This window comes from Maribacter algicola (assembly GCF_003933245.1).
Classification (GTDB): domain Bacteria; phylum Bacteroidota; class Bacteroidia; order Flavobacteriales; family Flavobacteriaceae; genus Maribacter; species Maribacter algicola.
Genome location: NZ_QUSX01000001.1, coordinates 1 through 115,343 on the forward strand (window position 1 = coordinate 1; position 115,343 = coordinate 115,343).

Here is a 115,343-nt window from a genome sequence, read left to right on the forward strand (position 1 = left end):
GGGGACACTTTCGACAACGACGACCTCTTCGCTCGGCTGGGCGGCTCGCCCGATGCCGGGGGGACATGGACCGATAACGGCGACGGGACACATACCTATACCGTGCTGGCCACTTCACCGTGTACGGCCGATGATTCAAGCACCGTGACCGTAACGCAGCAGGTGCAGCCAAACGCCGGGACCGACGGCGTTTTGAACATCTGCCAAGGGGACACTTTCGACAACGACGACCTCTTCGCTCGGCTGGGCGGTTCGCCCGATGCCGGGGGGACATGGACCGATAACGGCGATGGAACGCATACCTATACCGTTCTGGCAACGGCACCGTGTACCGTTAATGATACCAGTTCTGTCACGGTCGTGGAACAAACGCCTCCCAACGCTGGAAGCGACGGATCTTTAAATATTTGTCAGGGCGATACCTTTGACAACAACGACCTTTTCGCCCACCTCGGCGGTTCGCCCGATACCGGGGGGACATGGACCGATAACGGCGATGGAACGCATACCTATACGGTACTTGCAACGGCACCGTGTACTACCGACGACTCCAGTACCGTGACCGTATCAACAAATCAGACAGATTCTAATAATAATGGTATTGCAGACTGTACCGAAACAATTCCAGTTCAACTTATCATCAATATTGACCCCATCACTGCCGACAACATTATAAATGAACAGGAGTCTCTTGAAACCATAACTATTACCGGTAACGCATCCGGCGATTTTAACGAAGGAGATATCGTAACGCTTTCTCTTAATAACACAAACTATACGGGAGCGGTGGACGTCAATGGAATTTATAATATTTCTGTATCCGGAAACGACTTGGTATCGGACAATGATAATAGTGTCCTAGGAACAATCACTACTATTAATAGCAATGGAAATACGGGTTCGGCATCCGTACAACATCCATATATAATAGATACGCAGGCACCATTGGTGGAGAGTTTTACTACGACGGACACTTTCCCAATTTTACTTGGTTACGGAAGCCCTAATGAAATCCTCACCATTACGGTTGCTTTTGATAATTCTGGAAGCCAAATCACTTACGTCATCAATACGGATATTGATGGTATCTGGGCAATAGACACATCAACCGAAGTCCCACAGAACGGAAGCTTTCCTACTATAGATGATGAAGCAATATTAAGCATAACCGCAACGGATATTGCGGGGAACACAGGAATTGGAGAGGTTATTATCATATTTGAGAATGAACCACTAACTGCGGATAGCGATAATGATGGTTTGCCAGATGATGAGGAAGTACGAATAGGTACGGACCCCAATAATCCAGATACCGATGGTGACGGTATTAGGGACGGACAAGAAGTCTCCGATGGAACTGACCCATTGGACCCTTGCGATTCTGTCGGAGGAACACCCCCTTCAGGTTCAACTTGCGAACTATATGTGGAACTTGATATAGTTAAACCTGGTGACAACATCAATGGTAATTTTGAAATAATCAATATTGAAATGTTTCCTAACAACTCGGTTCAAATTTACAATCGCTGGGGCGTAAAAGTTTGGGAAACAAAAGGTTATGAAAATAATACCAATGCGTTCAACGGTATTTCTAATGGCAGAACTACCATTATGCAAAACGAGGAACTTCCATCCGGTGTCTATTACTACGACATTCAATATGAAGCACGAGGAGAACAGAAATTGTTAACAGGATATCTCTATGTAATCAGATAGATATGAGCAGTAATAAAAGAAATATCCTTTTTTGTTTTACCCTTTATATGGCGGTACAGTTTGGTTTTAGCCAACAAGATGCACAGTATACCCAATATATGTACAACACCCTTTCCGTTAATCCAGCTTATGCCGGTTCCCGTGATGTTTTGAGCATTGCATTACTACATAGGTCACAGTGGATAGGAAGGGATGGAGCGCCGAACACACAGACTTTAAACATTCACGGACCTACCTCTGACCGAGTTGGTTTGGGATTGTCAATCGTACATGATGAAATTGGTAACAATACCAACCAGAACACTTATGTTGATGCTGCATTTTCCTATACTATAAACACCTCTGAATCCGATAAAATATCATTCGGACTAAAAGCAGGAGGTCATCTATTAAATGTTAATTTTAATAATCTGAGAAATTACAGTGCCAGTGCCAACATAATTACGGAGACTGAATTGTACCGAAAGTTCACTCCCAACATTGGTGCGGGAATCTATTTTCATAACAACAAATTCTATACGGGTCTATCTGTCCCGAACATTTTACAGACCGAGCATTTTGAAAGCGCAGGAGGAAATGACAACTTAGTCTCGGTGGATAGAATGACTTGGTATCTTATTTCTGGTTATGTTTTTGATTTATCCGAGTCGCTAAAATTCAAACCTGCCTTTTTGTTGAAAGCCACCCCGGGCGCCCCGTTGCAGGCGGATGTATCTGCCAATTTTTTAATTAACGACAAATTCACCCTTGGTGCGGCATACCGCTGGGATGCTGCTATAAGTGGTCTATTCGGTTTTCAGATGACAAAGGGGTTTATGTTGGGCCTTGCCTATGATAGTGACATATCAGAATTGGGAGGAACCAAATTTAACAACGGCTCTTTTGAAGTGTTCTTGAGATATGAATTCATTAAAAAAGATAAAATCGATTTAACCCCTAGATTCTTTTAAAAGACGAAGCATGAAACTCAATTTACATCACATAGGGATGATTTTATTACTGCTTCCGGTTTTCGCTCTGTCACAAAAGAAAACAAAGACCGCGGAAGATAATTTTAACCATTATGGATATATGGTGAATATGTCCACCTATGAAGAGTTGAGCAAGCAAGGGTTGACTGATGAGGAAATATGTAAGAACCTTGGAAATACGGCCTATTTAAATGCCAAATACGATGAGGCTACGTATTGGTTTTCAAAACTTTTTGAACTGAACGATAGTTCCATAGATGCAGACTATTTTTATCGTTATGCTCAAGCTTTAAAGTCGACCAAAAATTACCGCGAATCCGAAATTTGGATGAACAAGTTCAAAAAAGCCAATACGAACGATGTTAGGGCATTGAACCACAGCAAAGATGAGAATTATCTGAAAGAGTTGATGGCACCATCAACCGAATTCACGGTCGAAAACTTAAGTTCCATCAATTCAAAGGAATCAGACTTTGCACCATCCTTTTATCAAAATCGGCTCATATTTTCAACCGCAAGGGACTTGGAAACAAGTAAAAGAACTTCAACCCCCTATTTGAACCTATATCAAGCGACGAAACCCAACGAAGAAAACTATAGTACCGCCACTCCATTTGATAAAGAACTAAAATCAATGGCCAATGAATCGTCCACAAGTTTTTCAAAAGATGGAAAAACGGTCTATTTCACAAGAAACAATTTCAATAAAGGTAGCTTCAGTAGGGACAAAAAAGGAATAAGCAGGTTAAAAATTTATCGTGCAACATTAAACTCGGGTCTATGGGGTAATATTGAAGAACTACCCTTTAACAGTGACTCGTATTCTGTGGCGCATCCCTCATTGAACGAGGAGGGTACAAAACTATATTTCTCATCGGACATGCCAGGAACTTTGGGTGCATCGGACATTTTTGTGGTAGAAATACATCCCGACGGCTCGTTTGGAACTCCAGAAAATCTGGGGCCGAAAGTAAATACAGAGAGTAGGGAGTCTTTTCCCTTTATATCCGATTCCGGCATTTTATACTTTGCATCTGATGGCCACCAAGGATTAGGGGGCCTTGATATTTTCTCGATCGACTTGAAAAAATATGATAACGTGGCCAATCTGGGAAATCCCATAAATAGCCCCTATGATGATTTTTCATTGGTTTTTGATGAAGAGCGGACCAACTGTTTTTTTGCCTCAAATCGACCTGGTGGAATTGGAGGAGATGATATTTATTATTTGAAGACCATAGACTGTATGGTCACCATTTCTGGGATAGCTACCGATAAGGATAGTGAAAAAGCAATTCCAAACGCAATGATGACGGCCTACGATGGATTTGGTGGTATCATTGGGGAAACCATAGCGAATGGAGATGGTGAGTTTGAGATACAAATACCCTGTCAAGAAAGCCAATATTCCATTGCGGGTAATTTGGTAGGCTACGAAGAAGGATTACTCTTGCTGTTTACTTCGCCTAATGAGAAAGAAATAAAAAATTTGAAAGTTGAGATGGAGGAAAGTAGCAAAAAAGCTGTTGTAGGTGCTGATCTTGTAAAAGTGCTAAAACTAGACCCAATTTATTTTGACCTGAACAGCTCCTATCTTCGGGAGGATGCTTTTGAAAACTTGGATAAGGTGGTGGCCTATATGCAGAAAAGACCGGATGTAAAGGTAGAAATAGGATCGCATACCGATAGCCGTGAAGAAGATAGTTACAACTTATGGTTATCGGACAGAAGGGCAAAAACAACCGTTTCATATATCATCTCAAAAGGAATCGATGAGACCAGGATTTCCGGTAAGGGTTATGGTGAAACCCAATTAATTAACCGATGTGCAAACGGTATCATATGCTCCGATAGAGACCACCAGCTAAATAGACGCTCCGAATTTATTATTGTAGATTAAACCCCTGTTTTCAATTGATTTGGCGTAAAAGCGAAACGGTTGAAAAAAACGGGGTTTCCCCGTTATTTTTGCAAAAGAGTAGTAATTTTGATAAAAGAATCAAAATGATAGCCACTTTCAGAAAACTTGCGAAATTAACCTTAATCTTGGTGTATTTGGTCGTTGTTGCCGGGGCGGTCGTACGTATGACAGGAAGCGGTATGGGATGTCCGGACTGGCCAAAGTGTTTTGGGTATTATATTCCTCCTACCGAAGCTTCTGAACTTCAATGGCAACCGGAACGTTCCTATGAAAAAGGTCAAGTAATCATAAAAGAAGAAACCCTACAGGTAGCGGCCAAGGATTTTACCTCCGCAAATTCATTCAATGCTGAAAATTGGAACTTGTACACCAAACATGATTATGCCATTTTTAACCCATGGCATACCTGGATAGAATATATTAATAGACTATTGGGAGCCTTGGCGGGTCTGGCCACTCTTATACTGGCCTTTGCTTCACTAAGGTACTGGAAAAAGCAGAAAAGGGTTTCAATTTTATCTTGGCTGGTAGTATTGGGAATGGGTTTTCAGGCTTGGCTAGGGGCTACTGTTGTTTATTCCGTTTTGGAACCAGTGAAAATAACCTTGCATATGCTAATGGCCTTGCTAATTTTGGCGATGCTTTTGTATATAATTTTTAGGGTTAACAATGAGGACAAAAGAATCATTTATGACAGAAAGACACTCGTTCTAGCCTCTTTTGCACTGATTTTAACACTCTTTCAGATTGTCCTTGGCACACAAGTTAGGCAGTTCGTGGACCACCAAATTGATATTTTAGGAGAAGCCACCAAAGGGTCATGGTTAGAAGACCCAACCTTGGTCTTTTATGTACACCGTAGCTTTTCTATCCTTGTAATACTCGTAAATTCCTTATTGGCCTACAGAATCTTTACATTGAATCTTGGCCATGTAAAAATTGTTTGGATTCTTTTTCTCTTGATCGTCGAAGCAATCTCAGGAACGGCCATGTACTATTTGGATTTCCCTTTCGCGAGTCAACCTTTGCATCTTGTGGTCGCATCCATTTTGTTCGGGGTGCAGTTCTATTTGGTTTTAGATGCCTTAAAGCCTGAAATTAGTCCCAATTCTTTGTAACTTTGCCATCCCACAAAAATAAAGGTATGGTCTATAAAATAAGGATAATACTAGATGCTGAGGAGGATATCTTCAGGGACTTGGAAATTGAAGCGCACAATACTCTAGAGGAATTTCATAATGCCATAACCCAAGCATTTGGCTTTTTAGGTAATGAAATGGCCTCTTTCTATACCTGCGACGAAAATTGGAAACAGGACGAAGAAATTGCCTTGTTCGATATGAGCGAAACTGGATCCGACGTACGTTTGATGAACGAAACCTTTTTGGAAGATGTACTGACAGAGGATAGCCCAAAAATGATCTATGTATATGACTTTTTGAATATGTGGACCTTTTTTGTGGAGTTGGCGGATATTGTGGAAAAAGTAGATGGACATCCCTACCCTAATGTATTATTCAGCTTTGGGGAACTCCCTGAGTCACCTCCGGAAAGAAAGTTTGAATCCGAAAATAGTGCCTTCGATTTTGACGATACCTTTGAAAACTATGACGACCTGGATTTTGATGAAAATTGGAATTAGTTAGTTGTTAGTTGTTAGTTGTTAGTTGTTAGTTGTTAGTTGTTAGTTGAAGTAAAAGAATTTTACCCCAAAGCAATCCATTTAAACCATAAAATTTCATGATCAACTTATATGCCACCCAGATCGAACACATTTCCATCCACAGGGTAGGAAATAAAAATAAAGGTGAAGGAATTTTCTTGTCGGCTGAACCTTTTGCCCTGAACGATGAAACTACAGGACTTTTAAAAGAATACTTTTTTAAACCGTTCCGGGAAAAAGAGGAGAACTATTTTAAACTTTCCAATGAGGTGGATGTGGAATTCAATGAATTGTACAAATTGGCCAATACCGTTTTTGATGACCCATCTAACTCCCATTCGGCCTCAAAAAAAATCGCCACCTTACTATTTGAACAGTCCAACCATCCCCATATTAAAAGTGGTGAGGTGTATGTGGCCTTCTTGACCGGGGTTCATTTGGACAATGAAAAAATAGATGCCATTGGCATTTTCAAAAGCGAGTTGAAACATGACTTCCTCCAGTTTAAGGAGAATGAAAACAATTTGGATATTATTGTTCAGCAGGGTATCAACATCAATAAATTGGATAAGGGTTGTTTAATTCTCAATGTCAATAAGGAAGATGGTTACAAGGTGTTATCTGTGGATAGCAATAAATACGACACCAAATATTGGCTCGAAAATTTCCTAAGTGTAGAGCCCCTTTCCGATGACAATTTCAAAACAAAGAACTATCTAAAATTCTGTCAGAACTTTGCGAAAGACGTGGTATTGCCCGCCGAGGATAAACAACAGGAGGTTCTGTTCATGAATCGTGCGGTAAACCATTTTGCAAAGAACGATGCCTTTGAGGAAACCAATTTCCTAAATGAGGTTATGGAAAACCCAGACTTGATTCCGGAATTCAAACACTATAAGGTAGAGAAAGGTCCTAAATACAGCATAGAGGATGTTTCCAGTTTCGATATTGCCAACAAGGCCGTTTCTGATGCCCGAAGAAAAATTAAAAATGTCATCAATCTAGACACCAACATCCAGATTAAACTGGACTTTATAAATCCGGAGTCGGCTGAAAAATTTGTGGAAAAAGGTTGGGACGAAGAACGCCAAATGTATTATTATCTAGTATATTTTAATAAGGAACAGAAGAGTTGATGGTTGATGGTTGATGGTTGATGGTTGATGGTTGATGGTTGATGGTTGATGGTTGATGGTTGATGGTTGATGGTTGATGGTTGATGGTAAGGAAGTTTATTTTAAATAAATAACAATCAATAAGTTACGTTTATTTCTATCGAATTTTACTTATATTTTCACCTAATTGCTTATAACTAGATTTTTATATTCTGCTCTATAATCTGTTTCATACTTACATCCTCATAATTACGTCGAACAAAATTGAGGGCCAGGTCAAGGACTTCCCCCATGGTTTTGCATTTAACGAAATTGGCATCGGAAGTTAAGGTCCCTATTTGTTCTTTTAAAAGTGCGATATTTTCTTCAGTGGAAATGGTATCTTCCTTACAGATTGCCCTTAATTTTTTGATTCGGTTTCCGGAACTGAGGATACGTTTGGCCACCATGGAGCGCTCCTCCAACTTGTATTGGTCTACGGAATCCCTGAGTAGTTTTTGTCGAACCATTTCCACCATTTGATAATTTTCCTTGAAGAATTGGGGTCGGTATACCTTCAGCTTCCCTTCAAAGCACTGTTGGTCAAAGTCTATGGCTCGAATCTTATAGACCACATGATCAAAATCATGGGTGGGTACTATCACGTAATTATAGGAGCGCATGTCGCCTAATAGACGAATCATACATCGCTCATTGAATTTTACAAATTCCTTTGCCAATTGAGCTTTTTCAGGCTCGGAACACTTGGGCAGCATATTCTTAATGAACTCGTCACCAGGAATCCCGGCTATATGCTCCTCGATCAAGGTATCCTTATACACCAAAAAATTGAGGTTGTAGGGAGATAGCATATGTTCCAATTCTAGCCCGTAAATACGGGATGCATCGGTACGTTTTATATAGAAATAGGTAAAATTATCGTTTAGAATATTCCTGATCTTGATACGAAAAGGTTTGGAGTTCCCAAAGGTGCAGAAATCCACTGCATCCACATTAAGGTATTGATGGATGTTATTGCTACCATCGGAATGAAGTATCGAATATACCTTTTTAAGGCTGTCATCTATTTCCTTTCTATCAAATTCTGAATAATACACCCTGATCCAAAGGGTATCTTCATCATTTTTGTCGTACACCACCACTGACCCTGAAAACCGAAGCAAATCATCATAGAAAATAGGGATCTCACTTTTCCGGTTATAATGTTTAAGGTATCCGTCCAAGGCCTCGCTTACAGGATAGGCTGGCTTTTTCTTGGACATCAATTTTTCTTCCATAGCACTGAATTGTTCCCTAAAGATACAACAAACAAGACACTAAGATAAACGGCACCTTTTATCGATAAACCGCTGAATTTATTAAAGTTCAAAAAATCCAAACCTCGAAATAGGTATAGGAAACCACAAAAAAAATGGCATTGGCAACAATACATTGCGCAAAACCTGTTAATAGGTTTTTTTTGAGGATTATAACTCACTTTTTTTATAAAAATGAAAAGAATTCTATTTGTTTTATTACTTGTCATAGGGGTATCGGGCAAGGCCCAATTGAGCGACCTGCACTACTTACCACCATTAAAACAAGGACAAAACAATGCGGGTATTAGGGAGCAAGCCATTTATCTTTCCACACCAGAACCCACCACCTTTACTGTAAATGCTTACAGGGGTACAAACCCAACACCAATAGCCACCTTTAATATATCCAATAATACTCCGGCCACCTGGACCTTGGCCAACGGGGACAATAATATTACCTTGGTAAACAATGCAAACACAGGTGTTGTACTGAACAATAGCGGCTTACGTTTTGAATCCCCCAGTGGAAACCGTTTCTACGTAAACTATCGGGGAAATTCCGCCGCACAGGCAGCTTCATTAACGGCCAAAGGTAGGCAAGCAATGGGCACCCGCTTCAAATGGGGCGGTGTACCTAATTTAGGTGCCGAGGTCTCCAAATCGAATACCCTTGGTATTATGGCCACGGAGGACAACACAACGGTGCGACTTTTCGGATACGATCCCAATTGTGTTTTTAGGGTAGGAAACAACGTGGCTGGAATCACGGCAGACACCTATACAATTACCCTAGATGCCAACGAATCCTTTGTTTTTGAAAATTATGTTGGTAATTCCCCCACCTGGGCAAGCAGACAAGGTTGGATTGGTGCCTCTATAGAATCGGATAAGGATATCGTAATCAGTAACGGTTCCATTAATTTTGGGCGTCAGGAAAACAACAGTAATAGGGATGCCGGTATTGACCAACCGGTTCCTGAAAACCGTTTAGGAAAGGATTACGTATTTGTACGCGGTAATGGTAATACCAATGGATGGACGGAGTTCCCCCTACTTATCGCTACTGAGGACAATACCCAAGTCTTTGTCAATGGTAGTACAATTCCTTTAGCCACTTTGAACAACGGGGATTACATTGAGATTCCCAGTAGTAATTTTTCCTCCAATACGGTGGGAGCCAATATGTTTGTTCAGACTTCCAAAAACGTTTATGCCTACCAATGTATGGCAGGAGCCAGTCAGGTATACACACAAGGTTTGAATTTTGTGGCGCCCGTAAATTGTTTGCTACCGGACGTTATGGACAACATTCCCAATATTAGAGACATGGCGGGGGAAACCGTTACAGGAGGTATGACCATAATAGCGGCGGTCAATACACCGGATGCAAATATTTCGATAACCGATAGCAATGGTCCTGTAACTCTACCTCCATCAAATCCGGTGGTCGGCTCTACTGAATGGAAAACTTTTTATGTTCCCAATTTGAACGGTAATGTGAGCGTACAATCCACCGGACCTATGGCCGTTGGATTTTTTGGCTTTAATGGTGCACGGGGTGTTGCCGGTTATTTTTCAGGTTTTGATACCGTACCAGAGGTTACCCTTGAAATTAGGGGTGGATCTGGATGCTTTGTAGGTTCTGAAATTTTTGAAGCTACAAGTAATTTCGATGCCTACCAATGGTATGAAGATGGCGTTTTGATTCCCGGCGCAAACGGTCCCAGCTACGCGCCCACAGGAGCTGGCGATTTCTTTGTAAGGGGTACCAAAGGACCTTGTACCTATGACAGTAATACCATCCAGGCCCTTTATTGCGACCCGGATGTAGTGCTAACCAAAACTGTGGACAATGATGAAATTATGGAAGGGGAAACTGCCACGTTCACCGTTCGGGTAAAGAACAATGGGGTGGGACCACTTACAAATCTTCGGGTGACGGACAACATCCCCTCCGGACTCACCTTGGAAAATGCCTTCACAATCCATGGAACCTGGAGCGGCAATACTTGGAACATTGGCACCCTAAACGGTGGACAGGTAGCACAATTGGAACTTACCGTACGTGCTGACGAAATTGACACTTTACCCCTATTGGGCCTAATCAATACCGTTACCAATACCCAAGATCAAACGGATACCAACATAACTCCTGATAGGCCTACCGCACTGATTACGGTTCATAATGATACGGACAATGACGGCGTGAGGGATATTACAGATTTGGATGATGACAATGATGGAATCTATGACGAGGATGAATGTGATACCTTGGCCTTCAATATCGCCAATGGAAATGGCCATACCAGCCCCTTAGTCAGTGTGGACAATTATTTGATAGTGGATATATTCAGTTTGGACAACTCGTTCAACTTAAATCTTAACGGGAATGACGTCGCTGGGGAAATTCAATTCCAACTTGGGGCTGCCGGTAATTTCGCCCGCTTTATGGATGGAACGACTTATGGACAATCAGGAAATCCTAATATTTGGACCGTAAACAGTTCCAACGGAAGCCCAACGATTAGGGTGATTATCGATCAATCAGGACAATTTCAGATTTTTGGGGCAAGAAGCTCCAACGGTCCTCTGGAGCCTATGTTCTTGGATACTCCCCCGGCACCTGTTTCGTGGAATCCTTCAGGAAGTAATACGTTCACGCTTGGCCAACAAGTGGTAGGACCAACGAATATGCGGGGTGTACTATTGACCGCCGGTTGCGATACAGATAGTGACGGTATTCCCGATCATTTAGATTTGGACAGTGATGATGACGGCTGTAGCGATGCCAATGAATTTTATAAGGATGGTAATGCCGATGGTGGCGATGATGGTGTATATGGATCAGGTGTTCCTGCGGTAGACCCTACCGACGGTACCGTAAATGCGGCATCTTATGTTCAGGTGTTCGCCCCTGAAATTTTGCTGGGCAACACCTCAGAAAACTTGGGTGGGGCCTCCCTAGCGGGACAGTCCATCAATCTGGGCCAATCGTTCCAATACGTGCTCCGTTTTCAAAATACGGGCGATGACGATGCCACAAACTACTCCATACGAAATATTCTACCTAGCAATGTCGCCTTGGATGGCATCAATACTTCCGATGCACCTGGGGTCACCTCCAATCATGATTCAGTAACCAATGAGATTGTATTTCAGGTGCCCGATAATCTAGTGGAAGTGGGAGACCCTCAATATACCATACGTATTATGGTGACCCTTTCTGGAAATTGTTCGGATTTTATAGATGCCTGCTCGGGAACCTTGGTCAATGAAGCCTATTCTACCTACCAAGGTACATTGAATTCCGCCACCTTTACGGATGAGGGTGGGGCCAATTCAACCTCCCCTTGTGACGTACCTCCACAAGTTGCTACCAACGATATTTTAAGTGATTTGGCAAATTGTAACGTTGCCCGTACCGTTCAGCTATGCGGTGATTTTGCAATATTGACCGCAGGAAGTGGCTTTGCCACCTATACCTGGGCAATCGACGCTAATGGCAACGGACAGATAGACGCCGGGGAACCAGCCATCAATGACGGTAATCCGGACAATAATCCAAGCACCTTGTTGGTAACGGATATCGGAAACTACATCGTTGAAAAATCCGGTGCTACCGGTTGTGTGGACTTGGTAGAACTGATTACAGTGGAACGTTTTGGGACCACACAGACCAACCCCATAATAGACTATTTCAATATGGTCAACGCGGATCCTAATCCGGATAATGATATCCAAGGTGAAATCGTAACCTGTTCCGTTGATGGGGACCTGCTTCCAAAAATATTCCTATGTGGTGAAAATGACGAGGCTACCCTTCAATTGGGAATCTCCGATGCCCAAAGCATCGTTTGGCAGAAATTGAACGAGGGCAGTTGTTCTTCAACCGGTGACGACTGTGCCAATAAGAACGGAACCTGTACTTGGACGGATATGGCTACGCAGGACAACTATACCGTTACAGATAGCGGTGAATATCGCGTGGTCATTAATTATCTAAACGGATGTTTCAGCCGTTTTTATTTTAATGTTTTCAAAAATACGTTGGATCTTGATTATACTTCGGAAGATATTCTTTGTAGTACACCCGGAAAGGTACGCATTACCAATGTTGGATCAGGATATGGTTTTCAGTTGGTGGACGCTTCTGATGATTCCATAGTCGTACCTTTCTCGGCCAATAACGGTCCTAGTTTTGATATTACGAATAGCGGGTCTTACTATGTGGAAGTAACACAGTTAAATCCCATTACCGGAAATCCAATGGACGGTGCCTGTATTTTTACCACGGAGGATATCGGGATTTTGGAGCGCGACTTCCAGGTAAATATTACAACGGTTGCGGCAGAATGCGGTACCCCAGGGGCCATTAATATCCAAGCCTTGAACGTGCTACCCAATTATAGTTATGAACTTCGTTTGGACGACGGCAGTAACAGTGGATTGGGCACTTTTGTGGACAGTCAATTGATTTCTCCAGATAACACCTATTCGTTTACCAGCGTAAATCCAGGTAATTATATTGTTATTACCACTACCGATGATGGCTGTACCGATACCCAGAACATTACGGTACCGGAAATACCGGAGCTTACCCTAAGCGCCGTTACAACGGACAATATTACCTGTAATCCTGGAGTAATCACCTTGACCCCAAATGGAGGTCAACCAAACCCCGACTATTTTATGGCCATTTGGAGCAAAGATGGAACCGATCTGTATCCAAGTCCGCCAAATATGCTGAATATTCAAGTGACGGACCTTCAGACGGCCAGCAACTTTACCTTTTCGGGTGCTTCGGATGCTGGGATTTATGAATTCATTGTATTTGACGACAGTGGATGCTATGCCATTTCGAATTCCGTAGAAATCGAATTTTTGGGCACTCCGTCCATATCGGCGTCCCACACGGACATCATTTGTTCGGATTCGTCCACCTCATCCTTAACGATAAGCGTTGCAGGCGGAACGGCCCCCTATCAGTACAGTTTGGACGGTGTAACCTTTCAAACACAAAATACATTTGTAAACCTATCTGCCGGCTTCTATACCATTTCGGTCATGGATTCCAGCGGAACCCCAACTTCCAGATGTATTGAAACCCTGGAATATGAAATTGACCAACCCTTCCGTTTGACCGCCTCGGCGGCCATTGTGGAGGACGCTTCGTGCAACCCAAGCGGTGCCTTGGTCAAGATTTTAAATGCCAGTGGCGGTGAAGCCCCCTATGCATATAGTTTTGATGGCGGAAGCAATTTTGGTTCCTTGAACGAGCGAAACCTATTGCCGGGAACCTATCAATTGGTTGTACGTGACAATTTAGGCTGTAGCTATGATATGGACCTAACGGTACCGGCACCGGCCGCGGATCCCAACCTTTCCTACACGGTAGATTATGACTGTGATGGCTTGGGAACGATAACGATTAATACATCGAACACGACCGACTTTGACTATACCTACACCCTCAATGGTACTTTGAACACTCCAGCGGATAGCAATGTTTTTGCCAGTGTAGCGGTGGGTACACAGACCATTACCGTTGATTATTCGAGCAGTAGTACACCCGATCAAACGACCTTGTTCTTTGAAAACTTCGGGGCAGGACCTAGCACCCAAATCGGTGAAATTGGTCCAGATTATTGCTTTGAACCTCAAAACGGTTCCTTGACCCCATGTAACCGTGGACCTGAAGGAATATTGGTAAACGGGGAGTATACGGTTACGAATTTTGTGACCAATCCTTTAACTACCTTAACAAGTCCGCAAGATCACACCGGCTTGACCGACGGTCGCTTCTTGGCCATTGACATCTCTACCTTCTCCGATACAGGAAGCCCCGTATTGAACTCCATTCTGTGGGCGAAAAGAGATGTTGAAGTATTGGCCAATGAGGAAATTACCTTGAATTTCTGGGCGTACAACCTCATGAACTTGGGAGGTGCAGGTAACAATCCAGAGGTACTGATAGAGATATTGGACAATGGTGGCACGTTAATCTATAGCGAAGTGGTGCCGGAAATTCCAAAAAACACCAACAACACGGATTGGCACGAGCGTACCATTACCTTCAACCCAGGCGCGAATACAGATATTGATATCGTCTTTAGGAACAATGTAAACAGTAATGATGGGAACGACCTTATTTTAGACGACATTACGGCCTTTCAAGTGCCTTCCGTTTGCCCAGAAAGTCAGGACCTAACCATAGTTGTCGAAGCAAACCAGGCTTTTGAAGCCCAACTATTGTCGGTTACCGACCCAAGTTGCAACGGTTCTGCGGATGGATCCATTCGTTTTGAAGTGGACAACTTTACGAGCGGAATTGGTTTTGAGTATTCTTTTGACGGTACCAACTGGACAAGTTCTTTAACGTCTCCAGTGACAACGGCTGCCTCTTTATCCGATGGTAACTACACGGTTCAAGTGCGGAAATTGGACGATACGGCCTGTGCCGTTTCCTTCCCGATTACCTTGACGGAACCATCGGCTATAGTTCCTACATTAACCCAAATTTCAGACTATACATGCTTTAATTCAGGTGCCACTTTGGAAGCTTCGGCCACTGGTGGAAACCCAAGTTACGAGTACCAATTGGAGAACACCGCAGGAACGGTGATAGCTCCTTATCAGTCCAATTCACAATTTACCAATGTCCCGGATGGGGATTATTTGGTGTGGGTACGGGATACGAATGCCTGCGAAGTATTATTGCCATTGACCAGTGCCGTGACAGTAACGCCACCAGCAGCCATTGTATTTACGACTACGCCTACGGCTTGTTACTCAGGTACCAACGATGGTTCCATACTCGTAGATGTGACTGCAGGTAACGGTGATTATGAATTCAGGATTAATGGCGGCCCCTGGATTACGCCAACGCCGGCATCGGCAACTACCTATACCTTCTCCGGACTTTCCGCGGGCAGTTATGACATTGAAGTGCGTGACCAATTGGGTTGCCCAACGACTCCCAATACCCAAACAGTGGTCATCAGTCCGCTTTTAGAATTGGATGTCGATATAACACCGCTTAGTGCCTGTGGCGACGGATTGATTACAGCCAATGCCACAGGTGGAAACGGCACCCTATTGTACGCCATCGTACCCGCAAATACGAGTCCGGCAGGATTGTACAGTGCCACAAACACCCTAACGGTTACAGAGGCCATGGCCATTGCAAACCCGGCAGGGTATGATGTATACGTTCAAGACAACAATGGTGCTCCGGCCATATGTACGGCAGTTCGTGAAGATATCATCTTTACTCCGGTTGCTACATTATCGATAAGTGCCGTTCCAACGGATCCAGAATGTTATAATGGACTGGGAGCGATAGATATTACCATAACGGGTGGTACAGGCCCTTACACCTATACCTTAATGGACCTAACACCTGCTGACGGAATCGACTATAGCAGAAACAGTGCTAACATTTCTGTCCTTTCATTAACCTACAGTGGCATTGGAACAGGTGATTATCAGGTCACTATTAATGACACCAATGGTTGTACAGTAGTCTCTTCTATGGTAACTTTAAACAATGCCGTGGAAATAACAGCAGATATCATACCGATATTACCCGCGGCCTGTAATGATCCTGATCCATTGGAATATGGATTTGAGTTTGACAATGTGATAACGCCAACCGGTACGGTGGAATATAGCGCCGATGGTGGAACTACATGGCAGGCCTCCAACGAACTGCGAGGTTATGCTTCCGGTACGGAGGTTTTCCCTTCCATTAGGGTTACTCTGGCAAGTGGAACAGTTTGTCAAATGGATTTTGACCGTTATATTATTCCATTCCCATTGGATGACTTGGATATCACCTTAACCGCTGTCATCATAGGCTGTAACGATTTGCAGGTAACCGTTGAAGGTAGTGAGGGAAATCCAATTCCAGGCTATGAATATACCTATACGGACGACCCGGCCAATTTCAATACGTTTGCGGCCAATCCTGCCGTATGGACGGCACCATTGCCAAGTGGTACCGCACATACGTTTGCCAACATTGACCCGGTCACACCCCAGTACCCAGGAGTGCCTTTACTTGTACCCGGAAGGACCTATGTATTCTATGTACGGGACGGAGCAGGTTGTATCAGGCAAAGTAATATATACGTAAATGAAATTCCGGGCATCAATCTGCCTATAGAAATCACAACGGACATACAACCCAGTTGTGATAGTGCCGCAAATGGAAGCATCACTTTTAACTTGAATCCAACGACATCCTATCCAAACATACGATGGGAAATATTCGAACTCGGTAATACAACTCCTATTGAAACAAGTGGTGGTATTGTGACTTACAATAGTAGTATTACGACTACCTTACCCCTTGCCGAAGGTGAATATTATATTAATGTGATTCAAGTGGATGGTAGCAATGCGGATGCCTGTAGAGGCGCGAGTGAAAATGCTTACGTGCCGGAATTGGCACCATTATCAGCGACAGCCACGGCCACAAGGGATATCTCCTGTAACCTACCCGGACTCATTTCGATTACCGGAATTACCGGAGGTGGTGGGGCTCCCTACTCCTATGATATTACCGGTCCAGCCGGGTTTACTGCCTTGACCGGCACCTTGGACAATCCGGTGGAAATTCCGGTGAATTCCCCTGCGGGCAACTATACGGTAACCCTTTTTGACCAATACGGATGTTCCTTTGTGACCAATACGGTTAATTTAAGTTTGACGCCCAACCCAACACTTAGTGTTACCCAAGACAACTGTGTCTCACCCATTACGGTGAACGCTGTTGGAACTTCAACTGCTGGTAACCTTCGCTATGCGATGGTGCCCAATGGCAGTCCGGCACCCACAACCTTTGAAAATAACGGAGGTGTGTTTACCAATGTGATACCGGGAGCGTATGACGTTTATGTTATGGACGGAAACGGATGTACGAACGTAGAGAGTAATTTCATGGTAAATCCGGTATTATCGGCAGATGCTACACTAACAAAATTATTGGATTGTACCGCATCACCCAATGATGCTATAATCGGTATCGAAATTTTGAATGGCTCTGGCAGCTATGAATACAGTATCAGTAATACAGCAGGTGCTCCAGCCGTACCTCAAGGTCCGGTTCCAGGAACTACATTTGATTACCAAGCGCCCATGCCCGGTAACTACACAATTACCATTTACGATACCACTACTCCTAATAGCGCGAGCTGTAACAGAACTTTTATCATCAACGTTCCCAATAGGGTCGTACCGGTCATCAATCCGTCAATCATTGCGAACGATGTAAGTTGTTTTGGTGCCAATGATGGAAGCATTACCATTAGTACCACCAACGGTGCGGCAGCTCCGTATGCTTTTGAGATTACGTCCATGGACGGTGCCTCGATCAGTATTTTGCCGTCGAGTACGACGGGCAATTCGGCCACCTTTACCGGATTGGCCCCTGCCACGGCTGGGGGTTATGTGGTCACCGTGACCGGAAATCCTGCCACCAACAATTGTTCCGTGGATAGTGTGGTCATTCCAATCGGTGAGCCTGCTCTTATTAGCGTTCCTGCGCCTACCATAGTGGAATTTGGTTGTACAAGCGGAAATACCATGGACAACGCTTCCATTTCCATTAGCGGAGTTACAGGAGGTAGCAACAACTACGTACGCTATGTGTTTATTGAAGAGGATGACCCAAATACCGTGGCCGTAGAAGCACCGGTTACGGTTCAGTCCGGAACAAGCCCTACCTATATCGAAACCGATATGGCCGGGGGGATGTATACTATAAATGTATATGATGACCAAGGTTGTTTGGGTACTACCACAGCGACCATAGCCCCCTTCGATTTGATGGGCATACCGACCGTTCATGTAGACAGTGCCATTAGTTGTACCAATGCAGGAGAGGACATTTCCATAGACATCGTTAGCAACGTGACCAGCTTTGCGACCAACCCGGCCAACTATCAATTCAGGCAGTTGCCTTCCGGTGCCTATCAGCCAGGTAATACATTCCTTGATTTGGCCGCGGGCAACTACACATTTAGTATACTAAATGTGAATACGGGCTGCGAGGTTACGGTATCCCATATCGTAGAAGAACCTAACACCTTTGACATTACTATCGGTAATATAACCAATGTGGTTTGCTTTGGCGATGATGGAAGTCTAGACCTCAACGTGGCCGATGCCACGTACACGGGAGATTACAGTTGGGAAATTTTCAATACGGATGGCAGCCCAACAACTAGAACGGACGACGCAGGTACACGTAACGGTTCAGGTACTGTTTCGGGCATTCCGGTAGCTGCTGGAAACTATATAGTGAGAGTAACCCAAGATGCATTTCCTGAATGTTTCCAGGAAAGGTCGTTTACGATCAATTCGCCAACTGCGCCGATAACCTTGAATCCGATTGCCTTGACCGACGTTGGTTGTTCCAATGACCAAGGTACGGCGACCATTACGCCAGCGGGCGGACAGGGTCCGTATAACATAACGCTTACCCCTGCTTTGGGGGCACCGGTAACACGAACAAACGTGTACAGTCATGTTTTCCAAGGATTGAGCGCGGGTACTTATACGGTCAGTGTTACGGATGCCTTCGGTTGTAACCAGCTTACCGGCACCAACAGCTTTAGTTTGGTGGTACCGGACCCAATAACCGGTAGTTCTATAAGCACCACTTTGCTTTGCGAAGGTGATACAGATGCCTCGATTTCGGTAACCTTGAGCCCAAGAAACGTAACGACCAATTATCGTTATGTACTAAATAATTATGCCGATGCGGCGAGAACTACGTTGTTAAGTACTTCGGTGTCGCAAACAAATCCTACGTTCAACAATTTAGGCGCTGGTTTCTATAGTGTTGTCGTCACCGATGATATGGGATGTACCGCTACCTACGATGAGGATATCATTGAACCTGCAGATGTGGAGGCCTTGTTGGTTACCAACCAACCCATGACCTGCCAAAACGGTGCGGAACTATTATTGGTGGCTTCGGGCGGTACGGCTCCCTACCAGTGGAGTGCCGATGGTGTTGTCTTCAACCCAATGAACGAGACCGTTACTGCCGATACACAATTATTCACCAATGTATCCGCTGGAAATTACCGGTATTACATAATGGATAGTAACAGCTGTGTATCCATCCTCTCCAATTCCGTTGGTGTAGAAGATGTACCTCCGCTAACGGTGGACATTGACCCATCCGCAGCATTCATCAATTGTAGCGGTGAGGCTACCGCCTTGATTATAGCCGATGCCGAAGGCGGACTAGGAAATTATCTATTTGCCCTTTTCAGGGATGCGGCCGCCACGGATCAAGTGCGACCCAACCAGAACAATGGTACTTTTGCAGATTTGCCTATGGGAACCTACTATGTACGGGTGCAAAGTGGAGATTGCGAAGTAATTTCGCAAGTGATACAAATCGACGAACCTGCACCCTTAGTGGTAACCCCTGATATTTCGGAAATCAGTTGTTCCGATGCCAACGATGGGGCCGTCACCTTGGATGTCCAAGGAGGCACTGGAGATTATCAATTCGCCATCTCACCCAACCTAAACCAATTTGATGATCAAAACAGTTTTGATGATTTGGAGGAAGGACTGTATATGGTGATAGTACAGGATAGTAATGGCTGTTTTGAAGTAATTGAGTTCGAATTAATTGCTCCTGAGCCATTGGAAATGGAGGCTACCAGTACCCCAGAAGTATGTGCAGGGGATGAAGACGGTACTATTTCTATCGCGGTTACTGGAGGTACAGCACCGTATAGTACTGCCCTAAACTCCAATGAGGAAGATGATTTCATACAAGACCGCCTGCTTTTTGAAAATCTGGCCGGTGGTACTTATATCGTCTTTTTAAGGGATGCCAATGGATGTACTACGAACCAGACCATTATGGTTGAAAACGGTGCCAACCTCAATGCCACGGCAGAGGTAATCTATGAATGTTCCGGGAATACTCCGGACAATAGGATAGCCCTGTCATTGGAAGACCCAAGTGTGGCCGGGGATGTATTATATGCATTGGACTCTACCAATCCCAATGATTATGTATTAGAGCCTGATTTTGCCAATTTGGCTCCCGGAAGTCATTATATTCTATTGGTACATGCCAATGGCTGTACAAACACCATCGACTTTGAGGTGCAAAGTTTTGAACCTCTGCAATTGATTTTAGAACAGAACAATCTAAACGAGATTACGGCGGTGGCATCTGGCGGAAGCGGTGATTACACCTTCTATTTTGGTGATCGAAACAATGGGGAGGACAATACCATTTTTATAACCAGAACGGATACCTATACGGTACGCGTTGTGGATATCTATGGATGTGAAGCGATGGCCACCATTTTCATGGAGTTCATCGATATTGAAATACCCAACTTCTTTACCCCTGATGGGGACGGACAAAATGATCGATGGATTCCTAAAAATATTGAGCAATACCCAGACCTGTTCATCAAGATTTTTGATAGATATGGCCGTGAGGTATATCTACTTGCAGACGATAGGAACGGTTGGGACGGACTATATCAAGATACCGATCTACCAACGGGAGATTACTGGTATATTCTGAAACTAAACGGTGAAGAGGACAAGAGGGAATTCATAGGGCATTTTACCCTATATCGTTAAACCTGACCAAATTATAGGTAAAGCCCGTGCACTTGTTCCACGGGCTTTTTTTTTGCAAAAGGCCATTCTTCATTGACTTGATCGATGAAATACCACAAGAATTGGCCCGTTCACAACAAACTCTTGTCTTCCCCTTATATTCCTTTTTTATTTGTGGTTCTAAGATTTACTAAAAAATAAAAAACGTGTACCCTTCAAAGAAGATACTTTTATTGGTACTTTTTTTCATTGTTGGATTTTCCCATGCGCAATTAAGTGATCTGCATTATTTGCCTCCCTTACGACAAGGTCAAAATAACGGGGCCATACAACAGCAGGCCGTATACCTTTCAACACCGGAAACTACGGCGTTTACCGTAGATGTTTATCAAGGTACGAATCCCGTTCCCATTACTTCGTTTACTATTTCCAATGTAGCACCGGCCATCTACAACCTTCCCAATGGGGACAACGATATCACCTTAGTAACCGAAAGCAGCACCGGGGTGGTCTTGAACAATAGTGGACTCAGATTTGAATCTGCGGGAGGGGAAAGGTTTTACGTAAACTATCGGGGCCGTTCCGGATCACAGGCCGCCTCTTTGACCTCCAAGGGCCGGGTAGCTATGGGAACCCGTTTTAAGTGGGGTGGCGTGCCCAATTTGGGCAGTCATGTTTCCAAATCCAATACCTTGGGAATCATGGCAACAGAAGATAATACAACCATTACGCTTTCTGGGTATGACCCAAACTGCGAGTTTCGGGTGGGAAACAACAGAGCTGGAATAACGGCAAATTCCCATACGATAACCTTGGATGCCAATGAATCCTTTGTTTATGAGACCTATATTGGAAACTCACCTACCTTAGCACATGAAAGGGGCTGGATCGGTGCTTCCATCGTGGCCGATAAGGATATCGTTATTAGCAACGGCTCCCTGAATTATGGTAGACAAGTAGGCAATAGCAACAGGGATGCGGGTATTGACCAACCCGTACCGGAAAACCGATTGGGCAAGGAATATATTTTTGTACGGGGAAATGGAAATAGTAATGGATGGACAGAGTTCCCATTAATTATTGCAACTGAGAACAATACCCAGATTTTTGTTAATGGGTCGGCAACACCCATTGCTACCTTGAACGAAGGTGATTTTTTTGAGGTGCCCAGTAGCAACTACTCCTCCAACTCAGTAGGGGCGAACATGTATATTGAAACTTCAAAAGATGTATATGCTTACCAATGTGTAGGAGGGTCAACGGCGGCTTACACCCAAGGCCTGAATTTTGTAGCACCCGTAAATTGTCTTTTGCCAGATACCATGGACAACATTCCCAGCATTACAGATGCGGCCGGAGTTGCCATTACAGGGGGTGTCACCATTATTGCCGCTACCACTACACCGGACGCTAACATAACGGTCACAGATGGCAGCGGAGCCGTTACGCTCCCAGCCTCCTCTCCAGTTGCCGGTACGACGGACTGGAAAACCTTTTACCTTCCCAGTCTAACGGGTAATGTAAGTGTGCAGTCCACCGGCCCCATAGCCGTTGGTTTTTTCGGTTTCAATGGAGCAAGGGGTCTAGCCGGATATTATTCGGGTTTTGATACCGTTCCCAATATCAATCTACAAATTACAGGAAACAGTTGCCTTCCAGGCGCTATATTGGAAATCGCATCAGGTGAAATCTTCGATGCCTACCAATGGTACAGCGATGGAACTTTGATCCCGGGTGCCACTTCTTCTTCCTATACGGCAATAACGGCGGGAGACTATTACCTAAGGGTAACGCGAGGACCCTGCAGTTATGATTCAAACTCCATATCGGTATATTATTGTAACCCCGATATTGTGCTCAATAAGACTGCGGATATTACGACCGTATCGGAAGGTAATAATGTAACTTTTACCATCACGGTAGAAAACTTGGGCATTGACCCGGCGACCAATCTGGTTGTTTCAGACCCCATACCATCCGGACTTTCCATTCTTTCCACCACTACATCCCAAGGGAGTTGGACAGCTCCCAATTGGAACGTTGGCACTTTAAACAGTGGACAATTGGAAACTCTGACGATTACAGCGGTAGCCGATTCAAACAATTCGGTTGTTCCTGCGGTCTCGGTCACCAATTCCGTCACCAACAGTCAGGATCAAACCGATAATAATATCACTTCGGACAATCCAAACGTAACCGTCATCATTCAAAATGATTTTGACAATGATGGCATTATTGACATTACGGATGAGGACGATGACAACGACGGAATTTTCGATAGTATAGAGTTAAATATATGCGCTGGAGGATTGGACTATGAATTCTATAATCTTTCACCATCAGGGGATACTGTAGATAATATACCAACTTCTGGAGCATTGGCAACGGGAGTTGCGACCAACATCGATGTATCCGGTCTGGCAGCCACCCATACCCCTGGGGATGGGGAAACGTATTCGGTTCGATATACCGGGTATATCGAAATCACCTCGAGCGGCAGCTATACCTTTTTCACCAATTCAGATGATGGCTCCAAATTGTTCATTGATGCCGTTGAGGTTGTAGACAATGACGGATTGCATGGTATGAACGAAGAATCCGGAACCATTACCCTTGCTTCAGGATTTCATTGGCTGGAAATCGTGTTTTTCGAACGCACGGGAGGTGATAATCTCATCGTACAATATCAAGGTCCATCCATAGCCAAACAGAACATACCGTTCTCAATCCTATACCCTGTCTCTTGTGAAAGCGATGCCGATGCTTTCCCGGACCATCTGGATCTTGATGCCGACAATGACACCTGTTCCGATGCCAACGAAGCCTATAGCGACCCCAATACCGATGGAGGCGATGACATGGTCTACGGTTCCGGTGTACCTGCCGTAAACGCCAATGGCACAGTGGTAGCAGCGGCCTACCCTACCCCTGCCGATATGGATACCAATGGCACACCTGAATTCCAAGAAGCAGGAGCCGTACCTACAATCACGGTAGCACCTGTAAATTCGCATACTTTTGTAAACACCGATGACACCTTTTCGTCAACGGATGATGGGGACACCCACCAATGGCAGGTCAGCACGGATGGGGGAACCACATTCAGCAATATTACTGACGGACCCGAATATAGCGGAACAACAACAAACACATTAACCATAATCGCTCCGGAAGTGGACAAGAACGGATATCAGTACCGGGTCCTCATTACCAGCGACACCTTTATATGCGGAAATACGGTCTCTGCCCCTGCAACACTAACGGTTGACCCAAGAACCGTCATCACCAATAGAAGAATAACCATTAGGGTTAATAAAAACTAGTTTTTACTTATTAAGGACCAGCTGCCAACGTAAGGAAAATCAGGTCATTTCAAGTATTCCACACCGTTAATGGATGTTTTGGTTAACGGGATTGGATGATTCACAACAAAAGATTGTCCATCCGGTTGTGTTCGTATTATTTTGAGGCATAGTACGTCATGGTATGGGAATAAAAAATATAGGGTTATTGATCCTATTTTTAATGGTTGGAATTATAAAGGGTCATGCACAATTGAGCGACCTACACTATTTGCCTCCATTAAAACAAGGTAGTAATAACGGATCTGTCCAACAGCAGAGAATTTATCTTTCTACACCGGAAACCAGTGCCTTTACCGTGAACGCCTACGTGGGTACCAGCACAACCCCTGTCGCCTCGTTCAGTATTTCAAATATAAGTCCGGCAACCTATAATCCAGGGAATGGCGATAATGGCATTACCATGGTTCAGAACAATGATACAGGAGTTATCATCAGTACAGCGGGTCTGCGTTTTGAGGCTCCAAGTGGCCAAAGGTTTTATGCAAACTACCGCGGTAGTAGTAATGCCCAATCTACCTCTTTAACAGCAAAAGGTAGACAGGCTTTGGGTACCTCATTTAAATGGGGCGGTGTACCAAATTACGGTACCACAAATGAACAGGGGACATCTCTGGGCATTATGGCCACGGAAGATAATACTACCGTGGATATTTTTGGATATGACCCCAACTGTGAATTTAGGCTCGGTAACGATAGGGATGGACTTTTAGATGATACTATACAAGTGGTTTTGAATGCAGGTCAGTCATTTGTTTTGGAAGCCCATATTGATGAAAGCTCCGCCAACATCGATGGATGGTTGGGAGCGTCTATACAATCGGACAAACCCATCGCCATCAGTAACGGCGGTCTGAACTATGCCGCAGTCAACGGATCGGGCGGTTCTAGGGATGCCGGTATCGACCAACCGGTACCAGAGGATAATTTAGGCAAAGACTACATTTTTGTTCGGGGAGGTGGGCAAAACAGCACTGAGTTCCCAATCATCATTGCCACCCAAAATAATACCCAAATTTTTGTGAATGGCAATGCCACGCCCATGGCTACTATCAATGAGGGAGACTATTTTATAGTTCCAGGTACCAATTATTCCAGTACTTCACCAGGTGCCAATATGTATGTACGGACTTCCAAAGACGCCTATGCCTACCAGAATTTGGCAGGTACCAATGGAATACAAACCGTGGGGCTAAATTTTGTGGCCCCTTTAAATTGTTTGATACCCGATAGGGTGGACAATATTCCGGACATTACCGATGCCGCCGGGACAACTTTGACAGGAGGTATCACCATCATTGCCTCTACAACTACACCCGATGCCAATATCATCGTTACCGATGGTAACGGAGTGGTCACAAAACCTGCCTCCTTGTCCGTTGCCGGTAACCCCGACTGGAAAACGTTTTATATCCCAAATCTAACGGGCAACGTGGACGTACAGTCTACAGGCCCAATAGCCGTAGGTTTTTTTGGTGGAAATGGCAACCGGGGTATTGCCGGCTATTTTTCGGGTTTTGACGTAGCTCCCAATGTAAACTTACAGATTACAGGAACGCAATGTCTACCTGGTTCCAACTTGGTTGTAGTAGGCGAAGTCTTTGACGCCTATCAATGGTTTTTTGACGGAAATCCCATAGCTGGGGCAAATTCTGATACCTATAGCCCCACAGTGGCCGGAGATTATTATGTACGGGTCACCAAAGGGCCTTGTACCTATGATTCCAACAATCTACAAGCGTACTATTGCGATCCGGATATACAACTCATTAAAACCGCCAATCAAACAGCAATCAATGAAGGACAAAACGTTACGTTTACCATTACAGCGCAAAACTATGGTGTGGACCCAGCCACCAATCTTGTAGTGACAGATGTATTACCGACGGGTCTATCGCTGGTAGCGGTATCAACAAGTACAGGTTCATGGACATCCCCTAATTGGAATGTGGGTACTTTGAACAGTGGGCAATTGGAAACTATAACAATTACTGCGACGGCAGATTTTAATACACTTCCTAATCAAATAAGTCACCTTGCAAATATTGCCACAAACAGCCAGGACCAAGTAGACAGCAACCTGAGTTTGGACAGGCCTTCGGTTTCCATTATCGTAAATAACGATTTTGATGCGGATGGAATCGTTGACGTCGTAGATCTTGACGATGATAATGATGGTATTCTTGATTGCACGGAATCAAATGCAACAATTACCAATGGTACCTTTGGTTGGTATTTAAATACTCCCTCAGGAACATTGGCCATGGATAACACCAGCAATCCTGAATTAAATTCCTGGTTCTTGTCCTCTACTTCAAACCTTTCATATAGCGGTATAACCGCGAGTACTCCCTTTAGCGCGGTTCAAATAGATAATATGCCATCAACTTCCCTTGAAGAGGCCTTATATAATAATGACTATATAGAAGTGTCCTTTACCACGGCAGATAATCTATCCAACCCCATATTGCACGATATAAACTGGGGCTGGTATCAACCTAGCGGCGGTGACTCCTATACCATGAGTGCTTTCTTATCGGCTGATGGTTTCATTAGCAGTATACTTACCAAGGAAGATTTGGTCATAACCAACAATGCCACTACATATCAGGTATTTGACCTCATGGACCAAACTTTTATACCACTTTCACCAGATACTACCTATACATTAAGGGTCTATGTATATAATCAAATTGATGACGATGGAGCAAATTATTCATTTTTTGATGACATTAATTTTACCATTTCTTCGTGTCGTGGAATGGACAGTGACTCTGATAGCGTAATAGACAGTTACGAACTTGACTCGGACAACGATGGTTGCTCGGACTCAAATGAGGCCTACAACAACATCAATGCCGATGGAGGCGACGACATGGTCTACGGTTATGGTGTACCTGCCGTAAACGCCAATGGCACAGTAGTAGCAGCGGCCTACCCTACTCCTGCCGATATGGATACCAATGGCACCCCTGAATTCCAAGAAGCAGGAACCGTACCTACAATCACGGTAGCACCTGTAAATTCGCATACTTTTGTGAACACCGATGACACCTTTTCGTCAACGGATGATGGGGACACCCACCAGTGGCAGGTCAGCACGGATGGGGGAACCACATTCAGCAATATTGCTGACGGACCCGAATATAGCGGAACAACAACAAACACATTAACCATAATCGCTCCGGAAGTGGACAAGAACGGACATCAATACAGGGTAATCATAACCAGTAACACTTTTGTTTGTGGTAACACTATTACTGCCCCAGCCGTCCTTACAGTTGGCCCAAGAACCGTCATCACCAACCGACGAATTACCTATAGAATCAACAAGAATTAAGATCATTTTTTGTAACAAAAGTTGCCAAAGCTCGTCAAGTAAGTACAATCAATCAAAAACTACTTGCTTTGAGCACTATACTAAAGGTTAACAACCTCACCAAAAAATTCGGATATCTCACTGCTGTTAAAGATCTTTCTTTTACAATTGAAAAAGGCAATGTGTATGGTATTCTTGGTCCAAATGGAAGTGGAAAATCCACTACTTTGGGTATTGTACTAAATGTTGTGAACAAAACAAGTGGAAACTTTCATTGGTTCGATGGGAATACTTCAACGCATGAGGCCTTGAAAAAAGTTGGTGCCATTATCGAGCGTCCCAATTTTTACCCGTATATGACCGCGGTACAAAACCTTAAACTGGTCTGTAAGATCAAGGAAGTTGGTACGGATAAAATTGATGAGAAATTAGAATTGGTGGGCCTTTTGGACCGAAAGAACAGTAAGTTCAGAACATTCTCCTTGGGTATGAAACAGCGTTTGGCCATTGCCTCTGCCCTACTCAATGATCCTGAAATTTTAATCCTGGACGAACCTACCAATGGTTTAGATCCCCAAGGAATTCACCAAATCCGGGAAATCATAAAAAAAATAGCCTCTGAAGGAACAACCATTCTTCTGGCTTCCCATTTATTGGACGAGGTGGAAAAAGTCTGCAGCCATGTAATCATACTCAGAAAAGGGGAAAAGTTATATTCTGGCCTGGTCGATGGCATGATGGCCACATATGGGTTCTTTGAACTGAAATCGGACAACATGGAAAAACTGGCCATAGCATTGGAATCCCAAAGTAAGTTCGGTGAAATAAAGCATGAGAATGGCTTAATAACAGCCTTTTTAAAAGAGGAAATGGATGCAAAATCCCTAAATGAAGTACTCTTCAAAGAAGGGATTGTGCTATCGCACCTTGTAAAAAGAAAGGAAAGCCTTGAGGAACAATTCCTAACGCTTACCAAAAATCAATCAAACTAAGCGAAAAACATGATACGACTTTTGCAGATAGAATTCATAAAACTTTGGAACAATAGGGCCAGCAAGGTGTTGATCATTTCCTATTTTTTCATTCTAACATCTATAGCGCTAGTTGCCGCCATAAAGTTTGATATTGGTCCGGTAAAATTTCATTTGGCCGAAATTGGTATCTTCAATTTCCCCTATATATGGCATTTCAACACTTTTGTTACGGCCTTTTTCAAACTTTTTTTGGCCATTGTCATTGTCTCCATGATGTCCAACGAGTACAGCAACAAAACAATTAAGCAAAATTTGATTGACGGACTTTCAAAGAAAGAGTTCATTCTATCCAAATTCTTAACCGTAGTTTCATTTTCTGTAGCCTCTACGCTCTTTGTGTTCATTGTTTCCTTGATTTTGGGACTTGTTTATTCTGATTATGACGAACTGTCCATCATATTTTCGGATTTGGAATTTTTGGCTGCCTTCTTTTTTAAACTGATGGGCTTCTTCTCATTCTGCCTTTTTCTGGGAATATTGGTGAAACGTTCCGCCTTTGCCTTGGGGTTTTTGATATTATGGCAAATCTTGGAAGGAATCATCAGGGGACTTATCCGCTGGAAATTATTTGATGGGGATACCACTGACACCATCATGGGCTTTTTTCCTTTGCAATCCATGTTTAATCTTATCAAGGAGCCTTTTACCCGGTTGGAAGCCGTTCAAACCGTTGCGGACCAAGTGGGTGAGCATATCAATCTTAATTACCAAGTTCATTGGTGGGAATTTTTGATTGTTATCGCCTGGACCGCAATATTCATTTATTCGTCCTATATATTGCTCAACAAACGTGATCTATAAAATAGGTAGAACATCGATGTTTTACCCTATTTAACATGTTTTCAGACCTTAAAATTTTCAATTTGTAGTATATTGTATTGTTTGCAAACAAGCTATGAAAATGAAAAAGGGTTTATCAATATGTAACGTATTGGCTATGCCGATATTTATTATGTTGATGTTATTTTGGCATTCCAGTGTTTTGGGACAGGAGTGTCCGGCATTGGTAGGCCCGCTTAACGGAGAAGATCAGGTCGCCACAACAGCATCCATAACTTGGGAGACTATTGAGGGTGTACCTGGGTACATCATTTCCCTAGGGACTACCCCAGGAGGCAGGGACATATTGGACGAACTAAACGTTGGGTCGTCCAATCGATATACTCCTCCCACTGGTTTACCCGAGAATACACAAGTCTTTGTCACCATAACCCTGTTCTTCTTCAATCAAGCGAATATTACTTGTGAAAGCCAAAGTTTTACAACTGCCTCACTGTTCGAAGCACCTGATTGCACCTTCCTTTCCAATCCTACGAACAATGCCCTAGATGTAAATACATCCACCAATATTTCTTGGGCCTATGCACCTGGTGCTACTGGCTATCTATTCACTATGGGAACTACACCAAATGGAAACGAGCTTGTTCCGACTACCGATCTGGGCAATACACTAAGTTATAACCCCGCTATAGATCTTCCAGAAGAATCTGATATCTATGTATCCATAATTCCCTACAACCAAATAGGTATTGCGCTTGATTGCTCGACCTTTGTTTTCTCGACAGCACCACAAATGGAACTACCAGTTTGTACAAGTTTGATCACACCATTTAACGGTGAAACCAATGTACCCTTAAGTCCAATTTTGGAATGGAATGAAGTACGCAATGCGACGGGATATCGGGTCTCTATCGGTACCACTCCATTTGAGACCGATATATTGAACAATGCCGCTTTTTTCAGGACTTCCACAATGGTTATCGATTTTGAGCCCAACCGTACTTTTTTTATCAAAATAGTACCTTTCAATGATGCGGGTGAAGCGATTGGTTGCTCCCAGGAAACTTTTTCTACCCTACTGGGGTGTGGGCCCTACTTTGACCCCATAACAAATGAATTGATTATTTTAAACCCTGAGATTTCTTTTCCTGATACGATAGGAATTTGCCAAAACGACAGCGGTACTATTGTATCTGCTACCGATGAAGCTGATGGGTACCGATGGTATAGTATAGATATAAATGGAAATGAAGACCTGATTTCGATAGAAAGGGACGTTTCACTTGAGCAAGCCGGCAATTATATCTATGAAATATATAATATAATTGATGGTTCTTCCGGTGCGATTGAATGTTCATCGTCAAAAACTTTTAGGGTAGAAGAATCCTCTATAGCAACCATTGAAAACGTACGGGTAACGGAAGTGAATGATGGTTTGAATTTTGAGGTCAAAGTGGAAGGTAATGGAAACTATGAATTTGCCATGGACAATCCAGAAGGTCCCTATCAAGCATCCAATAGCTTCGGTGGAATTACCCCTGGAACCCATACGGTTTATGTTCGGGATATAAATGGCTGTGGTGTAGCAGAGAAAACAATACAACAAGATCTGACCGTTGAAGGATTTCCAAAATTCTTTACGCCCAATGGGGATGGAACCAACGATTTTTGGCAGTATAGATCAGAAACCAATCCAGAGGATGTTCGGCTAATGACCATTTTTATTTTTAATAGATACGGCAACCTTTTGGCGCAAATAGACCCTGAATCTGTTGGTTGGGACGGTAGGCTGAATGGTAAATCACTGCCTGAATCCAATTATTGGTATAAGGCACAGTTTGAAAATAAAAAAGAGGTAAGAGGCTATTTTACATTAAAAAGATAGGCTTTATGGGCGTAAAATCTACATTTTCACTTTTGTTCCTGTGGCTTTTTTTCCTATCGCAAATCAATGCTCAAGAATGCCCCACCCTTATATCCCCGTTAGACGGAGACACAGAAGTACCCGTGGACAACCTTATTCAGTGGACTGCAGTGGACGGTATTATTGGATATCTCGTATCCTTAGGTACCACTCCTGGAGGTGGAGAAATTATAAACAGAAGATCCTCCGGACTCAATAATTTTTATCAACCTGAAGTGGGCCTACCATCCAACACCGTAATTTATGTTACCATAAGTTTATTTCTTCCGGATGCTCCCATAAGAGTCTGCCCGCTAAGAATATTTACTACGGAAAGGGTTACGGATCCGCCCCAATGCACGAGACTGTTCAACCCACAAAATAATGAAACAGAAGTTAGGGTAAATACAAACCTTCAATGGGAATATGCTCCTGGTGCAACCGACTATAGAATTTCCGTTGGCACCTCTCCTGGCAATTACGATATGGTCAATAATGAATTGACTGGAAATAGACTGGTATACGGTTTTAGGGATGACCTTGAATTGGATCAGGAATATTTTGTTTTAATAGTTCCATTAAACGAAAATGGCGCGGCCATGGGATGTGTAGAAGAAAGTTTCACTACGGGTATACCCACGATAAGTTGTCAGGATTCGGATTATCCTATTATTTCCATTCCTAATATAATAGCACTGTGTGAAAATGAGGATTTTGGTCTTATTACAGCTCCCGATCGTGCTAGGGGATATCGTTGGATTTTTATCGATTCGGATGGGTCCGAAACTATAGTTTCAGAAACATCACAACTTAGATATGAGCAAATAGGGGATTACCGTTTAGAATTGTATAATACCCTAAATCAATTTGGGGCAACCATAGAGTGTCCCGTTTCGAAAAATTTTGAGGTCGTCTATTCGCAACCTCCTATAATTTCGAACGTTTTGATTACCCGGCAAAATTCTGGATTGACCCTGGATATCCGAACCGAAGGTACCGGAAATTTCGAGTATTCATTGGACGGTACGGATTCCACTTTTCAAAATAGTCCGGTCTTCACCAATGTTGAACCTGGGGAAAGAACCATCTACGTTAGGGATATTAATGGCTGCGGAATTGCGGAAAGATCTATAGAAAAAGAATTGTCACCACAGGATTTTCCTGCCTTTTTCACACCAAATGGGGACGGAACCAACGATTTTTGGCAGTATAGGAGACCTCAGGGTTCCGATGAAATTCCCTATGAGGTGATTCATATTTTTGATCGCTTCGGTAATTTTCTGGCACAGATCGACCCAAAATCCGCAGGCTGGAACGGCACATATAACGGGAGGCAAATGCCCGCTTCGGATTATTGGTTTAGGGCAATTTCATTTACAAATAAAGAGATAAAGGGCCATTTCACGCTCAAACGTTGATTTGATCTCTTAATTTTTTCAAAACTCCTAAAAATCTTTTTTAGATAAGAATTGTATCCACAACATAAACAATAGCCGTAGTCTTTCGTATTTTTATACTATGAAATTCAATGTAGTATCGGAATTTAGTCCTACAGGAGATCAGCCCAACGCGATTAAACAACTTTCCAGCGGTATCAAGGACGGCGAAAAGTATCAGACCTTGTTGGGAGTAACCGGGTCAGGAAAGACATTTACTATTGCAAACGTTATCGAAGAGGTACAAAGACCCACCTTGGTTTTGGCGCATAACAAAACCTTGGCGGCACAACTATATTCAGAGTTCAAACAGTTTTTTCCAAAAAATGCCATCGAATATTTCGTTTCGTATTATGACTATTATCAACCGGAAGCCTACATTCCAACCAGTGGCGTTTACATTGAGAAGGACCTATCCATTAACGAGGACATTGAAAAATTGAGACTCAGTGCTACCTCTTCCCTCTTGTCGGGAAGAAGGGACGTCTTGGTAGTTGCCTCTGTTTCATGTCTCTATGGAATTGGAAACCCCATCGAATTCCAAAAAAATGTTATATCGATTCAAAAGGACCAGGTTATCTCCAGAACCAAATTTCTGCACCAATTGGTACAAAGCCTATATTCCCGGACCACGGCAGATTTTAGAAACGGGAACTTTAGGGTCAAAGGGGATGTAGTGGATGTTTTTCCCAGTTATGCCGACCATGCTTTTAGAATTCATTTTTTTGGGGATGAAATCGAGGAGATAGAAGCCTTTGACCCGTTTAACAATAATGTTCTGGAAGTCTATGAAAACTTGAACATTTACCCTGCGAATATGTTCGTAACTTCCCAAGATGTACTGCAAAATGCCATTCATAAAATTCAGGATGATTTGGTAAAGCAAATCGACTATTTCAGGGAAATAGGAAAACCTCTTGAAGCCAAAAGATTGGAGGAGCGCACCAATTTCGATTTGGAAATGATTCGGGAATTGGGATATTGTTCGGGTATAGAAAACTATTCGAGATATCTAGATGGCCGGGAACCAGGAACCAGACCTTTCTGCCTGTTGGATTATTTTCCCAATGATTATTTAATGGTCATCGATGAAAGCCATGTTACCGTACCGCAGGTTCACGCTATGTACGGAGGCGATCGCTCCAGAAAAGTAAATTTGGTGGACTACGGTTTCCGTTTACCGGCAGCTATGGACAATAGGCCCTTAAAATTTGAAGAATTTGAAGCGCTACAAAACCAAGTCATTTATGTAAGTGCCACCCCGGCAGATTACGAATTGCAATTGAGCCAAGGAGTGTTCGTGGAACAGGTCATACGGCCAACAGGTTTGCTCGACCCTATAATAGAGGTACGTCCCAGTCTAAACCAAATAGATGATTTGGTGGAGGAAATACACCAACGGGTGGAGAAGGATGAAAGGATATTGGTAACGACCTTGACAAAGAGAATGGCGGAGGAACTTGCCAAGTATCTTGACCGTATTAGTGTACGGTGCAGATACATTCATAGTGATGTGGATACTTTGGAACGTGTGGAGATCATGCAGGACCTTCGAAAGGGGATATTTGATGTACTGATAGGCGTCAATTTACTTAGGGAAGGATTAGACCTACCAGAGGTTTCCTTGGTTGCAATTTTGGATGCCGACAAAGAGGGCTTTTTGCGTAATAATAGGTCGCTGACCCAAACTGTTGGTAGGGCGGCCAGAAACCTAAATGGAAAGGCAATTATGTATGCCGATAAGATTACGGATAGCATGCAAAGGACCATTGACGAAACAAATTACAGGCGCGAAAAACAAATCAATTACAACACAGAAAATAATATTACACCCACCGCCCTGAACAAAAATTTGGACAGTGTACTTTCTAAAAATTCGGTCTCCACATATCATTATCAAAAGGAGGAATTAAGGGCGGCCGAACCCGATATGGAATACCTTACAAAAGATCAATTGGACAAGCTTATTAGGGAAAAAAGAAAGGCTATGGAGAGGGCGGCAAAGGAGTTGGATTTTATGCAGGCGGCCAAACTCAGGGATGAAATAAAGGTACTTCAGGAACAGGAAACCTAAAATTTATCCTTGAAATCACATTTTTCTATTTACATAAACTAAAAATTCATATAATTACGAATAAAATGCTGAATACTAAGTTTATATAACTATTTTTAGATGCATCTAAAAATGTTTATCCCGGTGATTTAAAATGAAAAAGTGGTTTTTTATAGCGATTTGGACCTGTTTATCCCTCCATCAAAAAAGTTGGTCACAAATAATTTCGGCCGAAAAAATTGAAGCAATGACCGATGAAAAATTTGTTGAATCGGCATTCAATTTACGACAATTTTTAACACTTCCAAACGATGGCAATTACCCAGAACAAATAGCTACAAACCTAGCTTGGTGTGATAGTGTTTTTTCTTCATTAAAGTTTAAAACTCAAACTATCAAAACGGATGGCGCCCCCCTCCTATTCGCCGAAAAAGTTTATCACAAAAATAGAAAGTCCGTCTTGTTCTATTTGCAGATCGATGGTCAACCTGTCGATACCGCAAAGTGGTTTCAACCCAACCCGTTTATCCCGGTTTTGAAGGAAAAAAAAGATTGGAACTGGGAGGTAATCGACTTCAAAAAATTGAACGAAAACATCGACTTGGATTGGCGAATTTTTGCCCGCTCTGCGTCAGACTCCAAGGGTCCGGCCATGACCTTAATTTCAGCCTTACAAATTCTTCAATCGAAAAAAATAAAACCTGAATATAACATCAAGGTTATAATGGATTTTCAGGAAGAATTGGGATCACCAGACCTGCCAAAAGCGGTTGCACAAAATAGGGAACTACTGGATGCGGAAATGTTGTTTATCATGGATGGCACGCGCCATTTATCCAACTTGCCAACTTTGACCTATGGTGCAAGGGGTATTGCTACTGCCACTATAAAAATTTTTGGACCAAAATATGCATTACATAGCGGACAATATGGAAACTACGCACCCAACCCCGTATTTGAGGCATCCCGACTCATTGCAAGTATGAAGGACGAAAAAGGCAGGGTGACCATTCCGGGATTTTACGACGGTGTTCAACTCACAGAAAGGGACAAAATAAGCTTGGCAGCAATTCCCGAAAATTTGGATAGCACACTTGTGAATCTTGGTATCGCAGCCCCCGATGAAGTAGCGCCCAACTACCAAGAGGCCTTGCAATATCCATCCCTGAACATTAGGGGACTCAGGTCGGCTTGGGTAGAAAAGGAAGTGCGCACCATTATACCTTCAGAGGTAATAATCGAAATCGATATGCGATTGGTTCCGGAAACTCCAGGGGAGCGACAAGTACAGCTGCTAAAGGACCACATTGGAAATTTTGGGTATCACCTAGTGGATTCAGTACCCACGGTTGAAGAGAGGGCAAAATATCCAAAACTGGCCTCTCTAACCTACCGTTTGGGGTCACAGCCCTTTAGAACGGAGATGGACAGTGAAATTGGAGAATTCCTAAATGGAGCCATGAACATAGTTTTTGGGAACATGCTTATAAATATGCGGACCACAGGAGGCTCCCAACCCATGGCTCCGTTTATAAAGACCTTGGAAATACCCGCGGTATCCATCAGAATTCCAAATCCTGATAATGCCATTCATGGGCCTAACGAGAATTTGCGCTTGGGAAATTTCAAGGAAGGTATTATGAGTTGTTTGGCCATTCTTACCAAAAAACTCAAGTAAATAATATTAAGGCAAGTAAACAAACTATTCCAGAAGTTCAGATCTACATGTAAAACCTTGGCAATGCACACCCATAGATTAGGTCAATAAAAAAAGTGCCCTGATTGCTCAGGACACTTTTCAACTAACCAACTCAACCAAACATCATGAAATCCGATTTGGGATTACATAATTCCTTTATGACAACTCTATCATGCGCTTAGGCTTGGGCAATGCCTCTTCCTTTTTAGGCAACGTAAACTTTAAAATACCGTCTTCATAGGAAGCATCTATCTTATCTTCGTTTACGGATTCTGGAAGTGTAAACGACCTTTTGAAAGAAGAATACCCAAACTCCCTTCGAGTGTAATTTTCTTCCTTGGTTTCGTTCTCTGTCTTCAACTCTGAGGAAATTGTCAAAAGACTGTCGTCGATTTCAATATTGAAATCTTCCTTTTTCCTACCAGGCACGGCCAACTCCAGTTCAAAACCGGTTTCATGCTCTTTAATGTTCACTGCAGGCATTGTGCTATTGAAATTTTCCATGCCGCCAAACCAATCAGGTTTGAAAATTTCATTCATCAACGAAGGAAATAACACATCATTTCTTTTAATTAAACTCATAACTATATATTTTTCAAGGTTAAACTTTGTTTCGCTTAACAAAAGACAAATCCCATACCACATCAATATATATGTCAACATGTCTTATTTATATGTCGATTATATGACAATATGTCGTTTATTTCCTTTAGAGTTCTTATAAAACGCTTTATAAATCATGAATTATCGGCCAATCGAGTAGATTTATAGCAATCATATACCAATGAACCGTATCAAGAATATCTTTTTTAGGGTGAGAAGCAAAATAGCCTTCTATCCAACCATTATTTCAACAGCTGGAATATTGGTCGCATTTATATTAATGTATTTGGAACAACAACACATCTCCGAATATCTAATGGATATTGCCCCCGTACTTGTAATTGATAACACTGAAACGGCCAGAACACTGTTAAGTACTTTAATCGGCGGGCTTATTTCCCTGATGGTATTCAGTTTTTCCATGGTCATGATACTCCTAAACCAAGCTTCAAGTAATTTTTCTCCACGGGTACTACCAGGAATCATTTCAGATGAAAAGCATCAGATAGTATTGGGACTTTACCTTGCGGTTATTCTTTATAACATATTAATTCTAGTATCCATAGAACCCACAAATTCTTCCTATCAGACACCGGGGTTTTCTGTATTGATAGCGATTATACTTACAGTCATATGTCTAGCTTCCTTTATCTATTTCATTCACCATATATCTCAATCGATACAGGTAGGAACTATTTTATATTCCGTTCACTCAAAAACCAAGGAAAAGCTCGTAAAGATAATCGGAGAGGAGACAAAAAAATCATTGGATTTTCCAGAAGCAAACAATTGGACATGCCTATTATTGGATACAACAGGATATTTTCAAGGCATTTTGAAGGATGATCTAGTGAATATTTGCATTGAAAATGAGCTGAAAATCGCATTTGTGATCCGTAAGGGACAATTTATTATGAGTAATCAGGAAGGCATTTTAGTGAGCAAACCAACTTCGGAAGAAATTAGAAGCAAAATTCTAAGGACGTTGATCATTTCAAAAGAAGAAGGTACAGGCGAAAATTATATATATGGGTTCAGACAGATTTCCGAAATTGGGATTAAAGCCATGTCCCCAGGTATCAACGACCCAGGAACGGCCTTGAACAGCATAGACTACTTGACAGAATTATTCACGTATCTAATGCAAACCAATGGGTTTGAGTATTTAACCGATGTTGAAGGAAATAACCAAGCGCGTATAATAAGAAACACCTTTGCAGAGGTTTTGTACAACGTCCTTGCCACGTATAGGCCCTATTGCTCCCACGACATACTGGTGACGGGCAAACTTTTGAATATGCTAAAATCGTTGGGTGAAAGAACCGTAAATTCGGAACAAAGTGAAGCCATTCGTCTGGAAACGGATAATTTGAAAGGGGATATGGAAAAATCGATAAAAAACCAACGTGACCTTAACCAATTAAGGGAAGGATTTCATTCTTGGTCCTAGTTATAATGGGCCTTGAAAATATTGATGATGATTTCCGGGGGCACTATTTTATTTGGGTACTCATGCATGATGGACAGCACTTGTTCAATGGCCGATGGTGGCAAGCCCATTCGTAGACCAATATCATGTAACCGCTCTATTTCCTTGAGATTGTTTTCATTATCAATGTTCATCAATAAAATAAGCCTATTGAATTGAACCAACCTATCTGCTTGGGATTTTGGTATAATATGTTCCACTTCCATTTGAAAAAGGGCGTCGAACTCCTTTTTGCTTATATCTAGACTTTGGGCCACATTAAAAAGAAAATCATATTCAGATTGCTTTAAGGTATTATCTATTCTTGCAAACGCAATCATTTCAGAAAGAATACTCAATTTTTCCTTTAAGGTGTTCACAACACTTTCCTTTATTCATTTATTTCTATGGAGATAACAACAAAACTGGCAGAATAGTATAGTTTATAGCATGAAAAACAGATATTTAACACTACCGTCCATCATTTCCACAGTGCCCCCTAAATTCTTCCAACCACCATATATAAAGAATTTTAATGATACCTTGCATCAAATTTTTAAATATGACCAATAACGATGTACTTAAAAAATTAAGGGTTGCCCTTAAGCTTCGGGATGATGAAATAGTGGAAATACTTGCTCTGGTAGACTTTAAAATTACAAAAAGTGAGTTGGGCGCATTTTTTAGGAAGGAGGACCATCCTAACTATATGGAATGTGGCGACCAGATTTTACGGAATTTTCTCAATGGACTGGTAATACACCTTAGGGGAACCAGGGAGAATCCTAAAAACCCAGGAGAAGTCCTTTTGGGAAAGGAGCCCACCAAGAAATTCGACCAATCCAAGAGTTTTAAAAAAAAGCAGTTGAAAAACTTGGATCCCAACTTAAGCCACGGAAAATACAAGAACAAAAAAAAATCCTGATTCCAAGAGAACCAGGATTATTAATTCAACTTCTAAACACTTAAGAAGCTATCCTAACAGGAACGGTATACAGCTTACCTTCCTCTACATTGGAAATATCCACCTTTTGGTAATTCAATCTCCCTTTCACAAATCTTTCCAGATTAACGGATTCCGTGTCAACCGACAGCACAACGATTTCTCCATCACTGTTCAACGTGAACCTTACTTGCGCGGTTAAGTCGGACTCCATTTCTGAAAAAGAATTGTCCTCCAACATTTTGGCAATTTGACCGGTTAGACTTTTTGCAGGTTCAACACCTTCAGTGTCGTTAGCTAAAACGTTACCTGTTGCGAATAGCAATGCTGCTACAAAAACTAAACTTAATTTTCTCATGACTTGTTGTTTTTTGACTTTCATTTCTGAAAGTTGATTAATAATTGATTGATGATGATTTATTAAAAAGACGCCTCAAAAATGAGAATGTTACAACAAAACTTCGTTTTAACATTTTTTTAATCAAAATCATCCATTTTGAACACAAGTCAAAGTTACAATGAAAAAGAAACGGGATTTGCTCTCAAACTAAACTTAACAGAAACTTCAAATGGGTAATACCATGATAAAATATGACTTGGAACATCGTCTAAACCGTACCTAGAATTTCCTTCAAGGATCTTAAAAAAGCTGCCATTATTCTAGACCTAATTACAAGTGTTCTACAAAATGTGCAGCAAAATGATGGTATAGATGAAAAAAAGGCAATGTTACTAAAACATTGCCTTTTTCTATAATCGTGGGATATGTAGTACTTATCTCAACACTTCCTCTACCTTATCGGCAGCTTCCTTGAACTGTACGGCGGAGTGAACGGCCAAACCGGAATTGTCAATAATCTCCTTGGCCAACTCCGCATTGGTTCCTTGTAAACGCACAATTATTGGTACTTTTATACTATCGCCCATATTTTTATAAGCATCTACGACACCTTGGGCAACCCTATCGCATCGAACGATTCCGCCAAAAATATTTATTAGAATGGCTTTCACGTTCGGGTCTTTTAATATAATCCTAAAAGCTTCTTCCACCCTTTTTGCATCGGCCGTACCTCCAACATCCAAAAAGTTTGCAGGCTCGCCACCTGCCATCTTGATCAAATCCATGGTAGCCATTGCCAAACCAGCACCGTTTACCATGCATCCAACGTTTCCATCCAAATCCACATAGTTAAGACCCACGGCCCTAGCTTCCACTTCAATAGGGTTTTCCTCACGCAAATCCCTCATTTCCGCATATTGCTTCCTGCGGTATAGCGCATTATCATCTATGGAAACCTTGGCGTCAACGGCCATAATCTTATCATCAGAAGTCTTTAACACAGGGTTGATTTCGAACATACTGGAATCGCTCTGTACGTATGCCTTGTATAATGCCGATACAAATTTGGTCATTTCCTTAAAGGCAGTTCCAGATAGTCCCAAGTTAAAAGCTATCTTTCTCGCTTGGAAACCAAGTAGTCCCGTTGCAGGATCTATTTCTTCCGTGAAGATTAAATGGGGAGTTTTTTCCGCCACTTCCTCTATATCCATACCACCTTCGGTAGAATACATTATCATATTTCTTCCAGTACTTCTGTTCAAAAGTACCGACATATAAAATTCGCTGGTTTCACTGTCGCCAGGATAGTAAACATCTTCGGCTACCAATACTTGATGTACCTTTTTACCTTCCGCGGAAGTTTGTGGAGTCACTAAGTTCATACCTATGATTTGGCCTGCCAACTCTTCTACTTCTTTTAAGTTTTTAGCCAATTTTACACCGCCACCCTTACCACGACCTCCGGCGTGAACCTGGGCTTTGATTACATGCCATCCGGTACCTGTTTCTGCTGTCAATTGTTTGGCAGCATCTACTGCTTCCTTTGCACTGTGCGCCACGATGCCTCGTTGAATTCGTACGCCAAAGCTTGATAATATCTCTTTTCCTTGATATTCGTGAAGGTTCATATTAGGGTAGTTTAATTTGTTGGGCAAAAATAGGAAAGACAGGGTAATAATTGAAAATTAAACTTAATTAATTGAATATGCTGCTACCAATTCTCCCAATCTCGCCCATTTTAAGTTTCGATATTCTTAAAATCGAGCGGATCGAAATTTTTAAAATGGCCGTTCAGTTCAATAATTTTTCTGGTTCTTTCCACTTGCGAAAGTACATTGATCGTGGTCACCAGATGGTTATAAATTAATTCCAGACGATCCTGCTCCTTGGCAATTCTTAAAAGTTCATATTCCTGTTCGTAGGACAGACCTATTTTATGGGCCAACACAAAACTATTATACTTCGCCAAATCGATTGGGGTGTTCGGAATTTCCATAATAGCATAAAGTTGCTGTATTTTCTTCACCACCTCGGCCTTATAACTGGCGGGACAGATGTAATCATATTCCAACAATTGGACATCCCCTCCCGGATACAACTTGTCCACCATTTGGGGTTCAAAAGATATCACCTTGAAAACCTGTCTGGCAACACACACAACATCCATCTCCCCACCTTCATAAGTGTTGACCACTTCTACCAGTTGTACCTCTGTCCCATATTCCAATCGGTTATTGAGAAAAACCGGAATACCGAAGGTAATTGCCTCGTCCCTACAATCCTGAATCAGTTGTTTGTACCTGGGCTCAAAAATATGCAAGGGCACGGTTTCGCCTGGAAAGAAAACAGATTTTAAAGGAAAAAGAGGTAGCTTCATATAAAAATATTAGAGTTAATTATTAATGGAGGTTGTTGTTCCAATGGTCCCATATGAAAAATAGGAAATCAATCGTAAATTACGAAGCTACTATATAGCATACAAAGAAAAGACGGATTAAAGTGTTACATTTGACACATTTTGTTGTATTATTTCATTTTTCATTGTATTTATTTGTAGGTATCTTTTGATACCACTAGCTTTGCCATAAAATCATATCGCTATGAACAATGCGGATTTACTTAAAATCGCCAAAACGTACGGAGATCCCGTTTATGTCTATGACTCCGAAAAAATAATTTCCCAGTTCAATCGTCTTACCAAGGCATTCGGTACGGTAAAGAATTTAAAATTGAATTACGCCGCAAAGGCACTATCCAATATCACGATTTTAAAATTGATGAACAGTTTGGGAAGTGGTTTGGATACCGTTTCCATACAGGAAGTACAACTCGGTCTCTTAGCAGGTTTCAAACCAGAATCCATCATTTTCACGCCAAATGGCGTTTCTTTGGAAGAAATTGAGGAGGCTGCCAAATTGGGCGTTCGGATCAATATAGACAATCTATCCATTCTGGAGCAATTTGGTAGCAAGCATCCGGACATTCCGGTATGTATCCGGATAAATCCGCACGTAATGGCTGGAGGAAACTCGAAAATATCCGTAGGTCATATCGATTCTAAATTCGGTATAAGCATTCATCAAATACCTCATTTATTGCGAATTGTAGAGCTTACAAAAATGAACATCAACGGGATCCATATGCACACCGGAAGCGATATTTTGGACATTGATGTATTCCTGTACGCCTCAGAAATTCTCTTTGAAACGGCTAAAAACTTCAAAGATTTGGACTTTATTGATTTTGGAAGTGGTTTTAAGGTACCCTATAAGCAAGGCGATATTGAGACCAATGTTGAGGAGCTGGGCAAAAAGTTGGGCTCTAGATTCAATGCATTTTGTAAGGAATATGGCAAGGAATTGACCTTGGCCTTTGAGCCCGGAAAATTCTTGGTCAGTGAGGCCGGATACTTTCTGGCCAAAGTAAACGTGGTAAAACAAACCACTTCTACTGTTTTTGCGAGCGTGGATACTGGCTTCAATCACTTGATTAGGCCAATGCTCTATGGGGCCACCCATTCCATTGAAAACATTTCCAATCCAGAAGGAAGGGAGCGTTATTATTCAGTAGTCGGTTATATATGTGAAACCGATACTTTTGCCAGTAACCGACGAATCAATGAGATTTCGGAAGGGGATATTTTGTGTTTCAAGAATGCGGGGGCCTATTGCTTTACTATGGCAAGCAATTACAATTCAAGATTTAGGCCACCCGAGGTTTTATGGCACAAAGGTCAGGCGATTTTGATACGGGAACGGGAAACATTTGACGATCTGATTAAAAATCAGGTAGATGTAAAAGACCTATTTCAAGTAAAGCAACCTGAGAAGGTGAAATAAAGACACGAAAAAAGCGTTAGTTTTGGTATAATTGTTGGACTAACTCCATAAAAAGTATGAACTCTAGCGTTTCTGTACAGATCAAAAATCTCTTTCTAGTTGCCTTTTTATTTTTTTCTGTTGGATTGCAGGCCCAAGAAGTGAAATGGCTTTCCTGGAACGAAGCAGCAGAACTGGCCGCCACGGATAAAAATCCAAAAAAAGTATTTGTTGATGTCTATACCGACTGGTGTGGGTGGTGCAAAAAAATGGATAAGGATACCTTTCAAAATCCGGAGGTAGCTGCCTACATGACAGAAAATTTCTACATGATAAAACTTGATGGGGAAGGCGCCGATCCCATCGAATTCAAGGGAAAAACCTATAAGTTTGTACCATCTGGCAGAAAAGGCTACCATGAGCTTGCAGCTGCCTTGATGCAGGGCAGATTAAGTTATCCTACGACCATATTCCTCGACGAAGACTTTAACGTGCTTTCACCAGTGCCCGGCTACCAAAAACCGGAACCTTTTTTGAACATCGCCAAATACTTTGGTGAGAACATCTACAAAGAGAAGGATTGGAAAACCTACGCTGAAGCGGGAAAATAAGTTACTACAGCAATGCGGTGACCATAAATCCCAAATAGGTTCCCAAAGCATTTCCTAAAGTACCCACCAAGATTGCGGGTAAAATCAATTCGCTGCGATCAAACGTTTCCGCAAGTGCTATGGCCGAGGTTCCTCCGCCCACATTGGCTTGACTCGCAATAGCAATCATGTCCCAATCCCTAAAAGTGAGGCCTCCAAGAACCACAATGACAATTCCATGTATGAATACTGCTACCATGGTGAACAAAAACAAGGAAATCCCAATTTCTCCAAGTTCCAGTACAGAACTAATTTCACAATAGGCACCTATCACTGCCAGAAAAAGGTAAACCAGGTACAAACCCAATGTATGGCCTCCTTTAAGTTTGGAAATGAAACCCGTCTGAGCTAATAGGATTCCAAGCGTAGATAGGGTTATGATGGAAGGAATCGAAGGAACGACTTGTGTTACAAGTTCAGCAACTAAATAGGCGATCAATCCAATAAAAACGTACCAGCTTAACGTGTTTAGGCTTAGTGCATCCTTTTCGCTTTTAATCACATTCGAAATAGAACTGGTTATTTTCCAATCCGTAATAAAACGCCTTAAGAACACGGGAATCGCAATTGTAATGACCACCCAAACCGCCGTGACAACATTATCCACGGCAATGGCTCCTGCATAAAGAATTCCCCGGTCCTGAAATTCGTAGGTCAGGGCCACAGCGTTAAAATTAACACTGCCCCCAGTATAGGTTCCGGTTAGCATTCCCGCCAGAATCTTTGCGTCGTCACCAAGTATATTTTGAGGTGAAATTAAATACCAAGAAACCAAAATACCTATTACCGTAGCCAAAGAACCTAACAGAAATAACACGATCATGGGTAGTCCGGCTTTCTGAATCGATTTTAAGTTGGCCCCCAGCAATAAGTAAAATATTGAAATAGGTGCTAAGTATTTAAATATAGCATCGTACAAGGGAATGGAATTCGAGGCTGACGGAATCAACCTTAGATTGGAAAGAACGGCCGTGAAAACAATGACCAATAATGCCGCTCCCAATGGTTTACCCCATTTTGTTTTGGCAGCAGCTAGGGATAGCAACACCATGAGACTTAATACCGTTAAAACATACACCGGATTTTCGATAAAACTTGCCATTTCGATTGGATGAACAACAAACATAGTAAAATGGTCGGTAAATGATGGTTTTTGAGCAGCATTGCGACAACCATTCATATTTGCGAGATAATCGTATTTAAATATTTTAAATTGGTTTACATTTCACAATGCGGTAATTTCACTGTATCAACGCATTTTATATACATGAAAAAATTTGTTTCCTTCTTGCTACTAAGCCTCCTAAGTATTGCCTGTACTCTAACCCAAAGGACAGAAAGACACATTGCAATATCTGACGGGGTATCATTGTCCCTGGCAGAATACCGGAAAGAGCACATTTCAAATATCACGTACAAATTGAATTTTGAAATTCCAATGGAGTTAGAAAAACCAATCCGCTCCAAACTAATGCTAAACTTTTTTCTTAATTCCTTGGAAAATCCTGTGTTTATCGATTTCAAAGAAGAAACGAATCATTTAAAGAAGATTGTTGTGAATGGGTCCCAAATTGAAATCAATCACACAAATGAACATATTATAATCGCAAATAGTGATTTGGTGAAAGGCAAAAATACTTTGGAAATCGATTTTTTGGCCGGTGAACTTTCGCTAAATCGAAATGAAGAATACTTATATACATTATTGGTTCCGGACCGTGCAAGAACCCTTTTTCCTTGTTTTGACCAACCCAATTTAAAAGCTACCTATACGCTGACAATTACAGCCCCTGAAACTTGGAAGGTGCTTTGCGCCGCTCCGGAACTCAATCGAACCACTTCTGACGGACGAAAGGTGCATGAATTTGAAAAATCGGACAAAATGAGCACCTATCTTTTTTCCTTCGTGGCGGGAAAGTTCGAGTCCAAAGAAATGGCAATAGCCAATATTCCTATGAAAATGTTATATCGGGAAACCGATGAAGAAAAAATCAAGTACAGTATCGATTCCATTTTCCAATTGCACCACAGTTCCAAAGAGTTTTTGGAAGACTATACCGATTTTACCTTCCCCTTTAAAAAGCTCGATTTTGCAACCATTCCAGGTTTTCAATATGGCGGTATGGAACATGTAGGGGCCATTCAATATAAAGAAAGCTCGCTTTTTTTGGACGGTAGTGCCACGGAAAACAGAAAACTGGGGAGGGCCAAACTGATCGCCCATGAAACTTCCCATATGTGGTTTGGGGATTTGGTTACCATGGATTGGTTCAATGACGTATGGATGAAGGAGGTATTTGCCAATTTTATGGCGGATAAAATAGTAAATCCTGAATTTCCTTCCATAAACCATGAACTCGCTTTCATGGTAGGGCATTATCCTAGCGCATATGGCGAAGATCGCACAAAAGGCACGAATCCTATCAGACAAGAATTGAAAAACCTCAACAATGCGGGTTCACTTTATGGCAGTATCATCTATAATAAAGCGCCCATTATGATGCGACAGTTGGAAGCGGTCTTGGGTAAGGAAACTTTTAAAGAGGGAATACAGGAATACATAAAAACCTATCAAAATTCGAATGCGAATTGGAACGACCTCGTGAAGATTTTGGATGACCGTACGGACATAGACCTTCTTTCTTGGAGCGATGTCTGGGTGAACAGCTCCGGCAGGCCTATTTTCAAGGATAGTGTAACATATACGGAGGACGGCAAGATTTCCTCTTTGGAATTGAGACAAATGGCCGAAGATAGGTCGGACCAAATTTGGCCCCAGATTTTTGAGATTTCCTTGGTCTATCCCGATACGGTTCGAAGAATTCCCTTGGAATTCACCGGAGACGAACTGGAAATCACCGAGGCCCTCGGACTTCCAAAACCACTCGCAATCCTTTATAATTCGGATGGTATGGGTTATGGCGTCTTTCCAATACATCCAGAAGCTTTTGAGACTATAGCGATTATAGGTGATGAAGTCGCTAGAGGTTCCTTTTACATAAACGCATATGAAAATGCTTTAAATGGAACTATAAAACCTTTAGAGCTCCTGCGTTTTTATGAAAACCGATTGTATCTGGAAGAAAATGAATTGTTATCGAATTTGTTATCTGGGTATTTGAGAAACTTGTTCTGGAAATACCTCACGGAAGAAGAACGGCGCTTGGAGCAATCCAAAATCACCGATAATTTGTGGTCTCAACTGCAAAAGGACCAATCCCCGAACAAGAAAAAGACTTTGTTCTCAACCTTTGAGTCGGTGGCTTACACGGGAACTTCCATCCAACAATTGTACGATATTTGGTCCAAAAAAGTAGTTCTGTCCAATTTGCGACTGAACAAGGATGACTTTACCGAAATGGCCTTGGACCTTGCACTCTACCAACATCCTAAATCAGAGGTAATATTGCAAACGGCTAAAAACGCCCTTGACAATCCGGACAAATTGGAACGCTTCAACTTCCTGCTACCTTCCGTTTCCAAGGATGCATCGGTCAAAAGCAACTTTATGGAATCCCTCAAACTTGAAAAGAACCGTTCAAAGGAAGCCTGGTCGGCATCGGCCTTGAGCAACATTAATCATCCCCTGCATGCCACCTTTGCACTTCAGCATCTAAAGAGTAGTTTGGACTTGTTGGACGAAATTCAAAAAACCGGCGATATTTTCTTTCCAAAACGCTGGTTAAGCAGTACCATAGGCAATCATACCTCAAACGAAGCCTACGAAATCATGCAAGATTATTTAAAGGATAATCCGGAACTAAACCCCTCCCTTAAAAACAAGTTATGGCAAGCCGCCGATGACCTTAGGAGGGTTCAACTTCTAAACAAAAGGATAACCCAATAAACTAAAAAGAGGGTATCAGTTGACCTTAATCAACAGATATAGTGGAAATACCCCATCTAACTGCCGAGTTGTTCTCCTCGTCGGCCTTGACTATTACGTAAAACTCGGAACCTGTGGAATTAAAAAAGCCAAAATACCCGTGAGACGCAAAAAGGGAAAAATTGCCATTCGTATCCGTTCCTAAAAACTTTGGCAACTCTATTTCGCCTTGAAAGTTGTAAAAATCTTCTGTGTATTTTTTAACAACACTACCAGGTTTATAATCCCAATCCCATAACCCTTCGTCCACAATAGTATATATTACATTTGCTTCTGCATGGGAATCCATAGTCGTAATACGTTTTCCTTGCTCACCAAATAATTTTCCGCTATAGGTCATGTCACTCGTTTGATTCTCTGAAGCGTTAAATACATTCCTGGCCCTGGAAAACAATTTATCCCCAGATTCAGATATCCAAATATTACCGCTAAATTCAAAATCACCGTGATATGGAGAATCGTAAAGATAATGTGCAGTCCCTCCAGAAATGTCATACTTTTCAAAATCGGATGGGGAAAGACCGTTATCTGCGCCATAAATATAATTGCCGCTAGGATGCAACTTGGCCCTAGTCCCTGCATAAATCGAATTTCCTGTGTTTTGTGTCTCATTTCCAGTGGACAGATCAATACACCTAATACGTTCATGCTGATCTACACGCGGAAAAGCATATGCCCAATTGTTTGGTCCCAAAACAATATCAAATACGTCTGTTGTGACACTGTAAATTTGGATCAATTCCATTGATGATAAATTTATATAGGAAATATATCCATCATGACCAACTACGGCAAAATTACCATCTTGACTAATAGATACGCTTGTAGGCGGTAAGTTCAAATCCAATGATTGAGTTCCTTGGGAAACTGGATTAATATTAAGAATTTGGTTTGGAAATTCTGAAACCGCAATTATTTTGTCATAATTTCGATCATATTCAGCATCCACAATTTGACCATTATCCAATATCCATTTTTCCTCTTTATAGGATTTTATATTGACAGGCAGCTCCAAAGCGTTCTGTTGGTTATTTCCAATATTTAAAGAATATTCATAGATATTCGTTTCTAACTCGGTTCTATCAACAATCGAGGTTACCAAAATAGAATCACCAATAGCCAAAAAACCTGAGTCTGGAGAAACTGTTAAATAATCATTTTGATTGTTAATGGTCCAATTAAAGTCCAAACCACCTATATTTTTAATATAAAACTCAGTTGAATCTTCTTGATAATCAAATTCCAAAATGTTCTTTGATATGGCCATTTGAGAAATTTGAGGAGTTTCTATGAATACCGATACATCCATGAACTTTTTACCAGCCGAACTTGAAATTATTTCTACCGTACCCGTGTTCCAACCAACGGTTAAACCGGAAACCTCCGTGGTAACCAAAATTTCATCAATTGTACCGTCCAAGATACCACTGGAAGGAGAAAAAGAAATCCAGTTTGGTTTACTACCTATTCGCCACTCGAATCTTCCTTCAGGTTGGGAAGAAATAAAAATGGTACCTGATTCACCTTGTAACAACTCCAAATTATTTGGAGAAACTATCAATTGTAGATCTTTGCCTATCTCTGAATCATTTTCATTAGAACACGATAGGAAAAGGAATATTCCACAAAGAAATTTAATTGCAAAAAAAGTCCTACTTCTGCCCATATAGTTTTATACTAATTTTTTAATCTAACGTGGAATAAGGAAGTATATTTTGAGCAGCTACCTCTAGTGCCAAACTTCTATAATAATCCAAATAATCTACCTACTATAATTAGGAGACTCCTTGGTAATAGTAACATCATGTGGATGGCTCTCGTTGATACCGCTCGCAGTAATCTTTACGAATCGACCTGTCTCCTTTAAAGTCTCAATATCCTTGGCGCCACAGTAGCCCATACCGGCCCTCAGTCCGCCTACAAATTGGTGGATACTTTCGAACAGGTCTCCCTTATAAGGTACCCTACCTACAATTCCTTCTGGAACCAATTTTTTGATATCTTCCTCCACGTCTTGAAAGTAGCGGTCCTTACTACCTTGCTTCATGGCTTCTACGGAACCCATGCCGCGGTAACTTTTGAATTTTCTGCCTTCGTAGATAATGGTTTCCCCAGGGGACTCCTTAGTTCCTGCCAAAAGCGAACCTAGCATCACGGTGTCCGCCCCGGCAGCAATGGCTTTGGGAATATCACCTGTGTAACGAATACCGCCATCTGCAATAACGGGAACACCGGAACCTTTGATGGCAGCAGCGACCTCCAACACGGCTGAGAATTGTGGAAATCCTACACCGGCCACGACCCTTGTGGTACAAATAGATCCAGGACCAATACCGACTTTGACAGCATCGGCACCAGCTTCTACTAGATATTTCGCAGCTTCACCGGTGGCAATATTACCCACGATTACATCCAAATCCGGAAACTTTTTCTTTACCTCTTTCAAGACGGTGACCACTCCTTTGGTATGTCCGTGGGCGGTATCGATAACAACAGCATCCACCCCGGCATTCACCAAGGCCTCTGCCCGATCCACGGCATCCATGGTTACGCCCAAAGCTGCCGCAACACGCAACCGGCCATACTGGTCCTTGTTGGCAATGGGCTTTTGGGTGAGTTTGGTGATGTCCCTAAAGGTGATGAGACCGATCAATTTATTGTTCTTGTCAACGACCGGAAGTTTTTCAATTTTGTGCTCCTGTAGTATGTCCTCAGCTTCGGATAGCGAGGTTCCCTCCCCTGCTGTCACCAAATTTTCAGAGGTCATTACCTCCGAAATTGGTCGGTCATTGTTTTTTTCAAATCGTAAATCCCTATTGGTAACGATTCCTATGAGCTTACCTTCATCGTCCACAATGGGTATTCCACCTATACTATGTTCCTTCATATTGGCTTTAGCATCCTTCACCTTGGAATTCAAAGGCATGGTTACGGGATCTAAAATCATTCCACTCTCCGCCCTTTTGACCTTTCTTACTTTCAGCGCCTGTTGCTCAATGGTCATATTTTTATGAAGCACCCCTATGCCCCCCTCTTGGGCAATGGCAATGGCCATACGGGATTCCGTAACGGTATCCATCGCCGCGGAAATTATCGGGACATTGATAGTAATATTTCGAGTAAACTTGGATTGAATGTTGACTTCGCGGGGCAATACTTCGGAATACGCGGGTACCAAGAGTACGTCGTCATACGTAAGACCTTCTCCGAGAATTTTTTTTAGGTGGGCTTCCATGCAATTAAGGATTTAATTGCGTGCAAATATAGTGAATATTATTGGTTTAATTCTTGACCTATTTACCTTAAAACAAGGGTTTCAGCCAATAATTCATTTTTAATCCGAAAGGAAATCCCAAAGAACTGAAAGAACACTTAAGGCAATCCTCAGGAATTACTCTTAAACCAAATTAAATTTTGAATTGTAAGGTGGTATAAAAAGTCCTTGGTTCCGCTGGCAGTATACCTGGACCCGGGTAGCCTGTTGCCCGCCTGGTAAAATAACTATTATTAAGGACATTATTTATTCCCGCCTCCAACTTCCATTTCTTATAGGAATAGGACAGGGAAAAATCCAAAATATCATAGGCTGGTATTTCACCTTCTATACCCCTTTGATTGTCGTTCACGTCCTGTGGTGCATTTGTGGCATCCGTGAATTGATCGGACAAATAGGTATATTGAATACTGCCCAGAAGATTGGCATATCCAAAGTTTAAGCCCGTTTTTAAATTAACTGCGGATATAAATTCTACTTTGTTTCCCTCCACATTGGTGCTTTGAGAGGACAAGTATTCTGATTCCGTTAGGGCCAAATTAAGGAAGTAATTCATTTTCAATTTTTCGACCGACGGAAAAAAAGTTTCCTTTATACTCCAGTTTGAAAAGCTTTCCAGGCCATAGATAAAGGCTGTTCCGATATTTCCTCGGAAACGAATAACCCTACCCGTTTCAACCTCCTCACCGGCGGCATTTGTGCGTGTCTCGTTTTTCAAAATCTCTCCCAACCGATTGTCATAAAGCAAACCGAATGCGCTCACATCGTAGGACAATATATTATTGAACCTCCCCCTAAATCCCGAATCGGCAGTGAAACCATCCTCATCCTGGATATTTTCATCCACTTGAAAGGAAGGGTTTACTACCCTGATGTCACTAAAGGTCACAGACCTATAGTTTTGGGAAAAATTACCATAGATTTCAATGCTTGGATTCAATTTATAGGTTGCTCCCAGACCTAATAATAGAAAGGTCCTATTAAATTCCCGATTGTCCGATATGTCCTCGTTCAACAATGGGTTTCCCGCCAAATCAAGTACAATGTTTTTATAGCTACCAAGGCTTTTCGTTTTTATATGTTCCAATCTAAAACCAGGGGTAAGCGTAAGCTTTTGAGATATGTTAAAGACATTCTCGCCAAAGAATGCAAGGTTTGCATTGGGAAACTCAAACTGGGACTGTCTTTCATAATTGGGAAATTCGGCATCGGCGAAATTAAAGTCCGGATCTGCTTCGGCAGATCCTGGCCCTTGTCTTTGGTCGTTATTGGTTCTGTAGATCTTTGACCCAAGGAGTAATGCGGACTGGGATTCGCCTAGCTTGTACCTTGTAAGCAATCGAGCTTCGGCACCCCAGTTCCTAAAATTATCCGCAAGAAGTTCCCTAGGTTCCTCAAGGTCATCCTGTTGGGACACCCTATTGGTCCTAAAACCCAAAGCGCTTCGGGAAGCATCCAATCCAAATACATTCAAACTAAAATCCGTATTGGTCGAAAATTTGTGATCCAACCGCGCGGAGAATAATTTCCAGTTCACATCAAACCAGTTTCTATTTCTGTTGCTAAAAGTAGGGTCCTCTATAAACTGTGCGTCCGTGAGTCCACCGGGCTGTTTGGCCAAATAATCCAAAAATGTAGTCTCCAAAGTCAACTTTGTCCTATCCGAAATCTGGTAGCCCAGATGTGCGTAGTAATTTCTGCTATTGAAATTGGAATTGGGCCTAAAACCATTTCCTTCCTTGTAATTAAAGTAGGTATAATAGCTAATCTTGCCCGAAGTGCCTCCCAGACTGTTAAAGCTTGTTTTTAAATCATAGGAACCCACCGTCTGCCTACTCACCCATTCTATCTTTTTTAAGGGATTTGGGGTCTTGAACTTAAAATTTACCAGGCCGCCAAATTGGGTTCCATACTGCAACGAAGCAGCACCTCTTACCACCTGGATTTCCTCCAAGGCTTCTGCCGGGGGTGTGTAATAACTCTCAGGATATCCAAGAACATCCGCACTAATATCATAACCATTCTGTCTGGTATTGAAATTTGCCGTCCTATTGGGATCGAGCCCCCTACCCCCAATATTCAACTGTAATCCCGCATCGCCATTATCGTAGATATTAAGCCCTACAACCTGACCGTATACCTGTCTGGCATTGTTGGCCGCCAAATTTCCCGTGATTCCTTCCATTAACACAACTTCACTCTTCTTGCCAGCATAGATGGCGGTGCCGTCCACTTTTTTGAGCTGCTTTAATTCAAAGATCTGTTCTCTTTTCTGGGTAAGCACCACCTCTGATAGGTTTTGTGCGCGTATCCGCTCCAATTCAAAGTTCAAGGCTGTACTATCCCCAATTACCAATTCTTCTTCCTTAATCTCAAATTCATATGCGAAAATTACAAGGCTATAGTTTCCAGCCGCCATATTTTCAAAAAGAAAGCGTCCATTGGAATCGGTTGTTTCCAAACGCTCCAACTGCTTTATATAGATCTCGGCATCCGGAACAGGCTTGCCATTTCCGTCAGTTATTTTCCCAGTAAAACTAATTTGTCCAAAGGCCGAAAAAGTCACTAAAAAAAACAGTACAATACTATAGTCCCTTAATCTCATCATTAAATGGTAATATCCAGTTTTTATGTTTAAACGATTCACTTTGCTGCGCCAAGTTCACTTTAGGGTCGATAAATTCAGTACTTAATCTACCATTTAAACTCACCCTACAATCCACATATACCTCCACATTTTTATGCCCATCCTTTTCGAAGTGATTTTTGAGGTAGTGTGCGTATTCCAATATAAAATCGGGTTGGAAGGCCATTTGCTTTTCCTGGAAGGGTGTCAGGAAATCGGAATTATCGACATAAAACCAACCCCCTGTTTCCCCATTGACAATCTTGAATTGTGCATAGCCTGATTTTTCCATTAACATGACCCGCCATGAAAAGCGATACCCTTCTTCGGTCCAAAACAGTTCGCCCGGATAGAGTAGATAACGGAAAGGAAATGTCAATTGAATGATGAAAAAGATCGCAATCATCCCCAAAAAGAGTTTTTTCCTGGCCGAAGAAACGTAGTTGAATGTCCTGTTGTTTCTAAAATAGCCCTTTTGAATTTTGAATACTTTCCCCACTCCGTTAAGAATTCTTTGGTGGACATTCGAATTAAAAAATATCAGTGCAGAAACGATCATGATATAGGGAAACATTCCAATTGGAAACAAAACCCTGGTAAGTACATGAAAAATAATGACCAACACAAAGGCATAAGGTCTCGTCTTTTTTACCAATAATAAAAACGGAATGGCCAAATCGTACAAAGCCCCGGTCCAACTGAAAGCGTATTGTACCCATTCCTGCCCTAATAAATCCCCAATAAACGGAATATCAAATTTTGAGGGCAACCATATTTTTAAAGGCATTGCCCTGAACAACCAATCCGAATTTAATTTGGCCACACCTGCATAAAAGTAAACGATGCCTAGCAACAACTTTATACTATTGATGGTCCAAGCGGGAATAAATTGGTAAGCTTTTTCCTTATTGTTACGGGCATCTAAAGAAAAATAGGCTTCCGCAGGAAGAAAAATCATCAAGAAGCTAAGAATACTTATAAAATAGTAATGGTTTAAATATGTGGTCTTATCCATTAATTCTATGTAAGTAAAACTAAGAAAAAAAAGAACAATCGATATTCTGTACCTATATCCCAGTGCCACTAAAAATGCAGAAAGTCCACAAATGGCAAAAAGCAGGTATGTAAAATTACCAATTGGCTTGACCCATTCAAAACCATAGTAGGAGAAGAAAAACCTTGGCTGAATGTACAGTTTATCGATCCATCCATAAGCCCAAAATCTCAGGATACTAAAAAGCATCATGAAACCAAAAAAAATGCGAAAGACCGCCAAAGGGGCGGCCTCCACAGGGTCATTTATGTATTTTTTGAGAGTAGCCTTCATTAGTCACCATCAGCGTCCACAAAATCGATACTAATGCTCATGGCGGAAACCATATCGACCTTTAACAAAGGTACCACTTTCTGGACCTCATCATAAGCCAATAGCATATCCGTCGGTGGGTTATTGTCCTCGATTTCATTTCTAAAAGACTGTAAAGACGTAACCAACTCCCTTGCCTTGTTCAACTGGGCATTGATCATAGCACTTAAATCGTCGCCTTGTTTTATGGAATTTAACTTATCCAAATAGGATGAAAGACTTTCACCTTCACTTCCCCCATTAAAATGTCTACCATTGAAAAAATCCTGAACGGCATCCAAGCCTTCCAAAAATAGTGTATTGGAAACCTCAGGGTTAAAATAGGCCTCTACATTTCTGGCCAAGGTATTTCCCGAGAATACCCCTAACGGGATACCCATTTTACCTGCTCTTAGAAACTTTTCATAATAAAAGATATAGTCGTTTACCAGACGATCTACCGAGGCTGTGGAGGAGGCACCATCATTTGCCACGAAAACATCCCTATATCCACTTTTCCATTCCTGAAGCACCGTTTGTGTCATGGTGGACATATCCGTCAATATATCATTGACCAATAGAACAATGTTGTCACCACCCACCCCTGTGTACATATCCAAGATGGCTATATCAGTATCCGCGAGACCATTGAACAAATAATCCAGGGCCGGAAAACCTTTACCTTCCCTACTACTTGAAAGTGATAGATCATAAGTACCTGTAGCAATCCACTCGTCTATTTTTGAAGTATTGGTTGGATAAATGTTCATATTTAACCTAAAACCGATAGTTTCCGCCGGACCTATTTCAAACATAGAAACCCGCTGCCACATTTTGTAGGCATCCAACCATTTGAAACGTAGCATCGTAAGGTTCTCCTGAGTCCTCACATCTTGGAACTGATCAAAACTTGATTTGAGGGAACCCATGGCAGTCGCAAAGGTCTCATAGGAAGGAAGAATGATGTTATCGGCCCAATTTACTAGCATGGCTCCCCTATTAAAGGTAACTTCCCCAGTTATAGGTGTTGTTATTTCTTCATCATTTTCTATGGTATCCGAAGAACATCCTACAATCATGAAAAAGACCAAAAACCTCCAGACTATTTTTCCTTTAAAAAATGTATTCATCTTAATAGTGTACTGTTATTTTTAAAATTTATTTGGTGTCCATGTACAAAATTCCCTGATTCCGAATTAAACCTAAGCTCTTATTCGGCGGCTTGTTCCAAGGTAAATTCAAACCTCTGTGATATGGTTTCAGAAATGGCGTCCAAGGTGGTAATTTCAACATCCCAAAGGCCATTGGGTCCATCGTCCAATAAATCCTCTATCATCGCATCTACTTCGGAGGCCGAAAAATAGGGTGCGTTCGTACTAGGGTTTTTTGTAAACTGTAAACTGTATATAAATCCGTAGCCTTCCGAAAGATCGTGAAATGCGGTTCCAAATGCCGGAACTTCCTGCGAGAGGGATGGTTTAGCCTGCTGCAAATAATATACGGCCCTAATACCAATAATTTCGGATACTTTTTGCTGAATTATTTTAGCCTGTTCGTCCCTTAGATCATAATCACCTGCCACGATGGCCGCCCTGCCTAATTTGAATGCTTGAAAAATGGCATCGGCAATTCCCTGGAAGTCAGGGTCTCCCTCGACTCTGCCAATGTACTTGTTCAAATAATCATCGGCTCCTAAATCCGCATTGGGGTCGGATGCATCTTGATTTAAACCGTAAACATAGCCGTAGGCCTCATCCCATTTATGCTCCATAGTCGTGTAGGACTTGCCCTCCTCTACATTGCCCATATCATTTTCTGCCCTATTTTCCCCTTCGTCAAGAACGGAAGTGCTTAAGTAATTATTAATAGTTTGATCAACTACCCATGCGCCAATAAGCCCCTTTACGACCATTTGATCATATTCCAACCCAAGGGCATTGATATATCGCGTGGATGAACCGTCTGCAATTTGACCAGAAATCCCAGCTTGGGCTGCGGTATTCCAATTGGGAAACACCTCAGCTACCTGCGCCTCGATCCAACCTTCAAAATCTGCGCGGATCAAAGCCTGGGCCGTTGCATTGTCTGAAAAATAATCCGCAGAAGCCGCAGTTTTACTTTTTATGTTTTTATCAGAACTGTTTAAAGCGGCATCCTCAAAATTTGACTCCCCCTCCACATGGGCAAACATTGCCAATAAGGCCTCGCTGGATTTACCCGGATTTTTAAGGGAACTGGCCAATTCGGCGCCCATTGCCAATCTTGTAGTCTGCCCATTGAAATCAACGGTATTTTCCCCATTTCTGGTAAACTGGTAGGAAGCAGGTGCCTCTACCGATACATTGCAAGGAGCGCAGGCCCCTCCACAATCTATTCCAGTTTCACTGCCGTTCATAATGCCATCGGCACAAGAAGTTATATCTATTCCATCATCATTTGAACTACAGGCACCAAGTAAAATGGTCAAAAACAGGAAGAAAAAAATATACTTACGCATTTAAGAAATTAAATTTATTTAGACTTCATATAAATAGTTGCGCAAACCTAAAACAAGTTCCATAAATATGAAAATCTTATTTGTACTAAATCTAAATAAAATGTAAGATTTAACATTTAGGAAAACTTGATGGAAATGATACATGATATTAGGCAGTTCCTTTTTTTTTGATTTACCCTAGTGTAAAAAATGCGATTCGAACAACCTGTTTCCAAATCATTTGTATGTTTTTGCCCTTGTAGAAAATTGGCAATAGAAATAGTGGTTGGGAGAATCTGGACAGTTTAAAGATTGGTTCTACTTAAACTAGAATTTTCATGTACATATGATGACGGACAAAAAAACCGAGCAATCCAAAGAGAATTACCCGGTCGTAAGGATTCCTGACAACCTATTCTATTCCAAGGCGGTTTCGCCCTCGTTGGGATTGTATACATAATTGAAGGTATAAACCCTGGATTCATCCGAAAATGCATCCGGTTCCGCAGGTGCGTCCCTATAATAACTTAGAATCTCGACTTTGGCAAATTTCCCATCATGGGTCCTAAATACCAAAATCCTACCCGGTATAGGAGTCACCGTAAAGGTGGCCGGATTGTAATTGTACCATCCTTCACCACTTCCCGCAGGTACGGCAAAGGAACCTGCCGCATCCTGATCAAAGGAGAGTCCATTGGCACTTGTGATATCAGAAAAAATTCCATTTTGTATCGCAGCGCCGGCATTGCCGTTCCTCGTAGGCTCCTCATTGGTACCCGTAGCCGTACCGCCATTCACAGCTATGGTCGTTCCTCGAAAGGCAATGTCCCAATCCGTCTCACTATCAGTTACAGCACCGGTTTCAAAGCTAAACTTTGTAAAGGGTCCGCCTACAGGTTCTCCCTGCCCACCCGTTTGTGGTGCGGACAAGTTCGAAATGGTTTCTGTAACCAAATTTGACAATACGGTAAAACTGGAAGCCGATAATTTTGTAAAACCGTTTGCGGAAATTTCAATTTGCCCCGAAGCAGCACCCGAAGGAACCGTAGTTACGATTTCCGTACTGGTCACCGAAGTTACCGTGGCGGAAACCCCGTTGAACGATATGGAAATATTGGAAGCATCGGAAGGGAAATCGGTTCCCGTAATTCTAATTTCCGTACCCACCGTTCCAGATTCAGGGGAAATGGACATCACCGTAAATTCAGAAACCGAATCACCATCGTCATCGTTACAGGCCACAAAAGAAAAAATCACCATAAAAAGGGCACAAAATCTAAGAGTTGTTTTCATGAAAAATTAAATTTAGAATGTAATGTTTAATCGAGTGAATAATTGAATTCCAGGATTTATTAGAACCTCGTTATCCTGTAAAGCGAGCGGGTTGTTGCCCGTAAAGTCCAAAAGATTGTTAGCGCCCAATTGAAGTTGGTAATGCTTGAAAAGGGTTTTGCCCAAGGATAGGTTCACCAAGGAATACCCATCTACGAAACTGTTATCAAAATCGTCCAAAAGGTCGTTGCCGTTTCTATCGGTAAGTCCGAACCTACTGCGGTAAACGACCCTGAGGTTGGCGTTTGCATCCCATTTGGGGATTTCATAGAATACCTTGAAATTAAAGGTGTGGCGGGAACGATTTTCCAGACCAAAGTACTGGCTTCTTTCCAAACGTACGGTTTGTAGGGTCTCTGGATCTCGAGCAAAAACCTCGCCTTGATTTAGGGCCTCCTCCTGGTCCTTATCATAAGCGAACAGCAATTGATATCCACCGGAAAGACTCAGGTTTTTAATACCGTTAAATCTAATATCGGTTTCAAGTCCCTGGGTGTACACCCGTTCCCGATTGATGTAGCCAAAAACGTTCTGACCGTTGGTCTTGGAGGCAAGGATTTGGGTGTCGATAAGATTCGTGAAATCGTTGCGGAAAAGGTTTACATCGGTCGTTAATTTTCCCGATTTTAGGGTCAGCCCCAAATTATACCCAATGGAACTTTCCGCATTGAGCCGTTGGCCCAATTGAGTAGGATTAACGGCCAAATTAGCAATCTCGCCATTTTCCTGCAATCGCTGAATTCCCTGCGCCTCCACTTCCTTGCCAAAAACGGAATAGCCCCCACCCGATGCATTTGTAAAATCAAGGTACAACTGCCTAAAATCGGGCGCCTTGAAGCCGCTGCCCACGGAACCTTTAACGGCAAGATTAGGTAATATTTCATACCGTGCAGAAAGTTTGGGACTCAATTGGGAATTGTATTCGCTGTGATTGTCAAATCGAAGTCCCGCAATCACATTCAGGCCTTCCAAAGGTGTAAAATCATACTGTGAAAAGATATATTGAGATAGAAAGGAAACATTGTTCGCAAAAAGGTTACGTTGCAATGTTTCAAAATTGGCACCAACCCCTAAAGTAAGCGTGTTGTTATTGAATTTTTGGTTGAATCGAACCTCTGGACGGAATAATTTCTGATTGAAATCATTGGCCAATAGTACCTCATCGGTCAAAATATCCAACGATTCCTCATCCGCAATATAATTGGTGTAGTACAGTTCGTACTGTAAATTCGTTTTGGAAGATGGATCGTGGTTTGCCCGTACCAGGAAATTCATATCTTGTTCCATGCTGGTACTGGGAGCTACGTCAAAAATCTGATGAAAGAATCGGCCGGAGGCGAAGAAATCAAGATTTTCCGAAACATCGTAGAAAAAGCGGCCGCTCAACGTATAGTTGTCAAAAGGATTTACAGTCTGCCCTATATCGCCGGAGGCCAGGTCATAACCATCCGTGCTGAGCCTATCCATAAAAAAGGAATAACCAAAGTCCTCCTTTCGCTGGTTGATACTAAAATTGCTATTATGGTGATTGAACGTGGCCATGCGATGGCTAAGCTGTCCGCTTATTTTTTCGGTCGAAGGTTTTTCCGTGATGATATTGATAACACCACCAAGGGCTTCGGAACCAAAAAGACTGCTAGAGGGTCCTTTGACCACCTCGATCTGCTTGATGTTGCCAATGGCAAACCGACTCAAATCCAAGTTACCGGAACTACGCCCCACCACGGGAACACCATCAATAAGTATCAAAACGTAGTCTGAGGCAATACCCTGTATCTGAACGCCCTCTCCCCCACCCACCGTGGCATCTGGAGTCATAACAATTCCTGTCTGTTCGTTCAAAATTTCGTCCAACCTAGTGACCCCTGTTTGCTCCAATTGGGTTTTAGGAATTAAGGTCACCGGCAATGGTAATGAGGAAAGTTGACGTACGGTACGTGTTGCCGTCACTACAACTTCATCAAGGTCCTGTGTTAGAATGGAATCTACTTTTTGTTCGGTCTGCCCATGAGATAGGTAAAGGCAAAATCCTGAAAAAAATATCAAAAAATAATTTTTATTTAGACTCATTCTATATAAATTTGGCTCAAAAATAAATATTATTTTAAATCAGTCTAAATAAATACAATAAAAATTAATTCGAATCACAAATTTTAACATCCACTATCATGAAAAGAGTTCAGCTATTAACAGTAATGGTCTTATATATGGGAGTAAGTGTTTTTGCCCAGACCAAAAAGGAAAAGGACCAGCAGTCGATTAAGGAAATGTGCGGCTGTTTCGAAGTCACCTTCAACTTTGCGGAAACCTTTAATTACAGCCAAGACTCGCTGTACAAACCATCCAAAACCAAGGTAGAAAAAGGTCTGGAATGGGCCCAATTGGTTACGGATGAAGATAACAAGATCGTTATACAACATATATTGCAAGTTGGAAACCCGGCGGAACCCATGATCGTTAAACATTGGAGACAGGATTGGTTGTATGAAAACACGGATTTCTACTTATATAACGGTGATAACGAATGGAGCTATGCTCAAAAACCTATAAACGAGGTCGCCGGACAATGGACCCAAAAAGTCTATCAGGTGGACGACAGTCCAAGGTATGAAGGTAGCGCCTCTTGGGTTCATGTGGATGGAACCAGCTATTGGGAAAATACGACCCCTGCCCCACTTCCCAGAAGGGAATACACGACCCGCGGGGATTACAACCTTACGATGCGCGGTAACCGCCATGAAATTACCTCTGAAGGATGGATTCACGATCAGGACAATTCCAAAATCGTTCGCAAGGATGGGGAGACCGATTTCCTTTTGGCCAAAGAAAAAGGATACAATAACTATTTAAAGGTTCCAGATGCACTTTGTAAAGCTGCGGCCGAATGGTGGACTGCCAATGATGATAAATGGGCTATGGTACGCGGCAAATGGGACGAAGTATTTGCCAGGGATATGGATTTGGTACTGAAGGAAAAAGTGGACAACAAGGTACTTTACAAGCATTTGTTCGAAGATGAAGTTTCAAGCGCTGATAAAATTGGGGAAATCATAGATTCCTTTGTAGTAGAAAAAAATTCCAAAGTAGCACTTAAAAGCAAATAACCCATGAAAAACGCTTTTAGCCTGATAATCACAGTAGCCTTTTCTTTGGGGCTTACATCCCAAGAAAACCCATTTCTGAACAGGGAATATTGGAACAGCGATCCTTCTATAGAACAAATTGAGGCCACCATACTGGAAGGCCATGATATTACGGAGCGAAATGCCGCCTATTTTGATGGCCCCACCTATGCCATTCTACAGAAGGTGAATGCGAAAACCATGGCACATATCATTAGTAAAGAAGGCAACGGTGTTGCTAAACTGACCCACGATGGCAGAATTTACCTGCACTGGGCCGCGTACGCCGGAAACCTGGAATTGGTCAAGTATCTACTCGACCAGGGGTCTGATGCCGCAGCGATGGACGCCCATGGCTATTCCGTAATCAACTTTGCAGCCAATTCCGGTATTAGTGATACAAATATATATGATGCACTATTGGACAAAGGTGCTAATATTAATGCTACCACACATGATGGAGCGAACGCCTTGTTGCTGGCAGCATCCGGTGCACAAAACTTGGATGTAATCGATTATTTTGTGGAAAAGGGTCTAGCGCTTGATAGCTCCGACGATATCGGCAATGGGGTCTTCCAATATGCCTCCCGAAGCGGAAACATTTCCGTGTTAAAAACCCTAGCCGGAAAAGGTTTGGATTTTAAAAAAGTGAACACTGAAGGAGAAAATGCCCTGTTCATGGCCGCTAGGGGAACCCGTCGGAACCAAAACACCAAGGAGGTCTTTGAATATTTGGAGAGCCTTGGCCTTTCCAACCAACTTATCAATAAGGAAGGTAGAAATCTGTTACATTTAATTGCCGGAAGGAATAAGGACCTCAACATTTTCGAACATTTTATAACATCGGGGATTTCCCCTGAATTAAAAGATAAGGAAGGGGTAACCCCTTTGATGATTACAGCATCCGGAAACGACCTTGATGTTGTGGAGCTTTTGACAAAACACGTGGGGGATTTAAACCTAACCGATGACAAAGGTAGGAATGCCCTAATGATGGCGGTTGAAAGTAACGAGGCGGAGATAGTTGATTTTTTGTTGAAAAAAGGTGCGGATGTAGCCTCAAGGGATAATGATGGAAATTCCATTGCCTACTATCTGATTCACAATTACAATCCGAAAAATTCCGATAGTTTCGATAGAAAATGGAACTTGTTACAGGAAGCAGGCCTTACTATGAACGGAAAGCAGGGCAATGGTAACACACTGTTGCATCTTGCGGCCAAGGACAATAATTTGGAACTCTTAAAACGATTGGAGAATTTGGCTATCGACATCAATGAAAAAAATGAGGATGGTGTCACGGCGCTCCACTTTGCCGCCATGTCATCGGATAATGAAGAAATGTTGAAGTACATGATTTCAATGGGTGCGGACGTAAGTGCAAAAACCGAATTTGAGGAAACAGTATATGATTTGGCGAGTGAAAACGAATTGTTGCAAAAGCACAACGTAGCATTGGACTTTTTAAAAATATAATTTAAAGAATGAAATGAGCCATAACAAGTCTTGATACCTACCGAGATAATTATTAGCGAATTGCATCCCCGTGCTGAGCATAGTCGAAGCATGACCTATGAAATACAAAAAAAATATAGATGAAAAAATATTTTATCCCAATTACGGCCATCGTCAGTTTAGCCCTCTTTGCCTTTGGCACAGCCACCAAAACCACCCCGTATAAATGTATGATCCAGTTGACGAATTATGAAGGCGAAGGGGCCTACATCGTTGTTTCCATTTTGGATGGCAAAGGCAGCTATGAAGAAACGCTCTATGTTCAGGGCGATGATAATGAATGGTACCGGGACCTGGAAGAATGGTGGAAAAATATATACGGTATCAGACGACCCAATATAGATGCCATTGTGGGTGAGACCGTAACTGGCGGTCAGCGTAAAATGACCATTCTAAATATCCCTACGGATAAAATCGATGCCGGATATAAAATACGGTTTGAATCGGCCGTGGAGGACCAGGAATACTATAAGGACGATCTGGAGTTTGACCTTACCACGGAAAACCTTGCGGCAAAAAAGGAAGGCAAGGGTTTTATCCGCTATGTACGAATGATTCAACAATAACGGTTTATGACCATCTCAATTTGGAGGTATAGTCACTTACTTTTGGCCCTATCCACGGGCCTTTTTTTGATAATGGCGTCCATTACGGGGATTATATTGGCCTTTGAACCCATACAGAGTACAATAAAACCATATAAACCCATTACTTTATCAACGGTATCCGTTGGAGAAACAATTGGGGTACTTCAAGAAGAGTATGAAGAGGTATTGAGTATAACCGTTGACGCCAACGATTTTGTCCTTGCGGACGTATTGACCAGAGAAGGTGAAAGCAAACAGCTGTACGTACATCCCAAGACAGGTGAAGCCCTTGGCGAACCGTCCCCCCAACATCCTATTTTTCAGTTCACGACCAATCTACACCGTTCCCTCTTTTTAAAGAGCTTAGGGCGTTTTTTCGTGGGGCTGGTTTCCTTTCTCCTATGTCTAATAGCCGCTACGGGGCTTATGCTCATCATAAAACGACAAGGAGGAATAGTCAAATTGTTCTCAAAAGTTCAAAAAGACTATTTTGAATTGCGATACCATGTCATTTTGGGGCGTTGGTTTCTGATTCCGATTTTCATTATTGCTGCGACAGGAGCATACCTATCCGCGGAAAAATTCTCCTTGCTTCCCAGCACCCTCGTTCTTCATGAAAGGGTTAGTCCAAATGTAGACGTAGACGAATCGGTAAGACCCCAAGATTTGGATATTTTCAAGACCACTTCCCTAAACAATATCAGAAAGATCAACTTTCCTTTTACGCCCTTTCCCGAGGATTATTTTGAAGTTGCGCTAAGGGATAAGGAAATCTATGTACACCAATACACTGGAGAAATTTTAAGCGAAAAACCATATCCCTTTACCTTCTTGGCAAGTAGGATGAGTTTGGTTTTACACACGGGACAAGGTTCCATACTTTGGTCCTTGGTTCTTTTGTTGGCAAGTGCATCCATCCTGTTCTTTATCTACTCGGGTTTTGTGATGTGGCGCAAACGTATAAAGAACTCGGTAAAAATCAGCAAAAAAAACGCCGACGCATGTACGCATATCATTTTGGTAGGTTCCGAAACTGGCACAACTTTCGGGTTTGCAAAATCGCTTGAAAAAGCCTTGAAAAAATTGGGTAAAGAAGTCCTTGTTACCCAACTCAATAATTATCAGGCGTACAAAAACGCGGAACATCTTTTTATACTCACAGCGACCTACGGAGAAGGAGACCCTCCCACCAATGCCCGAAACTTTTTGGGTTTATTGGAGACAGTAAAGCAACCAAATACCCTAAAGTATTCCACAGTAGGTTTTGGCTCTACCCATTATCCAAACTATTGTAAATACGCCATCGATGTTGAAAATCGGTTGGCTACCACACTTGGTTTTGAGAAGGTAGTTCCACTTTATAATATTGACAATCAATCCTATGATGCCTTTAGCGATTGGTCCGTACGTTGGAGTGAAGCTATGGGGGAACGTTTGGACCTTCCAGTGTTGGAAAACAAAAATAAAACTTTGAAACTACATGAATTTGTAGTGGTATCCAAGACAGAACCCAATGGAGACGATACCTTTTTAATCCGCCTAAAAGCAAAAGACAATGCCAAGTTCCGATCTGGGGATTTGTTGGAATACCGGCCCCAAGAGGATGGAATCCCCAGGTGGTTTTCCATTGCCAGAATAGGTCAGGAAATATTACTGAGCATCAAGAAACACGAACTTGGCGTCGTTTCAAATTACTTCAATTCCCTAAACCCTTCGGAAAACCTTGAAGCTGGCATTAAACCAAATCCACATTTCCAATTTCCCAAAAAGGCGAAGGAACTCATTTGTATTTCGAACGGTACAGGGATAGCACCATTTTTAGGCATTATTGACGAAAACAAACATAAAACTCCAATCCATCTATATTGGGGTGGCCGAAACAATGCTTCTTTGAAAATCTACACCCCTCATTTGGATAAGCTTCATTGTGAAGGAAAAATGAAGCCATTGAAGGTCGCCTTTTCGCGCGAAGGCACCTCCAAAACATATGTACAAGACCTCGTTGCAAAAGATTCCCAAAAAATTTCAAAGAGCCTTGAAAATGGAGCCTTTATTATGATTTGTGGGTCGTTACGCATGCAGAACGATGTTTTGGAAGTTCTAGAGAAAATCACGAACAAAGAACTGGAAAAGCCTTTAAATTATTTTGAAGCCAAGGGACAGATAAAAATGGACTGCTATTAATGATACTTGGAAAATAATTCGGTCGCCTTATTATAAGCGGCTTCAAACACCATCCAATTTACGCCGGTCTCCGCCTTTTGAGCGGTAAGGTAGGACAACAATTTTTCGGTGGGCATATTCCCCGTAAGTTCATCCTTGGCCATAGGACAACCGCCAAAACCCTGTATGGCACCATCAAACCTGCGGCAACCTGCTTTGTAGGCGGCATCCACCTTTTCGTGCCATTTGGTAGGCGTTGTATGTAAATGTGCCCCAAATTCAATGAGCGGATATTTGGGAATTAAATTGGAGAACAAGTACTCGATATTCTCTGGATCCGAAGTTCCCACAGTATCGGAAAGGGATAATATCCTCGCCCCCATCGATGCCAATTTCTCCGTCCACTCACCCACGATTTCAACATTCCATGGATCACCGTACGGATTTCCAAAACCCATCGAAATATAGGTGACCACTTCTTTGTTGGCGGCATCGGCAATATTGAAAATCTCCTGGAGTGTTTCCACCGATTCGTCTATGGTCTTATGAGTGTTTCGCATTTGAAAGTTTTCCGATATGGAAAAGGGAAAGCCCAAATAATCGATTTCAGCATGCTTTACCGCATCTTCCGCCCCGCGGACATTGGCAATAATCGCCAATAATTTGCTTTTGGTCCTTGAGAGGTCCAACTTGGACAACACCTCGGCCGTGTCGACCATTTGAGGAATAGCTTTAGGGGAAACAAAACTGCCAAAGTCCAATGTGTCGAAACCACATCCTAACAGGGATTGCAGGTACCTTACCTTTTCTTCGGTAGGTATAAAATCCTTAATGCCCTGCATGGCATCCCTCGGACATTCTATAAGCTTTACTTTACTGTTGGACATAACGTAAAAATACAAACAACCATAGGAATTTCAGAGGTCATTTAAAATGAATTCTTATGGGAAGTTTAAATCTTCTTACAAACAAAAAATTAAGAGCTAGACGATTTTTTATATCTTGTTCAAAATTTAAAATCATGAAATGAGCCATAACAAGTCTTGATACCTACTGAGATGGTTATTGGCGAATTGCATCTGACCTATGAAAAACAATAAAAATAAACAGATGAAAAACAAGATTACGGGGATTGTGATACTTTTGGTATGTACTTGCTACAGTTTTTCCTGCAAGAATCAAAATAATGATTTAAAGAAAAAAGAAATGGAGCCGGAAGAAATGGTACAAGAAGATATAGTACAATCCAATGATAGTTTGTTAAGGCACGTTGTTATATTCAAATTTAAGGAGGGTACCTCTGAAGAGGATATTAAAAAAGTAGAGGAAGCGTTTCACGCCCTACCTTCTAAAATTCCACAGATAGCGGGATATGAATGGGGAACCAACAACAGTCCAGAAGGTTTGGACAAAGGCTTTACCCATGTTTTCTTTCTATCCTTTAAAAGTGAAGAAGATAGGGCCATTTATTTACCCCATCCAGACCATAAGGCCTTTGGGGCCGTACTTGGACCACATCTTGACGATGTACTTGTTATGGATTACTGGACTGATTAAGATTAAACAGTCCCTACCTATAGTTTTCTTCTAGGATGGCCCGGTTTATTTTTTTAACTAAAATTGGGCCTTCGTATATAAAACCTGTCCATAACTGAATTAAATCGGCTCCGGCATTGAGCTTTTCCAAAGCATCTTCGGGAGAATGAATTCCCCCTACTCCGATGATCGGGAAGGCTTTATTGCTGCGTTCAGATAAAAATTGGATTACCTCCGTACTTCGATGCTTCAAGGGTTTGCCACTCAAACCACCTGCCTCTTCCAATAAGAGTCCGTGGGATTTTAGATTTTTGCGCTCAATGGTCGTGTTCGTGGCGATTACACCATCTATTTTGGTATCGGCAACGATATCGATGATATCTAAAAGTTGGTCATTGGTAAGGTCCGGTGCGATTTTCAATAAAATCGGTTTTCTTTTTACCTCCTTTTCAGCGGCCAATTTTATATTGGCCACTTCCAGTTCCCTTAAGAGTCTTGTTAATGGTTCCTTATCCTGAAGTTCCCGTAAACCCGGGGTATTGGGCGAACTTACATTGACAACAAAATAATCCACATAATCAAAAAGGGCATCAAAACAGATTAAGTAATCCTTTATAGCGTCATCGTTGGGCGTAATTTTGTTTTTACCGATATTTCCCCCAATCAATACCTTATGTTCCTTTTTCAATCGTTCCACCGCCTCAAATACGCCTAGGTTGTTAAAACCCATCCTGTTGATAATGGCACTATCGGCCTTTAACCGAAACAAGCGTTTTTTTGGGTTTCCGTCCTGAGGTTTGGGTGTCAAAGTACCTATCTCCACAAACCCGAAACCAAAATCCGACAGTTCATTATAAAGCACGGCGTTCTTGTCAAATCCAGCAGCCAAACCCACCGGGTTCTTAAACTTGACTCCAAAAACCTCGCGTTCTAGCCTTTGATCCTCTATGGTGAAAATTGGTTTTAAAAGACCCAAAAGGCCAATCTTTGAAATGACCTTTATCAACGCGAAGCTAAAATGGTGGACCTTCTCCGGGTCGAATAAAAATAAGATGGGGCGTATTACCGATTTGTACATATTGGCTTGGATTTTTGCAAAAATACAAAGTGAGGGCTTCATAGTTTCGCTCCCACCTCCATAAAATTCAAACTGACCTAATTCTGTTTCTCGGAAATACTATCCGTATAGACCTTAGGGGTAATCACAAAAGGTGAACGGGAGGCTTCATGGCAGAGATCCAAATATAATTGATACTGTTTGGCATTCAAGAGGGAAAGCACCCTTTTATCGATCATGGACTGCATCAACTCCATGCTGTCCATGACTCCCCGGTACTTTAATGCCAATTCATTCAATTCTTCCACGGTGTTTTGAGGATGCCTGTTGTAAATATTCTCCAACCGAACGTTCAAAATTTCATTTCTGTATTGCAATTCAGCAGCCAGATTCACTAGCTGCTTTTTTTGGAAATCGTTCATTTGGAAAATATCCACCAAAGAATCACTTTCCGTGATGCCTACCCCTAGAAGACAATCCGCCTGCGACCTAACTGAAAAGGAGAACAGAACCAAAAGAAAGGGGTATATAGCTTGAAACCGCATTTGAATATTGAATATAAACTGATTACGAAAATACAATTTAAAAGCTATTTTTGGATAAAAACCAAGGCATGCAGGATATAATAACCCGTTTTATAGATTATGTGAAGATCGACACGCAAAGTGACCCAACTTCCAATTCGACTCCCAGCACCAAAAAGCAATGGGATTTGGCGAATAAACTCGTTACCGAACTAAAGGAAATTGGCATGGCCGATGTCACCATTGATGAAAATGCCTATATAATGGCGACGCTTCCAAGCAATCTGGATTATGAAATACCCACCATTGGTTTTATTGCCCATTTTGATACGTCACCAGATTTTTCAGGGACCCATGTAAACCCCCAGATCATACACAAATATGATGGAAAGGACATTGTATTGAACAAGGAAAAGGGCATTATACTTTCACCTGATTATTTTGACGACCTTAATCAGTACAAAGGGCAGACCATCATCACCACCGATGGTACCACGCTACTGGGTGCCGATGACAAAGCCGGAATTACGGAAATCATTACTGCCATGGAGTACCTTATTAACCATCCGGAAATAAAACACGGCACTATAAAAGTAGGATTTACGCCCGATGAGGAAATTGGCCGAGGGGCCCACCATTTTGATGTAAAATCCTTTGGAGCCGATTGGGCCTATACCATGGACGGGAGCCAAATAGGGGAACTGGAATACGAAAACTTTAACGCCGCCAGTGCAAAAATTAGTGTCACCAGAAAAAGTGTCCATCCCGGCTATGCCAAAAACAAAATGGTCAATGCCCTGCTCATCGCCAATAAAATCATTTCCATGCTACCCGAAGCGGAGGTTCCGGAAAAAACTTCAGGCAGGGAAGGTTTTTTTCATGTACACCATATTCAAGGTGAAATAGAACAGGCGGAGGTCGAATTGATAATTCGGGATCATTCCAAATCCCGTTTTGAGGAAAGGAAACAAATGCTACAGGATATCGTTTCACAACTCAATGCCGTCCATAAAGATGCCATTGTTTTGGAAATCAAGGACCAATATTTCAATATGAAGGAAAAAATAGAACCCGTCTTTCATATTGTGGAAATTGCCAAGGAAGCCATGGAATCCGTTGGCATAACACCTATTATCAAACCAATCCGTGGCGGCACGGATGGTTCCCAACTTAGCTTTATGGGCCTACCTTGCCCCAACATTTTTGCCGGGGGACATAATTTTCATGGAAAATACGAATATGTACCGGCAGAAAGTATGGCAAAGGCCGTAGAAGTAATCATTAAAATTTGCGAACTTACAGCTACCAAAAGCTGAGATTATGGAAATATCGGAAAAACTGGATAGATTCTTTTCAGAGGAACATATTTTTAAATCGGCCGTTTCACAATTAAGGAGCCTAATTTTGGAATCGGGATTGGAAGAAACCTACAAATGGAGTTTCCCTACCTACACCTTAGAAAACAAGAATATAGTGGCGATTGGGAAGTTCAAAAATCATTTTGCCGTTTGGTTTTTTAATGGAAGTCTCTTAAAGGACCCCTACGGTGTTTTGGAAAATGCCCAAGAAGGTAAGACAAAGGCGATGCGACATTGGAAATTTTATACCAAGGAAGAGATAGACATTAAAAGGATCAAAAAATATATTGCCGAAGCCGTTGAAAATCATAAAAAAGGAATTGAAATAGCTCCTGTCAGAAAGAAGCGTATGACGATGGTTGTATTACCTGAATTGCTTCAAACGGCACTGAACAAAAACCCCGATACAAAAAAAGCCTTTGACTCCCTTTCACAGGCAAAACAACGGGACTATGGCACATATGTAGAAGAGGCCAAAATGGAAAAGACTAAAATTTCCAGATTGGCCAAGATTCTTCCTATGATTCTAGAGGGTAAGGGTCTAAACGACCAATACCGTTAAATATACTACTTTAGTCATTAGACCATTGGCAGCTTCCATCCATTTTGATAGTTTGCCATCAAGTACTGATTTGCTTCTTCGTTCTTAAACTTGCCGGAGGCATCGTCCCAATAAATTCTATTACCTGTTTTGAATGCTGCATTACCCATATGGGAAACCAAAGCGGCATCATAGCCTACCTTGATAGGGGCCGTTAGTTTGGAGGCATCCCTGCTCTTAACCGCTTCCATAAAGTTTTGTGTATGTAGGTCCAGCCCACTTTGTCCGCCATTATCGAATTTCTTAGCTTCCATTTTAGGTATCCCTTCCTTTCCCCAACCTTGAAACTCCGTTTCGGGAATGACTTCCCAACCTTGCCTATCCAACACCAAGGTTCCATTGTTTCCAATGAATGCGATTCCATGGTTCCTTCCATAGTTTCCACCGTCGATTCCGGTGGCATGTTCCCACAAAATAGAGAATCCATCATACTCATAAACCGTTTGGAGCGTATCTGGGGTTTCTGAAGCATCATCCGGATAGGCAAATTTACCTCCCAAGGCCATTACGGATTTAGGTGTGCTGGCCTTCATTCCGTACAATGCATAGTCGATAAGGTGTACGCCCCAATCCGTCATCAGGCCTCCTGCATAATCCCAGAACCACCTAAAATTAAAGTGAAAACGATTTGGGTTGAAAGGTTTTTGGGTTGCGGGCCCTAGCCACATATCATAGTCCACTCCCGCTGGAGCCGTACCATCCGGTACGATGGGCACAGGTTTCATCCAACCTTGATAGGCCCAGGCCTTGGCCAACCTAATTTCTCCCAATTTACCGGAGTGCACAAAATCGATGGCATCCACAAAATGGGGCTGACTCCGCTGCCATTGTCCAATTTGCACCATCCGATCGCTGGCCCCTACATAATTCAACATAATATTGGCTTCCTGTACGGAATTGGCAATGGGCTTTTCACAATATACATCCTTACCTGCTTGAAGGGCATCGGTCAATTGAAGACAGTGCCAATGGTCCGGCGTTCCAATGATAACGACATCGACATCCTTATTTTCCAACAATTTTCTGTAGTCCTTGTACCATTTCGGCTTTTTGATTCCTGCCTTTTCCAAATCTGCTGTACGTTTCTGCAATACATTTTCATCTACATCGCAAAGGGCGATAACATTAATATCGCTCATTTTAAGAAACGACGAAAGGTCTGAAAACCCCATTCCATTGCAACCAATGAGTCCCACGTTTACGGTATCATTGGGACCAACTTTCTTTCTCATAGCCGCCAAAAGCTCCATGGGAAACATGAATGTTGCTCCTGACACGAGTAAACCTGCCGTACTCTTTTTGATAAATTCTCTTCTACTACCAAGCATGTCTAAAATATTTTGTTGAATGAATATAGGGATTTTAAACATAAAAAAAGCACCAATTTAAAATTGGTGCTTTTCAGTTTATTAAAAGAAAAGGAGTTATTTCTTTTCTGGAGCATTTAGTTTTTTGCTCATCTCCATAGAAATGGCGGACCTATCGAATTTTAGTTTACCGGCCATAGTTTCTAAAATGCAGGAAAAATCTTTTTCGTTCAATTCAACAACCTTACCATGCAAACCACTTTTGGTTATAACCCTATCACCACGTTTTAATTCCGCCGCAAATTTCTTCTCGTCCTTTTGTCGTTTCATTTGCGGTCTTATCATAAAAAAATAAGCAACCACAAAAATCAAGATCATTGGAAGAAACTGTCCTATATCACCCATAGTAGTATTCTTTAGTTATGTTACCCGAATTATTTTACGGGCCCTAGCGGAGCAGCACCTTTTGGATTAACAAAAGCCTTGATTCTCAAAATTTCCGAACCCTTTTCCGTATTGGCAGTAACGGTTATGGTTTTTGTAACTTGATTTTGCCCGGATCCGTTGAATTTTACGACCAATTCACTGGACTCACCTGGTGCAATCGGGTCTTTTGGAGGATTTGGCACCGTACATCCACAACTACTTTTTGCATCTGTAATAATCAAGGGAGCGTTACCGGTGTTTGTAAATTTAAATGCAGTTTCCTGTGGCGTTCCTTGTTCAATAGTTCCAAAATCATGTTCGGCCTTATCAAAGGTCATAACAGGTACTGCCTTCGCAGCCTCGTCCCTAACTGCGGCTTCTGCCACATTATCGGATTTAATTTTACTGGAAGCATTTTCCTTACATGAGGTGAATGCAAACATCGCAACTGCGCCAACGGCAAAAATTACTCTTTTCATTATTGATTTTTTTTTAGATTGAAACAAAATTAGAAAATATTTTTATAACAGGCCACGGCCCACTTTATTTAGCTTTCCTTCCCTTTTATATTCTTTTGTGAGCTTGTCCAAAATACCATTGATAAAAATACTGCTTTTTGGGGTGGAATACTCCTTTGCAATTTCCAAATATTCATTAATGGTGACACGCTCCGGTATGGAAGGAAAATTGAGCAGTTCGCAAATGGCCATCTTCAATAATATCGAATCCACATCGGCTATACGATCTTTGTCCCAGTTTGGGGTCTTTCCTTCAATTTCCTTTTCCAATACCTCGTTTTTCAACAACGTCTTTTTCAACAATTTATTGGCAAAATCCATGTCATCCTGATCTTTTAAAAGTTTGGGAAGAAAAAACTTAGGATTTTCATTGGGTTTTACCTTTTTAAATTGCTTTACCAAAAAGGTATTTACTATGGGCAAATCGTCCACCCAGGTTAGTTTATGGTCCTCAAAATAATCATAGATCTTCTCGTTGGGGGCAATCACCTCCTTAAATAGGGAGATAATGAACTCTTTGTCCCCCTCATATCCGTCATAAGGGTTGGCCATATACTCCTTGTAGATTTCACTTTCAACAATGGATTTGTATATCATCCTCACATATTCCTCGTTCAAGTACCAGTTGTCCAATTTTCTTTTGGAAAGTTCCTCCTTGACCAAGGGATTTTCCTGGATCTGGACGAGCAGCCTGTTATTCACGAACTTTGATTTGTTGGGGAATCCAGTATCCCTGTCATCCGAAAGATACTTTTTAGATGAGAGGTTCAATTGTTCCGCGGCCTTTTGCTGTATTTCACTAAAAAGACTGAGCCAAAGCAAATAGAGGGTATAGGTGTTCTCGATACTTACGGTTAAAAATTTCTCCTGTTTTTGGAGGGAGTCATCCTTGGATTGAATTAAGGCGTAAATGCACTGCATTACTTTGACCCTAATATGCCTTCTTGTAAGCATTTTAAAGAACTTTTGTATTGATGAATATTTTCTTGGGCAAAAGTACGCATCTATTTAAGTGCTTACCAAACCAATTGGTGCATATTTTTAAGGACTGCCTTTTTTTAAAAAATTTGGCGTTTGTTGGGATATTCTTTAAATCAGTCCACTAAAGACCGGGACATAGTTTTCAAAATGCAATAATCTTAGAAGTTTTATAACGCGCAATTAGTATGGAAAAGACCTATCTTTGAAAACTCAAAACTACGACCAACATTTTTCATGAAGGAACTTAGGCACCTCAATAAGTACTTTAAAAAATACTGGCTTAAACTCCTTATAGGAATCATAATCACTGTTATCGCCCGAATTTTTCAGTTGGTGATGCCATCCTATGTGAACAAGATTATAACCGCGGTCGAGCAATTTATCAACTCCGAAATTGCCAAAACTGAAGCCAAGTCCCTTTTGATGGATTACATATTGATCATCGTGGGTGCCGCATTACTATCCGGTTTTTTCACGTTCTTGATGAGGCAGACCATTATCTATGTTTCCCGCTATATCGAGTATGATCTTAAAAATGAAATTTTCGCCCATTATCAAACCCTAAGCCTCAACTTTTATAAAAAGAACAGAACTGGCGATTTAATGAACCGTATAAGTGAAGACGTCAACCAAGTTCGTATGTATGTTGGCCCGGCCATTATGTACGGAATACAAACCTTGACTCTTTTTGCCTGCCTTGTGCCCTTGATGTTTATAAAGGCACCAACCTTGGCGGCATATACACTGCTACCACTGCCAATTCTTTCTATTTTAATATATAAAATTAGTAAGGTTATCCATAAACGGAGTACCATAGTCCAACAATATTTATCGACCCTTTCTACCTTCACACAGGAGGTTTTTTCTGGTGTATCCGTAATAAAGGCCTACACCTTGGAAGCCCAGACCAATAGCGAACTCAAAGTGTTGGCCAGTGACGGTAAAGAAAAAAGCATGAGTTTAGCCCGTGTAAATGCGTGGTTCTTCCCACTAATGATTCTTCTGATCGGTATCAGCAATATACTAGTTATCTATATAGGGGGTAGGCAGTATTTAAGGGGAGACATTGGCGTGGGGTTAATTGCCGAATTTATTCTTTACGTGAACATGTTGACTTGGCCTGTGGCTATTGTTGGATGGTTAACTTCCATTGTTCAAACAGCTGAAGCAAGTCAAAAGAGAATCAATGAGTTTTTGGGACAGCAATCCGAACTTGTAAATGGTACTGTTGAATTGACGGATGTAGAAGGCAAAATAGAGTTTAAAAATGTCAGTTTTACCTATGAGGACACTGAAATCAATGCCCTAAAGAATATATCCTTTACTATAAATCCGGGGGAAACCACCGCAATTCTGGGTAAAACCGGCTCTGGAAAATCGACTGTTTTGGATTTGGTTACACGCCTTTATGATGTCTCTTCCGGCGAAATAACAATTGATAACAAACCTATTGGGGACTATGAAATCACCAGTCTAAGACAAGCCATAGGGGCCGTTCCCCAAGATGCATTTCTATTTTCCGATAGCATTAAGAACAACATCAAATTTGGCAAGGAAGATGCTACAGAAGAAGAAATTGTCGCCAAAGCCAAAGACGCCGTCGTCCATGAGAACATCATGGGCTTTTCCAAAAAGTATGACACCATATTGGGAGAAAGAGGTATAACCTTAAGTGGAGGTCAGAAGCAACGGGTGTCCATTGCAAGGGCGTTATTGAAAAACCCTAAAATATATCTTTTTGATGATTGTCTATCTGCGGTAGACACAGAAACGGAGGAAGATATCCTGAACAATCTTAAAAAAGCCTCTAAGGAAAAGACTACGCTTATTGTAAGTCATAGGGTCTCATCGGCCAAGAATGCTGATAAAATCCTGGTTCTAGAAGACGGCCAACTCATTCAAGAGGGAACACATGAAGAATTAAATACTATAGAAGGTTACTACAAAGAGCTTTATAAGAATCAACTATCGGATAAAGAAAACTAAAAATTAGTTGCCGAATAACTATTTTTTTTCCATTTTTGGTAGACTAACCATAGAATATATATTAGGAAATGAGCGACAGAGATTTAATGGATCAAGAGGAAATTCACTCTAAAGTTTTAAGAGCGGGCAGAAGGACTTACTTTTTTGATGTACGAAGCACCAAAGCCGGCGACTATTATCTAACAATCACGGAAAGTAAAAAATTCACACATGACGATGGTTCTTTCCACTACAAAAAACACAAAATTTACCTATACAAAGAAGATTTTGATGCCTTTAAGGAAAATGTTGAGGAAATGATGGACTTTATCATCGATGAAAAGGGTCAAGAGGTTATTTCCGAAAGACATCAAAAGGACTTTAAAAAAGAAGATGAAGAAACAAGTGACGCCAGTGATTCCAATGCAAGTGGCAGTTTTACGGATGTTAGTTTTGATGATATTTAAATATCCCTTCTTAAAGAAACTAACGACCCTTTACTAGGGTCGTTTTTATTTTATGAGTATTTTGGCGGGGTACATATTAGGCCCATTTAACCAGCAATCTATTTAAAAGGAAAATGCCAATTACTAGGGCCAACGCCATTTTATAATTTACCAAGATAGTCGTCACGGCAAATAGTAAAGAAAAATAAATTGTAAAGCCTACCTGGGCCGTTGCATATCTTAAGGTACCCGTGAATTCAGCTTCCCAAACCTGAGGCTTCACAAGGAATTTCCATACTAGCCAAATTGGCAGATTTATAAGCGAAAGAATAAACTTGAAAAAGTTAAACCTATTTTTTGATTCGTTCGCTATTCCAATTTCATGATTGTCCTTTTCAAAACTTGCTATATTTTCATTTATAGTTGCAGGCATTAAAAAGGAAAGATTCTTCGATTCCAAATAAGAAATAATTTGGTCGTAGTCCTCTTCTGAGTCTATATGTGTTGTAAGTTTTTTTAGGGCATTGGACACTGCGGTTTTTGTTCTTTTTTCTGATTCCTGTATTGCCGCTTGATCATATAAAGACCCAGCACTAATTGGTTTACCGTAATACACCGATACGGAATCTGGAAAACTAGTCGCATCACTGTAATTAAGACCTACGGGAACAATCTGCAAATCAATACCAGGATTCTGTTGCAATGTTCTAAACACAATTCTGGTAAAGCCTTTGCTCAAGGTCCTAACACGGCGTTTTAAATTATGATTGGCCTCTGGAAACATAACCAATGCCTGGCTCCGACCCAGTATTTCCGAACATGTGTCAAAAACGTACTCGTTCTTACTTAGTGAACGTCGTCCATCGCGAATACGGTACACCGGAATCATCTGGAAAAACTTGAAGAGTTTATTCAATAATGGTTTTCCAAAAACGTCGGCACGTGTTAAGAAATAGGGCTTTCTATTACAATCCACCGCAATCAGCAATACATCCATCAATGCACTTTGATGATTGGGCAGGAATAGCACGGGTTTGTCCGTAGGTACCCGTTCCAGACCAAAAACCTCTATTTTCTTGTGATATGAATGAAGGCCTGTTTTTATGTAGACCTTTACCAAATTATAAAGAAAGTTTTTCATGCAAGTCGCTCACCTTTTACGGACCTAAAGTTCCAGAAAGTTGCCAAAAGCAAACCTGAAACCATATGCCATATTCCCCAGAAAGCGGCTAAAATAGCCATCCCTCCCAAGCCATCAAAAAAAGTAAATATCAATAAGAGCCCAAGACCTGAATTCTGTATTCCGGTCTCAATGGTAATGGACCTCGTATTTTGATTGTCCAAATCGAATGCCTTCGCCATGCCATATCCGCTCAAAAAGGCCAGTAAGTTATGAAGCAGTACAAGCCAAAAAATGTACAGCACATACTCCAAAAAAATGGCAATGTTGTTAAACAAGGCAAGAAAAACCAAAAAAATAAAAAATGCGAGGGAAAACACTTTGAAAAACTTGGCCATTCGAAAAGCAAGTACCGGTTTCCAATGATTCATACCCATACCCAGAACCAAGGGAACCCCAAGTAATAAGGCAACCAATTTTACCATCTCCAAAGGTTCAATGGCCACGGAACTCAATATGTTAGAAGTAGGGCCATAAAGGGAGCCCCAAAATTCCAAATTGAAAGGTGTTATTATGATGGCCAAAAGGGTAGCAATGGCCGTAAGACATACGGAAAGAGCTGTGTTTCCACCACCTAAATGTGTTATGTAATTGGAAATATTACCACCGGGACAAGCGGCCACCATGAACATGCCCAATGCCACACTTGGGTAAGGTTTTAATATATAGACCAATACAAAGGTTATAAGGGGCAAAAGAAAAAATTGACTCGCAACCCCCACGAAGACTGGCTTAGGCCGCATCCAGAGTTGCCTAAAATCCTTTATCGAAATCTCAAGTGCTATCCCGAACATTACCAAAGCCAGAACAATGTTCATGAGCCATAAGGCCTCACCATCAAAATTAATTTGGACACTATCCAGGGTAGTTTCGGTCAAAAAATAAAGATTAAATTCAATCCATTTATCGGACAAGAAAGCAATATACTAAAATAGTGTTAAAAAGCTATCATACCATTTTGACCCAAAAAATTTATACTAATGGATTTTTAGTTTTTCTATCATTTCCAAAGAAACATTTCCCGCATAAACACCATAGGCATCGACCAAGAGCCCCCTTTCACCCGTACTGGTTTCAATAACGTAGAGAATAGTACTGTCATCTGGATTGGTCTGTCCCTCAAAACGATAGTATTTAAGGACATTTAGGTCCACTGTCTTGTGAATATTCCTTTTTGCCTTGTTTTCGATACCAACGTCGCATAGGTTAAAATCCTCCGAAAATCCTTCTTTTTTTAATTCATTTATTGCCTCAGAAAGTGATTTATATGATTTTTCCATTAGTCCCATTTTTAGTTTCTATAAGTTAATAATTGATAGCACCAATTACAACACTATTTGTTTTTATAACTTTGAAAATAAAATTGAGACATGGCAAGAACACCGAGTAATATGTTGGAACTAGGTACAAAAGCACCTCCATTTATGCTTTTGGATACCGTTTCTGGAACTATGTTAAACCTTCAACAGCTTAAAGGCGAAAAGGGAACGGTGGTAATGTTTATATGCAATCATTGTCCTTTTGTCATTCATGTCAATCCAAAAATAACGGAGCTGGCCAATCTCTATCAAGAAATGGGGATCCAGTTTATTGCCATTTCCAGTAACGATATTGAAAACTATCCGCAGGATGCCCCAAACCTTATGAAACTGAAAGCAATGGAAGAAGGTTATCCATTCCCCTATTTGTACGATGCAACACAAGAAGTGGCCACATCTTATGACGCTGCGTGTACACCAGACTTCTATTTATTCGACGAAGAACAATCCCTAATATATAGAGGTCAATTGGATGATTCCCGTCCAGAAAATGGAATACCACTTACGGGCAAGGATCTTTGCAATGCCATGGATGCCCTTTTGAACGGCACCCAAGTTTCGAATATCCAAAAACCGAGCATTGGCTGCAACATTAAATGGAAAGCGAATTGATTGTCCAATTTTGTTGTTAATTTGACATGCTATGTGCTTGGAGGCAGGACTTAAGTTCGTTAAACTGGCACCATCTCTTTATGATAGTTATATCCATATTGGGACAATGGCCTATAACCAACATTATAGGCACTTATGGCCCAATGGGGACACTACCACATATATCCAAAATAGCTTTACAAAACAGGTACTATTAAACGAGGAGTTGGATATAAACACCGATCTTTATATAATACAACTAGATACTACCTATGTAGGGCTTTTAAAAGTAACATTGCACAAAAGTATTTTAACCTTTACGGAATCAGAAGCCATTTATTTGGATAAAATATACATTCTAAATGAGTTCTCGGGTCAGGGAATTGGCGCCAAGTCCATCCAATTCGTTGAGGACAAGGCCAGAAAGCTTTCAAAAAAAGTACTTTTTTTGGAATCCATGCAAAAAGGACGGGCACTAGGTTTTTATCTTGTCAACGGCTTTACCATAGTGGCCAATAGCACAGTTCCGTTTGATAACGTAATTGAAGATGAGAAACCCATGTACCTTCTGAAGAAAGACATTCTTTAATCTACCACCCTTCCCTTATCATTAAATTTTGAATGTGTGCCAAATGATGGTTTCCATGCCAGGCATATTTTCCAATATTTTCAGCAACCGTAACCTTTACTTGACCATCTGGATGGATATAGAATTTTTCGAATTGACCCTCTTCCAACCCTCTAAGCAAAAAAACCAATTTAGCATGCAAGGCTTCAATATAAGTCAGTGAAAGTGAAATTGGAGCGGTTTTGGCATCGATTAAGTCACTCCAAGACTTTTCGTCGTAAGCTTTAATCAATGGTGCATCTTCCGTTAGTGCCCATTTAAAACGAGTATAGCTGTGGTGATGGCTATCTGCGATATGATGGACCAATTGCCTTATTGACCAGCCTTCAGGTCTATATGGAGTATCCAGCTGTGATTCATTTAGAGAAAGTATAAGTGGTCCTAGCCTTTTGGGTAGACTTTCAAGTTCCTGTATCCAAGAGTTCCTAACCTGCTTTGAAATGGTTTCCGGGCAAATAAAATGTCCTATCGGATAGCGTAATTTTTCAAGGTTTTCCATTGTATAAAATTAAAAATTTAATAGAGTTTTAACCATAAAATCCGTTTATAAAACTAATAATCTAGTAATTTTATAGGATAATTAAAATACAAAAATAATGGCAACAATACGATTAGGCGACACGGCACCAAATTTTACAGCAGACAGTTCCATGGGAACTCTAAATTTATATGATTATCTAGGGGATAGCTGGGGAATTCTATTCTCACATCCCGCGGATTTCACACCTGTTTGTACAACAGAATTGGGAACTGCAGCCAATTTTAAACCAGAGTTCGATAAAAGAAATGTCAAAATGTTGGCCTTGAGTGTAGATGGAGCTGATTCCCACAATGAATGGATAAAGGATATCAACGAAGTACAAAACACATCTGTCAATTTTCCAATCATAGCCGATGAGGACAAAAAGGTTTCCACGCTTTATGACATGATTCACCCAAAAGCGGATAGCAATCTAACGGTAAGAAGCGTATTTATTATTGCTCCGGACAAAACTGTGAAACTGATCCTTACCTATCCGGCCTCCACAGGGCGTAATTTTTATGAATTATTGAGAGTTATAGATTCGCTTCAGTTAACAGCCTATCATAAAGTTGCCACACCGGCGAATTGGGAACATGGCAATGATGTTGTGGTTAGCCCGGCAATTCCTACAAAAGAAGCTAGGGAACTATTTACCAAGGGCGTGGAAGAAATAAAGCCCTATTTAAGAATGACCCCTGACCCAACGGCATAGGCAAACATATTGATATAGTACACGTAAAATAAAATTCATAATTATGAGATAACTTGCTAAAAAGCTATCTCATAAAGAATTAAACGTTATCTTCGCATTTTAATTTAATATATAATTTTTTTATTATGAGTAAAGGAACAGTAAAATTCTTCAATGATTCCAAAGGTTATGGTTTCATCACCGAAGATGGTTCAAACACAGATCATTTTGTACACATTTCTGGCTTAATCGATGAAGTTCGAGAAGGTGATGTTGTAGAATTTGAACTACAACAAGGTAAAAAAGGATTGAACGCCGTTAATGTGAAGGTTCTTGACTAGGTAACGATTTAACTTTTTTATAGTTCTATAGCCCGGACAAATTGTCCGGGCTTTTATTTTTCTAAGTTTACGCAACCTTTTTACATTTTTGAATCTTCAAAGAAAGCATTTTTCAGTTCCCCACACTAAAATCTGACTTATGAACACTTTCTTTGGAGTACTCCTATTTTTGATTCTTTTAAATATCGCTATGTTGGCAACTAGTTTTAGAAGAAAGAAAAATTAATATTCCCTAAAATTCTAGTAGGGTTTTGTAAGAACAAATTGTTTCTCAAATGTGATTGAAATACAGTTTGTCAACTTTATAAACCCTTATCCCAAATGAAAACTTTTTTGGCCATTATTCTCCTTTTAATATTGTTCAATGCCATTTTATTGATTTCAAGTTATTTGAAGACAAAATGAGAACACCCCGGAAATTCCGAGGTGTTTTTTTAGTTTAGGACTGATTTTATATTTACCCTACCTTCATCAACTCAACATCAAAAACCAAGGTAGCATCTGGAGGTATGACACCACCTGCACCGGCACTTCCATAGGCCAAATCCGATGGAATAACAAAGCGCGCCTTGTCACCTACCCGAAGCAATCCAATACCTTCATCCCATCCGGGGATTACCTGACCTACTCCCAATTGAAATTCAATGGGCGAACTCCTTTTGTACGAAGAATCAAAGACTTGACCATCTACCAAGGCTCCTTCATAATGTACCGATACCATTTTACCTTTCTCGGCCTTTGGTCCATCTCCCTTTTGAATCAGTTTATATCTGAGACCGGAATCCGTTTCATCAAACCCAGCGGCAACTTTGTCCAAAGCCGCCTTTTGCGCCGCTTTTGCAGCGGCCAAACGCTCCGCTTTTGACGTTTCAAAATTTTCAAATGCGTACGCGGCATCCCAAGCTTTGGCCTTTTCCCCTACTCTCACAATCTCTACGGAATCCATGGTATCCCCTTGGGAAATAGCATCCACAACTTCCTGTCCGCTAACAACCTGACCAAAAACTGTATGTTTACCATCCAACCAAGGTGTTGGAACATGTGTTATAAAGAACTGACTCCCATTCGTTCCCGGTCCCGCATTCGCCATAGAAAGTACTCCTGGTCCATCATGTTTCAATGCTGGATGGAACTCGTCATCAAACTTATACCCGGCATCACCTGTTCCCGTTCCCAGTGGGCATCCTCCTTGAATCATAAAATCAGGAATTACCCTATGAAATTTCAGCCCGTCGTAATAAGGTTCTCCTAAATCCTTCACCTTGTTTTTCCTTTTACCCTCGGCCAAGGCGACAAAATTTCCAACTGTTCCAGGTGTTTTGTCATAGGTTAGTCTAACCAATATTTCACCCTTTGTAGTGTTGAATTTTGCGTATAATCCGTCTTCCATTTTACTTGTTTTAAATGAGGTGCAAAGGTAATCAAAAGAATATATTGGAGCCTAGATCCACTTATCCAACTTTCCGTTAGGGAGTTAAACCATATTTATCCACGAGGTATACCAAACTCGTCATGGATGCGGCACCTAGCTCGAGTTCCCTTTTGTTGACCTGTTCGAACGTATCGTTTTCCGCATGATGATAATCGAAATATCGTTGGGAGTCGGGTCTAAGGCCGGCCAACGTAATACTTTCATTCTTCAAGGGACCAATATCCGCTCCACTTCCCCCCATTTCAAATAAATGAATTAAATATGGTTCAAAAAGGTCTTTCCAGCCAATGATTTTTTCAAAACTTGATTCGGGGCCATCAAAAGTGAATCCCCGTGGAGTGAATCCCCCTGAATCGCTTTCCAATCCAAAGATGTGGTTTTCTTTATTTTCCTTTGCAACATTGGCATATTCAGTTCCGCCTCGCAAACCATTTTCCTCGTTCATGAACAGAACAACACGGATGGTCCTTTTTGGTCTATATCCTATTTTCTTAAAAATCTGCAACACCTCCATACTCTGCACACAACCTGCTCCATCATCGTGGGATCCATCGCCCAAATCCCAGGAATCCAAATGTCCTCCTACCACTATAATTTCCTCTGGATGGGTGCTTCCCTTTATTTCACCAATGACGTTGTACGACTCAACATCTGCAAACTGCTTACAGTTTTGCTTGAAATAAAATTTGATATTGGGATTCAATCTTAAAGTGGCGCTCAACAATTCGGCCGCGTTGGTACTAATGGCCGCTGCGGGGATTTTTTTGTTTTCTGGCAAGTCCCCGTAACTCATGGACCCGGTGTGGGGATAGTCATCCAATCTTAAGTTCATGGACCTAACAATAATACCTATAGCACCATATTTGACTGCTTCCATGGCTCCGGCATAACGTTGATCTACACACCCCGAATATGACGCAAACGTATTTATCAAGGTAGGGTCCATAGGCCGATTGTAAAAAACGATCTTACCCTTGATTTGTGCTTCTCCCAAAGCCGCCAAATCTTCAAGGCCCTTTACTTCGACCACCTCAGACTTAACCCCATTTGGCGGGGTAGCCACGGATCCTCCAAGCGCGGTAATGGGAACATTGGTAGTAACACCTGGAGAGGTTTCAAAATATGCGAATTCAGGTATTCCCCTTACCCACTTTGGCACCATAACGGGCTGTAACCAAACTTTGTCCAAACCAAGGGAATCAAGTTCTTGCTTTGTATAGTTGACGGCCTGTTGGGCTTGAATAGATCCTGAAAGTCGCCCTCCAATTTGATTGGAGAGATAGTTCAACCAGTCATATGACTTCCCTTGGGTCAATGCTACATCATAGATTTTCTTAATCTGTTCTTGGTCTGAATTTTGGGACCACCCCGTCTGAACAAAAAAAAGGCAGTAAATGCCTAGTTTAATCGTTCTTTTCACTTTGAAGTTGATTCTCATAGTCGTCTAAATTAGCCATTATTTCAGCTTCCAAGGCGGGCTCCCTTATATCTTTGTATTTTTTTAACCTTTGTAACAAAATCTTGGCAACAATGACTCGGGCCGCCTTTTTATTGTCCGCCGGTATCGTATACCAAGGGGCATGCTCCTTTGTGGTATTGTTTATGGCCTCTTCATAACAGAACTGATAGTTATCCCATAATTTCCGTTCCTTAAGATCTCCTGGTGAGAACTTCCAATGCTTCTCGCGTAACGCTAATCTTCTCAAAAGACGTTGTCGCTGTTCCTCCTTGGAAAGGTGTAAAAAGAACTTGAATATGATCGTACCATTTTCATGCAAATGGCGTTCAAAATTGTTTATCTGCTCAAAGCGGTTGTCCCAAAACTTCTGGTCTATATCCCCCACACTATGTATGCCCGGTATACGTTCATTAAGAATGTATTCCGGGTGGACACGGGTTACCAGCACATTTTCATAGTGTGTTCTATTAAAAACACCGAATTTCCCTTTGGCGGGCAAAACCAAATAATGCCGCCACAAATAATTATGGTCCAATTCCAATTCCGTTGGCACTTTAAAACTATGCACCTGTACACCCCTTACGTTGAAGTCCTTGAACACCTCTCGCACCAGACTATCCTTCCCTGCAGTATCCATTCCTTGAAGACAAATTAATACGCTGTACTTGTTATGGGCGTAAAGAATATCCTGAAATTCTCCCAATTCCCTCCTAACCTTACCAAGATCCTTTTTTAATTGCTTATCTGTTTTTCCAAAATCCTCAAAACTTGGAACCTTAGCGATTTGGATGCTTTCGCGCACCCTATATTTTTCAATATCTATATAATCCATACCGAAATATAGAATATTAATCGGTGAAGTTGGAATCCATTCAAAAAAAAATCTCCGTTCGACCTAGAAAACGAACCAATGAACTATTGAACGAACAACTTTGCTTTCCTATCGAAAAAATAAGTCCCAAGGCCAATAGCCATTGTAAATTTAGCCCTGTAAAAATCCCAAATTTTACGACCAAACTTATTCGAATGAACAAAACCTACACAAACCTCATCCTTGTAGTATTCCTTATTTTCCTTAGTTCCTTTGCAAACCTTAGGGAATGTGAATATGCCGAAGCCAACATTGAATTTGCAAAGTCCCAAACGGAAAAGGCATTGGAAAATCCCGATATTAACATTCTAAAATACCATGTTTACAAGGCTATAAGCGCGATTCAAAAAACCGAAAAAAAACTTTCCAATTGTGGTTGCGAACATGCTCAAAAAGAATTGGAAGAGAGCGTTGAAAACTTAAAATTGGCCACAAAGCAGGAAGAACTCTTTAAAGCAAAGGACTTACTTTTAATATCACTGGAGAGTATCATGAAGGGTTTGAACTCACTTTCTGAACATGAGTACCACGAAAAACAAAACAGGGAGGAATTGGCAAAAGCTCAATCACAAGACCCTAATGGGAATAGTAAGAAAACGGTGGTAGCGCAATCCGTAAGTCCCATATACAAAGAGATTGATCAATCCTTAGAGAGGTACAGAAAATCGCTCAATGCTGTCGTTGAAACTGTCAATTGTAAGGAAGCAAGTAGTTTTGCAAATAACATTATCGAGCAATGCGAAAACCAACTATTGGTGGAAAACCTTACCGAAGGTAAAAAATACTACTATCTCAGAACCAAGGAAATTACGGTCAATGCGTTAGAGAAACTTCGTGATTGCTACGGTAAGTAACGCGCACTTGTTGAAGACCTTAAGAATTCCAATGCTTAAAATTTAAAATCTGGAGTAACACCTAATGGAACATTAAGCCTTTAGGCGTTACTCTAGACTATTTACTGGCAAAAAGCTTGACATCCTCTTCAGATACCTCTGTTCCTCCTAAAATTATGAGTCTTTCGACCACGTTTCTCAGTTCCCGTATATTACCGGTCCAATCATATCCTTTTAAAAGCTCGATGGCCTTGTTCGAAAAGGTTTTGGCAGGCATACCTTGCTCATCCGTAATCTTTTGGGAAAAATATTCGATCAATAATGGGATATCCTCCCTTCTCTCATTAAGACTTGGCACCTTGATCAAAATGACCGCGAGCCTATGATAGAGGTCCTCGCGAAATTTCCCCTCCTCGATTTCCTTTTGAAGATTCTTATTGGTGGCAGCAAGTACCCTAACGTCTACTTTGATATCCTTATCCGTACCCACCCTTGATATTTTATTTTCCTGCAAGGCCCTAAGTACTTTTGCCTGTGCGGAAAGGCTCATATCCCCAATTTCGTCCAAGAATATGGTTCCTTTATTCGCCGCCTCAAACTTTCCGGCCCTATCCTTTACGGCAGAGGTAAATGCCCCTTTTACATGGCCAAAAAGTTCGCTCTCTATTAATTCCGAAGGGATAGCAGCACAGTTGACCTCAATAAAGGGCTCCTTGCTCCTACCACTTTTCTCATGCAACCAATGGGCCACCAATTCCTTACCGGTCCCATTTGAACCAGTAATCAGCACCCTAGCATCCGTAGGCGCCACTTTTTCGATCATATCCTTAATAGCGGAAATTTCAGCACTTTCCCCTACCATTTCATAGTTCTTGCTTACTTTTTTCTTTAATATCTTATTTTCCGCCACCAAGTCCTTTCGATCCAGTGCATTTCTAACTGTCGTCAATAATCTATTTAAATCTGGGGGTTTTGAAATATAATCGAAAGCCCCCAATCGCATAGTGTTTACCGCTGTGTCCAAATCTCCATGACCGGAGATCATGATAAACGGAATTTCAGGTTTTATTTTTCGGGCGGCCTCCAAGACCTCCACACCGTCCATCTTGGGCATTTTTATATCACAAAGTACAAGGTCATAGTCATTGTTTTTGATAGTTTCCAGTCCTTTAAGACCGTCTTCGGCTTCCTCAAGGGTATAACTATCGCTTTCTTCAGAAAGTATTTTTACCAATACCCTCCTAATTGCGGCCTCATCTTCAATCACTAAAATCTTTGACATAATTCTTACTTTTAAATTCCTATTCTGAATCCCGTTCTAAAATAAAGTCCGGCTGAATCGTTCAACGTAAAGATATCCCTTCTATCATCGTCCCTAAGGGCCCCATTTTGAAATAGGGAATATCCCCCAACCAAATAAACGGACATATCCTTGGTTATCTTGTACTGGTATCCCAATGTCAATAATAATGCCGTATAAGAAACATCTGTCGACAAAATGTTATTCGATAACAAAATATTATTCTGGATATTCACGTAGTACCCATCCAGAAATAATTCCGTTTGAAAGAAATGCCCTTTTGGTGTAAAATACTTCATACCCGTTTTTGGGACTCCCAAAATATAGGACCAGCTGGGATGAAAACGCTTTTCATAATAGAGTACTGGCAAAGGTACCTGTACAGGTGAATTGGAATTATAGGAAATTCCTAGAACCAAACGGAACGGTTTTTCTATGTCCTTCTTGTCTTGGTAGGCGCCTACCGTATAATTTATGTTAAAATCGTCCTCTTGAAGTTCTTTTACAAAATTTGAGGACCATCTTGGAGTAACTACGCCCACCATTCTCCATTCTTCCGAGATTTTATAAACATATGCAAAGTTGATATCAATAACATGCAGCTTTCTTAGGTCCCCGGCATTTGGGAACAAGGTATCCGGAACTTCAAAATTGTATCTGTTGTACTCGCTTCCCAATACAATAAAATCCCTTTTACCGCGCACGGCTATGGGAACGTTCGCCAGTAATTTGATTCTCGATGTTTCAACCCCGGCCCTATTTTCCGGCATCAACATATATTCTGCCCTAAATACATCTGGTGTTTGCCCCAAAAATGTAAAATTTACAAAAATCATTAAAAATAGGGCCCGACTATACTTGCCCATCATTGCTTGGTATCTGTTTGTGCATTGCTGTGCTGAAAAGGGGTTTGTTGATAAATATGAACATCCCTTTGTGGAAAGGGTATGGTTATATTGTTTTTTCTAAAGGCAGCATCGATTTTGTAACGTAATTCACTTTTTATCCTAGGATCTGAGAAACTATCGCTAATGAAAAAGTTAAGGGAAAAAAGCAATGCAGAGTCCCCAAAATCCTCAAAAATAACAAAGGGTTTAGGGCTTTTTAGCACTCCTCTTTGCTCCTTTACCAAACCCTCCAATATTTTTGTTACCAATTGTACATCACTACCATAGGCAACGCCCACTTTAACGCTTTCCCTTGTTGTCTTGTGGTTCTGAGTATAGTTGTAAACAATATCACTGATAAAATGATGATTAGGAATAATGATAATTTTATCGTCCCTTGTAATCGCCCTTGTGGTGCGAAGTTTTATTTCGAAAACCTTACCAACTTTTCCATCAACCTCTATAATATCCCCTACCCTTAGCGATTTATCCACAATGATAAAAATGCCACCAATGATATCCTGAAACAAATCCTGTAAGGCCAGGCCTAAACCAACGAACAATGCTGCGGAAGCTGTTATAAGTATGGTAATGTCAATTCCTGCTGCGCTCATGGTAAATAGTATCACCACGATGTATACTAGATACTTTATGAACTTGAAGATGCTGATAAACTTAAGTTTGTCATCAGTTTCCATTTTTCTTGTGAAAAACCTGCGCACCCATTGGAGTATAAAACTGGTAATTATAAAGGCAATAGTTATAAGTAAAAGATTGCCAATAGTAATATGAATAGAGCTATCCCCTGAAGTATAATGGAACCCAAGGTCAAGAAATTCCTTTATTGAACCCCAAATGTCTTCCTCGATAATCTCCTTTATTTTTTCCTTGTCCTCTTGGGCCATTTTCAGTATTTAAGCCATTTAAACAACTCTTTATAGCTAGGTTTCTTACCGTACATTAGAATGCCTACCCTATAAATTTTCGCTGCCAGCCATACGATTCCAATAAAGGTAAATATTAATATCAAAATTGAGGTGGCCAACTGCCACAAGGGAACACCACCTTCCCCGATTCCACCTGGAAGTCGCATCATCATAACAATAGGAGATGTTAAGGGAAACAAGGAAAAACCCACGGCAATTGGTCCGTGCGGATTGCTAAATACCGAAAAGAAACCCACATATATGGCCAACATTAAAGGTAGAATGATTGGAAAGATAAATTGTTGGGTATCCGTTTCGTTGTCAACAGCGGCGCCAATGGCCGCATATATGGAGCTATAGATTAAATATCCCAAAATAAAATAAACCAGAAAAAAGAATACCAAAAGAACCCAAGGTATATTCATAATTTCCTGGGCGTACAAAAGCATATCCGAATCCGATGAAGCCATGATGGGATTTGGAGCGCCACCCATTGCCGGACCGGCACTTCCTCGAGAAAGATCTGCTGGGTCCATATCAAAAATAGCCATGGAAACTACTAACAAAATACCCCCAGATAGGATCCAAATACCAAATTGGGTAATACCCGCCAATGATGTCCCTATAATTTTACCCAGCATCAACTGAAAAGGTTTTACCGAAGAGATTATGACCTCAATGATCCTACTGGTCTTTTCCTCAATAACGCTGCGCATTACAAAGCCTCCATAGATAATAATGAACATCATGATCAAGTATCCAAAACCTCCACCAATGATCGCTTTTATCTCATTGATTCCCTTAAGGTTGTGTTCACCGTCAAAAGTGGAAATGTTAAGTTCATATTCGCTATCCATTTCTGCATATTCACTTGCAGAAATACCAAATTCCCTTAGTCTTTCCTGTTTCAAGCGTTCCTTGAAAATTCGTTCCAATCGCTCCAACGTATTGGTGCTGGGAGCATCCTTGCTATAAAAGAAAGAACGCTGGCTTACCTTCTCCAGATTAGACTCATTGGGCAAATATACCAGGCCGTAATAACCCATGCTCATTGTAGAATCCTTTGCCTGTGCCAAAGAGATATCCCTAAACTTCACAAAAGAAGTACTTTCTGAGGTGATAAACTCATTGTCAAAAAAATCGCTTTCGTTCAATACTGCTATTATTCTTTTTTCATTGTCATTGAGCTTTGTTAGATAAGCGATAAGGACAATCATACCCACCATTAAAAAAGGACTCAAAAACGTCATGATGACAAAGGACTTGTTCCTGACCTTCGCTAAATATTCCCTTTTTATGATTAATGATAGTTTACTCATGAACAATACCTTGTTTTTCTACGGTTCTGATAAAAATCTCATTGGCTGAAGGAATTGTTTCCGTGAAATTCTTTATGGTTCCCTGAGTTCCTAAAAAATGTAACAATTCATTGGATCTGCCATTTGGAAGTTGTACCGAAAAATCCAATTGATTTTTAGCAATCTCGGATTCCAAAATTGTGAAACTTCCTTCCAATTGTTGCAATAATAATGACGGGGCCGAAGCTTCTATACCCACCTTAAAAATATTTTTTTTGAAGGCCTGCTTGATATCCGATAGTTTTCCGTCCAATATCTTTTCCGATCGATGGATGAGGGCGATATACTCGCACAATTCCTCAACGGATTCCATTCTGTGCGTTGAAAAAATGATAGAGGTACCATTTTCGCTTAGTTTTAGGATTTCATCCTTTATTATACTGGCGTTTATTGGGTCGAATCCACTGAACGGTTCGTCAAAGATCAAAAGCTTGGGCTCATGAAGTACGGTAACGATAAACTGTATCTTCTGCGCCATACCTTTGGAAAGTTCTTGGATTTTCTTGTGCCACCAATCGCCAATATCGAGCCTGTCGAACCAATACTTTAACCGCTGCTTCGCATCGTTTTTGGACAAACCCTTAAGCTGGGCCAAATAAAGCGCCTGCTCGCCCACTTTCATACTCTTGTAAAGGCCCCTTTCTTCTGGTAAATATCCTATTTGGGCAATATGTTCGCTTTTCAATGGCTCTCCCTCAAAAAACACCGCTCCCTGGTCAGGATATGTAATCTGATTGATAATCCGTATCAACGTAGTCTTACCTGCCCCGTTGGGGCCTAACAAACCATAAATACTGTTTTTAGGGATTTCTATGGAAACATTTTGCAAAGCAGTGTGGTCACCGTACCTTTTGGAGACCTTATTTGCGACCAAAATATGATTCATGCAAGCAATTTGTTCAAAGATATTGAATTGTTTTCATCCATTAATAATTATTGGACTTAATAGGCCACATGTTATTCGACAATAATTGTCCCAGTCGATGTGCAGTTTTCCATGGGCCATTTCATGGCACATTTTTTCTAAGAAAAATATATAGGAACGTGATTACAAAATATCCTAAAAACAAAACCCACCCTCAATAGAATCAAGGATGGGAAAAAAATTGCTATGAAAAAGAAAATTAATATTGGTTACCCAATATTGTTTCAAATATACGTTTTTTATTTAAACACCAAATATTTTCCCGATTAAGAGAACATATCCTTCACTTTTTCAAAAAACGATTTATCGGATTTTTCTGGTTTTGGTTCAAAATTTTCATTGCCCTGCATACGTTCAAAGAAGTCTCTTTGTTCCTTGTTCAATTCTTTGGGCGTCCACACATTAACATGTACCAACAGATCCCCACTACCATACCCATTAAGGCTGGATATGCCCTTTCCCCGTAATCTTAGTATTTTACCAGATTGGATTCCGGGTTCCAATTTAATTCTCACTTTTCCGCCTACAGCGTCAATTTCTTTTGAAGTACCTAGGATGGCATCCGTTATGCTGATATAAAGATCGTAGTGTAGATTGTCCCCTTCCCGCTTTAATGTCTCATGCTCCTGCGTTTCAATGGCCACCAATAAATCTCCTGGAATACCGTTTCCTGGAGCATCATTACCTTTTCCGGGCACTTTTAATTGCATTCCTTCTTCTACTCCGGCCGGAATGTTTATGGACACGGTTTCTTCCGATATTTTTAAGCCTTGGGCATCTGCATCCCCAGGCCTACCATCTAAAATTTGACCGTTTCCACCACAGGTACTACATGTTGCAGCTGTTTGCATCCTTCCCAATATGGTATTTTGGATTTTTGTTACCTGTCCGCGGCCATTGCATGTAGTACATGTTTTATAGGTAACACCTTCAGCCTGTATCTTCCTTCTTACCTTGACTTTTTTCTCAACCCCATTGGCTATCTCGTCCAAGGTAAGCTTTACACGGATGCGAAGGTTGCTTCCTTTCACCCTGCGCTGGCCACCACCGCCAAAACCGCCAAACCCACTAAATCCGCCTCCACCAAAGGCACTGCCGAATATATCTCCGAATTGGCTGAAAATATCGTCCATGTTCATTCCTCCTCCTCCAAAACCGCCTCCTTCAAAAGCAGCATGACCAAATTGATCATATTTTGCCTTTTTGTTGGGGTCACTCAGGACTTCATAGGCTTCGGCAGATTTCTTGAACATCTCTTCCGCCTTGGCATCACCCGGATTTTTATCTGGATGGTATTGCAATGCCTTTTTTCTATATGCCTTTTTTATTTCGGCAGCGGAGGCACTTTTACTGATACCAAGTACTTCGTAATAATCTTCCTTCATACAATTTGATTAGTTTCCAACAACCACTTTTGGATGTCTTATAATTCTATCGCCCAGCTTGAAGCCTTTTTCAATCACATCGATAATTTTTCCCTTCATATGATCTTCGGGTGCCGGGATTTGGGTAATGGCCTCATGGATTTCTGCATCAAAAGCATCCCCTACACTTACTTCAACCTCCTGTAAGCCTTTGGATTTTAAGGTTTCCCTAAACTTTACCTTGATCAATTCCACCCCCTTGAACATTTCCGTATCCTCAGATTTGGAAAGCTCCTTTAAAGCCCTATCGAAATCATCCAATACCGGTAGAAGGGACACTATTACTTCCTGCCCTGCGGTTTTGAACAACTCCATGCGCTCCTTGGATGTTCTTTTCTTATAATTTTCAAATTCGGCAAAAAGTCTCAAGAACTTATCCTTCTCCTTACCCAATTCCTCTTTTAAACGTTCTTCTTCGGTCATTTCAATTTCCTCTTCTTTAACCTCCTCGGCATGCATCTCCTCGTTGTCCACTTCATGCTCCAATACTTGTTCTTGGGAAAGTTCTTCTTCGATATGTTCGGTCTTATTTTTCTTGCTCATGTTCAATACTTGTTTAAACTTAGAAAATGAGTCGGCAAAAGTACTGCCAAATCTTTAAAAATGTCAAAATGTCACCAAACTTTACAAAAAAATCCGCCAAAAGCGGATTTACATATTTCGAATATGTGCAACAAAAGGTTTATGACGCATATTCCTTTGATATATCATTGGATATCTTAGAGTTCGATTCCTTTTCCCCATAAATATTTTCCAAGGCGGAACAGATATTCTGATATTCAAAAATAAATCCTTCCTCTTCAATTTTTTTACTGCTTACCCGTTGGCTCGCAAAGAGCAAATAACTCATTTCCCCAAGAATGAGCTTCATTACCCCTTCAGGTATGTTTGGCAAAAACAAAGGCCGGTTTAGAACCCGTGCGATTTCCTTTATCAATCTATTATTTGTGACGGGATTTGGTGAAACTCCATTGTAGGTCCCTTCCAGTTCATTTTCCATTGCGAAGAGAAAAATCCTGGCCAGATCAGATACGTGTATCCACGATTGCCACTGCTGTCCAGAACCGAAGGCCGCACCGGCATAATACCTGACAGGTTTCGCCATTTGAGGCAAGGCGCCCCCCCTATCGGACAATACCAAACCAATCCTAATCTTAGAAACCAACATTCCCAGATTCTTAAATTCATTGGCCTTTTCTTCCCAAGCAGCTACCACTTCCCCTAGAAAGCTATTGTCAATAGCATCCTCGCTTTCCTCATAATAATTGGATAAGGAATCTGGATAAATACCTATGGCAGAAGCGGATATCATAGTGGTGATGTTGTGATTGGGAAGATTGCCCAAAGCCTTTCGCAACGTAGCCAACGAATCAATCCTACTGTCCATGATTTGTTTCTTGTACTTGGACGTCCATCTTTTGGAGATGCTCGCCCCGGCCAAATTTATGATGGCCGATACACCGTCAAAACACCGGATGTCAATTTCACCATTGCCAGGGTTCCAATAAAACCCTTTAAAATCGGACCTGGATTCCAATTTGTTCTTACTAGTGGTCAAAAAGTGAACCACATGACCTTTGGCATGACATTGAGATACCAATTCCTTACCAACCAATCCTGTCGCTCCTGTTATTAATATCTTCATGTACCAAAGATATTGTTTTCCCCTAAGGCCCTATGTATGTTTAATTTGGATTTAACATAGGTAAGTGGTTTTTAAGACAAATTAACTGAACCCATTTCTACGAATTCACTTTTCTCGCCCTAAGCATTTCCCTTTTACCGGGCGGTCCGGGAAGACGCTCCACTTGAAAACCCACCTCCTGCATCGCCCTTCTCACACTGCCCTTGGCGGCATAGGTGACGAGAACACCATTTATTTTTAGGGCTTTGAACATTTTACGGAATATAGCTTCTGTCCAAAGTTCTGGTTGTACCCGAGCTCCAAAAGCATCGAAATAAACTAAATCGAATCCATTTGAATACTGGATTTCCTTAAAGTCCTTTTGAACCTTTTTAATATAAAAATCCTGGGTGATCATGGTGGTTTCTTCCCAAGGAGAGCTGTGCAATTTTTCAAAACCCTTACGGTTTTTTAGGGCATCCAGTTCTTCAACATAATTCAATTGACTGATTTCCAAATCACTTACAGGGTAGGCCTCCACACCAACATATTGAATCCTCAAGTCCCTTTTTGACGCCTCAAGAAGTGTAATGAAGGCATTGAGGCCCGTACCAAAGCCAATTTCCATAATTGAAATTTCTTGGTGTTCAAATAAATTCAGGCCGTTTTTAATAAAGACATGGTAGGCCTCCTGTATGGCCCCATGCTTGGAATGGTACTGTTCGTTCCAACCTTTTATTTGGATGGTCTTGGAACCATCGGCCGTAACAATAATTTCCCTTTCCAAACTAGTTCTTGATAAGAACCCCACTTGCCTCAAAACCATAGGTCTTTTTGGGCATGGTTATCTTGGCCAACTCCTCTTGGCCAGCACCGGCATCCTTCGCGTAGTGTTTCTGATCTTCCACGCTCATTTCCTCTACAAACGCAATTCCATCCACTACCACCTCCTTGCCAGCGATATTCTTCGGCATAAAAAAACCATAGTCCTTAAACCTCACCATAGCTTCATTACCATTTGAAAGCGCTACCTTCATCCAACAGCCCTTGGCCTGGCATACTTCCTTTACTTTACCAACGAATTTGGTATTTAAGGTATCGTTCGTGCTTAAACCGTCATAAATCGACATCATTTCATTGGTAGTACCAACGTTTGTTTCATCCACCCACACACCGAATATATTTGATTTATCCGTGTTTGGTTCTTTTTCCTGACCGATGGACCAAAAACCCATCAATAAAAACACAAGCAAAATGTTAAAACCTTTCATATTTTTCAAAAATTGATATCCTACTACAAAACTGCTCAATTTTAGACTAAAAAAGAAGTTGCTGTGCAGATATTTGATTAATTTTAATTTATTAAAGAATATTTTGGAATGAGCGTAGAAACAAAAAACGTGAACATTAGTATAGAAAGGGCAAAGACCTCTAAATTAGACCAAGTCGATTTTGACAATCTTAAATTTGGGTCTGTTTACACGGATCATATGTTGGTCTGTGATTATAAGGACGGGGCATGGCAAGCTCCAAAAATTATGCCCTATCAACCTATCATGTTAGATCCTTCGGCGAAGGTCTTCCATTATGGACAGGCCATTTTTGAAGGCATGAAGGCCTATAAGGATGAGAATGGGGATATATTCTTGTTTAGACCTTTGGATAACCAAAAACGGCTCAACATATCCGCTAAGCGACTTGCCATACCGGAATTGCCAGAGGAATATTTCATGGAGGGCCTTACCACCTTATTGCAGTTGGACAGCGATTTCATCCCAACAAAAGAAGGCTCCTCCTTATATATTAGACCTTTTATGTTCGCTTCGGGAAATGGCTTTCATGCATCCCCGGCAGACGAATATAAATTCATAATAGCCTGTGCCCCGTCTGGTTCCTATTTTTCGGGAAAGGTAAGGGTATTGATAGAGCAGACCTACTCCCGTTCCGCCAATGGTGGTGTAGGGTTTGCCAAGGCTGGAGGAAATTATGCGGGACAGTTCTACCCTACCCAATTGGCCATTGAAAAAGGGTACAATCAGGTTATCTGGACAGACGACACGGAACATGAATACATTGAGGAAGCCGGTGCGATGAACATTTTTGTTCGTATCAACGATACCTTGATAACAGGACCCACCAGCGATAGAATCTTGGATGGCATTACAAGAAAAAGTATTTTGGAAATAGCAAAGGACAACAATATTCCTACCGAAGTGCGGAAAATTACGGTAACCGAAGTGGTCAATGCTGCCAAGGACGGTTCTTTGAAGGAAATGTTTGGGGCTGGGACGGCCGCCGTAATTTCGCCCATTTCTGCCTTTGGCTACAAAGGAACCGATTTTGACCTTCCGGAACTGGAAAATAGCTATGCCTCCAAATTGAAAAAATTGATTACGGACATACAGTACAATAAATCCGAAGACAAATACGGTTGGCGCTTTAAGATCAACAACTAATAAAAAAGGGCTTCAAGGCCCTTTTTTAATTTTCCAAAATGGAAGCTATATCCGGTTTAAAATAATTGGGACCTTTTAGCACCTTTCCGTCTTCACGATAAATAGGTTTCCCGTCCTTACCCAATTTGCTCATGTTACTCCGTTGGATTTCGTTAAAAACTTCCTCTATTTTATGCTGCATTCCATGTTCCAAAATGGTTCCGCAAAGAATATACAACATATCCCCAAGGGCATCGGCAACCTCCACAAGGTCGTTATTTGAGGCAGCCTCTAGGTATTCCTTATTTTCCTCGTCCATCAAATTAAAACGCAATTGGTTTTTTGTTTTTCCCAAATCTGCCCGCATTACCGGCGAGACTCCAAGTCCAAAAGATTCATGGAATAATTGTACGGCGTTTATCTTACTTTTCATTTGTTATAGTTTTTAGTTCTTTATGGTAGGATGTACGGCCCAAAATTTAATAGGTGTGTATTTAGTTAAAGGGCATTTCATGAAACATCTTGAGTTTTAATTTAGCTTTGCATAAAAATAGAAATTATGTTCAGCACGGGACAAATTGTTTTTGCGATTCTTTTTGCCGTTACTTTTTTTATAATCACCATATTCATGTACAAAAAGGACCTAAAATTGCATCAAAAGAATTATAAAGGAGTTAAATGGGTGGGAATATTCTTTATATTATTCATAATTATACTTTTCTGCATTAAGTATTTACTTAAGAATTAACGTTAATTTTACGTACACCACAATAATTAACGTTTTCACAACAAAAGCCCGGTTTTTCACGTATAATATACCAAATAACGTAATTTTGCGTTATTCATCTATAAGGGGCAAATATTATGATGACATTCTTTATAATTTTATTGGTACTTATTACACTGAACGTGGCCATGGTCATCGCAAGCTTACAAAACGCAAGCAAAAAGTCGAAAAGACCTACAAAGATGGTTTCTGAGGAAAACCAGTCCGTAATTTATCCAATTAATCTCATTACTTCAAACTACAAAAAAGCCGTTTAGTTTTTATCTTTGTTAGGTATTGAATAAGACCCTTACAAGTCTTAAAACCAAACGAGATGTTTATTGGCGAATTGCATCTGACATTTTAGAAGTAATGAAATTGAACGGATGAAACAGTTTTTGCTGATATTTTTAGGTGGTGGCATTGGAAGTTTTTTACGATATCTAATTTCCAAGACCCTAAATTCACACTACCCCAACTTTTACTTAGGCACTTTTCTTGTAAATATTTTAGGCTGCTTTATCATAGGTCTACTTATCGGGCTATCCTTAAGGAACAATTACCTATCACAAAACCAAATGCTATTGTTGGCAACCGGTTTTTGCGGTGGTTTTACTACGTTCTCCACATTTGCACTGGAAAGCCATATACTTCTTAAGGAACATTCAATTTTGTATATGTCCGTATATCTTGGACTAAGTATTTTTATAGGCATCCTTGCCATTGCCTTGGGGCTTTACCTCTGCAAGTTGTTATAATCTTAACAGCACCCTCTTTAATTTACATTTATTAAACATTTTTTTATCTTTTAATTGTTTTTTAAACAATTCTCATTAGAAAGTAACGTTTTGCTGCGTTATTATCAAAAATTAGCTATTTCGTTTGCCTTCCCCTGTTCAAATTCACAAAATAACATCATCTAAATATTCATACCTGTAATTTTTAGGGGGGTTAATTATTATAATTATAAAAATATGGCGCATACCCCCAAAAAAGAAGGGGTGTTAATTTTTTTAACATACATTTGAGCCATCTAAAACAATTAGTACAATGAAAAAAATCGAGGCAATTATCAGAAAATCCAAGTTTGATGAAGTCAAAGAGGCGTTACATCAAATAGAGGTCAATTTCTTTAGTTACTGGGATGTAACAGGAGTTGGGAACGAAAAACAAGGTCATGTATATCGGGGTATTTCCTATAGTACTACAGACATTCAAAGAAGATATCTCACCATTGTTGTATCCGATGAATTTGCACAAAAAACCGTGAACACCATTTTGGAAACAGCCTATTCTGGTAATGTAGGGGACGGTAAAATATTTGTGTCCGATGTTATCGAAGCATATAGAATTAGGACAAAAGAAAGCGGTCAAGCAGGTATCAACTAAAAAAACAACTAACTAAAACTTAAAAAAATGGACGCAGGATTATTTACAGCGAATAACGTATGGATGATGTTGGCAACCGCATTGGTGTTCTTCATGCATACAGGTTTTGCCTTTTTGGAAATTGGTTTAACCAGACAAAAAAATACGATCAACATTTTATTTAAGAACATATTCATCATAACGGGAGGTTTACTTCTATATTACGCCTTTGGGTTTAACCTAATGTACCCCGGTTTTGAGGATGGGGACACCGGAATATTAAAATTCGCAGGATTTGGTATCGCTGCACCGGAAGGAGGCATGACCCCTGATTACGCCGATGGTGGCTACACATGGTGGACAGATTTTCTTTTCCAAGGGATGTTCGCCGCTACAGCGGCAACCATTGTCTCGGGAGCCGTTGCTGAGCGAATCAAAATAGGTTCCTTCATGATTTTCACGATAGTTTACGTAGGATTGGTATACCCAATCGTTGGTGCGTGGAAATGGGGTGGAGGATTCTTGGATTCCTGGGGATTCTATGACTTTGCCGGTTCAACTTTGGTACACTCCGTGGGTGGATGGGCAGCTTTGGTCGCGGTTACTTTATTAGGCTCCAGAATAGGGAAGTTTGGAAAGGACGGTAAGCCAAACGCCATACCTGGCCATAGCATACCAATGGCCACAGCTGGGGTTTTGATCCTTTGGTTGGGATGGTTTGGATTCAACGGAGGTTCCGTACTTTCTGCAGATCCAGAATTGACTTCCTTAGTATTGGTCACTACAAGTTTGGCCGCCGCCGCCGGTGGTTTTGGCGCCATGATTACCTCAACCATTCTTTACAAGAATCTTGACCTTACCATGTTTCTTAACGGTATCCTAGGAGGCTTGGTGGGTATCACTGCAGGAGCCGATTTAATGTCTCCAAACGAAGCAGTCGTCATTGGATTCTTAGCTGGTATACTTATCGTGTTTGGGGTTGCCTTGATCGACAAATTAAAACTGGATGATCCCGTTGGTGCGATTGCCGTACACTTGATTTGTGGTATTTGGGGAACCTTGGCCGTAGGTATTTTTGGAAGCAAAGCAGGTATCGATCAATTGTTGACCCAATTATATGGTGTATTGATAATTGGAGCCTTTTGTATTGTAAGCGCAGGTATCATCCTTGGCGTATTGAAAGCTACCCTTGGTCTTAGGGTTTCAAGAGAAGAAGAATTGGAAGGTCTTGACATTCACGAACATGGAATGGATGCCTATCCCGACTTCAGAATGAACCAACATTAGAAAGAATAAAAAAACGGAGCGTTCTGCCAAACGCTCCGTTACATAACCTTTTCACTTTTATTTACAACTATTCACTTAAAATTAATCCTAGAAGGATTTAAATTCTAAACATATGAAACAGATTATAAATACAAAATTCGTAAAAAATATTGTTTTGTCAACATTGGCACTTTTTTCAGCTGTTTTCGTAATAGCACAAGAAGAGGAAAGCGGTTCAAAGTTTACCTTGAGCGGATCCATTGATGCTTATTACAGGACAACATTCAAAGATGGTGGTAATGCTACAACTGCAACCCCAACTTCATTTGCAAATCAAACAGGATTTGCTTTAGGTATGGCAAATTTAATAGGGACGTACGACATGGGAAAAACAGGAGTCGTTGTGGACTTGGTTTTCGGACCAAGGGGTACAGAAGCTACCTTCAACAATGATGTTTTAAATGGAATCATCAACCAGGCTTATGCTTATTGGAATGTTTCCGACAAAACTACCTTAACCATAGGTCGTTTCAATACTTGGGTAGGGTATGAAGTTATTGCACCAGCAGCAAACTTCAATTATAGTGTTTCTTACTTGTTTTCAAACGGTCCCTTTTCACATCTTGGTGCCAAGGCTGATTTCGCTTTTTCAGATGACGTAAGTTTAATGCTTGCCATTACCAACCCTTGGGATACCAATGATATTAGCGGGTCAGGCGTTTATGCCCTAGGCGGACAATTAGGTCTTTATGGTCAATTTATCAATGTTTATTACGATGGTGGTAGCGAAGTTGCGGGAGGACTTGGTTTCGAAATCGACTATACAGGAGGTTTTGACCTTTCCGATAGCTTTTTCTTTGGTATAAATGCTGCATATAATGACAATTCACAAACGAATAGCGGATTCTATGGAGCAGCCATTTACCCACAAATAACTACATCGGATAGTTTTGCGATTGGACTAAGAGGTGAATATTTTGCATACACAGCGGATGGTTTTGACGATGTTCCTGTTACAGCCCTTACCTTAACTGGAAGTTATACAAAAGAAAATTTAATAATTAAGCCAGAAATCCGTTTGGACAGCTTTGGAAAGGATAACGAACCTTTCTTTGATAGTAATGGAGGAACTACCAACAGCTTATCCTCTTTTGCCCTTGCAGCTATATATTCTTTCTAGTTATCGAAAAAATAAGGACTAATTGATTTTTGTTTAAGTTAATAGAATAAAACCCGGTGGTTCCACCGGGTTTTATTTTTTATCAAAATTCTTGACCCCGGCCAGTATTCTAGTATCCATGTGATTTACTGCAGGCACCAAGGGGCAGGAATATTTTTTGTTGTATACACAATATGGATTATAGGCTTTATTAAAATCGATGGTAATCCTGTTGCCATTAGGAATCCTTACATCCAGATACCTGCCACCACCATAGGTTTCCTCCCCGTTTGTTAAATCCGTAAAGGGAAGAAACAGATAATCCTCGTACCCATTTTCTTGTATGAGTTCAGCGTTCTGGTAAACCTCCAGTTCAAAAAGTTTTCCATGAAGCTCGAATTTCACCTTGGCGTAGACCACTTCTTCTGATTTCCTATCAGTGGTGGTGGGCATCATAAAAGGCACTGCATCCGGGGTCCTTATAAAATCGGCATCGATTACATAATTGGTATCCGGTGCGAAAAAATCAAGTCCCTTAAAATCCTTTCGAAACCTATCCGGTAAGGGTGACACGTCTGGGTCTTTGAATTCCTCATTTAGTTTCTGCTGGTGGGCCAGGATATCGGCAATCTTATCCGTAGGAGCCTCGGCGACCAAATTTGGTTTTTCATCGTGATATTTCTTTGCTTCCTTACAGGTGCTAAACATACCAATTGAAAGCAAAATCAGGACCATTAATCGATACATCGTTCTATTTTTTTTCAAAAATACCATATGATTTTTCTTGTGAAAAGATTAAGGTACCGTTTGATGACAGCTTTTAAAAAACTATTGCTCTTCAATACTCTTATACCGGGCATTTTTTAAATACTTGTAAACAATGGCATTAAACTCTGGGGTAATTCTAAACAGCGCGGTATTTTCCAACCCGTAAAGCTCTTCTATATTGTCATATCCCGTTTTCAATAATTCCTCCAGATAGAAAATTCCGGTACCAAAGTCCTCAACAAGGGCACTGTAGGAAATCACCTTTAGATAATTTTCGGGATTTTTTGGTTCGGTAATGGTCTTCAACTGGTACAAAAAGTTCAGAGCCTCCAAATCAACTTGCTTATCGGTTGCAATGATATTGAGATTATCCGATATCAACGCATTCAAGAATCCTCGAAGCCTGCTTGCCATCCGTTTTTCAAATTCATTACCACTCTTGTCCATTTTGTCCAATTCGGACATTTGAAAGTTCCACCATCCCAAATTATTATAATTATAGGTCAAAATATCCTCTTCCAAATAGTATCCATAATCCTCCTTGGTCAAGGTTTCCTTTAAAAAGAAATTCTCCTGTAAGCGCTTTTTAGACCTGTAGGTTTTACTCCTTCTAAGTATTTTTTTGGATGTTTTTAGAGAATCCAAATCCCCAAAAGGATTATAGACTTGTGTGGCGTTATCCAAGACATTTTCGGCCAACAGCGGCTTATCATTGGATAGTAGTTCATTAGCCCTTATTAAAGAATTTTGGTAATACTCATTGACCAAGCTGTCATTTCTGGGAACAGTACCTTTGGCCATTTCAGACAGTGTAAAAGACCTAAGCGCAATGGCAGTTTCATCAACGGGAGCCCACTGATGTCCCCCTTCAAAAAACAGCAATAAATTGGGAAATTTAAGATTATCCAGTACCTTTTTACTTTCCTGGAGCTCCCTGTAATTATAGTCAGATCGACCGGCTATTCCAATAAAGTAAAACATGTTTTTTCGTGTAAGTACCTCCGTATTCGCTAATGCGGCGCCGCAGGAAAGAACACCTTTGATATCCTTTATAAATGTAGGCACCAAGGTAGCAAACCTTCCACCGTCTCCTATACCTCCCACGTACACTCTTTCCTTATGTATAGGAATCATGTCATATACCGTATTGAGCATTCTATTGGCTATCAAGACATTTTGTGAAAGACTTAAGGTGTCCTTTAAATCATTGGAACTCGCGAGAATATAACCTTCCTTTTCAGCAGCAGACGAAAACATGGATAAGACAGCCCTACTACTCCCTTGCATGTCAAAAAGAAAAAGGACTGGCCAAGCCTGTGACATATTGAAATTCGATGGAAGGTATAAAGAAAAAGTCTCCGCATCACCTCCTTCGCCTTTAATGGCCAAACTATCATTGATGGTCCCTTTGACGATTTTTAGTTGTTGTGAAAAAACGGCCAAAGGCACAACCAATAAAATCAGAAATATTATTTTTTTCATACTTAAATCTACAACAATAATCTAGCCAAAATTTAAGGCCAAATTAATAATTGATCACAATACTGATCAGAATATATTTTAATAAGGTATTTCCATTTTCCGTACCGGACTCATGGGAGCATTTGAAATCACTTGGGAAAGTACGATATTGGTCCTGGTTTCCCCATATTGAATTAATTTATCAATAAATTTTTCCAAATGGAACTGGTCCTTTAAGACTACTTCCATAACAATGTTCTCATTTCCTGTAATTCTGTAGCAGTTCACCACTTCATCAAAGGAATCCACCATCGCCAAAAATGGCTTGAGTTTGCCCATGAAGGCCCTTAATGTTATAATGGCCTTTAACTGATGTCCGGTAAGGGAATGGGAAACTTTAGCATGATACCCAGTTATTATTCCCAAATCTTCCATCTTTTTGACTCTTTCCCCAACCGCAGGTGCCGTTAAACCTATGGACCTCCCAATATTTGCGAAGGATTCCCTGGCATTTCCCTGTAGTTTTTCAAGAATTTTCCAATTAAGTTTATCTATCTTTATATCCATAATTTTTTTGCCAATTATATTTTCGAATGTAAAGTAATTTAAAAAATTTGATTCATAATCAAAAGACAAATAAGAATTACCTGTAGTAATTTTATAAAAGTATACGATTAATATACTTATCATGTCCCAGAAAAATCTTAGAAATATTCCAGTTTATAGAAAAGCCTTGGAACTTTGCCGTACGTGTCGGGAAATAGCCTCCTATGTATCCTTTAACAAAGACCTTTTGAGATTATACGAAAGTAACAGTCTAAGGGATATCATCGCCAATTCCATTTTAACCGATGCTATCCTAATTCCACAAAAAATTGCAATGGTAGAATCGTCACGTTCCACTTCTGAACGATTGCAAAACGTTTCCTTCATTAACATCATGATCAGGAATATCAATTCCTATTGCCTTGGACTGGAAAAAGACGGGGTAAAGGAGACAGAATATATAAACCTGCTAAGGTCAGAATTAAAAAGCTTTAGAAAGTATTACAGAAAGTGGAAGGTTTCCATTAAATAATTCCATAATATCACATATTTGGTACGCAATTAGGGCAAACGAAACTACAATTAAGTTCCCTGTCTGTTACATAATAACTTATTTTTGATTTTTAAAATCCCTGTTTTGAAAATCATTATATTAATCAACTGTCCCGACCAAAAAGGTATTATAAGTTCAGTTACCAGTTTTATTCATTCCCAAAAAGGCAACATTGTTTATCTAGACCAACATGTGGATAAATCTGCAAACGTCTTTTTTATGCGTTTGGAAAGTGATTTTGAATCCATTGATATAGAAGAACTTCAGAAAAAATTCGATACGGAACTGGCAACTAGGTATCAAATGCACTGGAGTTTACATACCGACATGAAAAAACCTAAAATGGCACTTTTTGTCTCCAAGTACAATCATTGTCTTTATGATATATTAAGCCGATTCAATTCTGGCGAGCTCGCTGTTGAAATACCATTTATACTGAGCAATCATCCAGATTTGAAATATATAGCCGATCAATTCGCCGTACCCTTTCATCATGTGCCCTTCAATAAAGAAAACCGTGATGCAAGCGAAAAAAGACAAATAGAACTTCTCAAAGGATACGAAGTAGATTTTATTGTGTTGGCCAGGTACATGCAAATTATCAGTAGTTCATTAATTGATCTTTATCCCAATAAAATAATTAACATCCATCATTCATTTTTACCTGCGTTTGCGGGAGCCAAACCCTACCATGCAGCTTTTGAAAGAGGCGTTAAAATTATAGGGGCCACTAGCCATTATGTAACAGAGGAACTCGATGCAGGCCCCATAATTGAGCAGGACGTTGCCCCTGTTTCGCATATGCACACTATTCCCGACTTTATAAATAAGGGACGCGATTTGGAAAAAATTGTCCTGTCGAGGGCCGTTAAACTTCATGTACTTAGAAAAACAATGGTGTACAACAATAAAACCGTTATTTTCTCGTAAACCATTTAAACCTCCATTAATATCTAATGATGACTAAAAAAATTGGAATAATTGTGCTCGTATTCTTTATGGTTTCCTGTAATGAATTACAACAAGTGGTCAATCAATTACCTTCTGGAACCACCTTGGGAAATGCAGAAATTGCAAATGGCCTTAAGGCTGCCCTTGAAAAAGGAATTTCTGATCAGGTAAGTAAACTTACAAAGACTGACGGTTTCTTTAAAAATGAGCTCGTCAAGATTTTATTGCCAGAAGAACTTCGCAAGGTCGACAAAACGCTGCGGGACATAGGTCTGGGAAACTTGGCCGATGAAGGACTTAGGGTATTGAATAGAGCTGCTGAAGATGCGGTTTCCGAGGCGACCCCTATATTCATCGATGCCGTAAAAGGTATGAGCTTTAACGACGCCAAAGCAATACTCTTGGGCGATGATAAAGCCGCTACTACCTATTTGACCCAAAGGACCAGAACCGCACTCTACGATAAATTCAATCCCGTAATCCAATCATCCTTCGAGAAAGTAGGGGCAGACCAAATATGGAGTAATTTAATCAACAGATATAATGCCATTCCCCTAACAAATGACGTTAATCCAGATTTGACGGATTATGTTACCCAAGAAGCCCTTGATGGCGTCTTTACCATGATTGCCCTTGAAGAGAAAGAAATACGTAATAATGTTGCATCCAGAACTACAGATTTGCTTCGTAGGGTCTTTGCATTACAGGATTAATTTTATTTATTCCATCGGCACAACAATAAAACGATTTATTCTACGTTAAAATTTTATAAATCAGTTTACTATAGGTGATATCACCAATGAAGATAATTCTTATTTTTTCAAATTTTTGAGTTAGTATTTTTTGAGTTAGTTAGTTAAAAACCGGTGGGAGCACCGGTTTTTTATTTTAAAATAAATGATTAAGGACTACTATTTGAATACTTTTACATTCCAAAGACCAAAACTATTTTTCTTAAACCGGATTGTTTTTCCACGAATCCCTTTCCATAGAAATAAGGCCTTCTTTGACCTTAATTTTAGCCCGATTGTTCTTTGATGCCACCTCAAATCCCGTTAAATACCCAATAACCATCCTATTGAAAAGCAGGGCCTGTTCCATATTGACGACATGGCCGCAATCCTGGATTATAAAAAGTAAGGAATCGGGATTGTGGGATGCCATTTTTTTTACTTCCGGGAGAAAGAGTTTGTCCTCTTCACCCATAACAAACACAGAAGGAACGTCTGTTTGCTCTGAATACAAATAATTCAATACTGGATTCAATTTTTTTGTAAACCCGGCCCACTTAAAAAATTCCTCTTCGTCCCAGTTCATCGATTGACTTCTTATAAATAACCTAGTCTCTTTGTGATTCTTGTTCGGTAAAAGAAAATAAGAGAAAAACCTAAATTGTGAGGAAAACGAAAATACTGACTTTACCATGTTCTGAATCCAGAACAAAAAGCGAAGACGTCGATTTATTTTGGCTATCGCACCTGACAGGATTACGGATTCGACATTCCGGGAATACTTCAATGCAAAATACTTCACAAAAATGGTACCTAGGGAAAAACCTACTATGTGGGTTCTCTCAATATTGTTAAGCTCCAAAACATAAAGTATGCTCTTGGAAACGGTATCGAAATCCAAATTCACCAAGGAATTTGAATTGGTATCGATTTCCCTCAATTCTATTACAAGTATGTTATAAAGAAGTTTAAATTCGGGAAGTTGCTTGTTCCATGTCGAGAAAACACCTCCTGCCCCATCAATGAAGGTTACCCAAGGTAATGCGTTATCGTTTTTATACGTTGTATGGCCTAACAAAATGTTCCCTTTTTTTCCTGATTTAGGCAAAGACCCACAATGTAGATATTCTTTTATAATTGAAACCTCCCATTTCTATAAAAAATACCCACCCACTTCGATATTTTTGATTTTTTAACATGTACAATGTTAAAAAAAAGACAAATTACCTAATAATTAGTTGTTTGACAACGTACGGGATGATCCAAATAAGCATTGTCAACGTATATTTGAAAGAACAATACTTTAACTATGGAAAAGCAATATTGTAAAGTTGGAACAGTAACCCCAATCGCCGCAAAAGCAGACGTTATTACCCTGTTGGAATATCAATATCAAAACTTCGTTGACAAAGCATCCAAAATGAAATATTCCAACAGTAAATTGACAGAATTTTTTGAGCAAAAGGCTCAAAAAATCCAAAAGTCATTGGAAAATTTGGTCTAAAGCAAATCCCTGGATTCCATTTCTTTTTGCATCTGGCCTTGTAGGTCACTTGCCTTTTTCTTGGCGGCTTCGGCAAAGTCCATACCTTTGGATGCATATATGATTCCTCTGGACGAGTTGATCAAAAGACCGATGTCTGACGTTATTCCAAACTTACAGACTTCTTGAAGACTGCCGCCCTGGGCCCCTACCCCGGGCACCAATAAAAAATTTTCAGGGATTATTTTCCTAATTTCAGTCAAATACTCCGCCTTGGTCGCCCCCACTACATACATTAGTTTTTGGGCCCCTTGGTATGATTTTGAAATTTGTAGCACTTCCTTATATAACTCAATACCATCTATTTTTTTTGTTTGAAAATCGAATGCACCCGTATTGGATGTCAATGCCAATAAAATGGTATGCTTGTTTTCAAAACTGAGAAAAGGTTCTATAGAATCCTTACCCATATATGGAGCAATGGTAATGGAATCAAAATTTAATTCCTCAAAGAAGGCCTTGGCATAACGTGTAGAAGTATTTCCTATATCCCCTCTTTTTGCATCGGCAATAGTGAACTGCTCCGGGTATTCCTTATTTAAATATTCAATGGTTCTTTCCAGAGATTTCCAGCCTTGGATTCCATAGGCTTCATAAAATGCTGTATTGGGCTTATAAGCCACGCACAAATGATTTGTGGCATCGATAATTGCCTTGTTGAATTCAAAAATAGGATCTCCCGTTTGTAATAAATGAGGAGGAATTTTCTCCAAGTCCGTATCAAGTCCAATACATAGAAAGGACTTTTTTTTTCGGATTTGTTGTACCAAATCTTGGGTGGTCATATAATCAATCGGCTTTACAATGGGTATTTCTAAAATACCCCATTAATTAAAATATCTCCGAGGCTACCTTAAGCTTCTCGGTATTTTCAACCAGACTTAGTTCATCGATTATCCGTTGGATATCCCCATCGATTATATTGGATAGGTCGTACAGGGTGAGTCCAATTCTGTGGTCAGTAACCCTTCCTTGCGGATAATTATAGGTTCTAATCTTTGCAGATCGGTCCCCACTACTCACTTGGGAATTTCTTTTGGCGGCATCCTCCTCCTGTTTTTTGGCAAGCTCCATATCATACAATCTGGAACGTAAAACCCTAAAGGCCTTATCCTTGTTCTTGTGCTGGGATTTCTGATCTTGACATTGCGCCACCAGTCCCGTAGGGATATGCGTTAATCGCACTGCAGAATACGTGGTGTTAACGGATTGCCCTCCAGGACCGGAAGAACAGAAAAAGTCTATCCGAACATCCTTAGGGTCTATTTCCACATCAAAATCTTCCGCTTCCGGCAAAACCATTACGGTGGCAGCACTGGTATGTACCCTTCCTTGTGTTTCCGTTTGTGGCACCCTTTGTACCCTGTGCACACCGGCCTCAAATTTCAAAGTTCCGTAAACATCTTCGCCAGTTACCTCAAACTGGATTTCCTTATAGCCCCCACTGGTACCTTCGCTCAAATCTATAACATTCGTTTTCCAACCTCTATTTTCACAATATTTCGTATACATTCTAAACAGGTCTCCCGCAAAGATACTGGCTTCGTCTCCACCGGTTCCCGCCCTAATTTCCATTACTACGTCCTTGGTATCCTCAGGGTCTTTGGGTATCAGCATAAGCTTTATTTCATCCTCAAGCGCAGGAAGACGGCTTTTAGCCTCTTCCAATTGCATTTTGGCCATCTCCAACATTTCCATATCGGAGCCGTCTGCAATTATTTCCTCTGCTTCCGATATGTTATTGGTGAATTCCAGATACTGATCTCTCTTGGCCATTAACTGTTTAAGATCTTTATACTCCTTTGTAAGTTTTACGTATCGGTCTTGGTCCGATATAATATCAGGTTGGATTATCAGGTCAGAAACCTCATCAAAACGCTGCTTTACAATATTTAGTTTGTCTATCATTATCTACTACACTTGTACTGCGAAATTACAATAATTTTAAGTACCGAATCATGGCAATCAGGTACCTGTTGAAGTATTGAAATTTTTTCGTTCACCGAAATCTTGCAAGAGTATAGTTATGGGAAAGGTACTGAATCAAAAATCTGAAAATCAATGAATTTCATCGAGTATCAAACCGGTACTTTTATGCATTGTGTTTTCAGAATCAACGATGATTACCTCCGTATCCCCCAGTTGGTTGACAAGTGCTAACCCCGCATTGGTCCCCATAACCATGATAGCCGTGGCCAAGGCATCGCAAAGTTCCGCATTTTTTGAAAAAACGGAAACACTTTGGATTTGTTCTCGAATAGGGTATCCCGTTCTTGGATCTAGGATATCCGTAAATTTTTGGTCATTTATCAGTACATACCTTTCTTTAATTCCAGAGGTTGCCACAGAGGACTCTACAATAGGGAGCCAAGAGAATACTTTTGCCCTATTGTTGGGATTTGCGATGCCCAACAACCATTTTTCACCGCTGGCCTTGGTGCCCCATGTAGTAAGATCACCAGAAGCATTGATCATTCCCGCTATTACCTTTTTCGATACCAATAGCTCCTTCGCCCTATCCACGGCATACCCTTTTCCTATGGCTCCAAACGATATCTTCATTCCGGGTTTTGGAAGAAAAACGGTCAACCTGTTTTCGTCCAATTGAATTGCATTGGAGTTGACCTTGGCAACCGCCTCCTTGATTTTTTGTTTCGCAGGCATTACGTTCATGGCTCCCGTAAATTCCCATAAGTTATCCAAAGCAGCATACGAAATATCAAAGGCACCATTTGTAATATCAGAAATTTGTTTGCATCGCTCTATTAACTTAAATAGCTCCAAACTTACCTTTACGGGCTTAATGCCAGCATTGCTATTGATAGCATGGGTTTCTGAGTTCTTGTCCCATGAAGAAATAAGCTTTTCAATTCTAGAAATCTCGCCAATGGCCTCTTGTATGTTGATATAGCCCAATTCCTCGTTAGTGGATACCACCGTAATCTCGAAGGGTCCGCCCATCATGGACACGGTCTGTTTTACGGTAACAAATTTCTTCTCCTGTCCCAATAAGGAGCAAATAGAGAAAAAGGTTAGTATGAAAACTCCCAACCTCAAGACTCCCAAATATTTGCAATTCCAAAATAATGGGTAATTCTAAAATAATTAGCCCAAATTTTGAAAATAGCGATTTTATCGGAAAACCAATTGTGGAGAAAATCCACTACCAAGGATGATATATGGCAAACTAAATTCAATAGGTAAAAGAATTGGGACAAAAATGTGGATTATTCGAAAACCCTTAAAATATCTCCATCAAGAGAGGTTTGGTATACTTTTAAAGGCCTAGTGGCCCTACCGCTTCCTGGATTTAGGTTATTGCCATTCTGGGCAAATTGCGACCCGTGTACATCACAATAAAAAATACCGCCGTTCTGGTTGACAAACCTCACTTCATCATAACCCTCATGACTACAGACCTGACTTGCGGCGACCAGCTCACCTTCCAAATTTCTCGCGATGACCACCAAATTCTTAAGAATAAAGCCTCCATTGGTAGCTAAATTCGATGCTTCGGCAGAAGATAAATCAACGGTAAAATCCACGTTGGTAGGCTCTTCAACGATATTCCCGTTTTCACCGTTATCCTTGGAGCAACTTCCCAAGCATGGGAATGTTATGGCAAAAGCCGCGCCAGCTCCCAAACTTTTTAAAAACTCCTTTCTTTGCATAGCCTAATATTTATTATACAAACGATCGTATCCAGCTATTCGTATGCCTTAGTACTCGAAGATTCCAAATTGACTTTTTATGGTCAGTTTTTTTGTGCGGGAAGCTTCTACCCTACCCACAATCTGGGCATCCACATTGAAACTTTTTGAGATGGAAATCAAATCATTTGCCGTTTCCCCATCTGTATATATTTCCAAGCGATGACCACAATTGAAAACTTGGTACATTTCCTTCCAGTCCGTACCGGATTGCTTCTGAATCAGTTTGAACAAAGGCGGGATTTCAAAAAGATTATCCTTTACAATATGAAGATTATCAATAAAATGAAGAATTTTAGTTTGAGCACCGCCACTACAGTGGACCATGCCATGTATCTCACTTTTCCCATACTTGGACAATATCCGTTTAACAATGGGTGCATACGTTCTTGTTGGGGATAACACCAATTTGCCGGCATCCAAGGGCGAACCATCTACGCTATCCGTTAGAGCTGCGTTTCCTGAATATACCAAGTCTTCCGGAACTTCGTTATCATAGCTTTCCGGGTATTTGTCGGCCAAATATTTACCAAAGACATCGTGCCGAGCAGAGGTAAGCCCGTTGCTGCCCATGCCTCCGTTGTACTCTTTTTCATAGGTAGCCCGCCCAAAAGAAGCCAGTCCAACGATTACATCTCCCTCTTGTATATTGGCATTGTCTATGACTTTAGACCTTTTAAGTCTGGCTGTCACAGTGGAATCCACGATTATGGTCCGCACCAAATCACCCACATCAGCAGTTTCGCCGCCCGTTGATTTGATGGTAATGCCGAACCCTTCCAATTCTTGGATCAATTCTTGAGACCCGTTTATGATGGCCGAAATGACCTCACCCGGTATTTTGTTCTTATTTCTGCCGATGGTGGAGGAAAGCATTATATTATCCGTAGCACCAACACAGATCAAATCATCGATGTTCATGATGAGCGCATCTTGGGCGATACCTTTCCAGACCGAGATATCTCCCGTTTCCTTCCAGTACATGTAGGCCAAGGAGGACTTGGTTCCGGCCCCATCCGCATGCATGACCAAACAGTAGTCCTCATCGCCTGTTAGGTAATCGGGTACAATTTTGCAAAAGGCCTTTGGGAACAGGCCCTTATCAATATTTTTAATGGCGTTATGTACATCTTCCTTAGACGCGGAAACGCCACGCTGATTATATCTTTCACTGTGGGATGAGGACATATTGGTAGAATTTGTGGCAAAAATAGGATAATTGAATTTAACACCAACCTATTTGGACCTTCATAAACACCCAATTAAAACACCAAAATTGGTATTACTTGATAAACAATAGTTCGCTGTATTTGGTCAAAGGCCATAACTGGTCCTCGATCAACTTTTCCAATTGATCGGCATGGTTTCGTATGGTATCGAAATAAGGCTTTACATCATTACAGTAAGCCTCGGCCATTTTGTAGCTATCCCTTATTTTATCGGCTTTGTTCTGTGCAAGAGTCAAGGTGTCGGTAGTCTTTTTCAACGCAGCAATATGCTGTCCTATTTCTTCGATCATAGAGAGCTGGGCCTCCGTAAAAGCTTTATGTGCAGCACCATAGATTTCCTTTAAACCAGTCACATTGGTAATCAATTTATTCTGATAGGCTATCGCCGATGGAATTACCGAATTGTACACCAAGTCCTTGTACATATGCCCCTCTATTTGCAAATGCATCACATAGGTTTCCAGTTCAACCTCCATGCGCGCCCCTAGCTCTACCTCGCTCATGACCTTCATCGACTTGAACAGGTCTATTGTATTTTTCGAGCCTAGCACGCGAAGGGCTTCAGGGGTATTTTTATTATTACTAAGCTTTCTCTTTTTAGCTTCATTTTCCCAATCCTTACTATACCCATCGCCATCAAACCGTATTCTTTTACAGGTCTTGATATACTCCCTCAATACATTGAAAATGGCTTCGTCCTTCTTAAGACCTTTTTTATCCAGTAAGATGTCCACTTCCTTTTTAAAATCCTTGAGCTGTTTCGCTACAATGGTATTCAGCACGGTCATGGGCTTGGCAC

At 41.1% G+C, this 115,343-nt stretch carries 94 protein-coding genes (1 of these 94 running past the window's edge); 44 read left to right on the top strand and 50 right to left on the bottom strand.

Annotated features, from left to right (window positions below; translation table 11 throughout):
* From DZC72_RS00005 to DZC72_RS00030, 6 genes are all read left to right on the top strand, one after another.
* On the top strand, window positions 1–1,716 hold a 1,716-nt coding region (locus DZC72_RS00005), incomplete at its 5' end, for a T9SS type B sorting domain-containing protein (RefSeq protein WP_133306766.1).
* Window positions 1,717–1,718: 2 nt separating this feature from the next.
* Window positions 1,719–2,666, top strand: coding sequence for a PorP/SprF family type IX secretion system membrane protein (locus tag DZC72_RS00010; protein ID WP_125220905.1), 948 nt, complete (start codon window positions 1,719–1,721; stop codon window positions 2,664–2,666).
* Between the two features lie 10 nt (window positions 2,667–2,676).
* Entirely contained in the window at window positions 2,677–4,587 is a 1,911-nt protein-coding gene (locus DZC72_RS00015; RefSeq protein ID WP_243641599.1) for an OmpA family protein, read from the top strand.
* A 104-nt stretch (window positions 4,588–4,691) separates the two neighbouring features.
* Window positions 4,692–5,726, top strand: a complete 1,035-nt coding sequence (locus DZC72_RS00020) for a COX15/CtaA family protein (RefSeq protein WP_125220906.1) — start codon at window positions 4,692–4,694, stop codon at window positions 5,724–5,726.
* Between the two features lie 26 nt (window positions 5,727–5,752).
* The gene (locus DZC72_RS00025; protein ID WP_125220907.1) at window positions 5,753–6,250 is read left to right on the top strand and encodes an IS1096 element passenger TnpR family protein; all 498 of its coding nucleotides are present in this window, start codon (window positions 5,753–5,755) and stop codon (window positions 6,248–6,250) included.
* 98 nt (window positions 6,251–6,348) lie between these two features.
* The gene (locus DZC72_RS00030; RefSeq protein WP_125220908.1) at window positions 6,349–7,407 is read left to right on the top strand and encodes a nucleoid-associated protein; all 1,059 of its coding nucleotides are present in this window, start codon (window positions 6,349–6,351) and stop codon (window positions 7,405–7,407) included.
* A 176-nt stretch (window positions 7,408–7,583) separates the two neighbouring features.
* Here DZC72_RS00030 and DZC72_RS00035 read toward each other — a convergent pair whose 3' ends face one another.
* Entirely contained in the window at window positions 7,584–8,648 is a 1,065-nt protein-coding gene (locus DZC72_RS00035; RefSeq protein ID WP_243641600.1) for a hypothetical protein, read from the bottom strand.
* Between the two features lie 228 nt (window positions 8,649–8,876).
* On the opposite strand from DZC72_RS00035, the gene DZC72_RS00040 reads away from it, so the two are divergent.
* The 9 genes from DZC72_RS00040 to DZC72_RS00080 all read left to right on the top strand — a co-directional run bounded on the left by DZC72_RS00040 (window position 8,877) and on the right by DZC72_RS00080 (window position 36,858).
* The gene (locus tag DZC72_RS00040; RefSeq protein WP_125220910.1) at window positions 8,877–21,314 is read left to right on the top strand and encodes a T9SS type B sorting domain-containing protein; all 12,438 of its coding nucleotides are present in this window, start codon (window positions 8,877–8,879) and stop codon (window positions 21,312–21,314) included.
* Between the two features lie 185 nt (window positions 21,315–21,499).
* Entirely contained in the window at window positions 21,500–24,616 is a 3,117-nt protein-coding gene (locus DZC72_RS00045; protein ID WP_165869237.1) for a PA14 domain-containing protein, read from the top strand.
* A 202-nt stretch (window positions 24,617–24,818) separates the two neighbouring features.
* Complete coding sequence (locus DZC72_RS00050) at window positions 24,819–27,995, top strand: DUF11 domain-containing protein (protein WP_243641601.1); 3,177 nt, start codon at window positions 24,819–24,821, stop codon at window positions 27,993–27,995.
* 68 nt (window positions 27,996–28,063) lie between these two features.
* Window positions 28,064–28,966 carry an ABC transporter ATP-binding protein gene (locus DZC72_RS00055; protein WP_125220912.1) on the top strand — a complete coding sequence of 301 codons (903 nt, stop codon included), beginning with the start codon at window positions 28,064–28,066 and terminating at the stop codon, window positions 28,964–28,966.
* Between the two features lie 9 nt (window positions 28,967–28,975).
* Complete coding sequence (locus tag DZC72_RS00060) at window positions 28,976–29,809, top strand: ABC transporter permease (RefSeq protein ID WP_125220913.1); 834 nt, start codon at window positions 28,976–28,978, stop codon at window positions 29,807–29,809.
* A 136-nt stretch (window positions 29,810–29,945) separates the two neighbouring features.
* Window positions 29,946–31,673, top strand: a complete 1,728-nt coding sequence (locus DZC72_RS00065; protein ID WP_165869238.1) for a T9SS type B sorting domain-containing protein — start codon at window positions 29,946–29,948, stop codon at window positions 31,671–31,673.
* A 5-nt stretch (window positions 31,674–31,678) separates the two neighbouring features.
* Window positions 31,679–33,109 (top strand): T9SS type B sorting domain-containing protein, encoded by a 1,431-nt coding sequence (locus tag DZC72_RS00070; RefSeq protein WP_125220915.1) that lies wholly within the window; start codon window positions 31,679–31,681, stop codon window positions 33,107–33,109.
* Between the two features lie 100 nt (window positions 33,110–33,209).
* Window positions 33,210–35,201: an excinuclease ABC subunit UvrB gene (gene uvrB / locus DZC72_RS00075; protein WP_125220916.1), complete on the top strand. Its 1,992-nt coding sequence runs from the start codon at window positions 33,210–33,212 to the stop codon at window positions 35,199–35,201.
* 226 nt (window positions 35,202–35,427) lie between these two features.
* A complete protein-coding gene (locus DZC72_RS00080; RefSeq protein WP_165869239.1) occupies window positions 35,428–36,858 on the top strand; it encodes a M20/M25/M40 family metallo-hydrolase in 1,431 nt (476 codons plus the stop codon).
* A gap of 177 nt (window positions 36,859–37,035) precedes the next feature.
* Here DZC72_RS00080 and DZC72_RS00085 read toward each other — a convergent pair whose 3' ends face one another.
* Window positions 37,036–37,461, bottom strand: a complete 426-nt coding sequence (locus tag DZC72_RS00085) for an Hsp20/alpha crystallin family protein (RefSeq protein ID WP_125220918.1) — start codon at window positions 37,459–37,461, stop codon at window positions 37,036–37,038.
* 202 nt (window positions 37,462–37,663) lie between these two features.
* Here DZC72_RS00085 and DZC72_RS00090 point away from each other — a divergent pair, with 202 nt between their 5' ends.
* Window positions 37,664–38,932 carry a DUF2254 domain-containing protein gene (locus DZC72_RS00090; RefSeq protein ID WP_125220919.1) on the top strand — a complete coding sequence of 423 codons (1,269 nt, stop codon included), beginning with the start codon at window positions 37,664–37,666 and terminating at the stop codon, window positions 38,930–38,932.
* Here DZC72_RS00090 and DZC72_RS00095 read toward each other — a convergent pair.
* Window positions 38,929–39,330, bottom strand: coding sequence for a TerB family tellurite resistance protein (locus DZC72_RS00095; RefSeq protein ID WP_125220920.1), 402 nt, complete (start codon window positions 39,328–39,330; stop codon window positions 38,929–38,931). The two genes, DZC72_RS00090 and DZC72_RS00095, sit on opposite strands and share 4 nt — an antisense overlap.
* Window positions 39,331–39,512: 182 nt before the next feature.
* Between DZC72_RS00095 and DZC72_RS00100 the strand changes: the two genes are divergently transcribed.
* On the top strand, window positions 39,513–39,875 hold the full coding sequence (locus DZC72_RS00100; protein ID WP_125220921.1) for a DUF1456 family protein: 363 nt from the start codon (window positions 39,513–39,515) through the stop codon (window positions 39,873–39,875).
* Window positions 39,876–39,915: 40 nt separating this feature from the next.
* Here the strand turns inward: DZC72_RS00100 and DZC72_RS00105 are convergent, their stop codons facing one another.
* The 3 genes from DZC72_RS00105 to DZC72_RS00115 all read right to left on the bottom strand — a co-directional run bounded on the left by DZC72_RS00105 (window position 39,916) and on the right by DZC72_RS00115 (window position 42,610).
* Window positions 39,916–40,251 (bottom strand): hypothetical protein, encoded by a 336-nt coding sequence (locus tag DZC72_RS00105; protein ID WP_125220922.1) that lies wholly within the window; start codon window positions 40,249–40,251, stop codon window positions 39,916–39,918.
* A 416-nt stretch (window positions 40,252–40,667) separates the two neighbouring features.
* The gene (sucC, locus tag DZC72_RS00110) at window positions 40,668–41,861 is read right to left on the bottom strand and encodes an ADP-forming succinate--CoA ligase subunit beta (protein WP_099546668.1); all 1,194 of its coding nucleotides are present in this window, start codon (window positions 41,859–41,861) and stop codon (window positions 40,668–40,670) included.
* Between the two features lie 110 nt (window positions 41,862–41,971).
* Window positions 41,972–42,610 (bottom strand): LON peptidase substrate-binding domain-containing protein, encoded by a 639-nt coding sequence (locus DZC72_RS00115; RefSeq protein WP_125220923.1) that lies wholly within the window; start codon window positions 42,608–42,610, stop codon window positions 41,972–41,974.
* Window positions 42,611–42,833: 223 nt separating this feature from the next.
* Here DZC72_RS00115 and lysA point away from each other — a divergent pair, with 223 nt between their 5' ends.
* Window positions 42,834–44,072 carry a diaminopimelate decarboxylase gene (lysA, locus tag DZC72_RS00120; protein ID WP_125220924.1) on the top strand — a complete coding sequence of 413 codons (1,239 nt, stop codon included), beginning with the start codon at window positions 42,834–42,836 and terminating at the stop codon, window positions 44,070–44,072.
* A 56-nt stretch (window positions 44,073–44,128) separates the two neighbouring features.
* Entirely contained in the window at window positions 44,129–44,662 is a 534-nt protein-coding gene (locus tag DZC72_RS00125; protein ID WP_125220925.1) for a thioredoxin family protein, read from the top strand.
* 4 nt (window positions 44,663–44,666) lie between these two features.
* Here DZC72_RS00125 and DZC72_RS00130 read toward each other — a convergent pair whose 3' ends face one another.
* Entirely contained in the window at window positions 44,667–45,803 is a 1,137-nt protein-coding gene (locus DZC72_RS00130) for a DUF819 family protein (RefSeq protein ID WP_243641602.1), read from the bottom strand.
* Window positions 45,804–45,968: 165 nt separating this feature from the next.
* Between DZC72_RS00130 and DZC72_RS00135 the strand changes: the two genes are divergently transcribed.
* Complete coding sequence (locus DZC72_RS00135; RefSeq protein ID WP_125220926.1) at window positions 45,969–48,548, top strand: M1 family metallopeptidase; 2,580 nt, start codon at window positions 45,969–45,971, stop codon at window positions 48,546–48,548.
* 25 nt (window positions 48,549–48,573) lie between these two features.
* Here the strand turns inward: DZC72_RS00135 and DZC72_RS00140 are convergent, their stop codons facing one another.
* The 8 genes from DZC72_RS00140 to DZC72_RS00175 all read right to left on the bottom strand — a co-directional run bounded on the left by DZC72_RS00140 (window position 48,574) and on the right by DZC72_RS00175 (window position 61,710).
* Window positions 48,574–50,127 (bottom strand): BACON domain-containing protein, encoded by a 1,554-nt coding sequence (locus DZC72_RS00140; protein ID WP_125220927.1) that lies wholly within the window; start codon window positions 50,125–50,127, stop codon window positions 48,574–48,576.
* 222 nt (window positions 50,128–50,349) lie between these two features.
* Window positions 50,350–51,822: an IMP dehydrogenase gene (gene guaB / locus DZC72_RS00145; protein ID WP_125220928.1), complete on the bottom strand. Its 1,473-nt coding sequence runs from the start codon at window positions 51,820–51,822 to the stop codon at window positions 50,350–50,352.
* A 172-nt stretch (window positions 51,823–51,994) separates the two neighbouring features.
* Window positions 51,995–54,466 carry a TonB-dependent receptor domain-containing protein gene (locus tag DZC72_RS00150; protein ID WP_125222540.1) on the bottom strand — a complete coding sequence of 824 codons (2,472 nt, stop codon included), beginning with the start codon at window positions 54,464–54,466 and terminating at the stop codon, window positions 51,995–51,997.
* Window positions 54,447–55,814, bottom strand: a complete 1,368-nt coding sequence (locus DZC72_RS00155; RefSeq protein WP_125220929.1) for an HTTM domain-containing protein — start codon at window positions 55,812–55,814, stop codon at window positions 54,447–54,449. The genes DZC72_RS00150 and DZC72_RS00155 overlap by 20 nt, the downstream gene beginning before the upstream one ends.
* Window positions 55,814–56,962, bottom strand: a complete 1,149-nt coding sequence (locus tag DZC72_RS00160) for an imelysin family protein (RefSeq protein WP_243641603.1) — start codon at window positions 56,960–56,962, stop codon at window positions 55,814–55,816. Before DZC72_RS00160 ends, DZC72_RS00155 begins: the two co-directional genes overlap by 1 nt.
* An 80-nt stretch (window positions 56,963–57,042) precedes the next feature.
* Window positions 57,043–58,329, bottom strand: coding sequence for a DUF4856 domain-containing protein (locus tag DZC72_RS00165; protein WP_243641604.1), 1,287 nt, complete (start codon window positions 58,327–58,329; stop codon window positions 57,043–57,045).
* A gap of 396 nt (window positions 58,330–58,725) precedes the next feature.
* Window positions 58,726–59,601 (bottom strand): IPT/TIG domain-containing protein, encoded by an 876-nt coding sequence (locus tag DZC72_RS00170; protein ID WP_165869240.1) that lies wholly within the window; start codon window positions 59,599–59,601, stop codon window positions 58,726–58,728.
* A 12-nt stretch (window positions 59,602–59,613) separates the two neighbouring features.
* Complete coding sequence (locus tag DZC72_RS00175; protein ID WP_125220930.1) at window positions 59,614–61,710, bottom strand: TonB-dependent receptor plug domain-containing protein; 2,097 nt, start codon at window positions 61,708–61,710, stop codon at window positions 59,614–59,616.
* Window positions 61,711–61,808: 98 nt separating this feature from the next.
* Here DZC72_RS00175 and DZC72_RS00180 point away from each other — a divergent pair, with 98 nt between their 5' ends.
* The 4 genes from DZC72_RS00180 to DZC72_RS00195 all read left to right on the top strand — a co-directional run bounded on the left by DZC72_RS00180 (window position 61,809) and on the right by DZC72_RS00195 (window position 67,048).
* On the top strand, window positions 61,809–62,744 hold the full coding sequence (locus tag DZC72_RS00180) for a DUF6607 family protein (protein WP_125220931.1): 936 nt from the start codon (window positions 61,809–61,811) through the stop codon (window positions 62,742–62,744).
* Window positions 62,745–62,747: 3 nt separating this feature from the next.
* Window positions 62,748–64,238 (top strand): ankyrin repeat domain-containing protein, encoded by a 1,491-nt coding sequence (locus tag DZC72_RS00185; RefSeq protein WP_125220932.1) that lies wholly within the window; start codon window positions 62,748–62,750, stop codon window positions 64,236–64,238.
* Window positions 64,239–64,357: 119 nt separating this feature from the next.
* Window positions 64,358–64,843 carry a DUF2271 domain-containing protein gene (locus DZC72_RS00190; protein ID WP_125220933.1) on the top strand — a complete coding sequence of 162 codons (486 nt, stop codon included), beginning with the start codon at window positions 64,358–64,360 and terminating at the stop codon, window positions 64,841–64,843.
* 6 nt (window positions 64,844–64,849) lie between these two features.
* The gene (locus DZC72_RS00195) at window positions 64,850–67,048 is read left to right on the top strand and encodes a PepSY domain-containing protein (protein ID WP_125220934.1); all 2,199 of its coding nucleotides are present in this window, start codon (window positions 64,850–64,852) and stop codon (window positions 67,046–67,048) included.
* Here DZC72_RS00195 and DZC72_RS00200 read toward each other — a convergent pair.
* On the bottom strand, window positions 67,045–67,914 hold the full coding sequence (locus DZC72_RS00200; RefSeq protein WP_125220935.1) for a hydroxymethylglutaryl-CoA lyase: 870 nt from the start codon (window positions 67,912–67,914) through the stop codon (window positions 67,045–67,047). The genes DZC72_RS00195 and DZC72_RS00200 overlap by 4 nt on opposite strands.
* A 223-nt stretch (window positions 67,915–68,137) precedes the next feature.
* Here DZC72_RS00200 and DZC72_RS00205 point away from each other — a divergent pair, with 223 nt between their 5' ends.
* On the top strand, window positions 68,138–68,584 hold the full coding sequence (locus DZC72_RS00205) for a Dabb family protein (RefSeq protein ID WP_125220936.1): 447 nt from the start codon (window positions 68,138–68,140) through the stop codon (window positions 68,582–68,584).
* A 13-nt stretch (window positions 68,585–68,597) separates the two neighbouring features.
* On the opposite strand, the gene DZC72_RS00210 is transcribed toward DZC72_RS00205, so the two are convergent.
* Complete coding sequence (locus tag DZC72_RS00210) at window positions 68,598–69,641, bottom strand: quinone-dependent dihydroorotate dehydrogenase (protein WP_125220937.1); 1,044 nt, start codon at window positions 69,639–69,641, stop codon at window positions 68,598–68,600.
* Between the two features lie 77 nt (window positions 69,642–69,718).
* The gene (locus DZC72_RS00215) at window positions 69,719–70,165 is read right to left on the bottom strand and encodes a hypothetical protein (protein ID WP_125220938.1); all 447 of its coding nucleotides are present in this window, start codon (window positions 70,163–70,165) and stop codon (window positions 69,719–69,721) included.
* 68 nt (window positions 70,166–70,233) lie between these two features.
* Here DZC72_RS00215 and pepT point away from each other — a divergent pair, with 68 nt between their 5' ends.
* Window positions 70,234–71,460: a peptidase T gene (gene pepT / locus DZC72_RS00220; protein ID WP_125220939.1), complete on the top strand. Its 1,227-nt coding sequence runs from the start codon at window positions 70,234–70,236 to the stop codon at window positions 71,458–71,460.
* A 4-nt stretch (window positions 71,461–71,464) separates the two neighbouring features.
* A complete protein-coding gene (locus DZC72_RS00225; protein WP_125220940.1) occupies window positions 71,465–72,064 on the top strand; it encodes a YdeI/OmpD-associated family protein in 600 nt (199 codons plus the stop codon).
* A gap of 17 nt (window positions 72,065–72,081) precedes the next feature.
* Here the strand turns inward: DZC72_RS00225 and DZC72_RS00230 are convergent, their stop codons facing one another.
* The 4 genes from DZC72_RS00230 to nusB all read right to left on the bottom strand — a co-directional run bounded on the left by DZC72_RS00230 (window position 72,082) and on the right by nusB (window position 75,308).
* On the bottom strand, window positions 72,082–73,431 hold the full coding sequence (locus DZC72_RS00230) for a Gfo/Idh/MocA family protein (protein WP_125220941.1): 1,350 nt from the start codon (window positions 73,429–73,431) through the stop codon (window positions 72,082–72,084).
* 96 nt (window positions 73,432–73,527) lie between these two features.
* Window positions 73,528–73,815, bottom strand: a complete 288-nt coding sequence (gene yajC, locus DZC72_RS00235; RefSeq protein WP_099546577.1) for a preprotein translocase subunit YajC — start codon at window positions 73,813–73,815, stop codon at window positions 73,528–73,530.
* A 29-nt stretch (window positions 73,816–73,844) separates the two neighbouring features.
* On the bottom strand, window positions 73,845–74,315 hold the full coding sequence (locus tag DZC72_RS00240; RefSeq protein ID WP_099546576.1) for a DUF1573 domain-containing protein: 471 nt from the start codon (window positions 74,313–74,315) through the stop codon (window positions 73,845–73,847).
* A 42-nt stretch (window positions 74,316–74,357) separates the two neighbouring features.
* Window positions 74,358–75,308 (bottom strand): transcription antitermination factor NusB, encoded by a 951-nt coding sequence (nusB, locus tag DZC72_RS00245; protein WP_125220942.1) that lies wholly within the window; start codon window positions 75,306–75,308, stop codon window positions 74,358–74,360.
* 261 nt (window positions 75,309–75,569) lie between these two features.
* Here nusB and DZC72_RS00250 point away from each other — a divergent pair, with 261 nt between their 5' ends.
* On the top strand, window positions 75,570–77,321 hold the full coding sequence (locus DZC72_RS00250; RefSeq protein WP_125220943.1) for an ABC transporter ATP-binding protein: 1,752 nt from the start codon (window positions 75,570–75,572) through the stop codon (window positions 77,319–77,321).
* A 68-nt stretch (window positions 77,322–77,389) separates the two neighbouring features.
* Window positions 77,390–77,767, top strand: coding sequence for a PUR family DNA/RNA-binding protein (locus DZC72_RS00255; protein ID WP_125220944.1), 378 nt, complete (start codon window positions 77,390–77,392; stop codon window positions 77,765–77,767).
* Between the two features lie 76 nt (window positions 77,768–77,843).
* Here the strand turns inward: DZC72_RS00255 and DZC72_RS00260 are convergent, their stop codons facing one another.
* The 3 genes from DZC72_RS00260 to DZC72_RS00270 all read right to left on the bottom strand — a co-directional run bounded on the left by DZC72_RS00260 (window position 77,844) and on the right by DZC72_RS00270 (window position 80,206).
* Window positions 77,844–78,887: a lysophospholipid acyltransferase family protein gene (locus DZC72_RS00260; protein WP_125220945.1), complete on the bottom strand. Its 1,044-nt coding sequence runs from the start codon at window positions 78,885–78,887 to the stop codon at window positions 77,844–77,846.
* Complete coding sequence (locus DZC72_RS00265; protein ID WP_243641605.1) at window positions 78,884–79,804, bottom strand: bile acid:sodium symporter family protein; 921 nt, start codon at window positions 79,802–79,804, stop codon at window positions 78,884–78,886. The genes DZC72_RS00260 and DZC72_RS00265 overlap by 4 nt, the downstream gene beginning before the upstream one ends.
* Before the next feature lie 99 nt (window positions 79,805–79,903).
* Window positions 79,904–80,206, bottom strand: a complete 303-nt coding sequence (locus tag DZC72_RS00270; RefSeq protein WP_125220946.1) for a phosphoribosylpyrophosphate synthetase — start codon at window positions 80,204–80,206, stop codon at window positions 79,904–79,906.
* A gap of 90 nt (window positions 80,207–80,296) precedes the next feature.
* Between DZC72_RS00270 and DZC72_RS00275 the strand changes: the two genes are divergently transcribed.
* Both DZC72_RS00275 and DZC72_RS00280 read left to right on the top strand, forming a co-directional pair.
* On the top strand, window positions 80,297–80,857 hold the full coding sequence (locus tag DZC72_RS00275; RefSeq protein ID WP_125220947.1) for a thioredoxin family protein: 561 nt from the start codon (window positions 80,297–80,299) through the stop codon (window positions 80,855–80,857).
* A 31-nt stretch (window positions 80,858–80,888) separates the two neighbouring features.
* Window positions 80,889–81,425 (top strand): GNAT family N-acetyltransferase, encoded by a 537-nt coding sequence (locus DZC72_RS00280; RefSeq protein ID WP_125220948.1) that lies wholly within the window; start codon window positions 80,889–80,891, stop codon window positions 81,423–81,425.
* Window position 81,426: 1 nt separating this feature from the next.
* Here DZC72_RS00280 and DZC72_RS00285 read toward each other — a convergent pair whose 3' ends face one another.
* Window positions 81,427–81,963 carry a YfiT family bacillithiol transferase gene (locus tag DZC72_RS00285; protein ID WP_125220949.1) on the bottom strand — a complete coding sequence of 179 codons (537 nt, stop codon included), beginning with the start codon at window positions 81,961–81,963 and terminating at the stop codon, window positions 81,427–81,429.
* A gap of 97 nt (window positions 81,964–82,060) precedes the next feature.
* Here DZC72_RS00285 and DZC72_RS00290 point away from each other — a divergent pair, with 97 nt between their 5' ends.
* Window positions 82,061–82,699 (top strand): peroxiredoxin, encoded by a 639-nt coding sequence (locus DZC72_RS00290; protein WP_125220950.1) that lies wholly within the window; start codon window positions 82,061–82,063, stop codon window positions 82,697–82,699.
* A gap of 125 nt (window positions 82,700–82,824) precedes the next feature.
* Window positions 82,825–83,019: a cold-shock protein gene (locus tag DZC72_RS00295; RefSeq protein WP_094995761.1), complete on the top strand. Its 195-nt coding sequence runs from the start codon at window positions 82,825–82,827 to the stop codon at window positions 83,017–83,019.
* A 457-nt stretch (window positions 83,020–83,476) separates the two neighbouring features.
* Here the strand turns inward: DZC72_RS00295 and DZC72_RS00300 are convergent, their stop codons facing one another.
* The 3 genes from DZC72_RS00300 to DZC72_RS00310 all read right to left on the bottom strand — a co-directional run bounded on the left by DZC72_RS00300 (window position 83,477) and on the right by DZC72_RS00310 (window position 86,742).
* Window positions 83,477–84,409 (bottom strand): peptidylprolyl isomerase, encoded by a 933-nt coding sequence (locus DZC72_RS00300; protein ID WP_125220951.1) that lies wholly within the window; start codon window positions 84,407–84,409, stop codon window positions 83,477–83,479.
* Window positions 84,410–84,485: 76 nt separating this feature from the next.
* Entirely contained in the window at window positions 84,486–85,889 is a 1,404-nt protein-coding gene (locus tag DZC72_RS00305; protein WP_125220952.1) for a M28 family peptidase, read from the bottom strand.
* Window positions 85,855–86,742, bottom strand: coding sequence for a PPK2 family polyphosphate kinase (locus DZC72_RS00310; protein ID WP_125220953.1), 888 nt, complete (start codon window positions 86,740–86,742; stop codon window positions 85,855–85,857). The genes DZC72_RS00305 and DZC72_RS00310 overlap by 35 nt, the downstream gene beginning before the upstream one ends.
* Window positions 86,743–86,936: 194 nt before the next feature.
* Here DZC72_RS00310 and DZC72_RS00315 point away from each other — a divergent pair, with 194 nt between their 5' ends.
* Window positions 86,937–87,635 (top strand): hypothetical protein, encoded by a 699-nt coding sequence (locus DZC72_RS00315; RefSeq protein WP_125220954.1) that lies wholly within the window; start codon window positions 86,937–86,939, stop codon window positions 87,633–87,635.
* Between the two features lie 97 nt (window positions 87,636–87,732).
* Here the strand turns inward: DZC72_RS00315 and DZC72_RS00320 are convergent, their stop codons facing one another.
* From DZC72_RS00320 to DZC72_RS00365, 10 genes are all read right to left on the bottom strand, one after another.
* Window positions 87,733–88,896, bottom strand: coding sequence for a sigma-54-dependent transcriptional regulator (locus tag DZC72_RS00320; protein WP_125220955.1), 1,164 nt, complete (start codon window positions 88,894–88,896; stop codon window positions 87,733–87,735).
* 11 nt (window positions 88,897–88,907) lie between these two features.
* Complete coding sequence (locus DZC72_RS00325; RefSeq protein WP_125220956.1) at window positions 88,908–89,726, bottom strand: DUF6268 family outer membrane beta-barrel protein; 819 nt, start codon at window positions 89,724–89,726, stop codon at window positions 88,908–88,910.
* A gap of 53 nt (window positions 89,727–89,779) precedes the next feature.
* Window positions 89,780–90,706: a mechanosensitive ion channel family protein gene (locus DZC72_RS00330; RefSeq protein WP_125220957.1), complete on the bottom strand. Its 927-nt coding sequence runs from the start codon at window positions 90,704–90,706 to the stop codon at window positions 89,780–89,782.
* A gap of 2 nt (window positions 90,707–90,708) precedes the next feature.
* Window positions 90,709–92,046: an ABC transporter permease gene (locus DZC72_RS00335; RefSeq protein ID WP_125220958.1), complete on the bottom strand. Its 1,338-nt coding sequence runs from the start codon at window positions 92,044–92,046 to the stop codon at window positions 90,709–90,711.
* Window positions 92,039–92,971, bottom strand: coding sequence for an ABC transporter ATP-binding protein (locus DZC72_RS00340; protein WP_125220959.1), 933 nt, complete (start codon window positions 92,969–92,971; stop codon window positions 92,039–92,041). The genes DZC72_RS00335 and DZC72_RS00340 overlap by 8 nt, the downstream gene beginning before the upstream one ends.
* 305 nt (window positions 92,972–93,276) lie before the next feature.
* Window positions 93,277–94,395 carry a molecular chaperone DnaJ gene (dnaJ, locus tag DZC72_RS00345; protein ID WP_125220960.1) on the bottom strand — a complete coding sequence of 373 codons (1,119 nt, stop codon included), beginning with the start codon at window positions 94,393–94,395 and terminating at the stop codon, window positions 93,277–93,279.
* 9 nt (window positions 94,396–94,404) lie between these two features.
* On the bottom strand, window positions 94,405–94,977 hold the full coding sequence (locus tag DZC72_RS00350; protein WP_125220961.1) for a nucleotide exchange factor GrpE: 573 nt from the start codon (window positions 94,975–94,977) through the stop codon (window positions 94,405–94,407).
* Between the two features lie 139 nt (window positions 94,978–95,116).
* A complete protein-coding gene (locus tag DZC72_RS00355) occupies window positions 95,117–96,079 on the bottom strand; it encodes a TIGR01777 family oxidoreductase (protein ID WP_125220962.1) in 963 nt (320 codons plus the stop codon).
* A gap of 97 nt (window positions 96,080–96,176) precedes the next feature.
* Window positions 96,177–96,845, bottom strand: a complete 669-nt coding sequence (gene mnmD, locus DZC72_RS00360; RefSeq protein ID WP_125220963.1) for a tRNA (5-methylaminomethyl-2-thiouridine)(34)-methyltransferase MnmD — start codon at window positions 96,843–96,845, stop codon at window positions 96,177–96,179.
* Between the two features lies 1 nt (window position 96,846).
* A complete protein-coding gene (locus tag DZC72_RS00365) occupies window positions 96,847–97,329 on the bottom strand; it encodes a DUF4920 domain-containing protein (RefSeq protein ID WP_125220964.1) in 483 nt (160 codons plus the stop codon).
* A 108-nt stretch (window positions 97,330–97,437) separates the two neighbouring features.
* Between DZC72_RS00365 and DZC72_RS00370 the strand changes: the two genes are divergently transcribed.
* A complete protein-coding gene (locus tag DZC72_RS00370) occupies window positions 97,438–98,514 on the top strand; it encodes a branched-chain amino acid aminotransferase (RefSeq protein WP_125220965.1) in 1,077 nt (358 codons plus the stop codon).
* A 25-nt stretch (window positions 98,515–98,539) separates the two neighbouring features.
* On the opposite strand, the gene DZC72_RS00375 is transcribed toward DZC72_RS00370, so the two are convergent.
* Window positions 98,540–98,926 carry a pyrophosphohydrolase domain-containing protein gene (locus tag DZC72_RS00375; RefSeq protein ID WP_125220966.1) on the bottom strand — a complete coding sequence of 129 codons (387 nt, stop codon included), beginning with the start codon at window positions 98,924–98,926 and terminating at the stop codon, window positions 98,540–98,542.
* Window positions 98,927–99,357: 431 nt separating this feature from the next.
* Here DZC72_RS00375 and DZC72_RS00385 point away from each other — a divergent pair, with 431 nt between their 5' ends.
* The 5 genes from DZC72_RS00385 (at window position 99,358) to DZC72_RS00405 (ending at window position 103,073) form a co-directional block, all read left to right on the top strand.
* Window positions 99,358–99,537 carry a hypothetical protein gene (locus DZC72_RS00385; RefSeq protein WP_099545497.1) on the top strand — a complete coding sequence of 60 codons (180 nt, stop codon included), beginning with the start codon at window positions 99,358–99,360 and terminating at the stop codon, window positions 99,535–99,537.
* Between the two features lie 108 nt (window positions 99,538–99,645).
* A complete protein-coding gene (crcB, locus tag DZC72_RS00390; protein ID WP_125220968.1) occupies window positions 99,646–100,017 on the top strand; it encodes a fluoride efflux transporter CrcB in 372 nt (123 codons plus the stop codon).
* 292 nt (window positions 100,018–100,309) lie between these two features.
* Entirely contained in the window at window positions 100,310–100,648 is a 339-nt protein-coding gene (locus DZC72_RS00395) for a P-II family nitrogen regulator (RefSeq protein WP_125220969.1), read from the top strand.
* Between the two features lie 27 nt (window positions 100,649–100,675).
* The gene (locus DZC72_RS00400; RefSeq protein WP_125220970.1) at window positions 100,676–101,914 is read left to right on the top strand and encodes an ammonium transporter; all 1,239 of its coding nucleotides are present in this window, start codon (window positions 100,676–100,678) and stop codon (window positions 101,912–101,914) included.
* Window positions 101,915–102,026: 112 nt separating this feature from the next.
* Window positions 102,027–103,073, top strand: a complete 1,047-nt coding sequence (locus DZC72_RS00405) for an outer membrane beta-barrel protein (protein WP_125220971.1) — start codon at window positions 102,027–102,029, stop codon at window positions 103,071–103,073.
* Between the two features lie 72 nt (window positions 103,074–103,145).
* Here DZC72_RS00405 and DZC72_RS00410 read toward each other — a convergent pair whose 3' ends face one another.
* The 3 genes from DZC72_RS00410 to DZC72_RS00420 form a co-directional block, all read right to left on the bottom strand.
* Window positions 103,146–103,799, bottom strand: coding sequence for a DUF1684 domain-containing protein (locus DZC72_RS00410; protein WP_125220972.1), 654 nt, complete (start codon window positions 103,797–103,799; stop codon window positions 103,146–103,148).
* Between the two features lie 81 nt (window positions 103,800–103,880).
* Window positions 103,881–105,302 (bottom strand): alpha/beta hydrolase, encoded by a 1,422-nt coding sequence (locus DZC72_RS00415; RefSeq protein ID WP_125220973.1) that lies wholly within the window; start codon window positions 105,300–105,302, stop codon window positions 103,881–103,883.
* Window positions 105,303–105,380: 78 nt separating this feature from the next.
* Complete coding sequence (locus DZC72_RS00420; RefSeq protein ID WP_125220974.1) at window positions 105,381–105,848, bottom strand: Lrp/AsnC family transcriptional regulator; 468 nt, start codon at window positions 105,846–105,848, stop codon at window positions 105,381–105,383.
* A gap of 121 nt (window positions 105,849–105,969) precedes the next feature.
* Here DZC72_RS00420 and DZC72_RS00425 point away from each other — a divergent pair, with 121 nt between their 5' ends.
* The 3 genes from DZC72_RS00425 (at window position 105,970) to DZC72_RS00435 (ending at window position 108,044) form a co-directional block, all read left to right on the top strand.
* Window positions 105,970–106,359 (top strand): hypothetical protein, encoded by a 390-nt coding sequence (locus tag DZC72_RS00425; protein WP_125220975.1) that lies wholly within the window; start codon window positions 105,970–105,972, stop codon window positions 106,357–106,359.
* A gap of 105 nt (window positions 106,360–106,464) precedes the next feature.
* A complete protein-coding gene (gene purU / locus DZC72_RS00430; protein WP_125220976.1) occupies window positions 106,465–107,310 on the top strand; it encodes a formyltetrahydrofolate deformylase in 846 nt (281 codons plus the stop codon).
* 29 nt (window positions 107,311–107,339) lie between these two features.
* Entirely contained in the window at window positions 107,340–108,044 is a 705-nt protein-coding gene (locus DZC72_RS00435; RefSeq protein WP_125222545.1) for a DUF4197 domain-containing protein, read from the top strand.
* Window positions 108,045–108,285: 241 nt separating this feature from the next.
* On the opposite strand, the gene DZC72_RS00440 is transcribed toward DZC72_RS00435, so the two are convergent.
* Window positions 108,286–109,140: an alpha/beta fold hydrolase gene (locus DZC72_RS00440; protein ID WP_165869241.1), complete on the bottom strand. Its 855-nt coding sequence runs from the start codon at window positions 109,138–109,140 to the stop codon at window positions 108,286–108,288.
* Between the two features lie 231 nt (window positions 109,141–109,371).
* Here DZC72_RS00440 and DZC72_RS00445 point away from each other — a divergent pair, with 231 nt between their 5' ends.
* Window positions 109,372–109,566: a hypothetical protein gene (locus tag DZC72_RS00445; RefSeq protein ID WP_125220978.1), complete on the top strand. Its 195-nt coding sequence runs from the start codon at window positions 109,372–109,374 to the stop codon at window positions 109,564–109,566.
* On the opposite strand, the gene pyrF is transcribed toward DZC72_RS00445, so the two are convergent.
* From pyrF to DZC72_RS00475, 6 genes are all read right to left on the bottom strand, one after another.
* The gene (gene pyrF, locus DZC72_RS00450) at window positions 109,563–110,390 is read right to left on the bottom strand and encodes an orotidine-5'-phosphate decarboxylase (RefSeq protein WP_125220979.1); all 828 of its coding nucleotides are present in this window, start codon (window positions 110,388–110,390) and stop codon (window positions 109,563–109,565) included. The genes DZC72_RS00445 and pyrF overlap by 4 nt on opposite strands.
* Window positions 110,391–110,436: 46 nt before the next feature.
* Window positions 110,437–111,513 (bottom strand): peptide chain release factor 1, encoded by a 1,077-nt coding sequence (gene prfA, locus DZC72_RS00455; RefSeq protein WP_125220980.1) that lies wholly within the window; start codon window positions 111,511–111,513, stop codon window positions 110,437–110,439.
* 150 nt (window positions 111,514–111,663) lie between these two features.
* A complete protein-coding gene (locus tag DZC72_RS00460; protein ID WP_243641606.1) occupies window positions 111,664–112,662 on the bottom strand; it encodes an FAD:protein FMN transferase in 999 nt (332 codons plus the stop codon).
* A gap of 170 nt (window positions 112,663–112,832) precedes the next feature.
* Entirely contained in the window at window positions 112,833–113,276 is a 444-nt protein-coding gene (locus tag DZC72_RS00465; protein WP_125220981.1) for a QcrA and Rieske domain-containing protein, read from the bottom strand.
* Between the two features lie 48 nt (window positions 113,277–113,324).
* Window positions 113,325–114,503 (bottom strand): AIR synthase related protein, encoded by a 1,179-nt coding sequence (locus DZC72_RS00470; protein WP_125220982.1) that lies wholly within the window; start codon window positions 114,501–114,503, stop codon window positions 113,325–113,327.
* Window positions 114,504–114,597: 94 nt separating this feature from the next.
* A protein-coding gene (locus tag DZC72_RS00475) for a glutamine synthetase III family protein (RefSeq protein WP_125220983.1) crosses the window boundary here: on the bottom strand, window positions 114,598–115,343 show its 3' end. 1,441 nt of this gene lie beyond the right edge of the window; the window shows 746 of its 2,187 coding nt (coding positions 1,442–2,187); its start codon lies beyond the right edge, outside the window; the stop codon is at window positions 114,598–114,600.

Bases quoted from the DNA above. Each gene is read 5' to 3' on its own strand.
- DZC72_RS00010 (WP_125220905.1), top strand. From the start codon at position 1,719: ATGAGCAGTAATAAAAGAAATATCCTTTTTTGTTTTACCCTTTATATG.
- DZC72_RS00015 (WP_243641599.1), top strand. From the start codon at position 2,677: ATGAAACTCAATTTACATCACATAGGGATGATTTTATTACTGCTTCCG.
- DZC72_RS00020 (WP_125220906.1), top strand. From the start codon at position 4,692: ATGATAGCCACTTTCAGAAAACTTGCGAAATTAACCTTAATCTTGGTG.
- DZC72_RS00025 (WP_125220907.1), top strand. From the start codon at position 5,753: ATGGTCTATAAAATAAGGATAATACTAGATGCTGAGGAGGATATCTTC.
- DZC72_RS00030 (WP_125220908.1), top strand. From the start codon at position 6,349: ATGATCAACTTATATGCCACCCAGATCGAACACATTTCCATCCACAGG.
- DZC72_RS00035 (WP_243641600.1), bottom strand. From the start codon at position 8,648: ATGTCCAAGAAAAAGCCAGCCTATCCTGTAAGCGAGGCCTTGGACGGA.
- DZC72_RS00040 (WP_125220910.1), top strand. From the start codon at position 8,877: ATGAAAAGAATTCTATTTGTTTTATTACTTGTCATAGGGGTATCGGGC.
- DZC72_RS00050 (WP_243641601.1), top strand. From the start codon at position 24,819: ATGGTTGGAATTATAAAGGGTCATGCACAATTGAGCGACCTACACTAT.
- DZC72_RS00060 (WP_125220913.1), top strand. From the start codon at position 28,976: ATGATACGACTTTTGCAGATAGAATTCATAAAACTTTGGAACAATAGG.
- DZC72_RS00065 (WP_165869238.1), top strand. From the start codon at position 29,946: ATGCCGATATTTATTATGTTGATGTTATTTTGGCATTCCAGTGTTTTG.
- DZC72_RS00070 (WP_125220915.1), top strand. From the start codon at position 31,679: ATGGGCGTAAAATCTACATTTTCACTTTTGTTCCTGTGGCTTTTTTTC.
- uvrB (WP_125220916.1), top strand. From the start codon at position 33,210: ATGAAATTCAATGTAGTATCGGAATTTAGTCCTACAGGAGATCAGCCC.
- DZC72_RS00080 (WP_165869239.1), top strand. From the start codon at position 35,428: ATGACCGATGAAAAATTTGTTGAATCGGCATTCAATTTACGACAATTT.
- DZC72_RS00085 (WP_125220918.1), bottom strand. From the start codon at position 37,461: ATGAGTTTAATTAAAAGAAATGATGTGTTATTTCCTTCGTTGATGAAT.
- DZC72_RS00090 (WP_125220919.1), top strand. From the start codon at position 37,664: ATGAACCGTATCAAGAATATCTTTTTTAGGGTGAGAAGCAAAATAGCC.
- DZC72_RS00100 (WP_125220921.1), top strand. From the start codon at position 39,513: ATGACCAATAACGATGTACTTAAAAAATTAAGGGTTGCCCTTAAGCTT.
- DZC72_RS00105 (WP_125220922.1), bottom strand. From the start codon at position 40,251: ATGAGAAAATTAAGTTTAGTTTTTGTAGCAGCATTGCTATTCGCAACA.
- sucC (WP_099546668.1), bottom strand. From the start codon at position 41,861: ATGAACCTTCACGAATATCAAGGAAAAGAGATATTATCAAGCTTTGGC.
- DZC72_RS00115 (WP_125220923.1), bottom strand. From the start codon at position 42,610: ATGAAGCTACCTCTTTTTCCTTTAAAATCTGTTTTCTTTCCAGGCGAA.
- lysA (WP_125220924.1), top strand. From the start codon at position 42,834: ATGAACAATGCGGATTTACTTAAAATCGCCAAAACGTACGGAGATCCC.
- DZC72_RS00125 (WP_125220925.1), top strand. From the start codon at position 44,129: ATGAACTCTAGCGTTTCTGTACAGATCAAAAATCTCTTTCTAGTTGCC.
- DZC72_RS00130 (WP_243641602.1), bottom strand. From the start codon at position 45,803: ATGGCAAGTTTTATCGAAAATCCGGTGTATGTTTTAACGGTATTAAGT.
- DZC72_RS00135 (WP_125220926.1), top strand. From the start codon at position 45,969: ATGAAAAAATTTGTTTCCTTCTTGCTACTAAGCCTCCTAAGTATTGCC.
- guaB (WP_125220928.1), bottom strand. From the start codon at position 51,822: ATGGAAGCCCACCTAAAAAAAATTCTCGGAGAAGGTCTTACGTATGAC.
- DZC72_RS00150 (WP_125222540.1), bottom strand. From the start codon at position 54,466: ATGAGATTAAGGGACTATAGTATTGTACTGTTTTTTTTAGTGACTTTT.
- DZC72_RS00155 (WP_125220929.1), bottom strand. From the start codon at position 55,814: ATGAAGGCTACTCTCAAAAAATACATAAATGACCCTGTGGAGGCCGCC.
- DZC72_RS00160 (WP_243641603.1), bottom strand. From the start codon at position 56,962: ATGAATACATTTTTTAAAGGAAAAATAGTCTGGAGGTTTTTGGTCTTT.
- DZC72_RS00165 (WP_243641604.1), bottom strand. From the start codon at position 58,329: ATGCGTAAGTATATTTTTTTCTTCCTGTTTTTGACCATTTTACTTGGT.
- DZC72_RS00170 (WP_165869240.1), bottom strand. From the start codon at position 59,601: ATGAAAACAACTCTTAGATTTTGTGCCCTTTTTATGGTGATTTTTTCT.
- DZC72_RS00175 (WP_125220930.1), bottom strand. From the start codon at position 61,710: ATGAGTCTAAATAAAAATTATTTTTTGATATTTTTTTCAGGATTTTGC.
- DZC72_RS00180 (WP_125220931.1), top strand. From the start codon at position 61,809: ATGAAAAGAGTTCAGCTATTAACAGTAATGGTCTTATATATGGGAGTA.
- DZC72_RS00185 (WP_125220932.1), top strand. From the start codon at position 62,748: ATGAAAAACGCTTTTAGCCTGATAATCACAGTAGCCTTTTCTTTGGGG.
- DZC72_RS00190 (WP_125220933.1), top strand. From the start codon at position 64,358: ATGAAAAAATATTTTATCCCAATTACGGCCATCGTCAGTTTAGCCCTC.
- DZC72_RS00195 (WP_125220934.1), top strand. From the start codon at position 64,850: ATGACCATCTCAATTTGGAGGTATAGTCACTTACTTTTGGCCCTATCC.
- DZC72_RS00200 (WP_125220935.1), bottom strand. From the start codon at position 67,914: ATGTCCAACAGTAAAGTAAAGCTTATAGAATGTCCGAGGGATGCCATG.
- DZC72_RS00205 (WP_125220936.1), top strand. From the start codon at position 68,138: ATGAAAAACAAGATTACGGGGATTGTGATACTTTTGGTATGTACTTGC.
- DZC72_RS00210 (WP_125220937.1), bottom strand. From the start codon at position 69,641: ATGTACAAATCGGTAATACGCCCCATCTTATTTTTATTCGACCCGGAG.
- DZC72_RS00215 (WP_125220938.1), bottom strand. From the start codon at position 70,165: ATGCGGTTTCAAGCTATATACCCCTTTCTTTTGGTTCTGTTCTCCTTT.
- pepT (WP_125220939.1), top strand. From the start codon at position 70,234: ATGCAGGATATAATAACCCGTTTTATAGATTATGTGAAGATCGACACG.
- DZC72_RS00225 (WP_125220940.1), top strand. From the start codon at position 71,465: ATGGAAATATCGGAAAAACTGGATAGATTCTTTTCAGAGGAACATATT.
- DZC72_RS00230 (WP_125220941.1), bottom strand. From the start codon at position 73,431: ATGCTTGGTAGTAGAAGAGAATTTATCAAAAAGAGTACGGCAGGTTTA.
- yajC (WP_099546577.1), bottom strand. From the start codon at position 73,815: ATGGGTGATATAGGACAGTTTCTTCCAATGATCTTGATTTTTGTGGTT.
- DZC72_RS00240 (WP_099546576.1), bottom strand. From the start codon at position 74,315: ATGAAAAGAGTAATTTTTGCCGTTGGCGCAGTTGCGATGTTTGCATTC.
- nusB (WP_125220942.1), bottom strand. From the start codon at position 75,308: ATGCTTACAAGAAGGCATATTAGGGTCAAAGTAATGCAGTGCATTTAC.
- DZC72_RS00250 (WP_125220943.1), top strand. From the start codon at position 75,570: ATGAAGGAACTTAGGCACCTCAATAAGTACTTTAAAAAATACTGGCTT.
- DZC72_RS00255 (WP_125220944.1), top strand. From the start codon at position 77,390: ATGAGCGACAGAGATTTAATGGATCAAGAGGAAATTCACTCTAAAGTT.
- DZC72_RS00260 (WP_125220945.1), bottom strand. From the start codon at position 78,887: ATGAAAAACTTTCTTTATAATTTGGTAAAGGTCTACATAAAAACAGGC.
- DZC72_RS00270 (WP_125220946.1), bottom strand. From the start codon at position 80,206: ATGGAAAAATCATATAAATCACTTTCTGAGGCAATAAATGAATTAAAA.
- DZC72_RS00275 (WP_125220947.1), top strand. From the start codon at position 80,297: ATGGCAAGAACACCGAGTAATATGTTGGAACTAGGTACAAAAGCACCT.
- DZC72_RS00280 (WP_125220948.1), top strand. From the start codon at position 80,889: ATGTGCTTGGAGGCAGGACTTAAGTTCGTTAAACTGGCACCATCTCTT.
- DZC72_RS00285 (WP_125220949.1), bottom strand. From the start codon at position 81,963: ATGGAAAACCTTGAAAAATTACGCTATCCGATAGGACATTTTATTTGC.
- DZC72_RS00290 (WP_125220950.1), top strand. From the start codon at position 82,061: ATGGCAACAATACGATTAGGCGACACGGCACCAAATTTTACAGCAGAC.
- DZC72_RS00295 (WP_094995761.1), top strand. From the start codon at position 82,825: ATGAGTAAAGGAACAGTAAAATTCTTCAATGATTCCAAAGGTTATGGT.
- DZC72_RS00300 (WP_125220951.1), bottom strand. From the start codon at position 84,409: ATGGAAGACGGATTATACGCAAAATTCAACACTACAAAGGGTGAAATA.
- DZC72_RS00305 (WP_125220952.1), bottom strand. From the start codon at position 85,889: ATGAGAATCAACTTCAAAGTGAAAAGAACGATTAAACTAGGCATTTAC.
- DZC72_RS00310 (WP_125220953.1), bottom strand. From the start codon at position 86,742: ATGGATTATATAGATATTGAAAAATATAGGGTGCGCGAAAGCATCCAA.
- DZC72_RS00315 (WP_125220954.1), top strand. From the start codon at position 86,937: ATGAACAAAACCTACACAAACCTCATCCTTGTAGTATTCCTTATTTTC.
- DZC72_RS00320 (WP_125220955.1), bottom strand. From the start codon at position 88,896: ATGTCAAAGATTTTAGTGATTGAAGATGAGGCCGCAATTAGGAGGGTA.
- DZC72_RS00330 (WP_125220957.1), bottom strand. From the start codon at position 90,706: ATGGCCCAAGAGGACAAGGAAAAAATAAAGGAGATTATCGAGGAAGAC.
- DZC72_RS00335 (WP_125220958.1), bottom strand. From the start codon at position 92,046: ATGAGTAAACTATCATTAATCATAAAAAGGGAATATTTAGCGAAGGTC.
- DZC72_RS00340 (WP_125220959.1), bottom strand. From the start codon at position 92,971: ATGAATCATATTTTGGTCGCAAATAAGGTCTCCAAAAGGTACGGTGAC.
- dnaJ (WP_125220960.1), bottom strand. From the start codon at position 94,395: ATGAAGGAAGATTATTACGAAGTACTTGGTATCAGTAAAAGTGCCTCC.
- DZC72_RS00350 (WP_125220961.1), bottom strand. From the start codon at position 94,977: ATGAGCAAGAAAAATAAGACCGAACATATCGAAGAAGAACTTTCCCAA.
- DZC72_RS00355 (WP_125220962.1), bottom strand. From the start codon at position 96,079: ATGAAGATATTAATAACAGGAGCGACAGGATTGGTTGGTAAGGAATTG.
- DZC72_RS00365 (WP_125220964.1), bottom strand. From the start codon at position 97,329: ATGAAAGGTTTTAACATTTTGCTTGTGTTTTTATTGATGGGTTTTTGG.
- DZC72_RS00370 (WP_125220965.1), top strand. From the start codon at position 97,438: ATGAGCGTAGAAACAAAAAACGTGAACATTAGTATAGAAAGGGCAAAG.
- DZC72_RS00375 (WP_125220966.1), bottom strand. From the start codon at position 98,926: ATGAAAAGTAAGATAAACGCCGTACAATTATTCCATGAATCTTTTGGA.
- DZC72_RS00385 (WP_099545497.1), top strand. From the start codon at position 99,358: ATGATGACATTCTTTATAATTTTATTGGTACTTATTACACTGAACGTG.
- crcB (WP_125220968.1), top strand. From the start codon at position 99,646: ATGAAACAGTTTTTGCTGATATTTTTAGGTGGTGGCATTGGAAGTTTT.
- DZC72_RS00395 (WP_125220969.1), top strand. From the start codon at position 100,310: ATGAAAAAAATCGAGGCAATTATCAGAAAATCCAAGTTTGATGAAGTC.
- DZC72_RS00400 (WP_125220970.1), top strand. From the start codon at position 100,676: ATGGACGCAGGATTATTTACAGCGAATAACGTATGGATGATGTTGGCA.
- DZC72_RS00405 (WP_125220971.1), top strand. From the start codon at position 102,027: ATGAAACAGATTATAAATACAAAATTCGTAAAAAATATTGTTTTGTCA.
- DZC72_RS00410 (WP_125220972.1), bottom strand. From the start codon at position 103,799: ATGTATCGATTAATGGTCCTGATTTTGCTTTCAATTGGTATGTTTAGC.
- DZC72_RS00415 (WP_125220973.1), bottom strand. From the start codon at position 105,302: ATGAAAAAAATAATATTTCTGATTTTATTGGTTGTGCCTTTGGCCGTT.
- DZC72_RS00420 (WP_125220974.1), bottom strand. From the start codon at position 105,848: ATGGATATAAAGATAGATAAACTTAATTGGAAAATTCTTGAAAAACTA.
- DZC72_RS00425 (WP_125220975.1), top strand. From the start codon at position 105,970: ATGTCCCAGAAAAATCTTAGAAATATTCCAGTTTATAGAAAAGCCTTG.
- DZC72_RS00435 (WP_125222545.1), top strand. From the start codon at position 107,340: ATGACTAAAAAAATTGGAATAATTGTGCTCGTATTCTTTATGGTTTCC.
- DZC72_RS00445 (WP_125220978.1), top strand. From the start codon at position 109,372: ATGGAAAAGCAATATTGTAAAGTTGGAACAGTAACCCCAATCGCCGCA.
- pyrF (WP_125220979.1), bottom strand. From the start codon at position 110,390: ATGACCACCCAAGATTTGGTACAACAAATCCGAAAAAAAAAGTCCTTT.
- prfA (WP_125220980.1), bottom strand. From the start codon at position 111,513: ATGATAGACAAACTAAATATTGTAAAGCAGCGTTTTGATGAGGTTTCT.
- DZC72_RS00465 (WP_125220981.1), bottom strand. From the start codon at position 113,276: ATGCAAAGAAAGGAGTTTTTAAAAAGTTTGGGAGCTGGCGCGGCTTTT.
- DZC72_RS00470 (WP_125220982.1), bottom strand. From the start codon at position 114,503: ATGTCCTCATCCCACAGTGAAAGATATAATCAGCGTGGCGTTTCCGCG.